We start from the raw sequence: 115,343 nt of genomic DNA on the forward strand, positions 1-115,343 counted from the left end.
GAATCTCCGTGGATATAATATAGCGAGGAGAACAGTCGCAAAATATCGAGAGCAACTTCAAATTCCTGTTGCTAGACTAAGAAAAGAATTGTAGTGCTGAGGCAAATTGCTCTAGTTATTTCCGTGGTTTTTCAGCCCTTACTAATTCCTTCCTTGGTCTATGGTTTGGTCTTTTTTATTGTGCCTGAGGCCAGTAGTATTCCCTATGAACTTAAGGGCCGTTTTTATTCTCTCATTGTTTTATCCACCTTATTGATTCCTTTGATCACGATCATTGGGTTTCGCCTTGCGGGAGCAGTGAAAAGCTTACATATGGCTACTCTGGGCGAGCGGTATATTCCTTTCACAGTAATTTGTATTTACTTTGCTTTGACTACTTATTTTTTGAGAGAAAAGGTTGAGTTTGACCCAATTTTGTGGCAAATACTATTGGTCATCACCGCTGTCATAATCGGACTTACCGTAGTCACCTTTTTTTGGAAAATGTCTGCTCATATGACTGGGTTGGGTGGTCTGCTTGCAATGGTTGTTGTGATGGCGGCTGTTTTTCCCACATTCAGACCATTATATCCTTTACTCGGAAGCATCATTCTTTCAGGAGTTGTAGCTTCTTCGCGTCTTTACCTAAATGCTCATCGCCCAGTTGAGATTTATGCCGGGTTTTTGTACGGCTTTATCTGCTGTTATTTTGGCTTTCACTACATTTGGACATAAAAAAACCGGAGCTATCCTCCGGCTTGATTTTTTTGATTTTGTCCTTAGAAAAGGGTCACGGCTACGCCAAAATTGATTTGGTTTGCTTGTGTACCAGAGGGGCCTAAGCCTTTTTGGAAAAGTTGGTTTAACCCAAAATATCCCCAGGCATAAAATCCAGGTGTGCCCGCTTTTACTGAGATGCCATAGCGCACTTTTTCTAAACCATAGTTTTGTGCGTCCTTCACTGATCTTTTCAGTCTATTGGAGTCTTCGTATCGGATTTTGGTGTGAGCATTATAAAGGAATCCTACTTTTCCCCCAACGCTCATTCTGAAGCCTTTCAGGTAGTTAGACTTATTCAAATGATAGACAATGTCAATTGGAATATCGATGTAATTAGCGGCAAAGGTATTTTTGTTTACCACAATGTTGTCTCCATACACTTCTTGCACCTCCAGAAGCTCACTTGACTCTGGCCCTAAATCAGGATTGTTGAAAAGGTTTTGTTCGTCCTGAAAAGCCATTTTATCAGTACCAAATCCAAAACCTGGCTTGATTACAAACCCAGAGTTCTCACCGAGAATTTTCACTGGATACTGATAGTAAATATTTAGGGTACGCGACTGGAAAAAGCCAACGCTAAGTTCTTCACTGCGATTATTCAGTTGATTAAACCCAAATTCAATTGACAGATCACTTGGGATATTTGGTCTTCCACCGATAGGTGTTTTTGGTTTTTTGATAGGTTGATCTTGTGCTTGCACAACCTGAAATAAACAAAGGGTAACGAGTAAGAGGTATATTTTTTTCATCAAAAGGGTGATGCTTTTTTGTAATTCAATGCGGGCAAAAATAGGAAATATCGAAGGATATATCCCTGTTTTGATCTTAATTATTCTTAAGGCTAGTCTTGATAAAACGTAGGAATATAATAAAGAGTGTTTGTTGTAAATGGAATTTTAAATACCTTTGCACACGCAAAAGGCCTCGTAGCTCAACTGAATAGAGCACCTGATTACGGCTCAGGAGGTTTCAGGTTTGAATCCTGACGAGGTCACAAAGGTAAAAAACCCAGCCATTCGGTTGGGTTTTTTTATGTCTTGATCATAGGGCTCAGGAGTTTTTAGCCCACGATGGCTATCGGGGTGAACCCGTTATCTTGAAAGAACTTGGTGGCAAGTTTAGTTGAAACAATTGTTTTGGGCTTATAATTTCTTTAAACCATGCTCTTGCTATTAGCAACGATTGTTCAATTACCATTTAATCTGCCTAAGTGGCTTGTTGGTGAATTTTGGTTTCTCTTCCCTTTTTGGAGATTTGGGAAAGGGGGAGTAGCCTTTTGGGAAAATAACCCGTTCACTAAAGTCTAGGGATTTCACTCATCACTGTATGGTATTGTATCCCAAAGCCTGAAGTTGAAGCATTCGTATGGTGGCAGTTTCTACCACGGTCAGGCCTGGGAAGAGATCCTCTTCAGCTACGCCTTGCCGTTTCATAGCAATATTACAAATACTTATTCGCACCTTTTCGCGGTATTTTTCCAGGTCTTTTTCCAGTTGTGAGCCTTTGATCATGGTTTTAACCACAGGGCCTTTTACGATGATTTCAAAATTTTCTACTTGTACCCCATTAGAGATGAGGACCTCGTACATCCCCAAGGCTCCACGAAGACCATCTTCATCCGAGACGCCAAAGGCATAGTTTGGAGTTTTGTTGAGATCAGTGACTGTTTGATTTTCGAGGCGGGTTTGCGCTAGGAGATTTTGGATCGATGTGAGGCAAAAAAAAATGAGAGCGAGTCGTAGTGTATTTTTAATCATGAGAAATGAATCCAAGTGAAGTTTGTCTAGGTGGTTAAAAGTATAAAATTATATTTTGGGATTCCCGCTTTTCTACTCATACCAAAATAATTCCCCTTAAAATCAGCAAGGAGGATCAACCCCGAAAATGTCCTTGACTCCTACAGTTGATTTGGTGAATTTTTATTCGGTTTTCTTCCCTCATTATTTTTACAGATATTTCCACCTGAGAAAATGATCACATGAGAAAACTCGGTTTGATATTCATCTTAATTCTTTCCTTTTCCTGTTCTCTGCTTGAGGTGGAAGAGTTTACAGGTGGTTGTACCATTATTTTGGCTGATGGAAGCTCCATACAGGTAGATGGGATAGAAATTTTGGAGCCCACACAAACCATTACCTATCGCGATGAAGACGGTAAGCTTTGGTCCCTATTTAAGGAGGACTATAGAAGCTATTCCTGCAATTAAAAAAAGCAGCCCGAGGCTGCTTTCAAATCAATGAGCGGCTGCTGCTGTCGCAGGTTTTGAGCCTTTTTGCCAGAAGAAAAAGATTATAAATAGAATAATCAAAGTTCCTGGGAACAAAAGCATTTTCTCTAAAGTATCTTGTCCAGCGGCTAATTCTAGATCAGTTCCAGACAGGCCTGCAGCTGCATTGGTGGCATTAGCATCATCAATCCAGCTACCAATGATAGGCTGGAAGATAGCCGTCGAAAACATCCCTACACCTCCGATAATTGACATTCCTAGGGCGCCACTAAGTGGTACTCTTTGGGCTACAGCTCCAACCATCACCGGCCAGAAATAACCAACGCCCAGAGCGAAGATTACAGCTGCCACATAGGCCATGGGTCCTGTTACTGTACTGAAGAGATACACGCCTATGGTAGCTAGAATAGATCCGGTCAGCAAGACACCTGTTTGTCCGAGTTTTGAGACTACTGGACCGGCAAAGAATCGTGCTACTGCCATTACCCCAGTGGTCAAAGCCAGTATCAACATTGGGCTAGCTCCACTAGATCCCATGATCAAACCTACCCATTGCTGAGGGCCAAATTCTGAGATGGCAGTAAGTGCCATTGCGCAGAACAAGAAAATAAATACTGGGGAAAACATTGCCTTAACATTCTCCAAAAGAGAAGTGGCTCCTTCTACCTTCGGTTGAGGGAAGGTTTTTCCGAAAAAAAGAACTGCATAAATGATAGTTGGCACCATCATAATCCAAATCTGCGCTTCCCAGCCCATATTTAGATCGGTCATGAATTTCGAAATCAAGGAACCCAATACAATTCCCCCGGGGAACCACATGTGGAATCTATTGAGCATTTTATTCATTTTCACGCCTGTGTACATATCCGCGATCATAGGATTACAAGCAGCTTCCGTACAGCCATTGCCAAATCCAATGAAAAGTGTGGAGATCAAAAGTGTGCTATATCCATCAGCGAAAATTGTCAATAAAATACCTAAGGTATGGGTCACAAATGCAATTCTCATAATGTTTGCCGGCCCAACTTTGTGATAAAAAATTCCCCCTAGGATCATGGAAATTGGAAATCCTAAGAACCACATGGAGTTGATAAAGCCAAGTTGCTCAGCGCTGAGGCCGAACTCGTCCCCAAGTTGAGGTAGGATCCCAGCCCTGATCGCAAAGGTAAAAGCGGTGGTAATCAGCGCAAAGCAGCTCGCATTGAAGAGCGCTGTCTTGTTAATAGATTGAGTCATAGAATAGATAGGTTACGGGTTTTGGTAAGCATTTCAATCGTTTGAATGGATTGAAAATAGGAAAAATATCCGATTTCAACTTTCCCGTAAATAAAATTTCTAAAACTGGATGGAATCTATTCCAATACTAAGAGGGATCCAGTGACTTTTTCATTGAAGCCATACTCGGTGTTTCGAAGGAAGAGTACAACCGCATAGGTGCCTAAGGGGATTTTTCGACCTTGACTAGTGCCATTCCACCTTAAAATTGGAACTCTAGGCTCGAATCCAATAGCCAAATCTCTATGAATCAGTGCTCCTTGTCTGTTTATAATCAAAAGTTCTGCTTCGGTCACACCCTCGCTTACGAGGACCCTGAAATCCTTATCCGGATTGTCTAGGACCATGGCATTGGGAAAAACGTGGTCAAAGTCGCAAACTTCGAAAGTCTCAAATGGCTTCGAAAATTCACATCCGTCCACTGTGGTCACAAAAAGGGTATAATCCCCAACTTGTTTAGGCTTAAAAAGCCGTGAAGTGGAAACCAAATTTTCCTCGAAATACCAGGCATACTCTAAATATTCCCCAGGATCTAACGGGGGAAGCGTGTTTTCTTTGGAACAGACGGCAACTTTATCAGCTATTTCAGGCAAATCTAAAAGTGCACTCAACTCTACATTGATGAAGTTTCTGCCAATTTCACATCCCAACTTATTGAAAACGACGGCTTCATATGCGCCCACTTCAAAGACTTGAATTTCAAAAAGGTCTTTAAATTCATCGAGGTCTTGACGCTGGTTTTGAGTGTCGTAATAAATCCATTCTATAGATACCACTTCCTCTTCATCTGTTTCTAGACTGACCATGGCAAAATTTGGATCAGGGCAAATTTTAGTTGCGGTCAGTTCCACATCAACCTGTAAAATCGGCGGCTCTATTTCGAATTCAACTGGATTTACCGGGCAGAAGCCACTCTCTAAAGGTTGAACTACCAAACTATATTTGCCTATGGCTGTGGGATAAAATATAGGATTTCTCCCTACGATTTCCCCCTCTTCATTAAGCCATCGAAGGCTAGCTTGGCTATTGTCAATTCCTTTGAGCTGGGCTTCAAAAACTTTGTTCCCGAAACAATCCTCTTCAATTAAGACGACCTCATATTGTATGGCTTGTGAAAGAGTGGCGGTAAAGGTGGACTGCTTTGGACATTCTCCTGAGGAGCTATCTCTATTTCTCGCCTCCAACACATATTCACCTGCCGTTGTCAATGTAAAAGCCTGACCTGCATTACGATTTTCCACACGTCCATCAGGAAACGTCAGGGTGAAAGCTAGATTTTGACCTGTTTCAGGGATAAATTGAAAAGTCTCACAAATGTTGATTTGATCCGGGATACTGAAATCCACTTGATCCTGATTTTCTATGGTAAATTCCTGAACAGGGTAGGTGCATCCATCGATTTTCAGCTCAAAAAAGTAGGTCCCATCAGGTAAGTCTACACGTAAGGAATTTTGGCTATCGATGGTTCCTTCTTTAACAGTTCCCGAATTTAGGGCAAGGATTCTATATTCTCCTAAAGCTGGTCCCTCAGGAAAATCAAGATTTATCCACCCAGGTTTTACTGAAAATCCATCACAGGTTTCTTTTCCGAGTGTGTAGTTCACCTCCACTTGCGCAGGAGGATTTGGGCTCGTAGGCGGATCTTCAGCTTCAAGAATCATTAATGTGGTAAACTCACATCCGTTGCTGTATCCCGAAACGGTATAAATCTGTGGCTTTAGATCTTCGAAAAGTCTTTCTTGGCCAGAAGGAATATTGGATTGAAAAAAATTCAATTCCGGGATGACAAGCGAATCAATAGGACTTTGGGTACTCACAGAAAAGATTCCTGTGGGTTCTGCGCAATCTCTTGGTTCGTTGATTTTTCTGAGTTCAATTTTCGGTGCTTCTGAAACTTCAAATGTCACACTTCTTTCTGAAGGACAGTCTGGGAACAAAGGGTCTGTTGCGACAAACGAAGCAGTATAAAATCCTGGTTCCGTCAAATCAGAGCGATCAAGATTGATAGAGAAAGCGCTTCCAATGTCTTCTTTTTGTGTAGCCCCAGGTTTTTGTAAAAACCATTGCCCTGAGATTGGGGTATCGGTACTTAGACGGATTCCTTGACCCTCACAAATTCGAGTAGCTGAAGCCCTCACCTCAAAGTCCAAACTTGGGCCCACATAGGTGTTTCCAGTGATCAGGCAGTTTTGACTTCCGTCTGATCCGGAGAGAAAAAGCTCTACAAAGTACCGGCCTTCAGCTAGGGTGTAAAATTTATTTTGATCACCGACAATATTGCCGGCTCCGTCTCGCCAAATAAATGAATATTGATTTAAGTTTGGAGAATCTTCATCAAGTGCGATAAGTTCCACTGGTTCAGTTCCACACAGCAAATAATCGGGAAGCAAGGCTATCTCTGGACCTTTGGTGACTTCACCTTCAAGTGTACTTTCATAAATAATTTCTGTTCCTCGACGTACGGATAAGGCTACGGTGAATGTACCTATCGAATTAAAGGAAACTTTGATTTCATTGAATTGTCGACCACCTGTACGATCAAATAATACTTCGCCTGAGCCCGTGGTCACCAGCCAAGAATAAATATCCGTATCGGGATTTCCTCCTCCAGAAAAAGTCCCAATCACCCCTCCAAAAACAATACAGAGGCTTTCGGGCCCATTCAGCTCTGGATCAGCTCTAAAGGTTTCGGATTCAGTAGAATAGGCATAGGTATTCCCCAATTTACCAAAGGCAAAAAAAAGAAAAAGGGCAATGAAAGGAATTCCAATCTTCCCAAATGGAAATTGGTCAAAACCGGACAAAAAGAGGTAATTTTAAGGGTGTGGGACAAAGTTAAGCACCTTGTCGATTCGCTGCACAATTGTTCAAAAAATGTTCCAGTTTTTATTCAATGACCAAAATCGTCCCCAATCTGTATTGGTGAATATTTTGCCCGTAGTTTTTTAAGTTTAGCCTTACGGCATAGGAGCCATTTGGAATGGCTTTACCTTCAAAAGTTCCATCCCAAGAACAAGTAGCTTCTTCGCTTAATAAGTCAAATTCTTGACAATAAAATATTAATTGTCCCCATTGATTAAAAATAGAAACTTCGAGTTCATCGATAAGGTAATTGGTGTAAACCAGAAACTGTTTATCCGGGTTGCTTGGTTGTATCGCATTGGGAAGGCTCACTCGTAATTCACACTCTTCTTCAGCTAAGAATGAACCAGAGTATAGACAGCCCTCAGGGCTCGTCACATGTAAGGTGTACTGGCCAGGATTGATAGGTTTGTAAATTCTAGATGTGGATACCAATACATCCTCTAAATACCATTCATAGCTTGCAAACGAACCAGGATCGATGCTTGGGCCGATTTCATAGCGAGAACAGACTTGATAGCTTTCTGCAAGTTCGGGCCTTTCTGGGTTAGTAACTCTAATTACTAGGGCAAGATCAGAACCGAGAAAGCAACCGATATCATTAAAGGCTCTTACCTCGTAGGTACCTTCGTCGCTTACTTGAATAGATTCTTGATTTCTCAAATTCACCAATTCAGATTCATTTCCATCAAAATCCGTAAACCACCATTGAATTTGTGCCAAATCATCCAAATTCGCTTCTGTGGTCAAAGTTGTAGAAGGAGAGTCGGGACAAAATGGATCCACCAGCAAATTTACTTCAGCGACTAAAATCAATTCTTCTATTTCAAAATCAATTGCTTCTATATCGCAGGCAATGCTATTTAAGGGCTGCACCTCAAGACTATATAGTCCATTTGAACTAGTGGAAAATATTGCTTCGTCAGCGACAGTCACACCTGAAGGATCTCTCCAAATGTAAGTAACTTCATTGGGAGAATAATTATCTACTTCTGCAAGGAAAGTCTGATTTCCATCACAATCCTTGCTTTGATAAACTGTTCTGAAAATTGGAAAAGGGTTCACGGTTACATTCAGAGTTTGAATGTTTGGACATAATGTGTCAGAATTTGGGTCAAAAGCATAAAAGCTGTAATCTCCTGTCTGATTAAGGAGGAAGGCTTCTCCAGCAGGTTTCTCTTCCACGCTACCATCAGGCGCCGTTACTTGGAAAATTAAAGCTTGAGTAGTTTCCGGGGTGAATTCAAATTCCTCGCAAATGGATAATGAATCAGGAACTGTGAAAGAAATTAAATCTGGATTTACAACTAGTGTGATGGTTTCTCTTCCAAGTTCGCAATTCTTACCGATGGCCGGGATTCTACTAAATACCGAAGCTTCGTAGACCCCAGCTTCTGTTACCGTTATTTCAGTTTGATCCTTGAATTGGGGTAAGGGCTCTATAGTTCTGTCTGAATCATATCTTCTCCATTCGATGTCTGTAATTTCTTCTGGAAAAGTACTGGTCAAGCTTATAATCGCTCCGGGCCCAAGCTCACAAAGCTGGGTGCTTTCCAGGCTTAGATCAACTGAGAGAATTGGCTCTTCGATTAAGAACTCCACTGGAGGTATCGGACAGGCTTGACTTCCTCTTGGTTGAACATCTAGCTTGAAGAGTCCATTGGTTACCGGGATCAAGAATTCACCTTGACTGACAATATTGTCATTTTCATCAAGCCAGGTGAAAATAGCATCATCCGGATCAGCCTCCTTTATATCGGCTTGGTAGATTCTGTTTCCAAAGCAATCCTGTTCAATCAGGATGGGCTCAAAGTCAATGGGGTCTACCAGAAATACTTCAAAAGTTTGAAGTTGGGGGCAAATTAGGTTTTGATCGGGAATCGCTCCTAATATTTCATAGACTCCAGCTTGATCCAGCGTGAACGCTTCACCGGCATCTTTGACCTCTATTTCACCATTTGGCTTTGTTAGCGTAAATTCTAGGGGTTGAGAGGTAATGGGGATGTAGTCAAAAGTTTGGCAAACAGATATTTGCTGTTGGATAAAAAATTGAGTCTGTTCTAGCGCATCAATAAAAATCTCCTCTCCATTGGGTAAACTACAGCTCTCAAGGTCAAAAACTTCAACAAAATATTTACCTCCGGAAATTTCGACGGGGTAGGAGTCACTTCCATCAAAGTCTCCATTTCTCACTATGGATCCTCGTTCATTGATTACTCTATATCCACCTTCTACAGCACCATTGATCAGTCGTATCAAAAATGAGCCTTCATTTTTCCCAGTGGCTGTGCATTCTTCTCCTTTCATATCCAGTATTTCGAATGCAAGACTTTGAGGAGCATCCTCCAAACTTACTACCGTAGCTAATCGGAATACACAATCGCCCAAAGTTCCAAGTCCAGTGTAGGTACCGGATTTTAAGCCAGTAAACTCAAAGGTATCTCCTGGCAATAGTGGAGGACTTACTTGGCCAGATCCTGCAATAGTAACTTGATCAAGTGCTGTTACTGCTTCGATTATTATACTTCCATCAGGTACCTGGCAGCCCGTGGAACTTAGGCTAGAAACCACTCGAAACTCTGGGTTGGGATTATAAGTCAGGGGAGTGCGAGCCTCTAAGGAACAATTAGGGTCTTCCTCGTTGTCTACTCTGAAGATTATTTCGTATTCACCTGGACCAGCTAAAGCGAAGCTCGGCTCAAGAAAAATGGAAGTTGAAGTCGTAATTAAAACCTCTTGCGGATCCCCATCCTTTAGATAATACCAATCTCCAAGAACCCCTAAATCTGTGGTAAAATCTACAGGCTCGCCTGGACAAGTTGTAGTGGCACTTGCAAGGATTGAAACCTGGTCTGCTAAGGCAACCGAAGTGGAAAGCGTTCTTTCACAGGCTTTCTCACCTTGACTATCTTCAAGATAAAAAGTTACGGAATAGTCGCCAGGGCTCACAATGTTAAGGTCATTGGAAGTGCTGATGACGGTTCCTGATTCATCTTGCCATTCAAAAATGTATTCATCAAATCGGGAACTGGCTGGATCAATAGCTGAAATGATCAGGTTTTGGCTACTACATGTGGTGTAATCCGGCCTGAGAGAGATTATGGCGCCAGGGATGATTTCTACGTTTTGGCTTTCAGTATAAATTATCTCTGAACCCCTTGACACTGATAAGTTCACCACGTGTGCACCAGTTAGAGAAAATGTATAGCTTAAAGTTTGGAAACCGGCACCGCCCGCCCCGTCAAATAAAATTTGCCCAGAAGGCCCCAAAATTTCCCAAGAGTACACATCGGTGATAGGATCTCCAGCTCCAAAAAAATCGCCAATCACTGATCCGAAGACTATACAAAGCCTTTCCGGTCCACTCAGTGAAGGATCGTTGAAGCTTGAAGTAGTCCCTGTGTTTTTTTGGTTTTTAAAATATGTAAAATTCTTCCCTGCCAAAGTCCCAAACAGAACCAAGCTTAAGGCCAAAAGAAGGCTTATGCTAAAGAAGAAGAGTTTAAGATTTTGAGCCAAAATATTCTAAGGAATGGGAAATAGATAGTAAAAATACCATAATTCCCATTCATCCAAGAATAAATCTGAGTCTTAAACTTCTGAAAACAATTAGATTACCGAATGAAGGTCCAATCTTTCTCAGTGCTCAGGGGTGCAGAAAACTCATACCCTCCTTCATTGAAGGTTTTAAGATTTTCCGGGTCACTGATTTGATTTTTGATTGCAAAATTGGTCATCATGCCACGAGCTTGTTTTGCAAAAAAACCGATGATTTTATACTCTCCGTCCTTATGCTCCTTAAAGTGAATAGTGATCACCTTGCTTTTAAGTGTCGGTTGATGAACTGCCTTAAAATATTCCTGAGAGGCTAGATTGACGACTGGTTTCCCTAGGGCAACGCTATTGATAGCCTTGGCAATTTTTTTATCCCAATACTCATACAAATTCTTCCCCTGTTTATTCTCGACTTTGGTCCCCATCTCCAATCTATAAGGCTGTATCAAGTCCAAGGGCTTTAGCAATCCATAAAGACCAGAAAGAATCCGTAAGTGTTCCTGTGCGAACTCAAAATCTTCCTGGGTATAATTGTCCACATCAATTTTAGTGTAAACGTCACCTTTGAAGGCTAGCAAAGCCTGCTTTGAGTTTTCAAAGCTAAAATTCTTCTGAAAAGTCTTGAAGCGCTCCTCATTCAATGTAGCTAGATTCTCACTGATGCCCATTAATTTACTGAGTTCAGGGGCGGTCTTCTTTTTCATCACAGACACTAGGGAGCGAATGTCTTTTTGGAATTCCGGAAGCGTGTGATCTTGAATGGAAGGTGTACTGTAATCTAGCGTTTTCGCAGGTGAAATTAAAATAAGCATACTATTGAATGACTGTAATTGCCTTGGTTAAGGTTTGGGTTAAACTTTGGTCTCTACTGGTAAACTCAACGACCACCGCATATGTTCCGTTTGGAACAAATTCTCCACCAACGGTCCCATCCCAAGGACAGAAAGGCTGACGTGGTTCGATATTTTGATGCTCGCAATAAAAGATCAATTCTCCCCATCGGTTGAATATATGCACATTGACATCATCAATGTATTCATTTGCATAAAGGATGAAATTCCTATTGGGGTCATCAAGAACTATGGCATCTGGGAACACAATCCGCAAAGCGCAGTCTTCTAAGACTTCAAAGCTGGTTACAAATTCGCAACCAAGATTATCCGAAACTGTCAATTCATAAATGCCTGGCAACAATGGCGTGAAAACAGCAGCAGTCGATATTTCCTCTCCGTTTAGAATCCAAGAATAATTATCATAGACACCGGGATCTATGCTAGTGGTGACTCCTTCTACAGCACATATGGTAAAACCTGATGGAACGACGGGAGGAATTATGGTTGATCGCACCACCTGACCATTTGCTCTACCGAGATCACATCCAGCAGCACTTCTTAGTAATGCCTCGTAGGTCCCTTCTTGTGCCACTTCAATAATCGGTTGGTCGTCGTACTGAGGAAGTCTGGTGCGTGTCCCACCTTGCACTTCATACCATTCGATATTTGCTACGGTGGTCAAATCAGCCTCAATACTGATCAATGTTGAGCTTTGATCTCCGCAGAAGGGTGTTACATCTAGGCTCACATCCACACTTTCAACAAGATTTTCGGCGAAGAAATCAATACGATTTACCGGGCAAAGTCCTCCTGTCCGTGGTTGTACCTGAAGGGAATAATTTCCATCTCTAGGTGGGGTGAAAGATTGCGATCTTCCCACAATGATTCCCGCTTCATCTTCCCATAAGAAAACTACATCAGCCGGATCTGCATTATTCAAGACGGCCTCGTATCTCGTTCCCACTTGACAATCCACAATTGGGGGTGATAATTCGAAATCAATTTCTTGAGAAATATTGGCTGTTAAAGTCAACTCGCGTGGACACTCTATTCCTGCTGGATCCTCACCTAGAAGGGTATACACCCCGCTTTGATCGATGGTGAAGTTGCCATCGGTATCAGGCGGAATCACAGTACCATTGGCATTGGTCAGTGTAAAGTCCAATGGATTGGGTGCACTCGGTGTAAAAACAAACTCACCACAAGCGGTAAAATCACTCGGTGCTGAGAAGACTACCTGATTTTGCTCTATAATTGTATACAGATTTGGATCTGGTATAGGGCAATTGGACGGATCAAGGATTTCAACCGCATACTCACCAGCAGGTACTGGGATTTGCACAAAATCCACGGAAGTGAAAGTTCCTGTGACCTCTTGACCATCTCCTTGGCGAGTGATTATATAGCTGCCAGACACGGGGCCATTGGTGAAAGTAACAGTTAAGCTCCCTTCACCTACACCATTTGGTAGACATACCTCATCATTGACAGATACCGTGTTTTCATAACCAGCAGGTGGGTTGAGATTCTCCACCGTAACTGTAGCTGTGTAGAAGCAGCCTGTGCTATTTTCGGCTTCAATACTGTAGACTCCAGGATTCAGATTAGCCACAGAAAGCACATCACCTGCATTTACATTAGTAAAGACTTCTGATGTCTCTAATATGGTGACGGTACTAGCATTCCCTTGCATAATAATCTCAAATGATCCATCAGCAGAAGTACAATCAGTCGCTGGTGTGGTTTGATTAGCTACCAACAATGGTAATTCATTGACAAGCAAATCCAATCGTTTTTCTACTGTACAGCCCTCTAAAATTGGGTCTTGAGTCACAAATATAATTTCATACTGACCGGGGCTAGGTAGATCAAGTATATTCAGATCGAGCTCGAAAAATGTTCCTAGCGATACTCGATTCGGGTCTCCATCCAGTTCATAGAAATATTCACCTTCAATAGGCGTATTTGGCGCGAAGATTACATTGGTGTCTTCATAACAAACCTCCTCGGCAGTTTGGGTGAGATCAAACTCAAATGCCGGCCCTACGAAAATTTCAGCCGTTGAAGGACAAGTTTCATAAAGTAAGGCCTCATCATCTGACAGACCATCTGGAATTCTGTAGCTGACATTGACTGTGTAGATACTTTCTTCAGTCACGGTGATAGAGTTGGAATTTTCATCTCCGAAAACTTGCCCAGCGGCGTTGGTCCATTCAAAATCATAAAGTCCCTCCGCTGGATCGTATCCATCGATGGCGGTGAGTGTCACAGGTGTCTCTGCACAAAGAGTGGCTGCATCAGGAAGTGTGAGCGTAGGAGGTGCTTCCACCAATATTTCTCCTTCTGCTCTGAAATATTCTGGATCTCCACAACGATCTACTCGCAGTTCTACGGTGTAGGTTCCAGGAGCATCAAAAATCTGCTCCAGAGTTTGGAACTGATCACCCGGACCACCAAAATCATTTTGTAAAAAGGTTCCGTCTTCTGCTGTAATCGTCCAGAAATAGGAATCTATATCAGGTTCTCCTCCACCTTCCAATAGAGCTCCAGCTCCAAGATCCGGATCCAGACAAAGTCTGGCAGGGATAGCCAATGCAGGCTCGGGAATGGAACTCCCGGAGTTTTGTACAAAGGATGGTAGCCCCAAATTCGTTGTCCCTGGCATGGGCTCTACAGCGTCCTGCGTAAAGGTGGAATTCGCAGTACAGCCAGTCCCTACGTTGATTTGACCGATCTGATTTGATCCTACCACTGCCACATATATCTGGCCGTCTGGGCCGATCTGCAATGCACCAAGGTCCAGTCCCGAAGTTTGACTGACCGTGTTTCTTGTGCTGAGTATACAGGCTTCGATCTGCGGTCGAGTAGAAGCAGTGCCAAAGCAAGCAGGACAGGCGGAGGCATCTGGGTCATCGTTTTCTACGGCACGAATGATAAATTCTTCTACGCCAGGGCCTCCATTTCTGTAAGAGACGAGGACACGATCACTTTCATCTGAAAATTCTAATCCATACACGTCCCCGTCACAGCCTAGATCAATCCGAGCATATTCTGTCAATTCCCCAGTACTGGAGTCAAAATCAAAAATCTCTAATTTATTGCATCCCCCTTCAGAAATAGTCACTGCGAGCTTTTCCCCATCAGGACTGAATTTCATGGCTCCGACACCTGAGTTAAATCCATGGTTGCTTCCAACAGAGCTCAAAACAGGTTCACCTATACCATTCAAGGTAACAGGATATGCTCGGAAGGTATTGTTGCCTAGCTCATGGAACATCACCCATGTGGTATCGCCTGCATTCAATGCAGCACTGTGTTCGGTGGAGGGACTGAAAAGGAAGTTATCTTTTGTGGTGACATTCCCCACACCATTCTGGTTTTCAGCTTTGATATCAACCAAGGAGAATTTGACTTCATTTTCTCCGTTTGCTGATTGTTGAGTGGTGAATAAATAAAATAGCGTACGGTCTTCGGGAACGGGAACAGCGATTACTCCTTGGCTGGATCCATTGTCGCCGCCAATATCGTCCCCATTTTCCATCAAGTTTCCATTCAAATCCCAGACAGATTGCCCGTCGGTAAAGAATAATACCTCTCCATTCTGATCAGATATGGTGGTGGTCCCTGCAGGAATATTCTGCGGATGCCGCTGAGCAATAGGCCGAGGCGTAGGTGCCTCGGGATCATCAGGGTCTGGATTGAAGTCCAAACCTGCACCGTCACCGAAGTACCAAATATTATTCGACTGATCTGGGAGGTCCCAGACCTTCACTGTCATTTGAGCGTAAGCATAGCACTCTGACCCAGGCTCACGGACTAGCACCCAGTAAGTACCCGGTAGGCATACTTCATTTTCTTGGCGAGTGGTCCAGCCCTCGTCACGATAGTTGGACCAGAAGTATTCGTAATTATCTCCTCCGCCTCCGCCGGGAGTTTCACCTCCCTGTTCACCACTCATGGATTGAGCTTCGAGCAGAGCTCCAATATCCACACATTGTCCTTCGCATATGGTGGTGTCTTGTGGAGTGAAATTAGCCTCAAGGTTATTTTCAGTAAGTGTGATTGAATTCGTGGCTGTACGAGTGACTCCGTCTGCAAAGGTTACGGTTAAGGTTACTTTTATGCTTTGTCCAGTGGCAGCATCGGCAGGAATCAAGAAATGCTCTTGAGTGTAGTCACTATCCACTGGATTTCCCAAGGAGTCTACTAATGGAGGATCAAATTCCCAATTGAAGCTGACAGGTCTATAGTTTTCTGGAGTGATCTCACTGGTAAGCTGGATAGGGTTATTGGCACAAGGCATATCTGGTGCCCATGTAAAGCTGACCGTAGGCTCAATATCCGCATTGGGAGCAAATACAGGGAATATAGTTCCACAAAAGTCAACTCCCATAAATGGATCTTCCTCAAGGTTAATGGCAGCAAGATCGGGTTCATTTGGATTGGTTACCCTTCCAATAAGCTGAGGTCCGCCTGCTACTTCTTCGTAGATATAATAAAGATTTCCGTCGGGACCTACTTTCAGGTCATAAACACCGTTTAGGTTGTCTGCCAAGGGAATGACCTCTGGAGTTGCACTTAAATCATCTGCAGGCACGCGGACAAGTTCATTTCCTCTTGAAAAATAAACAAAAGCTCCATCTGGAGAAAAAGCTGCACCGCCGAATGGTTCTCCATTTCCGGATTGATCAATAGGCTGAGGACTTCCAAAGGTCCCACTACTCGTATCAAAATCCAGAACTACTATCTCCCCGCCAGTACCTGGAGGAATCAGAATTAATTTTTGTTGATCCGCATCAAATACTATCGCTTCAGGGGTAAAACCGAGCGCTTCAGTATCTGTGGTTGTAAAGTTTCCTTCTCCAGAATCTAAGCGTCGAGAGACGATATTTCCATTATCGAAACTGATCAGATATGAAGGAGAGGAAGGAGTTTTAACTACTAAAAGCGCACCCTCTGCAGATCCAATGGTCACGTCTTTGGAAATTACCTCCCCTAGTGGGCGCTCATTTCCCACGGCCTGACCCGGGGCATTCATATCCACCACTGAGTACAATAGCTGTCCTCCAGGCGAGATATAGAAAATGTAAAAGAGCTTATTTCCGTCTGGGTCGTACTCCAGAAAACCAGTAGCCACCTTTTGCCTGCCATCGATATCTCCGTTTAGCCCGGGAGCAGATCCTTGTAGGGGATTGGAGCTATTGTCATACACCAATTCTCCATTGGTTAAGAAAAGCGGCTGCCCAGTGATAGGATCGATCGCAATGGCATTGTTATTGGAGCCAACAAGTACGGTGCCGGGAAGGGTCTGTACCGTGGGTGTTTCGCCTTTTCCAAAAGAAAGATAATTGTTTGGAGTACCTGCTCCACAATAACCAAAAATCCACTCGTTATCATTGAAGCCTTGGGCTTTTGACGCAGATGGAAGACAAAAGACAATTAATAGGGCGCAACAAGCAAAAATAAACTTCAACCTTATGGATTTAAAGGGGCTTTTCATACTTTTCGAACTGCTTACTAAAACAAGAAGAAGGACTAATCGTTTTAAAAGCTGACTGAATATTCAAATTAACGAACAAATACTTGTTACGGTCTTCGATTCACATTGTTTTTTTTGTAATGGCCTGCTTTTGCAGCATCACCTCTGCATTTGCTCAGGATCCGCAATATAGTCAATACTATGCGGCGCCTCTTTATCTCAATCCAGCTATGGCGGGAGGAGAGTTGACGGGTCGGATTGGCTTCAACTATAGAAACCAATGGCCAAGCATAGATGCACAGTTTACGACTTTCTCAGCTTATTATGACACGTACTTGCCTGATTACAACAGCGGGGTAGGTATTATGGTCATGCAGGATACGGAAGGTGCAGCAAAATTGCGGTCGACCACTATCTCTGCACTTTATTCATACGAATTGAGATTGGGAGAAAATTCATATTTCCGTCCAGGTTTTCAAGCCAGTTATATTCGCAGAGAAATCGGTTTCTATGAAAACCTTGTTTTCGCAAATCAAATCAATCCTAGCGATCCTTTTGGGCCGATTTTACCTGGAACGGATATTCCGGGTCTCGGTGATCCGGTGAATATGCTCTCTTTGTCCTTTGGCGGACTTTTCTTTACTGAGGATTTTTGGATCGGAGGATCTGCGCATCATGTGAATACTCCGAATCAGTCTTTTTTGGACGGAGTGAGTCCACTTCCTGCCAAATTCTCTTTGCATGCCGGTTATAGGATCTCACTCGGTGAGGGATCCATGCGACAGGATTTCACACATATGAGAAAAGAGAGATATCTTACGCCTACGATCAATTATAAGCGTCAAGGACCTTTCGAGCAGTTGGATGTGGGAGCGTATTTCTATGTGGAACCTCTCGTTTTTGGATTATGGTATCGAGGCCTTCCTTACAAACCAGTGGAGGATCAAAGCAACAGGGATGCAATCGTCATGATGGTCGGGGTAAATCTGCTCAGTGGCCTCAATGTGGGCTACAGCTTTGACTATACGGTATCACAACTTGGAATTCAGTCCGGTGGGGCGCACGAGCTCAGCGTCTCCTGGACACTTCCAAATAAATATCAGGGAAAACCCAATCGAAGAGACACTATTCTTCCCTGTCCTAAGTTTTAAAATTTAATGCAAGCGGAAAACCTAACCTATTTGTTAGTAGGGGTTTTGGTTTTTGGATTCCTTTGGGAAAAGACGCTAAGTTTTCTCAATAACCGACAGCCAGTACCCGCTATTCCTGATACCCTTGAGCAGTATCTTGGAAAAGATAAACTGAAGGAGTCAAAAGCCTACCAGCAAACTAATTTTCGATTTGGATTAGTAGCCGGCACAGTTTCTTTCTTGATTACTTTTTGCTTTATCTGCTTTGGTTGGTTTGGCGCAATAGATCAATGGGTGGCAGGCTTTCATATTCCCCCACTAGCGCAGTCGGTGGTATTTTTTGCTTTGATATTTATAGGATCTGACGTGCTCAGTCTACCCTTTGACTACTACAGCACCTTTGTGATTGAGGAAAAATTTGGGTTCAACAAAACCACCATCAAGACTTTTTTTACGGATAAAGTGAAAGGGTATATTCTTTCCATGATTATCGGAGGGGGGCTTTTGGTGCTTTTTCTTTGGCTGATCCATCAGATGGGTAGAAATTTCTGGTGGCAGTTTTGGTTGATTGCTTCAGTATTTATGGTCTTCGTGAATCTCTTTTATACCTCGGTCATCCTCCCGCTCTTCAATACACTCAGGCCTCTGGAAGATGGGGAGCTCAAGGAAAGTATCGTGCGCTATGCCAAATCTGTGAATTTTCCTCTGGACAATATTTTGGTGATGGATGGCAGTAAGCGATCCGCCAAGGCAAATGCTTTTTTCTCCGGTTTTGGGAAAAGGAAAAAAGTAGTGCTGTACGACACACTAATTGATCAACATACGCCAGAAGAGCTAGTCGCAGTTCTGGCACATGAGGTGGGACATTATAAGAAAAAGCATATCATTTGGGGGATGATGGCTTCTATCCTCCAAATAGGTCTTCTTCTTTTTGTTCTTGCCCAGTTTATCTTCAATGAGCCGATGAGTCTGGCACTTGGTGGATCAGAATGGTCTGTGGAGCTAAATCTAATTGGATTCATTATGCTATTTGCCCCGATTTCCATGATTATAGGAATAGGGATGAATTGGCTAAGTCGGAAAAATGAATTCGAAGCTGATGCATTTGCAAAAGAGACCTTTGCGGGCAAACCTTTGGCAGAGGCTTTGAAAACTCTTTCTATTAGTTCTCTCAGTAATATCAATCCACATCCTTGGTACGTCTTTGTAAATTATTCTCATCCACCACTTTTGGAGCGGTTGCAAAAGCTTGAAGCTTAATCAATCTTAGGTTGTAAGTAACTTTTTGATTTTTGCTTATCTTTCTTTTACCAAAAGCCTTTTACTTGATATGAATGATCTGGCAGAATTCCACGCATCTATTTCCGACCTTTTTCCACAGCCCAAGACCAAAGCCGATTGGGAGCAGTACCGCTTAAGCGAAGAACAGCTCGATTTTTTCAATGAAGAGGGCTATCTCGCTGATGTGAAACTGCTCAATGAGGATCAAATTGAAGCCCTGAAAAATGCCTTGGACGAAGTAATGGATCCTACACATCCGTTACATTCTTTATTTCATGAGTTTCATAGCAATGAGTCTGGTGATCCAAATAAGGTCCTTTTTCATTCCCTGGGACATTGGAGAATCCATCCGGCCTTTCATGATGTGATCTGGAATCCTGCTTTCCGCATGGCTGCCTCTCAATTATTGGGAGATCGAGCAGTACGCTTTTGGCATGATCAGCTTTTTTGCAAGCCGGCGCATCATGGAGGAAATGTGGCCTGGCATCAGGATTACAGCTACTGGACCAGGACGATCGAGATGCAGCACCTAACTTGCTGGTGCGGGCTGGATGATGCCAATGAGGAAAATGGCTGTCTGCAATATGTGCCTCGATCCCATCGATGGGGCCTATTGGAGAAGCCTGCCCTAGCTGGTGAAATGGATGGACTGATGCAAATGATGAGCGAAGAGCAAAAAGCGAACTTTAAGCCCGTACCTATTCCATTGAAGGCAGGTCATGGAGCATTTCACCATCCACTTTTGGTGCACGGAAGCTTTGCAAATTTTTCTGATCGTTCGCGGAAGGCTTTTGTATTGAACGTCTTTGCAGATGGGACAGTATCGGATACGGATGAGCCTCTTTTGGAGGGAATTCCAGCCATAAAAAAAGGATTGAAACTCGAAGGGAAATTCTTCCCGCTTATTTTCAACCCTTCAGAAATCTGATTTCTTTACTTCAAATGCTTTTGGATAAAAGCGACACTCTGTGGAATCTGACTCACTGATCTGGAGCTCTCGTCCTCGATGACCAAAAAGGCCGTACCTTGTTTCTTTGCCTCTTTGATGATGGCTGCGATACCTACATCACCCGTACCTAGGACTACATTATCTTCCACGTCGGCCCGGCCATCTAAGGAGTTTTTCGTGCCTTTTCTTCGATCTTTCATGTGAAGCATAGGAAATTTACCAGGATAGGTTTTCATAATTTTCAAAGGATCTCCACCCCCTTGTTTCACCCAAAATACATCCATATTGAAGGCAAAGTTTTTTGCATTTTCAAACATGTAGTCCATCAATTGACCGTCTGCTGTGGGACTGAATTCATAGCCGTGGGGATGATAGAGTAGGGTGAGGCCTTCTTTTTGCAACTTTGCACCAGCATCATTAAAGAGTGCGGTGGCATCGATTAATTCTTCTGCTGAGATAGGTCCTTCCGCATGAGGGATCCAATAGCAGGTCACATATTTTGCACCAAATTTTTTAGCATTGGCAATAATTGGGGAGAGGTCTTGGCTGAGTTGCCCGTAATCTGCGCCCACCCCAATGATCCTGAGCTGATTATCCTTTAGCATGGATTGAAATTCACTGTCCGAGTAGCCATATCCACCTCCTCCTTCGAGGGCGTTGATTCCCCAGCTCGGAATCATTTCGAAGTATTTACCGGGGTTATCTTTAAGTTCATTTCTCAAGCTGTAAAGCTGAAGGGCAATTTCCTGGGCTGCGAGAGAAAAAGTCATGAGTAGGGCGAAAGTTAATAAGGTGAATCGTTTCATTTTCCTTTGAATTAGGTAATCAATAGTCTAAAATAACAAAAACTATTTGGCTTAGGGATGAAATCCTTAAATTGGTACAGATCTAAATTATTCCATGAAAACATCTCGAAGAGACTTTCTCAAAACCACCTCAACCCTCGGACTTGCTATGAGTATTTCACCTGCTTTTTCCTTTGATTTTAAAAATGCACCACTTATCGGACACGGAGATTTTCAATATCGTGTGGATGAAAAATGGGGGATGCTCGACCCGAGTAAGGTTCCTGTAGTGAATTGCCATGAAATGGTCATGGATAGCAAAGGCCGGATGATTATGCTTACAGATGAAGCTAAAAACAATGTGATCATTTACGATCAGTCAGGAAAGCTTCTTAAAACTTGGACCCTTGGCCTAGGTCAAGCACATGGACTGACGTTAGTAGACGAAGGAGATGCCGAATACCTCTGGGTGGTGGATAATGGAGGGCGTGTGGTGAAGACTACCTTGGACGGAGTAGTGGTGTCTGAAATCCCTTTTCCAAAGAAAGAAGGGATTTATACCGAAGAAATGAGATGGGTGCCAACGGAAACGGCTGTGGCTCCAAATGGTGATCTTTACATTGCAGATGGATATGGTTCCCAGTATTTTTTGCAGTACGATAAGGATGGGAATTTTATCCGGAAATTTGGTGGGCCAGGAAATGAAGATGCACAGTTCAGTACTGCACATGGCATTGCCATCGATCAGCGTGGAGGCAAGGCTCCAACTCTGATGTGTACCTCGAGAGGGCATAATTCCTTCAAACGTTTTAGTATGGATGGCAAGTACATGGAGACCATCTTTCTTCCTGGAGCCTTCGTTTGTAGACCGGTGATCCACGGGGATCATTTGTATGCGGGCGTTTGCTGGTCAAGATTGAAATACCTGAACCAGACGGACAATTCTGGTTTTGTGACTATTCTCGATCAAGACAATAAAGTCATATCAAATCCAGGTGGAACTGCTCCAGAATATAAAAATGGAGAGCTCCAGCTTATGGTACAATCTGAGCCTATTTTCAAGCATTGCCATGATGTGTGTATCGATCAGGATGAAAATATCTACGTGTGTCAGTGGAATGCTGGCAAAACCTACCCGATTAAGTTAATTCGAAGTTAAATATTCACTAAACCCCTAATGCTATGAAACCTGTTCACGTTGCTTGGTTCGAGATTCCGACTTCCGATTTGGATCGGGCGATTACTTTTTATCAGACCGTATTCGATTGCAAACTAGAAAAACTGGATATGGGAGAATTTAAAATGGCCATGTTTCCATCAGACCAAAAGAGTCATGGCGCGGGTGGGAGCCTAGTTTATCACAAGGACTTTTACGAGTGTAGCTCAAGTGCAGGAACACTGGTGTATTTTCATTCGGAAGATTGCGATACCGAGCTGGCTCGTGTGGCGAAGGCTGGTGGCAGCGTGCAGATTCCAAAGCAGCAAATTTCTCCTGAATATGGCTACATGGCAGTTTTTATGGATTCTGAGGGGAATAGAATAGCACTACACTCCAACAAGTAAGGTCTTAGAATAATTTGTCGGGATATTTGCACTTTTAGCAGAAAGAGTAGTTTATTATTAGATAAGTCTTAATATTTCAAGGAATAGTAATTTTTTTTCTTTTTCTCCTCGGGTATTTCTCTATTTTTACGAGTCAAATGAAAAATAATATTTTTATCTATGGGGGCTTTAAAAGAGGAGCCAATTAAGAGCACATTTATTTTTGGTTTCGAAAAGCTCCAGGAAAAGACGGCGTTGCTTTTTAGCCTTTTGGCCTCAATGCTTATGGTATTGCTGGCAGTCTCAGATTATATTCTTGGACTGAATAGTTTTATTGTATTCCTTAAATTGGGAATGACCATTCCATTTTTTGTAGGGTATCTGGTGATCCGAAAGTATGGGCTCAAGCCTTACCTTATTCATATTTTACTGCTATTCGCTATTGCTGGGATTTATTTTAATTTCATGAATAATGATGGTTATCGAGGTCCGACCATCTATACATTTTTTATTTTCATCATTATCTACTCTGTTTTGTTAAGAGGCTGGGAGAGGTTGGTTTGGTTTGTAGGGTCATTATTTTTTTATATCGCCATCTTCTACCTGGATGTAAATGGGAAGTTGGATGTGATTTCCAATTATACGGATGAATCCAGCCTGTTTTGGGATCATTTTGTAACGATCCTATGGTGCAGCGTTTTTGTGTTTATATGCCTTTACGTTTTCATCACCCAATATAAAAATCAGACGAATGCCTTGAATCGACTCCGTACGAAACAGCAGGAGAATATCGTGGAAATTAGGCGTGTGAATGATCAGAAAGACCGGCTACTTGCTTTACTTTCTCATGATTTGAAAAACCCAATTGGGACGCTTACTACCACCCTTTCTTTAATGGATCAGGGAGTTTTCGAAACGAAAGAAATCGAGCGAATACTCTCGAGCTTGAAAGAGCAGTCCTATCATTTGAATAAAGTACTCAATAATACTCTGAGCTATGTGCTGACGGAACTTCAAAGTGAAAGCCAAAACAAGGAAGCGCGTAGGGTAGTGGAGTTTTCTTCAGAGATTCGGCAGGTGATGCAAGTGCAGGCCAAGCAGAAGGATCAAAACATCGATTTTGTGGTCAAAGGCACGGATAGAGAGGTGGTGCTGGAGATTAATGAAATCAGCATCATTTTGAAAAATCTATTGGATAATGCGATTAAGTTTTCTCAAATAGGAGCAACAGTCACCTTTATCCTCGAAATCGAAGACGCGCTGATTCGATGGATGATTATCAATGAGGGAGTGGAAATTCCTGAGTCTGAACATTCGGAGATTTTTAAATTTCGAGTGAAGCCCTCGTACGGCACCAGTAAAGAAAAAGGAACAGGTCTGGGACTTCCTCTTTCGAAAAAAATAGCCGATTCAAATGGCTTGATTCTGGGTTTCGAATCAAGTTCATTTAAGACCGTTTTCTATCTAGAGAAGGAATTTTAAGTACCCTTCGATCGAAGGTCCGACTTTCATTTGGAATCGTTGGGCTTTTTTTATTTCTTCTAGAAAATTAGAGCCCATGAAGACCTTCCTGCAACGCGTACATTTTTTATTCATGTTTTTTCTGTTGCCTGTCATGCTCCAAGCGCAAAATGGGGTGACATTTCTGGAATTTTCCGGAGGAGAAGGACCAGGAAATGGAAAACACATCGTCTTGGTGGCAGCAGATGATGAATACCGCTCAGAGGAATCCATGCCCATGCTTGCAAAAATTTTGTCCACCCGTTTTGGATTCAAAACCACGGTGCTGTTTGCCATTGAGCCTGAGAGTGGAGATGTAGTTCCCAACTACCAGCAGAATATTCCCAACCTTTCCGCGCTTCAGTCTGCGGATCTGATGATTATGCTCATTAGATTCCGTGATCTTCCTAACGATCAGATGGATCATTTTGAGAGCTTTTTTCGATCTGGAAAACCATTTATTGCGCTACGAACTTCCACCCATCCTTTCGCAATCAAAGATCCTGAATCTCCCTATGCAAGCTGGAATTGGAATAGTAAGATTCCCGGATGGGAGGGTGGTTTTGGACAGCAGGTGATCGGGGAGACTTGGGTCGCACATCATGGGATTCATGGCAAAGAAGGGACTCGGGCGCTGATCGAGGGGGTCAACCAATTGGCCAATCATCCTATCCTCACAGGAGTAAACGATATCTGGGGGCCTTCGGATGTGTATTCGGTGAAGAATCTTCCGGCTAGCGCAAATGTATTGCTTATGGGACAGTCTACTGCTGGCATGACAGATACCGCACCTTTGATGTGGGAAAAGTCGCTAATGCCCATTGCCTGGACCAAGGAATATCAAATGCCGGGAGAGAAAAAAGGAAAGCTTTTCGCATCCACCATGGGTGCATCGTTAGATTTTCAAAGCACCGATCTCAGACGCTTAATTGTAAATGCCACCTTTTGGCTCTTGGAAATGGAAGATGTGATTTCTCCTGACTGGTCCATGGATATTGTAGGGAACTATTCACCCACACCCTTTGGATTTGATACCTTTAGAAAGGGGATGAAAGTGTCGGATTTTAACTAATGGCAGCATGAATAAAATAGGATTTAACGTACTCGCTTGGTCGGCAGAAGTCTCTGAAAACCTCTTTCCAATTCTTGATCGACTCAAAGAAATCGGATATGATGGGGCTGAATTTTTTGTGGGGCCTTGGGAGGAAAAGGCATTCAAACTTGTTGGGAACCATTGTGCGGATATAGGTCTACAAGTGACCACTGTTACCGTGATGGGCCCGGATGAAAACCCTATTTCCCCTGATGCCGCAGTTCGAAACAAGGCAAAACAAAAATTGAAGTGGATTTTGGATCGCTCGGCAGAATTGGGTTCTCAAGTTCTTTGCGGTCCTTACCATTCTGCATTTGCGACTTTCGAAGAGCGGGCGCCGGTGGAGGTGGACTATGATCGATCTGCTGAAGTGCTTCATGCTACCGCAGAATATGCCGAATCACTTGGGATCCTCTGTACTCCTGAGGCATTAAATCGTTTCGAGTGCTTCTTGTGCAATACGATGGAGCAGTTGGATTATTTGCTCGCCAAGGTCAACCATCCCAATGCCAAAGCCATGTTTGACACCCATCATGCGAATATGGAGGAGAAAAAAATGGATCAAGCCATCGAGTTTATAGCTCCAAAACTCGGGCATTTTCATATCTCCGAAAACGATCGAGGGACTCCAGGATCTGGTCATGTGGATTTTGATCAGACTTTTTCCACATTGAAAAAAATAGGTTATCAAGGCTGGCTAACGATCGAAGGATTTACACGAAATGACCCAGCCTTTGCCAATTCTATCGGGGTTTGGCGAAATTTTTCCGAGCCTTGGGATATGGCTGAAAAAGGCTATGAATTGATTAAAAGCCAGCTCGAAAAGCATCGAATTTAGATTTTTTTCTATCCAGGCAAACATGAGTTGGCCTCTGAGGTTAATTAAAAAAGACCTTATGCAAAAACGCCTTTTCATCCTGCTAGTACTACCCTTATTGGGATTTCATTTTTCTTGTGATGCTCAAAACTCCACGAAAGAGACATCCGAAAGCTATTCCTATACCAACCCCACAAGAGATGGTACTGGGAAAATCTACATGGGCCGGGAAATATCGCAGGTAATGGGCTTTGCTGGAAGAGCATGGCTAGAGCGCCAAAGTAGGGAACAAGAGGAAAGTGTGTCCCTCGCTATCCAGAATTTACCGGTGACCCAGTCTAGTGTCGTGGCAGATGTCGGTGCAGGTTCCGGTTATTATACCTTTCGGGTTGCGACAAAAGTGCCAAATGGAAAAGTGTATGCCGTGGAGATTCAGCAGGATGCGATTGATTATCTGAATGAGCGAAGTACTCAAGAGGGAGTTGAAAATGTGGAAACGGTATTGGGTACAGAGAAATCCCCAAACCTACCGGAGAATTCAGTGGATTTGGCCTTTATGGTGGATGTGTATCATGAGTTGGCTTTTCCAGAGGAAATGCTGCAAGAAATCAGAAAGTCCCTCAAGCCTGGAGGTAAGCTTCTGCTGATCGAATATAGAGGGGAGGACCCTACAATCATGATTAAGCCTTTACACAAAATGACGGCAGCACAAGTCAAAAAGGAGCTAAAAGCCAATGGATTCAAATTTGTAGAAAATGGGACTTTTATGAAAATCCAGCATTTTTTAGTGTTTGAGAAGGATTCAAAATTTGATTAGAGAATCAATATCTCATAAAAAGCTCGTCTTCATAGCAATACAACCATCGCTCGCCCTGCTCAGCCGAGGCGATCACAGGATGTTTGCTTTCAGCAAAATGTGCGCTGGCATGTTGGTTTTTTGAGCTATCACAGCATAAGGTAATGCCGCAGCTTTGACAAGTGCGGAGATGGACCCATTCGTCACCAGTTTTGACGCATTCAGCACATTCTTGGCTTTTGGGATTTTTTACCTCATCGGCAAGGGCTTGATCTAGATGAGAGCAGGATTTCATTTTCATGGTTTTGTGGGTTTTCTTCGGTAAGTGAGGCTTACAGCTCCAGTTTCAAAAGATTGTGTTTTTATTAAATCCAGGCTGGTTTCCTTTGGTGAGTTAGGAAAAAGGGGGATTCCATTTCCTAAGATTATAGGGATGATGGTAAGGATAATTTCGTCGATTTCATCCCAATTCAGCAATTCTGTAATGATTTGTCCTCCTCCTACTATCCAAATAGATTTTTTGCTTTGAGCTTTAATTTTCTCTAGGGAGAATGAGGTTAACTCGACAGCTTGCGTTTTTGCTGTTTTGGTCTGGTAGTCTCTTTGCCGGCTGAGTACGTAGGTTTCCGAATCGCTGTAAGGCCAGTCCACTCCAAAGCCCAGAATCTCCTCATAGGTTTGTCTACCCATCAAAATGGTATCAATTCCTTCTAGAAATTCTCCATATCCATAATCCAGTTGGTTTGGGTTGGGTAGATTCATCAGCCAGTCCAGTTCACCATTCTCTCTGGCTATAAATCCATCCAGGCTTTGGGCGATGTAGAGTTTGATTGCGGGAGATTTGCTCATTCCATTAATTTAGCGATTTCTTGCGTAGCCTACAGCACAGGTTACTTCTCACTTTCTTTTTGTAATTTGATTTTGTATGATCCTTCGAGCCCTAATACTTTTTTTTCTCCTTGCTCAAATACCATTTGCGCAAGCTCAGCAAAAGCCCAATCTGATTTTTATACTCACGGATGATCAGCGCTGGGATGCTTTGGGTTTTGCTGGGAATGAGATTATTCAAACCCCTGAAATGGATCGCTTGGCGAGGGAGGGTGTTTATTTCGAAAATGCCTTTGTGACCACTCCCATTTGTGCAGCCAGTCGAGCGAGTATACTCACAGGTCTCTACGAACGAACTCATGGATACACCTTTGGGCAGGAGTTTCAGGAGCGCTTCGCGCAAAGCTCCTATCCGACTTTACTTCGCGAAGCGGGGTATAACACTGCCTTTTTTGGGAAATTTGGTATTAATTATCCAGGTTTTGGAAATCTTTTTGATACAGGTGATAGCTACGATCGGAATGGTAAATTCGACGATAGACGTGGCTATTTTTATAAAACCATAGGTGAGGACACGGTGCATCTGACCAAATACACCTCCTATCAAGTGCAAGAATTTATCAAGGCTCAACCCAGTGATCAGCCCTTTGCTCTTTCGCTCAGTTTTTCTGCACCTCATGCACATGACCCGTCCAAGGAACAGTATTTCTGGTCGGAGGATGTGGATGCGCTCTATGCTGAAGTGACTTTTCCTGACCCACTTTTGAAGGAAGAAAAATATTTTCTTGATCAGCCTGAATATGTGCGAACTGGAGAGAATAGAACCCGCTGGTACTGGCGATTTGAAACTCCAGAGAAGTACCAACAAAGCATGAAGGGCTATTATCGGATGATCTCGGAAGTGGATCGGGAGATTGGTAGAATCCGGAAGGTGCTTGAGGAAAAGAGATTGGCAGATAATACGGTGATTATCGTGATGGGCGACAATGGGTATTTTCAGGGTGAGCGTCAGATGGCCGGAAAATGGCTAATGTATGAAAATTCCCTTCGGGTGCCATTAATCATCTATGATCCAAGAAATCCAAGGCAACGCACTGTTTCGGATTTCGCTCTAAATATTGATATAGCGCCTACTTTAGTGGATCTCGCGGGAGTTCGCGTACCGAAGAGCATGCAGGGGCTTAGTTTGGTCTCGAGTGATCTTGGCAGTAGGAAGGACTTTATCGCAGAGCATCTTTGGCAGGTGAAAATCATTCCGCCAAGTGAAGGGATCCGTACTGAGAAATGGAAATACTTCCGCTACATCAATGATCCTAGTCATGAGGAGCTGTATGACCTTTTAGCGGACCCATTGGAAATGAACAATCTTGCTACTGATCCAGCTTACAAGAAGCAGTTAAAATCTTTGAGAAAAAAGTTCGAGAAAAGGGCAGGGTTAATCTCTCGGTCCTCACCCCAATAAGCTTTATTTTTCAGTCGAAATCGGGATTAGCTTATTCTTTTATTCCCTTAAGCATCCGAAAACATAAAACATCTCACTCGCGATCTGTAGAGATCTTTCCTGATATTTTGAAGATTCAAATGGGGTATTGTCAAAGGCTTTGGGGTCCTCATAGCGAAGTGGGGTTCTTGCTTCGCTACCTGGGATAAAAGGGCAATTTTCATCCGCGTCCGCACAAGTCATCACAGCAGCAAATGCTTCCGAGGGATTGGCGATATCATCGTATAGCTTCGAAAAAGCAAGAATCAGTTCTTCTCCTTCGTTAAATTTGATTTCATATCTAGGGTTTCGTCTCCCAAAAGAAGCTATTTGAAAACCTTGTCGCTTCAATGTTTCCACGGCTCTAGAATTAAACTCAGTAACTTCCACACCTCCAGAAAATGCCTTTAAAGGTATTCCGAAATAGGCTGCGGCAGTTTGAGCCCAGATTTGAGCGAATTGTGACCTTCTAGAATTGTGGGTACAAATAAAATTCAATTGAGGGGTATGGCCTTGCTTCAGTATGCTCGCTACATAGTCTATGAGGGTTTGCAAAACGGCCTTCCTCTCTTCATTAATGGGCTGAGAAATGGCTAGCTGTATAGTCTCCTCCAGTTTTGGGAAAAGTATCATTTCGGGCACCTTAACAACAACCAGATCCTGGAGCGCAACAGTTTTCTGCTTGTAGACTTGAAAGTCTCACTCTTGGTTTTTGTTGCGGAATGCCGCATGATTCTCTGGCGAGACAGTCGGTATGCTTACTGGTGAGTAGGAAATTTTTTCCTTCATAATCCAATCCGTATTTCTCAATCGAGTTTCCTTGGTATTCCACTTCGATCTCCAGATCTGGAATCTCAAGGACTTTTTCCGACAGCTCAATGATCTTCAAAAGTTTTCTTGGATGAAGGCGATGATCGTAATCATCGGCATTCCAAAGTTGGAAGTTAACGACCTCTTCATTTCTTACCGTTCCACCGCAATCGATGAAATGTTTGGTGATTTTGCCCACTTCTGTCACATGGAAATGCTTGGGCACCAAGGTGCCATCTGGTAATTCAAAAGCGATAGTTTGGAGATCCTTTAGAGTGGTTTTGATTTCTGATAGTTTCATGTGCTAGGTTTTTAAGATTGTGAGCGCTATGATTTTGAAGAGGAATATTTTCGAAGAATATACGGCGAAAATAGATTTAGCAACAGTTATTTATCGCCAGGTCTTGGTCCAGAAAGTCATTCATGACTTTTTTCATTTTTGCCCAATTTTCCAGATCGATGCAATAACAAACGCTAGTACCTTCCACGGATCCTTTAATCAGTCCAAGTTGCTTGAGCTCTTTGAGATGCTGGGAGATGGTAGGTTGGGCTAGTCCGATTTCATTCACCAAATCCCCACAAACGCAGGCGTTAAGATCAAACAGATGCTGTAAAATGGCCACGCGAGCAGGATGCCCAAAAACTTTAGCAAATAAGGCTATTTGGTTTTGGCTGTCTGTAAAGATTTCAGTTTTAGCTAGTCCCATAAGATGAATCGGTTCATTGCAATATTACGATTAATTGAATCGCTTTCCAAACCCATCTTATTTTTTGTCATTAATTTCAGAGAAACATTAGAGCTTTTCCGTTTGCTTGGAGATCACGTTGAATACTTCCAATCCTTTGATCAATTCTAGCCTTTTTTCTCCACTCAGGAGGGAAAGGGAGTGGTCTTCAGCCCGACTTTCTCGGAATTTACTTTCGACAAATGCTTCTTTTGCCGTAAGTGCCTTAAACCGATCGGTCATCAAATCTTCTCGGATAAAATAGGCATTATTGCCTGCTAGATTACAAGCTACTAGTTTATAGCCTTTTCGTTCTGCCTCATGAGTTAATGCAGGTAAAGATGCACCAAAGTACAAGTTGCTATAGTGTTTTTTGGTTCGAACAAAAGTCGGGTCATACGGAACGGAAATAGCTCTTTCCTTTCCGAAAACAGCGTTATATTCCAGGACTAGGATGGAAGGATTGTATCGCTCAAAATCAATGGTCTCGAGAATATAGTAGTCATTTCCATCCAGATCGATGTGGAGAAGGCCGAGGTTTGAGAAGCCACTATATGAGAGCAGTTCATTGATATTGTTTTTATCTATAAATGCAGCTTTCTTTTCTAAAGCATGTTTCCAATACCAGCTTTGACCTCCAAGACGATTCATAGCATTCGCAGATCCATCCATCACATAGCCCGACCAATTGTTATTCAGCAATAAGAATCGCGTGTTTGACTCCATGTAATCCTCAACACCAAACTCAATGAATGTTTCATTTTCGATTTCCACATGTTTAATCAAGTACTGAATGATCCCATCGTCGCCAAATTGACTGAAAATCTTGAACTCATAGTCATGAATGTTTGATGAATTCATCAGGTATTGCTGCTTGGACAGCAATGCACCCGTCGCTAGGAGTTGCTCATCGTGGTAGTCTCTAGCCCAGTGAGCTAAACTCGAAAATAGACTCTTGAAACCCCTTCTTAATTTATTGATCATTTGAATTCTAGATATAGCTTTCAAAAATATTTATTAGTGATTGTTAGATGCTCAAAAACTTCAATTGATTCTTCCACAATATTCACCAAGCCAAAACTCCGATGTCCACAATACTTGCCAGCCAACCAATTAGTCCAACGACGTATATCATGGCAATAATTAAATTAAATCTCTCTGAGTTGATTTTCAGTCCAAGGATGAAAAAAACTAGCCACACACCTAGGGTGCCATATTGTCCAATATCCCATGGGACTGCTGCATAATAATGCTCGAAAACTCCATCCAAAGCATCCACAATGACAAAAAATATACCCAGCAGATAAAACTTTTTACGGTTGTCCCAAAAATGAATTTTGAAGTCAGTCACTTCCTCGCCCCGTACAGGAAAAAGCAATCCACACATCAAATTTGTCACTGTGGCATAGGCGATAAGATTGAGAAAGTGCAGGGTGCTCATGTTATTCAAAGGAGCCAAAGCAAAGCTACTCAGCCAAACCAAAGTAACAGTGATTAGCATATTTGCAACCCATATCAAGTGGATCGGATAGATTTTGGTTTTTACACGGGCATCTAAAATCAGCGATACTCCACCCAGTAAATGGACAATGGCCATACCTAAAATAATGGAGATAAAAACGGCCGCATGTGAAAAAATATTCATCGCTTATTTTCTGACATAGAATGGAAAGTACAAAATAAAAAATATTGTAAGACCTGATCCTCGAAAGTTGCCGAAAGGAAATCGATTAATTAAAAAACATCGCTGTCAAATAATAGGGTTTCGAGACGAATTTGGTCCTTCTGCTAGCATATAATCCATGTTTTTGCCAATTCTGTTTTTATACGACCAATCTTAAAGGACTATCCCAGACATATCTTGCAGCAAGTGGATCAAGTTTTTCTGATAAATAGAATCCTTCACCACCTCATGACTTTGCCGAATTCGTTTATGCTTAAAATACTCCCCAGAGACTTTGGTTGAAGGAGAATCGATGCCCGCTAGCCAAACCTGAGTTTCGGCGCCTGCATCCAAATCTTCTGGGGCATTTGCTCCACCCATTTTTGTGGGCACCCAGCCTGGATCTACTGCATTTACATAACTATTTGGAAATTTATCCGCCACGATTCGCATCAAGGTGGTTAGCATGAGCTTCGAGTCTGAATAGGTCAATTGGTTTAGTGATTCAGGTTTGAAAACGGGCTTTCCTCCCTTGTGCATCCCAGAACTAAGATAAATCAAGTGCTCAGGCATTTCAATCAAGGCTGTAAGGACGTAAGGAGCTAGCACATTAATTTGAAAAAGGGAAGGAGCTTCTGCATGATATACTCCGGCATTATGAATAATCGTATCCATTTTCCCCAACTCATTGACTTGGTTTGCCAAGGATTTTACTTGATCCATTTCAGCTAAATCTGCAATGCAAATTCCTTTGGATCCTCTGATTTTTTCAAGGGTGGCGGTAGCTCTTGCCTCATTTCTCGCATGCAAAAAGACCTCGTGCCCTTGAGTGATTAGCTTTTCAGCTGCTAGTTTACCTAAGCCATCAGAGCTCCCAGTGATGAAGATTTTGGACATGCTCTAGTCTATTTTTCCAAAGGATGTATTTCCAGTAATTCCTTGGCCGTCCAAAATCCTTCTTTATTTGCCGTTTCGGCCCGAACTTGCTTCACAAGTTCCGGGGTAACAGCTGAAGCTTCATTGCCGAAAGAATTCCGCACATAGGTGACCACGGCAGCCACCTCCGTGTCGTCTAGCATTCCTTTGTAAGGCGTCATGGGCACCTGACCTGGGTAGGTTTTGTCTCCAACCGTAATAGGTCCAATCAGACCATTTAATACGATCTTGATCATTCGCTCCGCACTGCCAGTTACCCAAGGAGTACCTCGAAGTGGTGGAAACTGTGAGGCGGAAAGCCCTCCTCCATCTGATTGGTGGCAGGTGCTACAAAATCCATCTCGAGCATAGATTTCTTTACCAAGAATATACAGCTCGCGTTCTGATCCTTTGAGATTGGATTTGATATCCTCTTCTTTTTTCTCAGTCACGGATAGGCCGCTTAAGTGTGCGACTGCTGTTTCAAAGGTTCCTCGAAGCCAAGTTTCGTCCAATGGCTGCGATTCTGCAACCTGCAGCACCTCCAAACCATCAGCCTGGGGTAGCCAGCTGGCAGCAACTACAGCCTCCATTCTGACATGTCCATTGAGGTCTTTGGCAGCCGCCTTGAGGAGTTCGGTTTGATTATTTAGCTGATGACCTGTGTATCTCACCACTCTCGTAGCAGCAGCTCGAACTTTGTGATCCTCTGATTTTAGCAATTCAGCCAATAGATTTTGGTTTACCAAATTATTTCCCCAACTGACCCAAAGGGCTTCCAAGCGATGATGCTCATAGTCAGGATCATTGGGATCGAGGTCTGCAAGCCAGTTTTTGGTTGCTTGATCCACTTCTTGCTGATCTCGTCCTCTTAGTTCGCGACGTGTTCTGTAGCGCGTACGATATTCCGGTAATTTCAGGTTGTCCAAAAGTTCTGGGACACTAGCTCCGTCAATTTTAGCTGGCGTCACCAAAGGCCTGCTGGGATAGGTCACTCGGTAGATTCGACCATGCACATGATCTCTAAGTGGATCTCGTGCATTGTGCTGCATATGCCCAATCAGGATATTGTGCCAATCCACAATATAGAGCGATCCATCCGGAGCGAATTCCATGTCCACAGGTCGGAAATTTCTATCTGTGGAGTACACCAAATCTTGTCTCCATTTGCTATGAAATCCCACTTCATCCTCGATCATTTGATGCTGCTTAGTGCCGAGGAAACCAATGGTGTTATTGATGATCATATCGCCCTGCACTTCATCCGGAAAGTGTCTGCTGGAGATAAACTCCAAGCCTGATGTAGGCCGTACCATCTGGGCTTTCTCAATCAGGTTTGGACCTTTATAATTCGCATTTCCATAGCGGGGTAAGGTCGATCCAGGAAGCATCCAATTGACATTAGGTCCTGAAGTTTCAGCATAAAAATTCTGTCCCCATCGGTCAAAGGCAATTCCCCAAGGATTCGGAATATTCACTTGATTGACTCGCTCAAGCTGATGTCTTTGAGGCTGATAGCGGTAAAATCCGCCATTTGTGGCTCGAACTGGCCCGTACGAAGTTTCGACATTGGTGTGTAAGAAAACACCTTCTGCCATATAAATAGCGCCCGATTCATCGGTCGTAAATGCTGAAATGGCATGATGTGTATCGTGATCATCAAATCCACTGAGCAGGATTTCCTTGCGGTCGGCCTTGTCGTCCCCATTTTCATCGATGAGAAGGATAAGGTCATTTCCCTGAGAAACATAAACACCCTCTGCCGCCAATTCAAAACCTACTGGAATATGTAAATCTTCAGAGAATGTGGTTTGCTTATCTGCTTTCCCATCATTGTCAGTGTCTTCCAAAATGATCAGTTTATCCTTAGGCCGTGGATCTCCTGGCTTGTAATGCGGATAGCTGGGCATAGTCGCGACCCAAAGTCTTCCCTTGTTGTCAAAAGAAAGTTGTACAGGATTGGCCAAATCTGGAAATTCAGCTTCTGAGGCGAACAGCTCAATTTTATAGCCTGGTGCGGTTTTGATTTCCGCTAGTGCGTCTTCTCCATAAAGATATTCCAAAGATCCATTTGCCTCTGGATTATAGTTGGTTTCTACCTCCGGTAAAGTTCTTGTCTTTGCATCTGCAGCAGCCAAATCCATGCTCTCTCCATTAGTCGCCATCCAGATTGCAGTATCCCGAATGGCTGTCATTTGTCTGATTTTTTCTAGTTCAAAGGGATAATTATCCGGTCCAAAAGGGTCATATCTCCGTCCAAAGACATGAACTCCATTTGGGATTTTGTAGTCATTGTGCCAAAGCCAGTTTTTCTCTTTTACCGCTTCTGCCACCATCGCGCGATCTATAGATGGAGATGGATTTCCTCCAAAAAGTTCATCAGCCAAAAGTTCGGCAAGAAGCTCATATCCTTTGGCATTCAGTTGTGATCCGTCAATGGTTAGCGGTTCGTCGTTTGATTCGTACCATTTCTGACTTGCGGTGAAGGCGTCTACCCATGGGATGTTGTTGTTTTTCGCGACTTCTTTAATTACTTCTGTGTAGTCTTGAAGCAATTCATTTTGTGTGTCTCCGCTAGGCACATCGAGATCAGCAGAGCGATCCTCCATGGCGATTGGAGATACTAAGGCCAGTTTTGGAATCGTGTCACCGTTGTATTTTTGTCTAGAACTGTGTTTTACCCATGCATCCAACTCAGCCTTAAAGTTTTCAAGTCCAGCTTTTCCTTGAAAGGATTCATTAAACCCAAAAAAACCAATTATAACATCTGCCTCAAGTCTGGTCAACCACTCGTCCGGCTTCTCTAAAAAGCCCTGACTGCCAGAAGGAGTGGCGTATTCGTCTTGAAACTGCTCCGCTCCAGGGAAGGCCCAAGGGTCATTCGTGCCAGATCGAGGTCTAAATCCAGGCGTATCTCCAGGGTCACACATGTTTCGGATGATTAAGTCTTGTTCAGGAAATCGCGTGTACAATTCCGTTTCAAAATCCCCATAGTGCATCATCCGTGAGCCTAGATTATTCCCCACTAATGCGATGGTGGTGTTTTTTTCAAGGGATAGCTTCTCGGGCTGGCTACATCCGAAGGCAAGACCAATGATGATTAGTAAGCTTAACTTTTTCCAAAGGGTGGGGTTCATGTCAATTTTTTTAAGCGATAATTTAAAAAAGCGAGTTTTCTAAATGAGAAATATCCTGTCGCATCCTGATTTGTTGTGTTTGTCGGGACAGAACAGGATTGATTTCCTTAAAATATCGAGTTTATTTCTTTCCATATCAATTCATAGATAGGATTTCATTCAAAACCACTCTATTCTGTTGTACATTTTTTTTGGACGGTAGAATCTTTGGAAGCTTTTTACTATAGATTTTCTATTTTAACAAGATCAAAACTATTTTCTCCCTATGCATATTTTAAAGTACAGTCTCCAGTCCTTCTTAGCACTTGCGTTGATTTTCGTAGCGTTTTCCTGTACGACTGACAGTCCAGAAAAGCCACTTGACCCTAAGGTGGCCAAGCTTAAACTACCGGAAGGATTCAAAGCAGAGCATATTTATAGCCCTGGTGATTTGGATCAAGGGAGTTGGGTGGCCATGACCTTTGATGATAAAAATCGGCTGATCACAGCGGATCAGTATGGATTTCTCTATCGACTCGAGATCCCTGAGATTGGTTCAGACTCTTTAGCTCCGAAAATAGAGCGTCTAATCGTTGGTAATGTAGAAGCACCTCAAGTGGGAATGGGCTATGCACAGGGTTTGCTTTATGCATTCAATAGCATCTATGTGATGGTGAATCACAATGGAAATGAGACCTTCAAAGAAAGTACAGGACTCTATAGAATTCAAGATTTAGACGGGGATGACCAATACGAAACGGTCACTACCATCAAACTTTTTAGCGGAGAGCCCGGAGAGCATGGGCCGCATAGCATCAAGCTTTCACCTGACGGCAAATCGCTCTATATGGTGGCTGGAAATCACGTGGATGTTCCCGAAATGGATGCTTATCGACTGCCTCCAGTCTGGGAGGAGGATAATCTTTTTCCAGAAATCAAGGATCCTCGAGGCCATGCTAATTCACGAATGGCTCCAGGTGGCTGGGTGGCCAATTTTAGCCCAGATGGATCTTATTTTGAGTTGATTTCGGCCGGGTATAGAAATCCTTTTGATATCGCATTCAATGAAGCTGGTGACCTCTTTACCTATGATTCGGATATGGAATGGGATTTTGGGATGCCATGGTATAGACCCACTCGGATCTGTCATGTGACTAGTGGATCAGAATATGGCTGGAGAACAGGGAATCAGAAATGGTCTCCTCTTTTCCCAGATAATCTTCCTGCGACTCTAAATATCGGGCAAGGTTCGCCAACTAATGTGATGTTTGGGACAGGAGCAGCTTTTCCTGAAAAATATCAAAATGCGCTTTATGCATTTGACTGGAGTTTTGGGATTATTTATGCCTTCGAACTCACTCCAAATGGGGCAACTTACGACGCAAAGGCCGAAGAATTTATTTCAGGTTCTCCACTTCCTCTGACTGACGGGATTATAGGTCCGGACGGGGCAATGTATTTTATGACTGGAGGACGTAGACTTGAATCGGACCTTTACCGAGTGTATTATGATGGAGAAACTTCCACTACGAAAAACACACTCAAAGCAGAAGATCTTCCGGAAGAAAACAAGCTTAGACGTCAACTTGAGAAGTTCCACAAAGCGGGTGGAGGTTCGGAGGGGCTAGAATTAGCCTGGGCTAATTTGGATCATCCAGATCGCTTTGTTCAATATGCGGCACGGATCGCACTAGAACATCAGCCTATGGATTCATGGAAATTGAAAGCTCTAGAAGAACAAAATCCTACGAAGCTTACACAGGCTATAATTGCGATGTCACGGCACAGCGAAAAAGGCTCAGGGACTCCCATGCTTCAGGTCTTGATGGGAATTGACTATGCTGCATTGACTGATAAGGAAAAGCAAGATTTGCTTCGAGCATTTGAGTTGATCCTATACAGACAAGGAGAGCCAAGCGGAGCTGTTAAATCTCAATTAATCGCCTACTTGGATCAAAATTTCCCGGCAAACAACAATAACTTGGATAGGGAGCTAAGCAAGTTGCTGGTTTATCTCGATGCACCAAATGCTGTTGAAAAAACATTGGCATTACTTAAGAATGCCAAAGATGATCCAGACTACCAAAAAACCTTTACTTCCTCCTCGGATTTGATCATGAGAAATCCTCAATACGGATTGGATATCGCGAATATGCTTGCCAATGTGCCACCGGCACAGCAGACCTATTTGGCCACGGTTTTAGGAGGAGCAAAGACAGGCTGGAATGATGAGTTACGCACGGAGTATTTCTCTTGGATTCAGGATGCCTTCAAATATAAGGGAGGAAGAAGTTATGTGGGCTTTATCGATCGAGCTAGAAAAATGGCGTTGGCAAAGGTGCCACAGTCGGAATTTGATAAATACAATGAACTGTCTGGTGCTGCAATGCTGACTAGCAGTGGTAATGATCTTGTCAATTCAGATATCCAACCAGAAGGTCCGGGTAGAAGTTGGACCGTGGAAGAGGCCTTGCCAGTTGTGGGAAATCTAACTGGGCGTGATTTAGCTCGAGGAAAAGCTATGTATGCGGCGACTCTTTGTCTTTCTTGCCATACTATGCAAGGGGAGGGTGGTAATATAGGTCCGGATTTAACTCAGCTCGGAACTCGGTTTTCTCCAAAGGATATTTTGAATGCCACCATCAATCCTAGCGATGAGATCTCAGAGCAATATGAAGCCACCATTTTGGAATTGAAAGCCGGAGGTTCTGTGGTTGGGAGATTGACCAATGAAGATGACAGCAATTACTATGTATCACAAAACCCCTTCGCTCCAGATGACATTCGAACCGTCGCAAAAGCGGATGTGAAAAGTACAAAAGTCAGCGAAGTTTCGATTATGCTTCCAGGTATGATCAATCGACTGAATGAGGAAGAGCTCAAGGATTTGATGGCTTATCTTATTTCTGGAGGAAACCCCGATCATGAAGTATATCAGAACAATACTTTAAGTCAGAAATAATGAAAGGGATTTTGGGTAAGTACTTACTCCTTGAGCTGGTGGCCTTAATAATGGGTTTGGGGTATTTTGGATTAAAAAATTTCCATGCCCCCGAGTCATCATCGGGGACACAAACTGCCAAACCGAGCTTTGAGCCGAATCAGGATGGTTTCAAATCTATTTTTGATGGAAAAACATTGGAGGGTTGGGAAGGTGATCCGACCTACTGGTCTGTGAAAGATGGCGTGATTGTAGGTGAAATCACACCAGAGACTAAGCTGGAAGCCAATACATTTTTGATTTATCAGGAAGTACTGAGAGACTTTGAACTGAAAGCTGAATTCCGCATTTCCGAAAACGGGAATTCTGGAATTCAATACAGAAGCGAGCGTGTAGAGGGAGTGCCTTTTGCCTTACGAGGCTATCAAGCAGATATAGATGGGAAAAACACTTATACAGGTCAAAATTACGAGGAACGGAAACGGACTACTTTGGCCTACAGAGGCCAAAAAACTAGAATTAATTCGCAGCCCGATGGCATGAGTATTGACGACTACGAGGAGAGAAATGCCTGGAAAGGACTGAATTTAGAGTCTGAGTTGGGAGATCGTGATGAGCTGGGTACCAAGATCAAAAAGCAAGACTGGAATGAAATGCACTTGATCATCAAAGGTAATGTACTCAAGCATTATGTAAATGGTATCCTAATGAGCGAGGTTCATGACGAAGATGCCAAAAATCGAATGATGTCTGGGCTACTCGGAATGCAGGTGCATGTTGGTCCACCGATGAAGGTGGAGTATAGGAATTTGATGCTAAAGAAGATGTGAATAAGCCTTATGTCAAGGCCATCTCTCAAGACTTTTGAATTAAATTTTTTCTATTTAATGAGATCTGAAACCTTCCAAAAAGTAATATCAGGTGGTCCTGCCAAGAAATTCACGGAATTGGCCTGGAAATCCTTGATATAGGCTGTATTCATGTGCTCGGTATTGTAATAGTTTTCGTCCTCCCATTCTTCGTAAAGCAAAATGTTGCTGCTGTCTTTGGGATCAACGTGAATTTTAATAGAGACAAAGTGGGGTTCTTCTTTCACTTGATTGGCAAGCTTTGTTAATTCTGAGACGGCATAAGAACCCTTATCTGGTTGACTCTTGAATCTCAGAAGTACGATTACATTTTCATTCATAACTAGTTTAGTTTTTTTTGAAAGAGAATACTTTTTCGGGTATGGGTGTCATCCCTCTACCAATTGATAGAGAAATGACTTGAGCATTTATTGAAAGATGCATTAGCACCTACTACAAACCTGTTTTTTCTAGATCGATTCGTCTGTTCTGTTTTTCCAAAGCCTCGTTAAATTCCTTGATATCTGTATTGATGAGTTCGTTAAATTGCTTCACGGCAGCTTTTAGACGTTCGTCCAAAATTTCATAAACCTCACCCTGCTGATTGGTTGGTTTGAAATCAATACCACTCGAATTGATATCGGATGCCAAAGCACTAAGTCTTCCATAAAGTTTAATAGGAGAGCGGAAGGCGTCTTCTCTTGCACCTGTTAATTGAATATCATAAAGCTTGGAAGCGATGTCCTCGGCTGAAGATTTCAATCTGACTGCTTCTTGAATAGTGACTTTGTCTCCACCTTCTGCGATAATATCTTCTAGTTCTTTTCGCAGCAATTCCACAGTATTGATGTTGCTAACAGCAAGATTCATTGCATCTCTGAGTTGAAGAGAAAACTCTACCTGTGCTTGAATATCATCAATTGTACCCTCTGCTTCTGGATCTTTGAGTACATTGAAATATTCGCTTGTTCGTGTTGTTTCTTTTCCCTCCATATCAGAAAGCACCAAGGTAGCTTCATATCGCCCAGGGACAACTCGTGGACCATTTTGCCCTGCCATCAAGTCAAGGTCCCATTGCACGAGTGGACGCCAGCCTTCTCCGTTCAATTGCACCCAGGGTCTTCCAGGAGGCTGTACTCGTAACTTAGGCTGGAAAGTGGGCTCATATCGTAAATCCCATGTAGCTCTGTTGGCTCCTTCATTTGTTCTCGCGTCCAGCGTCCTGACCAGATCACCATTGCTATCTCTAATTTCTATACTGGCTTTTCCTTCATGAGTCTGAGGGATATAATAATTTAAACTTGCTCCATATTGAGGGTTTCTGCCCGAATTAAAGCTCTGACCATCTGTTTTGATGTTTTCTTTATCGTTAAATCGCCAAGCATCTCGGATATCGAAAAAGGCAACATCATTTTTTCGATCTAAGCTTCTAACTGCTGAGAGATCATCTAAGATGTAATATCCTCTGCCATACGTGCCCACAACCAAATCATCGAAACGCTCTTGAATTTCAAGCCAATAAACAGGTGCCGGAGGCAAATTTAGCTTGAGTTGATTCCAACTTGATCCATCATCATGTGAGACGAAGATACCATTGTCTACACCTACATAAAGCATCCCTTGTCTTTTGGGGTCCTCTTTTACCACATGAACAAAACTTGACTCGGAACTGGGTATGCTATTCGAAATTTTAGTCCAGGTTTGCCCATAGTCGGAGGTTTTGAAAATGTAGGGATCGAAATCACCCATTTGGTGTAAGTCTACGGTAATGTAAGCTGTAGCCTTATCATATCGGGAAGGCTCAATATTCGCAATTGTACCCCATTCAGGAAGATTTGGGATGTTTTTCGTCAAGTTTACCCAGTCTTCACCTCCATTTCTGGTGAGTTGGACTTGACCGTCATTGGTACCCACCCAGATTACTCCGGCTTCAAACTTCGACTCTTCGATCGCAAATAAAGTAGAGCCATCAAAGGTCATCAGGTTATCAATAGCCACACCGCCCGAATTTTGCTGGTGACTTTTCAGATTTAAGGTCAAATCAGGTGAAATCACTTGCCAGCTTTGCCCACCGTCGTCAGTTTTGTGCACAAATTGACTTCCTACATAGACTCTTCCTCGGGTATGTGGTGAGTGGCTCAAAGGAAAATTCCAATGCCATCGGTACTTCATATCCGCAGGAGCCCAGCCATACCCAGCTTCTGGCCATACTCGCACATCACGAGAGTGACCGGTTCGAAGATCGTGACGATCTAGACCACCATCATAGCATCCTGACCAAATGATATGATTATCAACTGGGTCAGGTTTAGCAAAACCACTTTCACAGCCTCCAACCCCTTTCCAAAGTCCCAATGGAATATAGCCGGCGAGTGAATTACTTGGCCCCATGTAGGACCATCCATCTTGCCTGTTTCCAAAGACATTGTAGGGAATCTGATCATCCACTGCTACATGGTACATCTGCGCAATGGGTAGAACCACTCGCTGAAAAGATTTCCCATGGTTGTAAGTGATACTTACTCCTCCATCATGAGCCACCATGTAATGGTCGGGATTAGTAGGATTGATCCAGATGTCGTGATTATCTCCTCCGCCTCGTGGCGGACGGCTATTACGGGTTTTCCCTCCGTCCAAAGAATGAGTGAATCGAACGGTCATGGAGTATATTTCATCAGGATCTCCTGTATTCACTCTTAGTCGAGTGTAATAGGGTGCTCTCTCATTCCAGTCATGATCCTGACTCATCAGTGTCCAACTCATTCCCTTATCTTCCGAGCGCCAAACTTCAGGACTTTCGGCTTCAAATAGAGCATAAATAATGTTTGGGTTGCTATAAGAAACATCAACAGAGGTTTTGCCTACTGGACGATCCTTGCCAAAGGGTAAACCGTATTTATTCAAAGGCTCCCAACTATCTCCGCCATCGGTGGATTTATAAATACCACTTCCTTCTCCACCAGATCTCAGCCCCCAAGTATTGATGTGAATGGACCACATCGCCGCATATATGATGTCTGGATTGGATGGATCAATAGCCAAATCCGATACTCCTGTTCCTTCATCGATAAATAGAACTTGCTCCCAAGTATCACCTCCATCCTTTGTTCGATACACACCTCTTTCCTGTTGAGGACCATACGTGTGACCTAGCGCACCAGCGAAGACGGTTTTAGGATCTTTCGGATGAACAATGACTCGGCCGATTCTTCCTGTTTTTTCTAATCCTTTATGTTCCCATGTTTCACCGCCGTCCGGTGAAAAATAGATTCCATTGCCCATGGCATGCGCGGGTCGGATCACAAAAGTTTCTCCTGTTCCAACCCAGACTTGTTTTGGGTCCGATGGTGCTAGATCAATCGCAGCGACCGAGGACACGTTTTGATCATCAAAAATGGGTCGCCAATTGATTCCCATGTCGTCAGTTTTCCAAAGACCTCCTGAAGCAGCACCAATGTATGCAACTTCTGGATTATCTCGCTCTGCAATGACTGCAATAGCACGATTTCCCTCAGGTCCGATAAATCTAAAATTGTGGCCGTTGAGCTGAGCGTCAAGTGATTGCTGAGCTTGGGTCGTTTCGAAGAAAAGCAATAAGGTGAGGACGAAAAAAAATATGTTTTTCATGGTGAAGGGTTTGGGTGGTGAATAAAGAAAGGGTTGAATTAGATTTCAAATCAAAATACTACTTTTTCTTCAATACGAATATTCTCTGGAAGTACTTCCATTGCCCTTCTTTTGAAAAAAGGAGATGATCTAAGAAGTGGTTCGAGATAAAGATTAAGGTATAGGTCAACACTTTTTGACGGATAGCTTAAAATGCTTCCCTTTTTTTTTCTAACTTATTGATGAAGCTTTTCGGCAACCCTTATACCGCAGGATAGTCTGCAAAGGCCTTTTTTTTAGATTGATTTCCTTTAAAAACCCAAAATGAACCCAAAAGATCTTTCCAGCTGGAAGTCCAAAATCTCTAACTCACATCAATTGGGTGGAATCGAAACTTCGATTGTAGATAATGGAGGAGGAAAGGGAACACGAATCGCATGGATAAATACGGGCTCGGGTTTGAGATTCAAGGTGGTTTTGGATCGTGGGATGGACATAGTGGACGCATTTTTCAATGAAAACAGCCTGGCTTGGATTTCTCATGCCGGTATCACTTCTCATCAACCTTTTTCTGACCAAGGAATCAATTGGCTCAAAACATTCGCTGGCGGATTATTAACTACCTGCGGACTTTCATCTATGGGTCCTCCAAATGGGGATCACGGCCTACACGGGCGATACGCTAATTTGCCGGCTGAATTGATCAGTGTGAAGCAGCCTGACATTTTCTCGGGAGATTTGACCTTTGAGTTGGTAGGTAAAATAATGGAAACCAGTACGTTTGGTCCTAGTCTGGAACTTATCCGGAAAATTTCTGGACGATTGGGTTCTCCTGAAATTCATGTTTCCGATTCGGTTAGAAATCTCGGGAATACCGCTGCTCCACTGATGCTGCTTTATCATATCAATTGTGGCTGGCCATTGATCGATGAGGGAACGCGGATTGTGTGGAAGGGAGAATTAAGGCCTACAGGGCATGAAGCGAAAACTTCTGATTTCAATCGGAAACATCAATTCAAAGTTTGTCCTCCTCCCCTGGACGAGCACGCTGGTTTTGGGGAAGACGTCGCTTTTATTGATCCCCAGACCGATTTAGACGAGCTGTTGACTTGTGGCTACGCCAATGATGAGGCCAAAATCGCCTTGAAAATCCAATTTTCTAAAAAGCAATTGCCTTGGCTTATCCATTGGCAGCACATGGCTAAAGGAGAATATGTAACCGCTTTAGAACCAGCCACACATCCACCCATTGGCCAAGCAAATGCTCAGGAAGATGGAAGCTTGATCTTGCTCCAGCCAGGTGAAAAAAGAGAGTTCGAGCTGAAAATGGAAGTGTTGACGGGGGAAAAAGTGAAAGAATTTAACATGTAAAATGAAGAATATAAAATGGTCGAAGAAGCTAAGGCTCCTGACTATCCATTTTAGTATTAAAATAAACCTGACATAATAATTCATAAACGAAAATGAGCCTATCAAAAAAAGCCTTCGAGCAAGGAGAAGGAATCCTCAGACTAACCCCCACCTGGGTACCACGATCCTTTTGTGTGCCTGGTCGCCGAATTAAATTACACCCTGATGACTATTATGCTCTGGGTGGAAATCGTGGAGGCATAGACGAGCGTTGGTTTTCATCCACGACCCCAGCTCAGAATGGTCCTCTGACCAGTAAGGACGAAGGTTTGAGCCATGTTGCTTTTGAAGAAAATGGGGTGACTGAGCTATTCTTGCTGAGAGATGCTATTGATGAATTGGGAGCCAAAATCATAGGGTCCAGACTCTGGGATAAGTACAAATCTTGGCCAATGTATTCTAAGTTTTTTGATAATATGGGGCCACTCCCTCACCACATTCACCCGAGTGACGAATACGGAAAGCTTACCGGTCAAAATGGAAAACCAGAAGCCTATTATTTTCCACCTCAAGTGAATAATCATGGAGGAGACTTTCCATACACCTTCTTCGGAATCGCTCCGGGGACAAGCAAAGAAACCATTCTAGAATGTCTCAAAAATTTCAACAAGGGAGATAATAAAATCACCAATTATTCCCAGGCATTTAAACTTCAGCCTGGTACAGGCTGGGATGTGCCACCAGGAATGTTGCACGCGCCCGGGTCACTTTGTACCTATGAGCCACAGAAGGCCTCAGATATTTTTGCCATGTATCAGTCTTTGGTGAATGAGGCTATCATTCCAGATGAATTGCTTTGGAATGCCACACCAAAGGATAGAATTGGGGATTATGATTTGCTTTTGGAGATGATCGACTGGGATCTAAATGTGAATCCCAACTTGATGGATAATCATTATATGGAACCAAAACCCGTAGAAGATGAGGATGAAATGCACGAAAAAGGCTATCACGACGCTTGGATTTGTTATCGCTCGCATGACTATTCGGCTAAGGAACTGACGGTTTTCCCGGGAGAAACAGTCACCATAAAAGACAGTGCAGCTTATGGAATGATCATGATGCAAGGTCATGGGACTATGGGTGTGTGGGACATAGAAACTCCTTCGCTCATCCGCTTTGGACAATTGACTCATGACGAGTATTTTGTTTCTGAGACTGCCGCCAAAGCTGGGGTAAAAATCACTAACCTCTCTAAAACAGATCCCATTGTGATGCTAAAGCATTTTGGTCCGGATAATCCTGATTTGGTCATAAAATAATTGTCAAGAGACCGCGGATCACAGTCCACAGAACTCAGAAATGGTGGACTGTTGACGATGGACCCTTGACCATTCCATAACCAATAACCTAATAACCAAAACCATGAACAATTACCCAAAATTACACAATGCCACCTGGCCGGGATTGGTCGGGAAAGGCCCAGACTCAGAACCTATTATTCCATTTGATTCACTACTCGAAATGACCGCTACTGCCGAAGTGGATGGGGTGAAATTCGATGGGCTTGATATTGGGCTTTTGGAACCACATTTTGATCTAAATGATCCTGATGAAGCGAAAAAACTTGCTGAAAAAGTTTCAAAATATAATCTCAAAGTAGGCTCCTTGGTAGCACCGATTTGGGCAGGATCAGCCATGGGTACCGCAGATCAGCGAAAGATTTTTGTGGAAATGGTCCGAAAATCCTGCGAATTTGGACAGAAGCTGAAGGAGTTAGGAGTGAGGGATTATGGAGTGGTGAGAATTGATTCGGCAGCTGGTGTAGGGGATTGGGCGAAGGACCCTGTTGGAAACACCAAACAAATCGTGGCCACATTTAAGGAGGCCTGCGATGTAGCCGCAGAGTTTGGAGAGAAGCTTGCCGCAGAGGGGGAAATTTGCTGGGGGGCCATGCATAGTTGGAAGCATATGGTGGACACCCTTGAAGCAGTGGATCGACCGAATATTGGGTTCCAAGCCGATATGTCCCATACTTTCTTATACACTTTAGGTTACAATGCTCCAGAGCACAGAATTATTCCAGAAGGTGCTGATTTACACGACCGGGAGGTGGTAAAGGCTGCCCTGAAAACGGTGACCGATGCGCTCCGGCCTTGGACCATTGATTTTCACGTCGCCCAAAACGATGGAAGCGTTTTTGGTTCTGGTTCGCACGACAAAACAGGAAGACACTGCCAAGCTACCGATCCAAACGGTTTACTTGATATTTCCCATGACGCTGGCTATTGGCTACGCGATGAAAATGGAAACCTGACTAAAGCCATGCAGCATATCTGCTGGGATGGCTGTATGTTCCCAAATGCGGTAATGGAAAATCAACAAACTTGGAATGATATACTCGCAGCCATGATCAAAGTAAGGGACGCACATGGGTGGGGGGCTTAAAACTTCATCAGTTAACATTCAAAATTCATCATTCGATATTAAAACCATTTCATAATAATGAATGATAAATGCCAAATGATGACCGTCCAAGTGAATTAGAACCATAAATAATAGACAATATGAGCGATAAGAAAAAAGTACGAATAGGACTCATCGGAACAGGTTTGATGGGTCGAATCCACACTAACGGCTACAAGCGCCTAGCTGATTTTTTTCCAGAATATGAATACCAGCCTGTTCTTCAGACTTGTTGCTCCCGCAAAGCTGAGCGAGCTGAGGCATTTATGAAACAGTGGGATTATGCTTCCTATGAAACAGACTGGCGAAAGGTGATCGCAAGAGAGGACATTGACGCTGTGGATATTTGTACCCCAAATGATATGCATGCCGAAATTGCCATTGCGGCAGCGGAAGCAGGCAAAATGATTCTTTGTGAAAAGCCTTTGGCACGAACTGTAGCAGAAGCCAAAAAGATGTTGCATGCAGTGGAGAAAGCAGGCGTGAAAAATACAGTTTGGTATAACTACCGGCGGGTTCCAGCAGTGACTTTGGCCAAAAATATTGTAGCCTCCGGCAAATTGGGTAAGATTTTTCACTACCGAGCCAATTTTCTCCAAGATTGGACTATCAATCCCGACTTGCCACAAGGAGGAGATGCCTTGTGGAGACTTGATGTGGAGGCTGCGGGTTCTGGTGTGACAGGAGATCTTTTGGCGCACTGTATAGATACAGCCATGTGGATCAACGGTGGCATCAAAGACGTGTCAGCTATGACTGAGACTTTTATCAAAGAACGCGTTCACCAGCATACTGGCGAAAAGCAAAAAGTCGGTATTGACGATGCCTGCGTGTTTCATTGCCACTTTGACAATGGATCTTTAGGGCTTTTTGAGGCTACGCGCTATGCTCGCGGACATAAAGCACTTTATACGCTAGAGATCAACGGAGAGCATGCATCCATTCGTTGGGATTTGCATGACTTGACTCGACTAGAATATTTTGATCATAGCGACGAAGGGATTGTACGAGGCTGGAGATCCATTCACGTGACGGATGGGGATCATCCTTACATGAGCCGCTGGTGGATACCGGGAACGTCCATTGGATATGAGCATTCTTTCATTCATCAGGTCGCGGATTTCTTTCACAGTTTGGAGACAGGTGAGTCCTGTCATCCTACCTTTAGGGATGCCTTCGAAACCCAGAAAGTATGCGAGGCAGTGATCAATTCAGCCAATGAAAGAGCCTGGAAAGATACTGGAGTAGATTGGGTAGAGAAAGTCTGAAATTAGAGGTTTGAAGTATAAAAAAAACCGGGTTGGAAGGCTCGGTTTTTTCTTTGCCAAGTCTTGGAAATGATTCAAAGTTCCTTTCGATGTTCCATTTTCCTCAGGGGTATTTTTAATTGAAAACAAAAAATCCGAGGAGCTTAGGCCCCCCGGAGTTCTGAAAGTTGAAAAAATCACCCTGATTAATTGATAGTAACCACTTTCGAGTCAACTGTTTCATTGATAAAATAGACTTTCTTTCCTCCAAAAGTCTGACTTTCTGTATTGAAAGCAGCTGCCTGTACCAAACCGGTAGAAGTAGCCTTAAGCGTACCGACCTCTGAAGCTGAGAAGGTCACCGATGTAGTTCGAGATTCCTTAGTCAATACCCGTGAGCCATCGCTCAAAACCCATAGAATATTATCTGAATTGGCCGGGATAGACTGAACTGTCAATGTAATCTCGCCACCCTTGCTGAAGGTGTCGCCTACACTTGCTGCAAATTTCACTTGTTGAGGCATTACTTTGGTGGTAGTATGGTTGAAAGCTGCGAAGCCATTTGCTCCCGCTACTGCCCAAGTATTTTTCTGTCCAGAGTTTATTCCTGAGTCCACGTCTTGTGGATTAGTGATATAGGTGTTGCCGGATAGGTTCTGAAGTTGCTTTGTATTCAGACTCACCGTACCCACATTTACTAGGCTGGAACCCAATCCAGAGGAATAGAAGTTGGCATTTGCTACATCAAATGATATATCAGATACTCCAGGAATATTTGGTGTGCCAGGAGGTAAAGCTGCAATTACTTCAATTGCTGCCAACACAGCATCCGCATCACTTGGAATGTCGGGCGTCGGATTGGTTTGAGTTACTTGATCTGGCTCATCATCTCCACTCGAGTCACAGGCAGTGAACGTGAGCATTGCGCCAAAAAGTACAATCCAAAATTTTGATCTTAACGTTTTCATGGTGTTTGATTTTAAAAGTTTTTCAAACCTAGCACCAATCATATTTTAAAGACATACGGCAAATGGCGTATTCTCAATCATTGAGATTAAACCCCTTTTAGTGATTTTTAAAGAGTGTGGACTGGACAAAAACTAAAAGCCACTGACGATCATGGCAATGGCTATGAAATGGGATAGGGTGCCCATTAGCACAAAAAGATGCCAAATCGCATGGAAATAGAATCGATTGCTATTTACGTAAAAATAAACACCAGCAGTGTACCCGAGTCCTCCTAAGGCTATCCAGGTTAAAATTTCTCCACTGAGATTTTGCCACATGGACCGGAGAAGAAAGACCGAGATCCAGCCCATCATGAGGTATAGTCCTACGGATACAAATTTGAATCTTCCGATAAAGAATACTTTAAAAATTGTCCCCACGAGTACAAATGCCCACAAAAGGCTCAGCCAAATGATTGCCTTTTCTCGAGGCAAAACGGAAATCAACATGGGTGAATAGGAACCGGCAATCAAGAAATAAATAGAAATATGGTCAGCCTTTTGAAGTTTTTGCTTGAGCTGACGATCTTTGGCGAGATGATAAAAGGTCGAACTTGCATAAACCATCAGTATCCCAAGGCAAAAGGAAAGTGACGCCAGATTCAAGTCGAAATCTCCGCGTTCAAAAGCTTTAGCGAGTAAAAAGGGGCTTCCTATCAAAGCGAGTAAAAGTCCGAAGCCGTGAGTTAGCGCATTAAATTTTTCTTCCCGAGGGGTCTGGATACGCTTCGGGAGCTTGGTTGGCATGGCTTGATACTTCATTGACCCAAAGGTAGGTATCTGTGTAATTACAAAAGAAAAGTCACCCTGATTTTTCAAGGTGACTTTTTTAATTTAACTGAGGTTTTGATTAATTGAAAGCAGCCTTCATTGCTTCCATCTTCGCATCTACCTGAGTATCCACATCGAAGGATAATCTAGCTTTGTCCCAACCCATTGACACCTTTGCTACTTTATTGTCATGAGCGGAGATCCAATAGGTCAAACGCTCCATGCTTTCTTCAGCCATCATTGGGCTAACCTTGATGGCTACAATATCATCCTTGGCAAGGGCTTCCTCATCGATTTTCCCATCCTTCATATAGGCATATACATAAACGCCTTTAGGATTGAAGTGAACTGTCCAGTCACCAGACTCCATTGGAGTAATGTGAATAGAGTAAGTTCCTGCAGGAATGTTTTTGCCGCCGATGCTTACTGGAGTGCTGAATGTGATCTTAGTTGCTGCATTGGCTCCAGCTCTCCAAGTCACTCCGTAAGGAATTAGATCTCCAAAGATGGTTCTGCCTTTGACAGCAGGAGAAGAATAATCCATGCTGATTTTAGTGAAACCAACCACTTGAGAAACAGTGGAAGCCGGGCTAGGTGCTGGTGCTTCCATTTGAGCAAAAGCAACAGTGCTAGATAATATCATTGCCAAGGCAAGAAAAGAGTTGTAAATGGTTTTCATAATTCTATTGTTTTTTTGCAAAAGTAAACCCAAAATCGACTTTTGAGTTTTATTCATTTATTTAAATGGAACAGAAGTTCTCAATCGAATAGGCTAATCCGCTAATAATAATAGTCTTATGTCTTAATTCAACTGAGCAAAGTTTTTTAAAAGGGTATCGAAATTTGGAAGAGTTTTGTCTTCATAAACTTTTATAAACTGTCCAAATTGAAGAAAACCGTAGATGTAAGGGTTTGATGATACCTTGTCATAATTTTTATTGAAGTATTCCTCTACGGTTTCTCCCTTTGGTACAGGATTCGGAAGGATGCTCATAATGTGCTTGGCAAATCCGTAGCAATTTTCAAGGTCCGAATCTTGATGATGTTTGCGCCACCACTGCATTCCTATTTGATTTGCAAAAAGCTCATTGGCATAGGAGCCTTTTTGGTCTCCTTTGACAAAAAACTGTACCCCGTGACCCAGCTCATGAGGAAGATAGAATCCATTAAAAAACAACCCAAAAAGTCTTTTCCCTTCATCAGGCGAGCCTGCCATTTTATCAAAGAAGCCTATGGCAGGGGCTTGGAGTTGATCCCAAAAGGGTAAATTAACCGTCTTGGTAGCGGGGTCAAAAAACACTAAAGCGGGAGTGGTGTTGATGACTACCTTAGCATCAAATTCAATGTGCGGAAGAATAGCCGAAAAATCTTGAATAAACTGGTGCGTGATGGCTCTACCATCTGAAAGTAGGACTTCTTGGGAAGAGTAGGTATGAAACCAGTTTGAATAAGGGTTAGTCATAGTATATGTTGTTAGGTTAAAAATAATTTTTCATTTGAGAATGACCATTAAGCTTCTCGCTCCATGTGCTCCGATGACTAGGGACTGCTCGATATCTGCGGTCTTCGATGGTCCTGCGATAAAAAGCCCAAAGCCCGAAGGACCATTTCCTATTCTCTCATAAGCCTCATGCATGGTAGCTACCATATTTCCCGAAGAAAGTACCACTGCGAGATGCTGCGTGATAAAAGGCATGGCCCGCAACTGCAAGTCCTCATCTTCGAACCAGATCGCCCCATTTTCGGCCACGCCAAATTGACCTTTCAAAATCGCCAAATCGAGTGATTGCAGTTCGTGGGAATCTTCGGGAAGTGGCTGATTCGAAACCGAGCTGAATTCCGGGAGATTAGAATACACTTTGGGATAAACTCCTTCTTCAATTTCCTGAATCAATTGATCTTGGCTGATAATTTCTCCTTTGTTTCCGGAAATAGCGGTAAAAAACTGCTCGACCAGGTTTCCTTCGAATTCAAATTTCGGAATCTCTGGAAGCGGATTTGGGGATAATTTCAACGCTCGGATTTTGGATTGTATGTGATTTTTCGAGCTCATCCTCTATGCTTTTTGTACCACTCTTTAAAACTTTCCTTGGGCACCTTAGGTAGATCGCGCTGCTTTCCCCAGACATTCTGCGCATGATAAATCAGTCCATGAGGAAGTTTTTGAAGTACCTTTCGCATCACTTTGCCGGAAATTTTATAGGTCAGTGGGTTTTGGAAAACGCGGTTGGCAAAGAGCATACTAAGGCTTTTGAAGGAAGTGCCCTCCGCTTTGGTCACTTCCTGCCTCCAGAGATAGAGCTGTTCGTGGATATTGATCTTTACCGGGCAGACATCCGTGCAGCTGCCGCAAAGGGTGGAGGCAAAGGGAAGGCTGCCATGCTTTTTCAAATCTAAACCTGGCGAAAGTATCGAGCCAATCGGCCCGGGAACCGTGCTTTTGTAGCTAAAGCCACCACTTCGCCGGTAGATCGGGCAGGTATTCATACAGGCTCCACAACGGATACATTTGAGGGAATTTCGGAAGTTTTCTCTGCCCAATTGGGCCGTACGTCCGTTGTCCACCAGGATAAGATGAATTTCTTTTCCCTTTTCGGGACTTCTGAAGTGGGAATTGTAATTGGTAATATTTTGTCCTGTGGCGGAACGAGCGAGCAAGCGCAAAAATACCCCGAGATGCTCCCGTTTTGGGATGATTTTTTCTACACCCATGCAGGCGATGTGCGTATCGGCTAGATGCACGCCCATATCGGCATTACCTTCATTGGTGCAGACGACAAATTCTCCTGTTTCGGCTACGCCAAAGTTTACTCCAGTGATGGCGACTTGGGCTGCCAAAAACTTTTCGCGCAAATGCGCTCGAGCCGCTTGAGTGAGATAGTAGGGGTCCTCATTTCCTTTTTCGGTTTGTAGCTTTTGGTGAAAAAGCTCGGAAATTTCACCTTTTTTCAGATGTATAGCAGGCAAAACAATATGACTGGGAGGCTGATCGAGAAACTGCACAATTCGCTCTCCCAAGTCAGTATCGACTACTTCCACACCGTTTTTTTCCAAGAAAGGATTTAAATGACATTCCTCTGTCAGGATAGACTTACTCTTTACAATGGCCTTGCAGTCCTTCTTTTTCAAGATGGAAAGCACGATTTCGTTATGCTCTTTTGCGTCAGCAGCCCAGTGCACCTGAATTCCGTTTTTTTGAGCGTTCTGTTCAAATTGCTCCAAGTAGTCGGCCAGATTACCGAGTACATTGTCTTTGATCCGTGAGGCCAATTCACGGAGTTCTTCCCATTCGGGTACTGTTTCCCGGATTTTGTCCCGCTTGTCCCGGACAAACCACAGGGTTTCATCATGCCATTTGGCTTTGGCCTGATCTTTCAAAAATTCTGAAGCTGCTTCTGGATGACTCATGGTAAAACCTCATTGATGATTTCTGCAATATGCTTAAACTGGATCTTTTGCTTTTGCCGTGAGGCGATACCCTGCAAATGCATGATGCATGACATATCTCCACCCGTGAGGATTTCGACTTGATGTGAGAGATGATCGGCTAGTCGATCCTTACCCATCTGTACGGAGAGCGCCTCCTCGCTGACGGCAAAAGTTCCCCCAAAACCGCAACATTCATCCTGTCGACTCAGCTCCACCCAATCTAGCCCCTCCAGATTTTCTAGGAGTTGTTTGGCTTTGTTGAAGGGTTTGATCTTCAACTCCGAACTCGATGCAAGTCGCAATCCCCGCTGTCCATGGCAGGAGGCATGATAGCCCACTCGATGGGGGAAGGCGCCGGAAAAGGAATCCACTTTCAGGACATCGGTCAGAAACTCAGAAAACTCAAAGATCTTATCGTGTAGAGCCTTTTGGGCTTGCTCCATTCCAAGAACTTTTGGAGAATGCTCTTTGATATGGAGCACGCAGCTTCCTGAGGGGCAGACTACGTAGTCAAAGTCTTTGAACGTTTCTATAAAATGCCGGGTCGTGCCTACTGTATCCCGCACGTATCCGGCATTGGCCATGGGCTGTCCGCAGCAGGTTTGATCCAAGGGATAGCTGACTTGGCACCCCAGTTTTTCCAGTACTTCCAGCGATGCAATGCCCACCTGCGGATAAAACTGATCCACGTAGCAGGGGATAAAGAGGGCGATATTTAGTCCTTTTTTATTCATTAAGCTTGATTGCCTCATTAATCAACATCGCCGCTCCTAAAGCAGAGCCATTTGGGAAATCACTCGGAATTATCTCCAGCTCCGGTAGTTTTTTGCGAAGCATCTCCAAAAAAATGGGGTTTGCATTAAACCCACCATCGATAAAAATCTGCTTGACCGAACTTCCTTCCAAGACCAAATTTAAGGAGCTAAGTTGCAGATCGGTCAGCTCATTCATAAAAGTATAATAGGCCTCCTCGAAATTTTCAAAACTTGCCCAATCGGTTTTTTCTGCGCTTTCCAGGTCAAAATCCCCCGGCTTTAAATAGTGAAAAGCTATTCGTTTTTCGCTCTTGGCCCTTACCTTCTGACATATGGCATCATCAAAAGTCAGTTTTTTATAGGTTCCTCTTTCCAGATGGAAATGTGCATACATGGCTTCGATCTGAAACTTGTGTTCTTCCCCGATAAAAAGCCGACTGATTTTGATCGGTTCGCCCAATACACTCAGAAATTGCAAGCAGTCTCGCTTCAACTCCTTTTTGGTCAAAGGGCTTTTGTTGAACGGATTAATGGCTATGGCCCAAGTACCGGTGGAAAGCAAGACAAAGGGTTCTGACTCCTGCTTCAGGTAGGGCAAAAGAGCTGCGGATGAATCATGAATGCCAATACCGCAGGGAATGTTTCCCAGTTCGGGCTTGGTCCTGATTACCGTTTTGCCGGATTTGATGGGAGGAAGGAGGCATCGGAAGCCTTCCCGATCAACCCAGGGATGGTAATCCTTTTTTTCAAAGTCCCAAAGCCCGGTATGGCAACCTAGGCTTGTGAAATCCGATGTCTTTTCTCCCGTAAACAAAAAGCTTACATACTGAGGCAGGTGGAAGGAATGTTTGATGTTTTTGAATTTCTCTGGTTTGGCATATTTCAGAAAATAAAGCTGTAATCCCGAATTCAGCATAGCCAGAGGAGGAGAGCTAGTCGATCTGCAGAAATTCATTTTGCCTCCATTCTCTTGATAAAAGCGATCCAACAATTCTTCAGGACAGGGTTTGAGGTAATCGTAAAGGGGAGTGGCCGGATCGCCTAGTTCATCCACATGCACAAAACTCGCCCCATGGGTAGAGAAGTTTAGGGCTTTGATCTCAAACTCTTCCAGCTTTAATGCATCTAGAAAGGTAGTCAGCATCCATTCACTCATAGCTTGGAGCGCCTCAGCCGGGAATCCATCCTCATCGGGGATAGGCTCAAATCGCTCGTAGCTTTGGTGCACTTCCTTCAATTGCTCATTGAATAGGAAAAACTTTTTGTTCGTCCTTCCGATATCAAAAATGGCCGTTACAGGAAGTTTTGCCATGGAATCAATAGGTTCGCTGATAGATATGATCTCGCTTGGGATAGCTAATCCGTTTGAGTGGAATCTGCTCTCCGCCTGTAGTCTCTAGCCAAGTAAAAACGGCATCACGAAGATCTCTGGCAATTTCCTGATGTGCTTCAGACCGAATCAGGTTATTCATCTCGTAGGGATCATTTTCGAGGTCATACAGCTCATTAATGTCCCAAACACCTTGATTAAAGATATACTTGTATCGATCAGTTCGCACCGCAAAAATGGTTGGTGTGCTTGGATAAGCCATCTCCCAATAGTACTCATAGAATACTTTGTCTCTCCATTCCTGATTTGGATTGGAGAAGATGGGAAGGAGAGATTGTCCCTGCACATCCGGCTTGGAGTCTGGCAACCCCGCTAGTTCCAAAAAGGTAGGTGCCAAGTCTATATTCATGACGATATTTTCATTTGTGCTACCCGCCTGAATCATTTTAGGGTATTGGGCTAGGAAAGGCACTTTCATGGACTCTTCGTAGGCATGTCGCTTATCAATCAGTCCATGCTCGCCAAAGCTGAATCCATTATCGCCCATGTACACAATCAGTGTATTTTCGGTCAAGCCGTTTTCTTCCACCCAATCCAAGATACGGCCCACACTTTCATCTACCCCGAGTAGCGTTTCGAGGTAGAGTCTATAAAACTTGTCAAATGGAATGGCACCATGATACATGTAATCCACTCCATGCCAAGAGTAGCGCTGCTTGCGAACCCATTCGGGGATGTCTTGATAGTTTACGGGGCTGGTGATGGGTTTTTCTCTATCTGAAAAATAAGGACTATCCTTAGTGGCTGTGAGGTACATACTCGGAGGAGTCACAATGGGTGTATTCGCATGTACTCCTTCATGCCGCTTGGCTGGGGTGAATTCGGCATGTACGGCTTTATGTGAAAGGTACATAAAGAATGGCTTTTCATCTTCCCGATCTTCAAGCCACTCAAGGGCATAATCCGTCAATCGATCCGAGGTGTAACTTCCATCCGGCTGTTTGACTTGTTCTCCATTGATGTTGAAAGTGGGATCATTATAGACTCCCTGACCCTTAAAACTGAGCCAATAATCGAACCCTTCTTGAGGCATATCGTCTCCATCTCCCATATGCCATTTCCCAAAAAAGCCGGTTTGATAGCCGTTTTTCTGAAGAATCTCTGGGAAAAACTTCGTGCCCTCAGGTACCGGTGCGGAATTGTCCACGATGGTATGGGCATGGGCGTATTGTCCGGTGAGGATCGAGGCTCGACTTGGGGAGCAAAGAGCTGTGGTGACAAAGGCATTGGGAAAATGCGCTCCATTTCGGGCCATGCGGTCTAGATTGGGAGTTTCTAGCCCTTCTACCGCTCCAGTGAATCCCATGAAATCATAGCGATGGTCATCGGAAAGAATAAAAATGATATTAGGTCGATCTTCTTGTGAAAAAGCCTGAAAGATCAGGCCTGAGAAAAGAAGTAGGAGAGTAAGTTTTTTCATTTTGGGTTTTTAGGTATTGAGATACTAGTGATCATGTATTAACAACTACGTTGGATGAAGCGATCAGTTCGGCATGCGGCTTTGTTCATTTTTCCTCAGATCATTGAAATTGTCAAATTGACTTTCTAAGATAAAGTTTAAAGGGGTTTTTCAAGGGGATTTTATCTTCCTTTCCCAAAATTTGGGCTGCGATGGATTTACCCATGTGAACGAAATCGGTTGAAATGGTGGTGATGCCTTCGGCCAAAATTTCTTTCAGAGGAGTCTCATTGTAGGAAATCACCCCAATATCTTGTCCAAGCTTTAGATTCTGCTCCCTGCTTTTTTTGACAATACTGGCTAGATCGGTTTCTGCCAAAACAATAAATGAATCTCCCGGATAAAGTGGCTCATCATCAATGCCATCGAGTATGAGATTTTTAAAATTATGGAAATAACAAAAGCGCTTGAATCCATCGATAATCTCCCAAGGATAAAGCTCTCCTTTAGGGAAAACCAGAATCAGACGCTGATATTTTCTCAGATGTGAAATCCCCGTTTCCAAAGCTTCTAGAATATCTCGGGAAAAGTCCTGATAAACTCCTGGAAACTCATTTTCGTGGTCTTTAACTGCCCTGTCGATGATGAGTAGTTTCTCCTTTGGGATTTTTTTGATTAAATCGTATGCGGTGGTAGGATGGGAGTTTTCATCAAAGAAATGGGGAGCCACCACGTAATAGTGATACTCGCCTAGATAGCGATCCAGCAGATTTTCGAAGAGCGTCATATTGTAATGATGAATCTGCAGGTCCACTCGGGCCTCATCTCCTAGTGTTTCGACAATGGAATAGTAGATGTACTTCTTGTACGAACTCAGTTTGTTGAAAAGCAAGAGCACCTTGATCTTGTTTTCCATATTGGTGGAACTCACATAAAAGCCCTTGCCTCTCACAGAAGTGATAATCCCGCGATCACGTAGTTCATTGTATGCTTTTTCCACCGTGTCCCTTGATAGGAGAAAGTCAAAGCTGGTCTCATTGATCGATGGGATTCGATCACCAATTTTTAATTTGCCTTGGTCTATTTCTTCTAAAATCAGATTGACCACCTGCATGTATTTTGGTGTCCGGGAGTGACTACTGATTTTTTCAGATTTATCGCTGAGCATAGAGATTTATGTTTTGGATTTGAAATTCTATCGAGGGAAGGCTGCAGCAAGTCCGCCATCCACGTTAAGCATATTTCCTGTACTCTTGGAGAGTTGTCCACTGACAAATAAAAAGGCTGCTTCAGCGATATCGGTGGTTTTCACACTTTCCTTCAGGAGAGTCCGATTTGCATAGTATTTTGGCAAGTCCTTGAGCTCGACCCCGTAGGCTTTCGCTCGATTTTCAGCCCATCCTCCTTCCCAAATGTTGGAGTTTTCGATCACGGCATCTGGATTTACGACGTTGACTCGAATTTTGTCTTCGGCCAGTTCCGCAGCCATTAGGCGTGACATATGCAATTGAGCGGCTTTTGCAGTGCCATAGGCTACGTTTTTTGGTCCGGCAACAAGCGCATTTTTACTGACGATGTTAACTATATCACCGCCTAGGCCTTGGGCTTTCATCAGCTCCACGCCGGCCTTGGACACATGGTATTGCCCCATCACCAGGATATCGTTGAGTCGAGCCCAATCCTGATCAGTATGCTCCTCGAAAGTACGACTGATCGATATTCCTGCATTATTTACGATGATATCCACCCCGCCGAATTTCAGGCAAGTGGCCTGAATAGCTTGGGCAAGACTTTTTGTATCTGTCACGTTTAATTCCACGACCAAAAAGGCGTCTTTCCCGTATTTTGCTGTGAATTCTTCTTCTGTTTGTTTTAGTCTCGAGGCATCTATATCGGTCACCACGACGCATGCGCCTTCCTGCATATATTTCTCAGCGATCGCTTTACCGATCCCACCGCCACTTCCAGTGACTAGGGCGATTTTTCGTGAGAGGGCTTGTTCTTTGGGCATTCGCTGAAGTTTGGCCTCCTCGAGAAGCCAGTATTCGATGTCAAAAGCTTCTTGGAGTGGAAGGGAAACATACTCAGAAACTGCCTCAGCACCTCGCATCACATTGATTGCATTGATGTAAAATTCACTGGCAACTCGGCTGGTTTGTTTGTTCTTTGCGTAGCTAAACATCCCAACACCCGGCCAAATAATGACCACTGGGTTTGGGTCTCGCATGGCTGGACTATTCGAGCGTTTATGCTTTTGATAGTAGTTCGCATACATTTCACGATAAGTGGCAAAAGCCGAACTGATCCTTTCTTTGATTGCTTCACGATTGCTCAAATCTTGATCTGCCGGTAAATCTAAAACGAGCGGGCTGATTTTGGTGCGTAAAAAGTGATCTGGGCAACTGGTGCCCATTGGAGCCAGCTTAGTAAGATCATGGCTATTTGCAAACTGCAAGACTTCTGGAGCATCTGTGAAGGTGCCCACCATTAAGTTTTCTGATGAGGCTAATCCCCTTAAAATAGGAGCAAGGCTTGCCGCTTGGCTTTTTCGCTTTTCCGCAGGAAGTGATTCTATTTTTACTCCGCCAAAAACAGGTTTCTTTTCACCATAGTTTTCAGCCAAAAATTCAGAAGCCATCTCTATGACTTCGAGACTATTGATGTAGCATTCATAGGCCGTATCTCCCCAGGTGAAAAGCCCGTGGCCACCGAGCATAATACCTCGGATTCCGGGGTTAGCGTTGAGTGAATCTCTTAATTGAAGCCCAAGATCGAAGCCGGGTCGCTGCCAAGGTACCCAAGCAATTTGCCCATTCCAGAGCTCCTTCGTGATCCGTTCCCCTTCTTTTGAGGCAGCGATGGCAATAGCTGCATCAGGGTGCAAATGATCAATGTGTCGAAATGGCAAATAAGCGTGAAGCGGAGTGTCTATGGAAGGGGCTTTGGACTTCAGGTCATAAATACAATGATTGAAAAGCTCCACCATCTCATCCTCAAATTCCAAACCTCTATAAATGCCTTCTAAGGCTCTCAGCTTTTCAACATAAAGCCCGGCAAGTCCAGATTTTTTCAAGGTACCAATGTCTCCACCAGATCCTTTGACCCACATGACTTCAACTTGTTTTCCTGTAAGCGGGTCTTTTTCAAAAGTTTTGCAGCTGGTGTTACCTCCTCCATAATTGGTGATGCGGAGGTCAGCGCCTAGAATATTGGAACGGTAAATCAAAAGGTCGACTTCCTTTCCTTCTAGTTTTGCGGCAATTTGATCATCCCACAAATAATTGACATGCTTAAAATTCTTGGTCACTTGGCTCATTGAAATTGAATATTTTTCTGAATTGAATTTGCCTGAAATGAATGCGTTTTGCATCCTGTGCTGTCTTGAGTTCGGGTTACCGATTCCAAAAATTGCGTTTGAATCAGAAATGTTTTAGTCACTAAAAGCTAGCTTAAAATTTTCCCGATTCAAATATTTACGCAGCTTCAATTATAGTTTTTGAATGCTAAAACAGGCAATGGAAATCTGATTTTGTGTTCGCTTTCAAAAATGTGAGTATGCCATTGGTAGTATATTCACCTGTTAGTAAAAATCTGGGTTAATGATTTTTCAGGATGGTCACTTTTAGTTTTTCATCCGAATTATTTTATCCTTGACGGCAAAACTCTATTTTGAAGAATGAATCCAAAATCCCGCTACATCCATTTGGTAGCATTTCTTTTTGTCTCGTTTTTTATTTTTTCCTGTGAAAAAGCTGAAGAACAAAAAACCGGTAATCCTCAGCCAAACATCATTTTCATTTTAGCAGATGACTTGGGTTGGGGCGATTTGCGGTTTCTCGGGCAACAATACATCGAAACACCAGCAATAGATCGCTTAGCAAAAGAGGGAATGTTTTTTAGCAATTTTTACTCGGGAGCGACGGTTTGTGCTCCGTCGAGATCGGCTTTTATGACCGGCCTGCACACCGGGCATACGCCTATCCGAGGAAATACCGAGGTGGAGCCAGAGGGGCAAAGACCAATGCCTGATTCGGTAATGAATGTGGCTAAAATTCTCAAGGCTGCTGGATATACCACGGGTGCATTTGGTAAATGGGGGCTTGGTTTTCCAGGTTCTGAAGGCGATCCAGTCAATCAGGGTTTTGATCAGTTCTTTGGATACAACTGCCAGCGATATGCCCATCGCTACTATCCGGATTACCTTTGGGATAATTTTGAAAAGGTGGATTTGCCGGGAAATGACTGGACTACCAAGGGCGATTTTGCACCTGATTTGATTCAAGAACAAACTCTGGAATTCATCACAGCAAATCAAATGAATCCATTCTTTCTATTTATGCCAATCGTGATGCCACATGCGGAATTGGCGGCGCCCGATGATGAAATTCTAGCGAAATACAGAGCGAAATTTCCCGATGAAACCCCTTATCTAGCTACTCGTGCAGGATCGGATTATGGATTGAATATGTCTATTCCAGGATACCAGTCCCAGCCTTATCCCCATGCAACCTTTGCGGCAATGGTGGAGCGCGTCGATCGCTATGTGGCAGAGGTAGTAAGTAAACTAGAGGAATTGGGCCTAGCGGAAAATACCCTGATCATTTTTGCATCAGATAATGGTGCTCATAAAGAAGGTGGAGCCGATCCGGAATTTTTCGATAGCAATGGAATATTTAGAGGACATAAGCGGGACTTGTACGAGGGAGGAATACGAACTCCGATGATTGCTTATTGGCCAGGAAAAGTGAAGGCAGGATCTGAAAATGATACGCCGTTTGCCTTTTGGGACTTGCTTCCCACTTTCGAGGAGTTGGCTGGCAAAAAGACCGAAAGGGGCCTTGATGGGATTTCTTTTGTGCCTGCGCTCCTGGGTACAGGCGAGCAAAAAAACCATGACTACTTGTATTGGGAATTTCATGAACAAGGAGGCAAACAGGCTATCCGTGAGGGGAATTGGAAACTGGTGAAGTTGCAGGTTTTTGGTGGTGAGGGACCTGTATTTGAGCTGTATGACCTTTCGACCGATCCATCCGAAACTACTGATCTGTCTGCCAAAAATCCTGAGAAATTGGCTGAATTGATTGCTTTGATGGATCAAGCGCGAACACCAAATTCAAAATTCCCATTGCTTAAATCAGAAAGAAATGCAAGAGAGTAAAGGGTGGGTTGTTTTGGTGACGTTCCTTGGATTTTGCCTATCAGCGAAAAGCTTTGCGCAACAAGAGCGACTCAATATACTTTTTATACCCACCGATGACCTAGACTATATGGATTTGGGAGCCTATGGCAATCTGTATAATGAAACGCCTCATCTGGATTCATTGACTAAGAATGAGATAAATTGAAATTTAATAGACAAGGCCATGAAAATAAAGTCGATAGCAATACCATATTTAAGTATATGTCTTTTAGCTGCATGCACCTTTTCGGTTAAAAAATCAGAAAAACTTATACCTGAAATGAATTATCAAACTACTGGAAGTATCGAGCGCTTAGATCCAAGAATCAACGATTTGATCGCGGAGGATGCTCAAATTGAAATCTTGGCTTCAGGTTTTGATTGGTCGGAAGGGCCACTCTGGTTGGAAGATCAGCAGGCTTTGATTTTTTCGGATGTTCCAGCTAATAAGATCTATCGCTGGTCTGAGAAGGATAGTCTATCGGTTTTCCTGGAGCCTTCGGGCTATTTCGGAGAGCGAACAGACAAAAAAGAACCTGGTTCGAATGGCTTGACTTTGGATCGGGATGGAAATCTGCTGCTTTGCCAGCATGGCCTTAGGCAAGTGGGAAGAATTATGAAGCCTTTGACTAATCCCAAGCCAGAATACGAAAACCTAGCTTCTGAGTGGGAGGGCAAGAAATTCAATAGTCCCAATGACCTGGTCGTTCATTCCAATGGAGGAATTTATTTTACCGATCCACCTTACGGTTTGGATGATTGGGATGTGAAGGAGCTGGATTTTCAGGGTGTTTATCGCTTGATGGAGGAAGAGCTTACCTTGCAAATTGATAGTCTTTATCGTCCAAATGGTGTGGCTTTAAGTCCAGATGAGAAGATTCTCTATGTGGCCCAATCTGATTTTGAGGCAGCTCGGTATTACGCCTATGATTTGGATGAAAATGGAGAAGTCATAGCTGGGAAGATTTTATTGGATGTCACTTATCTTTTGGCTGAGGGAAAAAAGGGTTTACCTGACGGGCTCAAAGTGCATTCCTCAGGAACCATTTTCGCCACAGGTCCTGGAGGCGTTCTTGTGATTTCCAAAGAGGGAGAAATCTTAGGCACTATTCGTACGGGTGAGTCTACAGCTAATTGCGCATTTGATAATGACGAAAACTATCTATACATGACTGCTGATATGCATTTGATGCGAATTGCTTTGAAGTGAGAAGTATGAAGTCAAAATGCTGAAAGATAGGAAAGACAAAAGCTAGAAAGCCTGTTAACTTCAAGTAGCGTAACTACTAGGAGCCAAATTTGAGTATTGGAAATTTATTTGGCCATAGAGGTCACGGAGGATTCTAGGTGTTAGTATGCCTATCTAAAGATTGCTTCGGGGAATTGCAGTTTTTTTATTCCGAAAGTCCAGATCAAACCCCTCGCAATTACGATCAAAGTTTTGGCAAAACCCACGGCTCACGATAGTTTGGCCAAATCAGTTCGTTGGCAGCCATATTTCCTTTAAAGGTTCTTTTTTCCTCCTCCCAAATCAATTCCTCCGCACCCACGCGTGCAGCGATATTGGGAATGTGCGCATGAAGTGCTGCGATTCTACCGTCTTCTGGAGGGCAAATGGGCTGATTTCGAGTTTTGATGCATTCTACAAAGTTGGCCACATGGGCATTGTGCGATTCCTTCATTCCTTCCAGTTTCTTAGCTTCAATTTTTGGGGCTTTTGCCTCGCCGTCCCATTCAGGATAGATTTCATACCCACCCCGATTTACCACAAGTGTCCCTTTTTCTGCAACGTAGCCAATGCCGTAGGGCTTCCCGTAAGGTCCGGTCTGAAGGCCGCCATTCATATCATAATTGATCAAAAAGTCCTTTTTTGGATAGAGCACATTCATGGTGTCAAAGGTGTCTCGATCTCGGTTTTCCATATTCACGTTCGCTGCATAGGTCAAAACTCGAGAGGGTACTGCAGGTTGCTCCTCTACCCAGATGGCCATATCAAGAAGGTGCACGCCCCAATCTGACATCAATCCTCCTCCATAGTCCCAAAAATGCCTCCAGCTACCATGAAAACGGTTTGGATTAAAGTCCCGCTGAGGGGCTGGTCCGAGCCAAAAATCATAATTCACTCCCTCTGGAATTTCCTGTGGAGGCTTTACCAGATTACCCAAACCATAATTGAAATTTGACCAGATGTTTACCTTTCTGATTTTGCCTAAATACCCACTTTTCACCAGATCGCGTGACTCGATAAAAGCCTGACCTGAACGTTGCTGTTGACCTACTTGCATAATGCGTTGGTATCTGTTTTTGGCATTAACCATCAGATCGCATTCGCCTATGGTATTTGCCATGGGTTTCTCCACGTACACATCTTTCCCTGCTTGGCAGGCGGCAACTGCTATCATACAATGCCAGTGGTCGGGAGTTCCTATGATGACTGCGTCCAGATCTGTTTTTTCCAAAAGCTTTCTGAAATCGCTATAAGCTTCGGGCTTTTTGCCCGTGGCAGTTTCTACCTCACTGATTCGACGTTCGAGTACATTTTGATCCACATCACAAATTGCAACACAGTCTACTTCAGGCAAGGCCAGGTGATGGCGAAGGATACCAAACCCCATGTTATTCGCTCCTATCAACGCAACACGAATTTTATCGCTTGCGGCGATTTTATTTCTGGCTTGAAGGAGGGCGGGGCTGAGGTATAGGCCTGCGGCCAAAGTAGTAGAAGATTTTAAGAAATGACGTCTGTCCAGCATAGTTCTCGAGGTTAGCCTTGGAATTTCTATTTACTTTGGCAGAATATAGGAAATGGAGACGAATTGAGAGATAAAATCCTGATAAATGTGTATAAGTCAAATAATTGTGTTGATATCTTGTGTTTTAAAGCATAAATCTTTGGGGAAAAGTTGTTAATAAAAAATTAGTTAAAATATTGGATTCAGTGATTTAAAAGTGCAATTTTAACATATCAAGTAAGAGATAAAAGGTCGGGAGTACGATCCCGATTACAGTTTTGAAAGTTTGAGATCGGGCATAAAGGGGGATTCATTTTCGAATGGGTTTCTGAGACGGGAAACCGCAGAAGTGCCAAAAACGATAAGATTGAGTTGGATAGATTCTTCGGATGAAATCTAATTTTTCACGCATGAAAGACGGGCCTGAAATAGTGGTTTGTTGAAAGGGTTTACCCCAAAAATGCATCAAGTGGATTAATCAGTCGGCCAAAGCCCCTCGGGGTGGAAGCAATCGGGCACAAAGGAGTGAACGGTTAGTTCCGGGAACTTGCAACGGTAAGCCGCAGACGTGCAAAAATAGATCGGCCCAAGATGGATCGCCCTTCGGGATGGTTCGAGACTGCTGGTATGAAAGGCCTTATCCTCCGGGAGCGGGTTGAGACAGGCAACTGCAAAAGTGCACTACAGTAGATTTCAATTGGGACATAGCTCCTACGGGATGCGACTTCATGTACTGTAAGTGATTCTGGGCAACTGGATCAAACCTTTAACTGTAGCTTGGCACAAGTTGAGGATTACGGTTTTCAGTTTGTGAAACGGGAAGTATTCGAAAGAATTGCTTCCCGTTTTTGTTTTTTTAGCCTGGAAGACGTACAGAAAACACCTAATAATTCTATTCTTTAGGTTTTTCATTACCTTTCTTTCCTTCAGGATTTGGGACATGCACCGGAGGGATTGTCAATGAGCCTTCTCTATTTTCCTGATAATGAGGAGACATGATTTCTACCCCAGCCTCAGCAAAGGCATCCTGAATATTCGAGTGTAAATCTGAGTAGATCACGGCAGATTTTTTCGGGTTTTTGGTATAGGCATTAATTTGATAACTCACATAAAAATCGTCCAAACTGGTCTGCAGTACAAAAGGCTTCGGTTCGGCTAGAATGAGATTAGTTTTTTGGGCTGCACTGATGAGAAGTTCATGCACTTTTCTCCAAGGGACGTCATATCCGATCGTGATCGCGGTATTGAGGATCAAACCAGGTCCATTGTCCTCTACAGAGTAATTGATCGTATTCCCCGCCAAAATGGTCGCGTTTGGTATAGTTACCTCTTCATTTTTGATGGTACGAATCCGAGTGACCAGCATTGTTTTTTCAATCACGTCTCCAACCGTATTTCCTATTTTGACTCGATCCCCTTTTTTAAAGGCACGCATGTAGATGATCACTAATCCTGCTACGATATTACTGATGGCAGAAGTAGAGCCCAAGGAAATCAAAACACCAAGAAAGACACTGACTCCTTGAAAGGCGGGAGAGTCCGACCCAGGTAAATAAGGGAAGATTACAATAAATGCGAAGGCATAGAGAATGATTTTTATTAGATTGAAGGTAGGGATGGCCCATTCGGGATAGAACCCAGGAAGTTTTAGCCTTTCTCTGGTAATCTCATTGGTAAAAAACTCAAGCCCCTTCACTATAAATCGTGTGATCACCACAATCACTACAATTGTGAAAAGTTCAGGGATGTAATTGATAAATCCTTTGCCGATGTATAACAAAGGATCCATGATATAGCCTACTAGCGTTTCGCCGATCCCTTCAGTAGAAGGAAATATTCGAAGGGATAGCGGGAGGGCTATGTTAACAAAAATCAGAAGGAAAATTACCTTGATGACCTTAAGGAAAAAACCCGTCACTCGTATGGAGTTTGCTCTCGTGAGCACATGGTAATTCTTTATTTTGATCTCCGGGATTCGTTTTTCGACAACAACCTTAAGCTTGTCAACCAATTTGTTGAGCTGTGTATTTAGAAACCGAACGATAAGTAATAAGACTAGCAGGATTCCAAGGAAAATCCCTCCTCGGGTAATTTGATTCAATAAGGATCGTTCTTCAGCGTGCTCAGGCACTTGTTTCCTAAAGCTCTTTAAATAGTTTTCTGAGAGGATTTTACCATTAAGCCCCGAAAACTCAATGTCTTCGGAAGTTATGGCCATCAAAATCTGGTCACGGTACTGTAGATGGTAACCGTCTTTGTGTGCAGTGATAGTGAAGTCCAGACTATCGATCACTTCCTCTGAGTCCATGATGGCTATCAGGCGATCCGTCAAAGATTGAGCTCTTTCTTTTGCAGACACTGGGCCTGAGGGCTGCGATATCAAGAGCAGCGTGTCCGAATCCAAAAGGACTGGATATCCTTTTGGTATGCTTATCGATACCGAATCTTGAATTTCAATACCTGTTGAATCTTGTCTCGCCTCAACTTTTGAATGAAAAAGAAAACCTAATACAATTAGGAAATAGATTGCCTTGAGCTTAAAAGTCATATGTTGATTGAGCTGTACTCTTCAAATATAGTATTATTATCCTTTTTTGATTTTTTCTTTGTTCTCAAGCTGTTCTATCCATAGATTATTTTTCAGAACTTAATTTTGTATGTTTGTTTAAACCTGCTTTCATGAAATTCAATCAATACTACTTTGGGCTATGGCTGATCCTTTTTGGGTTATTTGCCTTCTGGCAATTCAATGATCCCGACCCAGAAATATGGGTTAGTGTGTATGGAGTGGCCATGATTTTTTGTCTGTTTGGGATTAGAGGAATCTTCCCAAAGCTACCACTTACAATTTTGACTTTGGCTTGCCTAGTTGGTGCGGTATATTTTTATCCTGGGGAAATCGGAGGGTGGATCTCACAAGAATTAGAGCAAAAAGATCTCACGATGAAGACCCCTCAAATGGAGGAAGCTCGTGAGACCTTTGGCCTTCTTATAATCGCTATTGCATTAAGCCCTGCTTTGGTCAAAGCATGGAAGAAATAATTTAAACCCAAAATCATGATTAAACGACTTTTATTTACCCTGACATTTATCCTGACTTGTGCTATCACAGCACAGACTTTTGCGCAAAGCGCACAAGGTTACACCTCCACCTATTTTGAAATCAGAAAATACTACGCCCACGATGGAAAGCTGGAAGATTTGATCAAGCGATTTAATGATCATACCGTAGGGTTATTCGAGAAAAATGGGATGGAAAATATCGCTTATTTTCTTCCTGTAGAAAATGAGGATAATTCGATGACCTATATTCTGGGCTATCCAGATAAGGCCTCTAGAGATCGAATGTGGGAAAAATTCATCAATGATCCAGAGTGGCAAAAGGCTTATGCCGCATCCACTGAGAATGGCGCTTTGGTGAAGACAATTGAGCAGACCTTTATGGTTTTAGCGCCAGGTTTGAATGAGTTGCCGAAACCTATGCCAAGCGGAGTGATCCAAATGCGTACCTATACCATGTTTGATGGAAAAATCTACGATATTCAGCGGAGGTTTAAGGATCATACTCAGGCTTTATTTGCAAAGCAAGGCTTAAGAAATTATCCATATTGGGTGACTGTGGAAGAAGATGGAAGCCAAGCGCAATTGGTTTATTTATTAGGACATCGAGATCAAGCGGCTTTTGATTTTGCCTTTCAAAGTTTCCTGAAAGATCCAGAATGGATCAAAGCTCGTGATGCTTCGGAAGCCTCTGGTAAAATCGTGGAAAAAGTGGATGCAGTGATGTTTAAGACTTTGCCATTTTCTCCTTTAAAATAGAAATTGGAAGAATGGGCAGGAATTAAAAAGTAGTGTTAATATTATTAGATCATCTTGAAACCTAGCCAATCTTAAAACTAGATATCAACAAAGTAATGTGCCCCCATCAAGTGATTCACTTAATGGGGGCACATCTTTTTAAGCCCTTTTGGCTAGTTTATTTTGATTTAATTAATTGGGATTAAAGGTAATCCCTGCAATTATGAAGGTGCCTAGATCAGAACCTTGAGGTTTGCTTATGAAATAGATTGGCTCTTTCTCTGCTCCTGCGTTTTTATTTAATGTAATAGTTGCTTGACCATACATCACCGGCATATTTGGGTCTTTTACAGCTTGTCCTTGCTCATAAGTGCCGGATCCTATCAATTCACCACTTGGACTTCCTATTCGAATTTCAAAGTCAACTGGAACAGTGATAGGTTCTTGCGAAGCCACAGTTAAGGTGACCGATCCTATCCCTGTCATGTCCAAGGCGGGAAGTGAGAAATGACCTTCCTCTCCTGGCACGGTCAGCAGATTTCTTCCGCCAAAGGCCATAGCTGCATATCCGTTGAAGTCTCCGGCTAATCCTGGATCTACAGAATTAGGAATTAAAACCACAGAGTTACTTCCTGTCAAAGGCTTCACGCTAGTGCCTCCTGCATCGGTGTAGGATGCATTGATCATTAAGGCTCCATTTGGTGATGCTGGCTTGCCCATGGTTGGATCAATAGTACCTGACGCAGGTAGACTTGGTTTTTGCTCACCTTTTAAAGAGAAAATATAGGCTATCAAGGCATTCAAGTCAGACTCTTTCAAATCCGGGTTGGCAGGCATGGCTGTTTCACCCCAGACGCCTCCACCACCATTCTTGATTTTGTCCATCAAGTATCCGCGATCTCTATTTCTATATTTTGCGGCCACAGCGCTATATGCTGGTCCTATAGAGGTTTCATTTTCCTTATGACATGTTTTACACGTTAGTGACTGTACCAGGGCCTTTCCTGTCATGGCTTCACTCATGATTTTGTGTCCCATATCAGCTTCAGCCTGATCAAATCCTTCGATATAGTCAGCAGCAATATAAAGCTGGCTTAAATCTTCAGTAGAATGATCAGCGTCTGTTACACTAACTTCATAAGCTACACGCTTGCCTGGGAAGTAGAAGGATTGATTTCCTTGAATAGTTATATTGACCTCTGGCGCACTGTTACCAGCGTAGACTATGGCTTTTGGGCTTGTTCCAGCAAGTCCAGAAGGATCTGAAGCACTTACGGTAACCTCATATTCACCAATCGTATCAAAAGTGGAGGTTAAAGTTGGTTCGCTGGTAGTTTCTGTCTTGCCATTTCCAAGATCCCAGGTATAAGAAATAGGGTCTCCTTCAGGGTCTTCTGCTACTGCCGTGAACGTTACAGTCAATGGCAATACTCCAGATGTTTTATCGGAAGTAACCTCTGTGACAACTGGCGCACGATTTCCACCATTAAAATCAATTCTTCCTAGACCAGAATCTGCATTTTTGCTGAACCAGCCTGTGCCATATTCAAGGATGTATATTTTACCATCAGGCCCCATTTCCATGTCGATCAGAGAGTTGAATTTTGTGTCTCCCATAAATGGTTCCATTTTGGAAAAGTCTCCGTTATCATCCATAGTCACCACTTTTACCCAACCTCTTATCCAATCATAGATGAAGAGTTTCCCGTCAAAATAATCAGGGAATCTAGTCGCTGAAGGATACATATCTGAGTAGTATACTGGACCAGCCATGGCATTTCTTCCTCCCGTACCTACTTGAGGGAAATCAGGGGGATTATCATAAGGATACCAAATAAATGCAGGCTGAGCCGGGGGCAGCTCATTGATTCCCGTATTGTGTGGCGAATTATTCACAGGCTTTGCAGGATCAAATGCGGTACCTGTTTGGCCTGTTTCGTAATTAAATTCTCTGTATGGGTAGTTGTTACCCACGAAGTAAGGCCATCCGAAATTACCAGCCTTTTTGGCTTGATTGACTTCATCATAGCCTTTAGGTCCTTTGACTCCGAGTGAGTCTGCACGGGCATCTGGCCCAACTTCACCCCAATAGAGAAACCCTGTTTTTTGATCCACTGAAATACGATATGGGTTTCGGTTACCCTGAACGTAGATCTCGGGGCGAGTTCCTTCTGTTCCTGGAGCGTATAAATTTCCTTCAGGAATGGTATAGCTTCCGTCTTCTGCTACTTTAATTCGAAGAATTTTGCCTCGAAGATCATTTGCGTTTCCAGAGCTTCGACGAGCATCCCACTGCTTTCTCCCTGTTCGAGGATCTAGAGGAGCGTACCCGTTGAGAGTATATTGTGAGTTGTTTTGATTGAAAGGGGTGGAGTTATCTCCCAAAGAAAGAAAGAGGTTTCCATCTTTATCGAAAGTAATTGAACCACCTGTATGGCAACAAATGTATCGATCTGAAGGTACATCCAAAATCACTTTTTCGGAAGCCATATCCCAAACTCCATCCTTGAAGGTGAATCGAGAAAGTCTATTGATTTCCGCATCTCCTGTCGGAGAGTAGTACACAAACACGAAATTGTTTTGTGCATAATTAGGGTCTTTTTGAATTCCCATCAGACCCTCTTCGGCGTTTACCCCCTGAACTCCACTTTGCCAATAGACATCCAGTTTAGCTACTTCACTCAAGCTTTGCTCTGCTTCATTCCAAAAGAGAATTTCGCCTCTTCTTTGCGAAATAAGGATATCCAAATTCGGAAGTACGGTCAATTCTGTGGGTTCTGTAAAGTCACCAACCGCTAGCATGGTCTTCGTAAATCGATTCTCCTCAGGAGTACGTTTTTGCTTTGCCATTGAATAGTCCAAAGCTAAATTTTCACCTATGGCGAATTGAATTCCAGCAAGGAGGTGCTTTAGGAAGTTTTCCTCTTGATAAGATTCTTTGGTATGTCCGCCTCCGGTGTAAAATGCTCTTCCGCCATCGAACTCGTGGTACCATGCAATTGGGTGTTCACCCATATCTAATCCTCCCTGATAGGATGATTCGTCGAGCATCAGGAGCTTTTTGGTGTCTGGATTGACTTGCTTATAGGAGTACCATTCGTCAGTTCGCTCCCAAGAATCAGGTAAAAAGTCAACTGATGGGTGCTTTTCTCCAGTTTTTGTAATTACTCCAGGTTGAACGTTTGGATGAGGGTCATTAATTCCTGGATGGTCTGCAAAATATCCGCCTACTAGCTTATTGTACCAACCCCACTCATACTCCGTATCAGCTGCGGCATGAATCCCAACATAGCCTCCTCCAGATTGAATATATCGCTCAAAATCGGCTTCTTGATAGTGATCCAAAACATTACCTGTCGTACTCAGCCAAATGACAGCAGCATACTTTTCAAGGTTTTCTTCATTGATGTCTGATGCATTGTCAGTGGCATCTACTTCAAATCCATTTTCAGTACCAAGTTTTTGGATTGCAGCCAAACCGTCCGGGATGGACTCATGATAGAATCCGGCTGTCTTGTGAAAGACCAAAACTTTGGGTGTTCCTTCTCGTTTTTTCGAGCAGGAGCTGAACATGAGTCCCGTAACTAGAATCAGGACAAACAAGCTCAATAGGGTTTTTAGGTTTTTTGAAAATTGCATAGGGTAAATATTTGGGGGAAAAATAATGAAAAATCCCCAAAAACACCTGAATTCGGTATAGTCGGCCAGTATCAGGTATGAGCTGATGAATTTTGTAAAAAACTGTAAAAACTAAGAAACTCCTTTTGCGCCAGCAGATAATTCTACTGGGATAAATTCCGGTGATAGCTGGAATCGATTCAGGTAGCTTTCTCTTATTTTAGATTCAAAGTCAGGAAGATGACTGGTCTCTACAAGGTTGAGTGTGCAGCCTCCAAATCCTCCTCCCATCATTCGCGCTCCCAATACTCCATCCATGGTTTTGGCGGTATTCACTAAAAAGTCTAACTCCTCACAGCTTACTTCGTAGTCTTCTCTCAGACTTTGATGCGAGAGATACATGTGCTGCCCAAGAGCTTCTAGGTTTCCTCTTTCTATAGCCACTTTTGCGTCCAAAACACGTTGATTTTCGGTTATGATATGTTTAGCCTTTGGCCAAAGTTTAGCAGGCAAAAGTTTTTTAACTCGGTCAAGTTGTGAGAATGGAATATCCCTCAATGTTTTGATTCCCAGATAATCTTTCTCTAGGATTCTCACACTGTCTTCACATGCTGCCCTGCGATCATTGTATGCGGTATCTGCCAGACTGTGCTTCACCTTGGTATTCACCAAAAGGAGTTGGTGATTAGTCAAGGTGAGTGAGATGGATTGATGGGTATTGCTGCGGCAGTCGAGGAGCAATGCATGACCTTTTTCTCCGAAAATTGAAGCATATGGATCCATGATCCCACACTTCAGACCTGCAAAGAGTTGTTCTGATTTTTGGCTGTATCTGGCCAGAGATTTCTTGTCAACAGACAGATTGAAAAGATGCGAAATTGCTGTTCCCACTGCGACAGAGAGTGCTGCTGAGGATGAAAGCCCGGCACCGACAGGAATATTTCCACCAATCACCATGTCAAATGCCCCGAGCGAAAATCCCGCCTGCTGCAATTGACTGACCATTCCCATGACATAGGTGCTCCAGTGCCCTTTTTTGGGTGAAAATGAGGTGGGGTCAAAGGTGTAGGATTCTTGGAAATCTATTGAAAATAGGCGGCAGTGAGCAATTTCATTTCGCTGAATTCCGATATAAATACCCTGTTCCACTGCGGCTGGGAATACAAACCCTTCTTGATAATCAGTGTGTTCTCCAATCAGGTTGATTCTCCCCGGAGCAAAAAAAAGCAGAGGTTCGCCGTCAAATTGACTCTCAAATTCTGCTCTAAGTAGGGCTTTCATCATCCCGTGTAGCCTGTCGATTTTCGAGGAACGAGAGTGGTATCGAGTACGATGGATATAGGTTCATCCGAAGCCAGTCCTTCCAATTGATCCAAAAGATGGCTCACGGAAAGTTTGCCCATTTCATATCCTGGCTGTGAGACGGTGGTCAATGGCGGTTCGACTACGGCAGAGGTAGGGTTGTTTGTGAATCCTGCGAGTGACATGTCTTCAGGCACTTTGATGCCTTTACTTTTCCAATGCGTGAGGACATCCACGGCCAAGGGATCGATCATACAAAAGACACCATCGGGCCTTGGATTCATATCAATGATTTCTTGGGCTACCTTGATGTTTTGTTCCTGTGTCAAGTCTGTAACCTTGATCAGACTTGGGTCTTCTTTGATCCCAAACTCCTTCAAGGCTTGGAGATAGCCTTTTTTTCTTTTTTTGGAAATGTACAAATCCTCAGGACCTGAGACGTACATTACCCTTTTACAACCCATTTCGATCAAATGTTTGGTCACTTGATATGCGCCATTTTGATCGTTGAAAGTGATTTTGGTGACTGGCATATCTTCTTGTACCCGGTCAAAAAGTACGAAGGGGATCTCACGCTGGTACAATTCATCTAAGTGCTCGAAGTGGTTTGTTTCACGACTTAGGGAAATCAAAAGCGCATCGACTTGCGTAGCTACAAGGGTCTTGATATTGGCTTTTTCCAACTCAATAGATTCATTGGACTGGCAAATCATGACATTATAGCCTCTTTTGTTGGCAAAATCCTGAATGCCACTGATACAGGAAGCAAAAAAGTGAGAAGTGATTTCTGGTACGATTACGCCGAGGGTTTTGGTTCGGCTGATCCTTAAGCTTTGCGCGAGCAAGTTTGGCTGATAATTCATCTCCTTAGCCATTTCTGCGATTTTTCGCTTAGTCTCTGGATGCAATTCCGGAGAATCCTTCAGTGCTCGAGAAACTGTCGAGACAGATACACCAAGTCTCTTGGCGATCTCTTTCATCGTTACCTGATGCCCTTTTTTCATTTTCTAGTTTTGCGTAAACTTTCTGTAATCGTGTGCATAATGATACGCAACTTTTGTCAAAATGTGTTTTTTACTCCTGATAAAGTGTAAATAATATGGTCTCTCCCACAGCTTTGAGTGGTCTTTTGTCAATTAGGGTCATATTATCACCGTGGGTGTGGTGATATGAGCCAAAACCATAATCAGGTGAAAACTCAATAATATTGATCATCGGAATTCCTGCTTGTCCATTAACGAAAAGATGATCATCTAATATTTCAGGTGAATCTTTACTTACAAAGAAATCCCCTTGTCCAGCTCGGGCAGCATTGTCCCAAACTTTTTTCAAAATGCCAGAAGCATACTGTCTAGAAAATCCTTCTCGGTAGAATCTAGCTCCTTTTGCACCTACCAAATCAATCAAAATGCCGTAATAGGCAGAGTAATTAGGTTTATGTTTGTTTTGCGACCAGTACTGTGATCCTAGGCACCACCAGACTTGCTCATTGCTTCGGATGCTGGAATATTCCGGCTCGCCATCATCTTCTCCGTCGAAAAAGATAATATCCACTCCCACATCTGGCTTTAAATCCCCAGTACCGATCACCCGGGCTACTTCCAAAAGTACTCCGACTCCCGAGCCTCCGTCATTAGCTCCGTCTATAGCCTCTTCGAGTCTCTCGGTATCCTTATCGGCAATTCTTCTGGTATCATAGTGTGCCGCCAATAGAATTCTTTTGCTGGCTTCAGGATTATAAGAAGCGATGATATTGGTTAGGTCCCAAGTAAGCCCGTCGTAAGTTTTTGATTCAAAATCCTGCTCCTGTACGGCAAAACCATAGCTCGTTAGCTTTTGGATCAACCATTCTTGAGTCGCGGCATGTCCCGGTGTCTCAGGAACTCTCGGTCCAAAGTTCACTTGGGTCTGAATGTATGCATAAGCCGAATCCGCATTAAAACTTGGATACGGTTTGGCGACGAGTTCGTCAACTTTGGCACTGGACTTTTCTTCAGGACTGCTACAACCTATGGCTAGGGCAAAGACAAAACCTATAATCAGTAATCTACTCTTCATATGCCCAATCAATTTTATCTTTCATGTCCTTAACCACAAAGCCCATTCCTTTCAATCCAGCCCGAATTTGATCGACTTTGTCATAATTTCGAGCAGTTTTTGCCTCTGAATAAAGCTTCAGCATAAGTTCAAGCATTTGATCTTGTACATCACTTTTCTCCTCGGTTAGGCCTAAAATGTCAACCACAAATTTGGTGAAGGTTTCGATTAATTTATTGAAAACCGTTTCTCCAAGAGAAGCAGACTGCAGCTGTCCTGTAAACATAGAGTTGATTTTTTTTAGCAAATTGAAAAGATGACCGATAGCCTGAGCGGTATTGAAATCGTCATCCATGGCCCGATAAGCACTTTGTATGCTAGATTCAATCTGTCTGATCTGGTCCTCATCTAGGGTCACATCCGCATTACCTTCAAACTTTAGCTCGCGCGCAATTCTCAATCCATTGATGATTTTTTTGTACCCCTTTTGGGCAGCTTGTAAAGCATCATTGGAAAAATCCAAGGTAGATCGATAGTGCGCCGTAAGGATAAAATATCGAATGGTCATTGGGCTATAGGCCTGCTCGAGCAAGTCATGCTTTCCTTGGAATAGCTCTTGGAGAGTAATGAAATTCCCTAAAGACTTGCCCATTTTCTGCCCATTGATAGTGATCATATTGTTATGCATCCAATAGTTCACAGGGTCTTTGTGGTTGCATGCATTGCCTTGTGCAATTTCACACTCATGGTGAGGGAACATCAAGTCCATTCCGCCTCCATGAATATCGAAATGGGTTCCCAAGTATTTGGAGCTCATGGCAGTACACTCTAGGTGCCAGCCTGGGAAGCCCATTCCCCATGGTGAATCCCACTTCATCAGGTGTTCCGGAGCAGCATTTTTCCAAAGGGCAAAATCCACGGAATTACGCTTTTCGCTTTGACCGTCAAGGTCTCTGCTACCACTCATCAGTTCGTCTATTACTCTTCCGGAAAGGCGTCCGTAAGGCGTCCGCTCATTGTATTTCAAGGTGTCGAAGTATACTGAGCCATTCACCTCATATGCAAGACCTTCTTTGAGGATAGCCTCTACTAAAGCTATCTGCTCAGGGATATGTCCCGTGGCCCTAGGTTCTATATTTGGTTTCCAAGTATTCAGCAAAGCCATATCTCTATGGTATGAATCCGTGTATTGCTGTGCAATTTCCATGGGTTCCAATTGCTCAAGCTTGGCCTTTTTGGCGATTTTATCCTCTCCCTCGTCTGCATCCCCTTGCAGGTGGCCCACATCCGTGATGTTTCGAACATATCGAACGCGAAAGCCCAGATGAGTGAGGTATCGATTTACCGTGTCAAAGGTGATCGCAGGACGTGCATGGCCAAGATGTGCATCTCCATAAACGGTAGGCCCGCAGACGTAAAGTCCAACAAATGGTGGGTTAATCGCTTGAAAATCTTCCTTTTGACGGGAAAGTGTGTTGTATAGTTTGAGGTTATGCGACTTCATAAGTATTCAAAAGTACGAAATACGAAATACCAAACGTGGTTTTAGCCCTGCTTGGTTTAAAACAGTTTGCAAATTAAGCGTTTGGTCCGGGAATGGAAAAGCTTAATGAAGGAAAGCTAAAAGGTAGCGAGGTGAAGTCTAAAATCTAAAGTAAGAGGGCTGAAGTCTTGGTTTTTGCCTCTTGATACTTATTTCTCGATACTAAATGGCAAGAAAAAACCTTTGAGGAGATTTTGACTTCGTTTCTCAGCCAAAAATAGCACCTCAAAGGTTTTTCAAATTTTAAGTATAAAATCTCTATACCAAGATCTTAATGCTTAAAGTGTCTTACTCCCGTCATGACCATGCTCATTCCGTGTGCGTCACAGAAGTCGATGCTGTCCTGATCTTTGATGGATCCGCCTGGCTGCACCACCGCAGTGATTCCCGCCTGATGAGCAATCTCCACACAGTCAGGGAAGGGGAAAAAGGCATCTGAAGCCATCACTGCTCCATTCAAGTCAAAACCGAAAGCTTTTGCTTTTTCAATGGCTTGACGAAGGGCGTCCACTCTAGAAGTCTGGCCTACACCACTGGAGAAAAGCTGATTGGAGTTGGAAAGAACGATGGTATTTGATTTGGTATGCTTACAAATTTTTGCAGCAAACACTAAGGCATCTTGCTCCTGATCGCTAGGTGCTTTTTTAGTGGCAACTGTAAATTCGGCTTTAGTTTCTGTGGCTAAATCTTTGTCTTGTTCAATGACTCCGTTGAGAAGGGTTTTCATCATTTTGGTACCTGGAAGGTCCATTTTTTGAACTAGGAGAATTCGATTTTTCTTTTTCATCAATATCTCCAAAGCCTCATCTTTAAATGCAGGAGCGATCAAAACCTCAAAGAAAAGCGAATGCATTTCCTCAGCAGCATCCTTGTCCACCGTTTGGTTGGTCACCAAAACGCCGCCAAATGCTGAAGTTGTATCAGCTGCGAATGCCTTCTGATAAGCCTCTTTCACTGTAGGTGCCAAAGCAACTCCACAGGCATTGGTATGCTTTAGAATAGCGAAAGCTGTTTCACCTTTGAATTCGGCAATCAAATTTACCGCCGCATCAACATCCACGAGGTTGTTGTAGGAAAGTTCTTTTCCATTCAACTGGTCAAAAAGGGCCTGCATATCACCAAAGAAATGGGCAGATTGATGCGGGTTTTCGCCATATCGAAGCGCTTTGGCTTTCGTTTCGGAAACCTTCAAAGCTGGAATTTCTTCGGTCTGATTGAAATAATTGAAAATATGTGTGTCATAATTGGATGACACATTGAAGGCCTGAGCGGCAAAGTACTTTCGGTCAGCTAGGGTAGTGCCGCCATCCTGTTCAGCTAATTTTGCCTCTAATTCAGCATACTGATCTTTGGAAGCGATGATGGTTACATCTTTGAAATTCTTCGCGGCAGCTCGAATCAAAGAAATACCCCCGATATCAATTTTCTCAATGATGTTCGCTTCAGAAGCACCTGAAGCCACGGTTTCCTCAAATGGATATAGATCCACAATCACTAAGTCTATGGCTGGAATTTCAAATTCAGCAGCTTGGCTTACGTCTCCTTCATTTTCTCTTCTGTATAGAATTCCTCCAAATACTTTTGGGTGCAAGGTTTTTACTCGTCCACCAAAAATAGATGGATAGCTAGTCAACTCTTCAACTGGAATGACTTCAGCTCCTTGTTCTTCAATAAATTTTTGTGTGCCTCCGGTGGAGTAGATTTTGACTCCGTGCTTTTTAAGTAGGGCAATGATAGGTTCGAGATTGTCTTTGTAGAAGACAGAAATGAGGGCGGATTGGATTTTTTTTACAGCCATTTTTGGAATGGGATGATTGAAATTTCAATAAGTGGCAAAGGTAAGAATTTGACGCTAGTAATTTGAAATTGAGTAATGGAGAATTTAAAATTGGGCAAAAGAGAATATTTGCACTGGTAGTTTGCAGTCTACAGGACAGCCAAGTTGACAACCTACTTCCGAAAGGCTGGCTCCCAACCGACAACAGACAACCGAAAACCAACAAACTGCCTTAGTTCGAATTAGCCGCCTTATAGATCGCGTCTAGCAAACTTCCTTCTTCCTTAGTGTCGTTGCCGAGCTCCCAGAACATAATTCCCCCTAGACCTTTATCCATCGTGTATTTGGTTTTTAATGCCACAGAAACCGTGTCATCATAGGATACGAAGAGTCCTTCTTGAGCATTGTACATAAATGGAGCTTTCGCTTTTTCATCCCAAAAACGCTCGAAATTAGAGTCTTGCTCGTATTTTTCTCGGATTTGGTGATAGGCCATCCAGCCTATGTGCATCCTACCACTAAGCTGATAGAGTCCATTATTATCTGCAGGAACTCCTCCCCAAACTCGTCCATAAAAGGCACTTCCGATCACTATTTGATTCGGCTTAACTCCCCTAGCCAGTAAAAAATCCACAATCTTCTCTGCCGAACGAGGATGCGGATCCTGACTTCTGCCAGACTGATAGATGCTATCTAGGTGTGCATGAAAAGGAGTACCTTGGATTTCCTCACTTTTCACACCTCCCAGTGGGGTATGATGCCCTGTATAAATGGAATTGCCAGATACCTGATCGTAGGTCATAACATTGGTGTAATCGGCATATTTCATCACCTCATCCATATCCACAAAGTCAAAATATCTCTTCCAGCCTGCTGAGGCAAAGGTCAAAGTTTGGGGTGTATCCAGGCTGTCTAGCATTTCTCTTAAGCCTTTCATCAATGCCGTGAAATTATCTTTATCCTCGGGTCGAGCCATCGTCCCGGCTCCAGATATGCCAGGGTATTCCCAGTCCATGTCCATTCCATCGAGTTGGTATTTCTGGATAAAATCCTTAGCACTTGCAATAAATCTTGCTCTGCTCTCTACCGTCAAAGCCATATCCGAGAATCCATCCGCTCCCCATCCTCCACATGCGATCATGACCTTTAGGTCTGGATGTCGTTCTTTTTGCTGAACCAAAGCCGCCAATTTAGGTCCTGTACTTTCTTCATCCTGAAACTTCATTTCTCCATCAATCACCTTGGTAAATGAGAAAATGATATGCGTGAGTTTTTCTACAGGAATTTTCTCGGGTTGATAGTCTCGCTCCGGTACATAGTAGGCCATAATCACAGGGCCTGAAGGTTCTGGGCTGGGTTCGATCTCGGTGCTTTGCTGGGACTCCTCGGGGGAGGAGCAACTCCAAATCAAACAAAGCGAAAGCAATAACAGGATAGGGAAGGAGGTCTTGAACATGAGGAATTGGCTTGACTTATTAAATATTTTTAATAAAGTATTAATTACTTGATTAAAATCTTTAATTACAATTCCAGTCCCAAAGTTTTGATGGTATGTTGGGATAATTTTTAGCCGCAATAGATGAAAATTGATAATCTAAAAAAGATTGTTTCATCCTTACGTCCTCGTAAGGACTCAAACTTTCAACTACAACTAGGATAAAAGTCCAAGAGAAAAGTTTTAAGTGGTAGTTGAAGTGGGTAGTCCACTTGATTTCGGCGGGCAAGCGGACAACCCATTACTGTCAACCACTTTACTTCGAAGTATCCATGGCTTTAAATTTTTCTAAACCATAAATCAGATCATCTGTAAGTCTTTCAGTGATCTTGGGAAGCCCATCGGTATACCACTGGGTGATTTGGCCAGTACCCTTGTCCATGTCTCCTAAGGGGATCTGTTCTACTTCAAAGAAAGCTGTACTATACATCATACCTCCACGGTAGATATTAACAGTTTTAGCACCGATGACTCCTGAATAATCTATCGATTCATCATCAGCAATAGGTCCAAAAAGTCCCATTTCTACTCCATTGCAGACTAAAAGTTTTCCACCCTTCTCTATACTGACTCGAACTGCAATGACCAACACGGCATCGACTCCAAGTTCTTCAGCCAATAATCCCAAGGTAGAAGGAGCCTTAAAATCGCTAGACAGAATAGATGGAGTAATTGGGTAGAAGGCATAGCCATCTGCAGATACTGAGCCCTGTCCTTCGGTTTTGCCTTGCAATCTGCTGAGTAGGCCACCACTAAAAGCTTTTAATACTCCACTGAGCTCAATGGTTTCAGCACCTTCGTCATAGATTTTTTGTTCTTCCGCATTATCGATGAATTCGCTAGGCTCCTGTACTGCGATTCCCTGTTGCGAAAATTGATTTTCTATTACAGGAAGCATTTGTGAAAGTAGCTCATTAGAAATCACGTTACTTCCAGTTTCGGTAAGAAAGTTTTTTTCATAATACTCCCAGTTCCCAGCTTTGGACGAACTCCACGTGGATTCGTCCCATAGTTGAAAAGTCAAGACCCCTATCTTTTTGGGATCAGGCATATTTTCTTTTTCAAATAACTCAGCTCCGATCAGCCCTTCCACCGCATAGATATGGTTCAATCCAGTCTTATGGGATTTGACAAGTTTATCCCATTGTTTGTCATTCATTTCAGCGATGTCTGATAGACTTTTTTGAGCAAAACTGGCTTGATTAGGAAGAGAAATTAAACTCGAAAAGACAAACAGAAAAAAGGTAAAAATTGGACTTCTAAAAAAAGATATGTTTCTGTTTGAATTGAAAATAATTGTGTTCATGGTTAAAGAATTTTGTTTGATGAGGCATAAGTATAAAAAAAAATAAAATTCAAAACGAACTGAAATCTATTTAAAATGCATATTAATGTATTCGAAGTGCATTTGTAAAAGCATCTCTACATACTTTTGCGGCTGTTTGGGTCAAAGAAATGAACTAATGCCCTTAATATGAGAGGTTAGTGCCCTTTTGGATTTATGAAAAGAAATCTAGATCTAGCCAGCTTTCTTAGTAGGATGGGATAAGGGTTGATTTGGTCATGTTTTGGTGGCTATTATTTTCAGTCACTTCCTTTTCGCAGCCAAAACATAAACGGATGGACTTTTTATTTACCCCTGGTTAAAACCCGTAGTTATTTATAGTTAAATCCAAGCGGCATTACTCATCCTTCCTCTTCGACCCTTAGATTATGAAATTTAAACTTCCACATGAAAAGGACAAGAGAACAGTTGTCAGTGGTAATTGCAGTTGGTAATCCACCTGCATTCGGTAGGCAATTGGGGAACCAAAGTCCCTCCAACCTCCTAAATTCCAATCTTCCGACTACTTTACTTCCTCGCTTCCATCAGCGTGTAGTGCAAAGCGCCCTTTGTCTCGAGGGTGTGCCACCTCTCTAGCTTGCCAAGGCCAGCCACCGAATTGTGTTCGTCCATATTCCCTCATGGTTTGCTGGATTTCTTCCACCGTATTCATTACAAATGGTCCATGCTGAACCACCGGTTCTCCAATGGGCTTTCCTTCCAAAATCAAGAAATAAGCTTCTTTGTCTCCGTTTTTGATGATGATATCTTCGTCAGCTTTTGCCTCTACGATGCTTTTCACTCCGATTTGTTTTCCTTCGATGCCTATGGAATCACCTTGATAAAAGAAGATGGATCGATTGGCCGCTGAGAGCGTGGCCGGTAAAGTCCAAGTGGAATTTGCCTCCATTTTCACGGTGTAGACTCCTACTGCATTATCTGGATTTGCAGCCCATGAATCGGGTGTAGGTTCCAAAGCTTTTGTTCCTTCAATGGAACCTGCCACGATATCTACCTGAGTGATTTTACCATTTTCATCAGTATGGGTATGCACTGGAATGTCCTCCTTCCAGAGCATTTTGAAGTGTGGTTCCACCAGTTTCGATACTCGGGGAAGATTGAGCCAGATCTGAAAAATTTCTAGTGTGTTTTCCTTGTCCTCATGTAGAAGTGGAAACATCTCAGAGTGCTGTACACCTCTGCCAGCGGTCATCCACTGCACATCCCCAGCCATAAATCGGCCCGCTGCGCCTAGCGAATCGGTATGATCCACGACACCTTGCTTATTGATCGTGATAGTCTCAAACCCTCGGTGTGGATGAAAGGGGAATCCTGGCATACTTTGGCCATGATACATGCTCCAGCCATCTTTTCCTTGGAAATCCTGACCGATATTCCTTCCTCGAAGATGCTCTGGTTTAGCTCCCATTTGGGGGTTGCCCTCTGGGAAATAATCCATATGATAAGCACAAAAAAGAAATGGGTCCTGAGTTTGCCAAGGAAAACCTAGTGGCTTGATAGTTTTGATCTTGCTCATGAGTATATGTTTGGTCAATAAATCACTTGATACATTAAACCCTTTGTCCTTCCATAAAATTCCATTGACTCCTGTCAATTTGATTTTTTGCTCAGAGCAAGCTGTCAATCACCTCGGGGAAATATCGATGCTCCAGAGCATGAACTTTTGTGGCAATATCTTCTGGGCTATCGTCAGGGTTGACAGGAGTGGCGGCTTGAAAAATGATTTTGCCTTCATCGTAGTTTTCATTCACCAAGTGAATGGTAATGCCTGTTTCTGAATCTCCGGCTGCCTTAACAGCTTCATGCACATGAGCTCCGTACATTCCCTTTCCTCCGTATTTTGGAAGTAAAGCAGGATGAATATTAACCATTCGGTCTGGAAATGCCCGAATAAGCTCTGCGGGAATCTTTAAAAGGAAGCCTGCCAAGATTACCCAATCGATTTTTTCAGTCTTGAGTTTTTCAAGTAAAAAGCCCTCCTCCAGTTCTTTTTTGGAGAAAGTAAAAGAGGAAACGTTAAATTTCTTCGCTCGCTCTAGAACAAAAGCTTCTGCTTTATTGGAAGCAACTAACGCGATTTGGCCTTTCTCAGAGTTTTTGAAATGCTCCATTATTTTTTCGGCATTACTTCCACTTCCGGAGGCGAGGATGGCTAGACGTTTCAATTTGAGTGGATTTTATTTGGAGTTTAAAATTAAACCATTCTAAAGGCGAGATCAAAAAAACGGGAATGATTTAGGAGAATGAAAGCACCCTGAAAAACTTTTTTCTGACTGTAATAGTCTTGCGCTTTAAATTTATTTCCCTGAATAGCGACGCTTTAAAAAGAGGGACTTTATGGCTTTCTGTCTGGAAAGAAATAAATGAAGGCCTAGGTATTAAGCTTACCCCAAAAGCAAGCTGGTGTTTGAGGACTCCACTAATACCTAGGCTTTATAGCTTCTGTTGAGATTAGTATTTCAATTGCTCATTCTTATCCCAAACTCCCCAGAAAGCACCCACATCCCCTTCGTTGCCTACTTTCCATGATTCGTCGAAGGACGAGAAATAAAACAACTCTATGCCATCCTCTTTAGACCATTGCTGGGCATTGATGAAATATTTGATAGCATTTTCAGTAGAGGGTTCTGCGCCACGTAAATTGGAACCTTGGTCTGGCCAGCCTGTTTCCGTGATGATCACTCGCTTTCCTTTGCCTGCCTCAGTAGCTATTCTGAACATTTCTTTCATGTACAGTAGAGAGTGTTCAAGTGGACAACCTTCCCAAAAAGGATAGCAATTGGCTAGGATTACATCACATGCATCAGCGACGGCTGGATGATCATGAAATTCATAATATGCATCTACATACCCTACGTGCACATCCTTTTGGATTTTACTTTTTACTTCGTGAATATATTCAAGAAGCTCAGCCTCGGTAAGATCTCCCCGATAAAGTACTTCATTGCCAACAGCAGCTATATCAACTAGGCCTTGATTCACCAATTCAATCAAATTAGCTACTTCTTTTCGGTTGGTCTCTGGGTCATCACCTAGCCAAGCTCCAACCATGGTCTTGATGCCTAGTTCTCTTGCGACTTTTGGGATGAGCTCATTGCCTTCGGTGGTAGAAAAAGACCGGATCCATTTGGTGTGTGGTTTCAATACCTCCAATCTTTTTCGGATTTGTTCTTCGGTAAGTTGATCACCTGGTTTTTGACCTTCCAAATAGGGGCTAGCACAAAAACCATGGACACCGCTGGTCAAATGTTGTTTTAAAATTTCTTTCAAATCAGCTAATGGCTTTTCTGCTAAGTCTGAGGAAGCGAGAGAAAGAAATCGCTCTTGTCTAAATGATGGCATGAAATAGTTATTAATTAAGAGGCTGAAATTACAATTCGACTTGGCCTGGTACAAGTCATTTCTTCTTCTTTTTCAAAGACAGTAAATTAGTTATTTGAGGGGATCAAAATGGTTTGAATAGCTTGGGGACTGATGGAAATCAATTGTTTTTCTTCTCCAAGCTTCAATTCAAATACTTTTTTTTCCATGTCTTGGTTTAAAATAACCACTGCAATGGATTTGTCAGGGTTTTTTGCTGCAGTAACCAATAGGGAATCGTCTTCTTTTTCTACCCCAATTACTTTGGCTCTTGGTCTGATGTATTTGCTGAAATGGACTAAAGTGTAATAAATAGGAGTATAATAGACTTCATCCGAAGCGGGGTCTACGATTACAGGTGCGACACACCAATTTTTAAACCAATTTGGTCCGCCTTGTCGATCCAGTACTATATTCCAATCAATCCAGCCATCCACCCAATTATTCAAACAGCCAATGATATCTCTGGCATAGCGGTAGGTCGGGACATATTTTGGGTGTAAATATTTTTCATCCTCAGGAGCCCAGTCCCATCCCCAATCGGTAGCTTCTTTGCTCCAATACCAAGCATCATCTTTCCACTTTGGAACTTCTGCATCCACACAAGCTTCAGTTTGGATCAGGTATTTATCAGGAGCGATAGCATGCGCATAGTTCAAGGCTTCCGGGAAAACCTCATAAGTGCTTTCATACCAATGAATGGCCGTTCCGGCAAAATATTTTGAGGACTCCCCGGTGGCAAACATGACGTCGACCCAATCCTTTAGACCAGCTCTATTTTGATCATAGCCGAATATTTTTATGGCTGCCTGACCATTATTTTCGAGAGTTGGTCCTAGATGATGCTGCACAAACTCGGTCATCTCTTCAGGTGAATAATGCATGCTCTCCCAATTATTTCCGTTGCCATGGGGTTCGTTTTCGACCGTAACTCCCCAGATCGGAATGCCCTCAGCTTGATAAGCAGCTAGGTATTTCGCGAAAAACAAAGCCCAAGTGGGATAGTGTTCTTTGAGCAATTTACCACCAACCCAGTCTTGGTTATCCTTCATCCAAGGGGGAGCTGTCCAAGGTGAGGAAATGAGTTTAAACCCATCGCTGGAAATAGTCATGGCGTCCTTGATCAATGGGATAAGTAATTCTCGATCCTTGTCGATCGAAAAATTTTCCAAATGAATATCTCCTGGAACTGGAGCATAGGAATATTGACTCAAGGAAAAATCACAGGAATTAATATGTGTTCGAGTCAAGGAATACTTGGCGCCGGAATCACCAAAATAGGCCTCTAGGATTTCACTTCGTTTTTCTGGACTTAATTGACTTAAGACATGAGCAGAGGATTCGGTAAATGATCCCCCAAAGCCTGTGATAGTCTGAAACTCCTTGGAAGAATGGATTTCTATCAAAGAACTTTCCCCACTAAGGTCAAAAACCTCAAGTTTCTGGAGCTTCTTTCCATCAGCCGAAGTTTCAATTATTTCAGTATTCAAGTGAAATGGTTTTAAGTGCTGCAGACTTGCTAATCGAAATTAAGTAAGTATGGACAGGTAATTCCAGACTAGTTTATATTAGTTTTTTATTTCAAATGATGATTTAAAGGAGGAATCATCGCTTTTTCAAGGACTAATTTCTCATTTCCATCGAAGGACTTGGTTATTGGGCGACCATCCCGAGTCAATCCATCAAAGATACCCTGATCTACTTTTTCCCAAAGGGCGTACTTGGCTTTTCCGTCGACAGTAATCAATCCAAAGTGATTTTCAGAACCAACCGAATTTGCAGCATCCTTCCAAGGCTCGTCAAAGGCTTCAAAATAAAAACAGGAAATACCATTTTCATTGGACCAATTTCGCATGGATTCATAGTAGAGTTTTTCTTTGTACTCATCACAAGCCTTAGAACCATCTGGACCGTAAAATCCATCCGAAGTCGTAGCCCATCCGGTCTCTCCGATATGAACCGGCTTTCCTGGAGCGATACGCTGCACATAAGCCTTGACTTGCTCATATTGATCTGTTGCAAAATCAACTGCGCGTTTCATGGCTAAGGAAAGTGATTTTTTCTTAGGTAATTTTTTTTCCTCTGGAGTAAGGCCCCAAAAGAAAGGATTGTAGTGAGTGTTGTGCATCGGGTAGGTGTGCATCGATACAAAATCAACCGCTTTGATAAGTTGCTCTAACTCCGGCACATGATACATGGGATCACCACCTCCCCAGGAAGAGAAATCATCAGATGAGGTAATCCAAAGATCTTTTGGAAGTTCGTTTTTGGCTTTGAGTTTCTGGAGGTGCAAAACCCACTTCAGGATAACCCCTGGCTGCACATAGTAGGACTCGGCCCACTTCACCATTGCTTCATTTCCGACGGCGATCACCTTGATTATTGATGGGTATTCCTTTGCAAGGGCGATCGCTCGGTTAATTTCACCTTCATTTTGCTCGCTCTCTTGATGATGATCTGGAGTTAATTCCGTCCAAGCATGTTTACAATCAATCCAGGCTCCCAGCATCACATACATTTCAAAATCAGGTTGTTCTTTTTTCAACTCTGAAATTGCTTTGACCACATTGGGTGCATGGGGAAGTTGCACGTTGTAGGTTCGTAGGATCCGAATGCCCATGGCATAGAGAATTTTTAAATCCTCCTTAAGCTGGGTAAGCGTAGGCTGCTTTTTTCTTGTGGTGTCGCGATAGCCTCCAAAAGAAATGGCGAGGTAATCGGGATTCCCTAAGATGTCTTTAGCGGTCATGGTTTGTTAGTTGATTTGTTGGCTGGGCTTGCAATTATATTATTTAATTTTCTTTTTTCTGCAGTTTATCGTACTGCCTTCCGGCAATAATTCGAGGTTTGGTTCCTAATACTTAAGTAAATTTTCCTCTCGGAAAACTCAAAATAGCCCATGGCTTCAATTGTAATTTCTTGGGTTTTTTCGAGACAAGTCAATTACACAAGTTTCGGCTAAGCTTCATAACCGTAAGCCTAAAGCCTTAAGTATGGGGTGGTATTTTTGACGCCTTCCTTTTTATCGGAAGCTGCGAAATGTATACGCTCTACCCCCTGATTTTTTTACCCGTTGTATTTTAACCTTTCATCTAGAGATAAGGATGAATAAAAGTTTCATTTTGAGTCTATCGTAAACCATTCAGTTGGGAGGTTTAAAAAACCATGAACAGATGGATTTCTAGTGAACTATTCTTTATTGCTTCTTGTGAGGCCATGCTACTTGAGAAGAAATTAAATCTTCCGGCATTTGAATTATTCAATCTAATTCTTCAAAGACTTTTTAGGTTCTCACTTGACCATTTCCTCGAACGATCCATTTATAACTGGTCAATTCTTTGAGTCCCATAGGACCTCGGGCATGGAGTTTTTGTGTGCTGATCCCTATTTCTGCCCCAAGACCAAACTGAGCCCCGTCAGTAAAAGCAGTTGAGGCATTTACATAGACTGCAGCAGCGTCCACCGCCAATAGAAACTGATCGATTTCTGAAGGATTTTCAGACAAAATCGCCTCTGAATGTTGAGAAGAATAGCGCTGAATGTGTTCAATTGCTTCCTCAATCGAATCCACAGTTTTAATTGCCAATTTGAGGCTGAGAAACTCTGTCCCGAAATGCTGTGACTGAGCTGGAGAGATCAGCGGATGTGTAGCTAAACTGCCAAAAGCTCTTTGATCTGCAAATATTTCTACCTGATGTTCTAAAAGCGGCTCAAGTATTTCGTTCAATTTTTCCAGATGGCTGGAATGGATAATCAGACAATCCAAAGAATTGCAAACGCTGGGCCTTCTTGTTTTTGCGTTTAGGATGATTTTTTTGGCTTTTGCTATATCCGCAGAAGGTGAAATGTACGTGTGGACAATTCCGGCTCCCGTTTCTATCACGGGAACTTTCGCGTTTTCTCGGACAAATGAAATCAAACTTTGGGAGCCACGAGGGATAATGACATCTACCAAGCCCACAGCTTCAAGAAGTGCCTTGGTCGCAGATCTATCTGTAGGTAAAAGCTGAAAGGCTTCTTGAGGTATATTGTTTTTTTCGAGTACTCGGTGGATCAGTAGCATAATGGCCAAATTGGAAAATTCAGCGTCAGAACCACCTTTCAAAATCAGACCGTTCCCTGATTTAATGGCAAGTGCAAAAACATCAAAGGTGACATTAGGTCGGGCTTCATAAATCACGCCAATCACTCCAAGCGGAACACTCACCTTTTTGAGCTCTAGTCCATTGTCTAGGGTTTTACTTTCCAAGACCTCATGTAGGGGACTTGGTAAATTAAGCACTTGATGAATCTCATCGCAAATATTTTGGATTCGATTCTCATCCAGAAGCAAGCGATCATACATTGGGTTCGTCGGAACCATGCGATCGAGATCTTTTCTGTTTTCAGCGATCAAAAACTCAGATTGGTCAGAAGCTAATTCTGCCAAATCTGACAAAACCTTTTTGATTGTTTCATTCGAAACCCCGAGTAGCTTATGGCTGGCATTTTTAACATCTTCAAAGATGTATTGGTACTCATTCATGATCAAAAAGATAGAGGTAATTGTAGTGAATTAGTGCTTTTTGTTGGCTGAGACCGATTCGTTCCTTGGCCAGCTTGTCATTGTATTCCGCCCGGCCCAGCCCAATCGGCTCACTCTTTTCATCCGTAATGAGGAGGATGTCTCCCTTAGAAAACTCACCCTCTATAGCTAAAATCCCAATGGGCAAAAGACTTCGAATTACGCTGGAGGTTAAGGATGCCTTGGCACCTGCATTGATTTTAACCTGACCTTTGTAGTAGGCCGTTCCGTGTGCCAACCATTTTTTCACACCATGTTTCAAAGCTTTTGGCTCAAACCAAGTGTGAGGTAAATCTTCTCCTTCCAAAAGGCCTAGCACACCATCTCTTTTCCCATTCGCGATCACAACCTGAATTCCGAGGTTAGCCGACTTTTTTGCCATGGCATATTTGGTCAGCATACCGCCTCGACCAAAGGAGGATTTACTAGCGCTAATGAATTCTTTGACTGAAGAAGTTTTAGAATTGATTGTTGATACCAATTCAGAACTGGGCTTATTTGGGTCTCCTGTGAAAATTCCGTCGACGTTCGTGAGAAGCATCAGCGTGTCAGCATTAATCATGGCAGCGGTTAAGCCAGCTAGTTCGTCATTGTCGGTAAACATGAGCTCTGTTACGGTCACCGTGTCATTTTCATTGATAATAGGAATAATACCCTGATCCAGTAACGCCTCGATGCATCCTTTCATATTCAAGAAGTGCTTTCTATCTCGAAAATCTTCTTTGGTAACTAGGATTTGTGCACAATATGATTGGTGCTTGCCAAAGAGTTTTTGGTATTCATGAATGAGGGAGATCTGACCGGTGGCCGCCCAAATTTGTTTTTTGAGGATTGGATTGAGTTTTTTAGAAAAGCTGATTTTTTGTCTACCAAATGCCACTGCACCTGAGCTCACGAGCACTATTTTTTTACCCTTGGTCTTGAGGTTTTGAATCTGCGAGACAAGGCTTGCCATCCGATCTAGATCTGGACTTCCATCGGACCTGGTGAGTACATTTGACCCAATTTTGACGACGATAAGTTTGCTCGCGTTCATTTTTGATACAATCGATATTTAAAGAGATCCTCTACTAAAGATGGATGAAGAATTTTCTTTTGTAATGTTTGCTAACAAACTCGTGTTTAAAATTCAACAGTCTGTGAAACGGTGGACCCTGCCAAATCCCCTTCAGGCAGTTTGAAAGTCACCGTTTTATCCACTCCTTCCAGACGAATACTTACAACGAGGTTTCCTTTGAGCGTTTGGGTAGGTTCAGCAGCATGGATTTTCCATGTTTTTTCATCCACACGCTGAAGTTGAATTAACGAAGGTTGATTAACGCTGACTTTGTTATTATCCCACTCAAAGCTGGCTTTTTCGTAGAAAACCATTCCGTAGAGATCCTTTCGCTCGTCCTTTACGACTTGTGCAAAGGTCTTGTTGCTCAAGATTTTGATTTTATCTACGGGCTTAGATGATGCTGTCTGGTAGTCTGCTACGCCAGGTGTAAGCATGTATTCATAGCTTTTGTACTTGGGGTTGCTTCCATGGTCAATCCAAAGATTGAAAATCTCCGCCTCGATGGTTTTGGCTGATGAATTGGAATTGATCTCTGACCAGGAGCCCTTTTGGACTTGTGCAGAAAGGACAACATTTTGGGCAGAAGGAAAGTAGTAACCCACACCGTCATGATAGACCCACTTCACCCCATCTTTATACTCTTGTAATCCCTTGGGTATTTTGTCAAAGTTTGAATCTTTTGCTACCCAAACATCTCCCCGGAGATGCACCTGATTTAATGTAGTGCCTATTTTTTCGCTTCTATCACCAAAAATTCCTGTGCCTAAACAAACTATGATATCATCGAAAAAGAACCAGGATTTCTGGGCCTTAGTCTCATAATCATTCATTTTATAAACGGAAACGCCATTTAGGCCGTCACTTACACCCCCGACGAAACTTGCATTTCCGCTCTTCGCATGCCAATTGGTTCGCTTCTTTAGATTTTTATTCTCTGGGGTAGTAGTGCCCGGAATCCTGTACCACTGCCAGTTTGGGAAAATATTGTAATATTCATTTCCCCGCATGGCGATAAACATGGCTCCTTCCGTAAGCCAATGGCCTTTGAGATTTTCTCCGTTACCTGACTCGGTGCGAATGCTTCTTGAGGAAGCGTTGTTTACACTGACCATAAACTCTGGTCGGTTGTGAACCATGTAATCAGATCTCCAATAGTTAGTATTGGAAGGCTTAACTCCGGCCCCAGGGTCAGCATCTTCATTTATTCTGGCGATGGCCTGATCATATTCGGCTCGATGCTCGTCGATATCTATATCCCTGATCTGCTCTACAAGGCTAGCATTGGTTCTTGTATTATTAGATCGTGCTATGCCACGTCCGATCACAGCATAGTCGATGTATTTACCACGAATTACATTGAGGTATCCTTTTCTCATAAAATTGGAAATGAGAGCAATTTGATCTTTGCTAAACTCAAACTGCGTATCCTTGACATAGACGGCTACATTCCGTATTCCTAGAAGGTACTCGCGGCCGTACCCATGGATGTATAGTTCCGGCCCATGGGCGTGAAAAGAAAAATCACGTTGGATACCTTCCCCGTTTGATATTTTGATGGATTTGGAAGTTACATCTACTGCCTCCTTCAAGAGATCACTATTCTCCGTCAATACCGCCTGCATAATCATGTGCTGGGCAATGTCAGTGAGGTTTGATCCATCCGAGCCTGGTGTTTTGTAAATGGAGACATATTTGTTCATCCACTCCAGCATCTTGTTCTCAAGTGGCTTACAGATTCCTTCCTTGCCTCTCCGCATGAGAATCAGGATTCCGCCCACTTCCTTCGGAACGCTGATGCTGGTCCACCACCAATTATCAGAGGTAGGTTCTGGGCTCAAGGAAGTCCAATATTCCAGCCCTTTGACGATTTTGGCATGTACTTCAGGGTCTTGGAAATACTTGCTTTTGGATTTAATGTAGGATCTTGAAATGATGCCAAGGCGTTTCAAATGCTTATCAGCGGGCCATCCAGTCATAGATTTAGAGGCGTAATTTAAGTCTGGCCAGCTGCCATTATCGGCCATTGAGGCCAAGTAGTTGCTTGATTCCTTGTCGGCAGCTCCAGTATTATATTGGCTATGGTACTCACTGAATATCCTGCCTTCGATGACTTTAAAATCTTCCTGCTGAGCAAAAAGTGGAGAGACAAAAAGTGTGAGACAGCAAGCAAAAAAGAAGGAAAAGCTTTTCATGGATAACAAAATAAGGGTATGAGGATTTGCGCTTAAGATGAAAATTAACAAAACCGAGAGGTTTTTGAAACAATATCCTAGAGAAATGCCATACTCAAGGTGCCAACTAGCATCAATAGTTTCGCATACAAACTGAGTCTAGTAAAATGCTCTTTGCGGTCTCCTTGATAGATTTTTAGCATAAAATAAATGAAAAAGACTGCCAGCACCCCAAAGTAGTAGAAAAGCTCAGGTTGGTTTAAGGATAGGGAAATTAGGACTATAGAAATCACAAAACAGGCTGCAATGATAAAAATTACTTGTTTTGTTCGGCGAAAGCCAAAAACAATGGGGAGCGTTCTACATCCATGCTTTCTATCACCCGGTCGATCTTCTATGTCTTTAATTATTTCTCGAATGAGGTTGAGGTAAAAAGCAAACACCGCATAGGTAAAGATCAAAAGTTCTGATTTTCTATAGTAGATCGCAACCAGGTAAATAGCCAATCCGGTAAGGAATGCTACAGTAAGATTCCCTATGAAAGGTCGTCTTTTGAGTTCATTGCTGTAGAGCCAAAGCAAAAATGCCGCAAAGAAATTGAACAAGGCAATTCTTGGAGAAACCAGATATCCCAACCCGATTCCAGCAAAATTGAAAATACTATGCAATACGATAACCACTCGTCGCTTGATACCCTTGCCAACAACCACTTCATGAGGACGGTTGACATAGTCTATTTTTACATCGTAATAGTCATTGATCATGTACCCGGCAGCGGTGATGATCACAGTAGAAAGAACAAGGATATAAAGCTTGTAATCTTGAAGAACGGGCAATCCTAAGTCGTTGGTTTCCACCAAAAAATGAGCTGCCATCAGCTGCGCCAACGCGACAATCAACAAATTGATCGGACGGCTGATCCTGAATAGACCTTTTAGCGAAAGGGAGGAATTCATTAAAATAGGTTTGAGCCTTAAAAATACTTCAAAACCATGGGTATTTCACTTTTTTATGCCATTTATCCTTGAGGTTCTCCAAAAGCTCAAAATAGGACCTTTGTCTAGCAGGATTTCATTATATTTCTACAAACGCTAAAACCTATTTTGTATGACCTCTGATCAAAAGCAATCACGCAGAGATTTTATTGCCACAACAGGATCCTTGCTCGCCGGTTCATTTTTTGTCCACCCCATTGCAGAAGCTTTGACTCTTCACGATAAGCCCGCAGCAAAATTAAGAATTGCCCTAGTTGGCACAGGTATCAGAGGCTGTGGCATGTTTGGACGAGATGTAATGCGGGTGTACAAAGATCAAGTGGAATTTGTCGGACTTAGTGATATAAATGAAGGTAGGCTTGCTTACGGGAAAGAGTATATTGGTACAGATTGTCCGACCTATTTGGATGCGGATGAAATGATCAATGAGACAAAGCCAGATGTATTGATCGTTACCACGATGGATAGTACCCATCACGAATACATTATCAAAGGCTTGGATTCCGGAATGAATGTGATCTCCGAAAAACCCATGACCACGGATGAATTCAAATGCCAAGCAATTTTGGATGCCGAAAAGCGATCTGGTAAAAAACTTATCGTCACCTTCAACTATCGCTATTCTCCACATCGACAAAAACTTTATGAGCTACTTCGGAATGGGTCGATCGGTGACTTGACCTCGGTGGATTTCCATTGGTATTTAGACGTTTACCATGGAGCTGATTACTTCCGTAGATGGCATAGGAAAAAAGAGTTTGGTGGATCACTTCTCGTTCACAAATCCACACATCATTTTGATTTATTAAACTGGTGGATTAATTCCGATCCGGAAGAAGTTTTCGCGTATGGGAAGTTGGAGTTTTATGGTAAAAATGGTCCCTTCCGTGGCACCACTTGTAGAGGGTGTGTGCATGCCCAAACCTGTGACTTCCACTGGGATATTACACGAAATGAACATTTGATGAAGCTTTATGCCGAAAACGAAAAGTATGACGGCTATCATCGAGATGGCTGTGTTTTCAGAGAGGACATTGACATCTATGATAAAATGGCTGTGCAGATCAAATACAAAAATGAAGTGCAGGTTAGTTACTCCTTAACGACCTATTCTCCTTATGAAGGCTATAGAATCGCATTCAATGGCACCAAAGGCAGACTAGAGGCCTGGATCAAAGAGCGCCAGCCTTGGGAGGAAAAAGCTGAAGATGAGATTCATTTGACTTCAAATTTTGGGGAACGCGAGATCATCACTATCCCTCACGGTGGGGGAGGACATGGTGGAGGAGACACTCGACTAAAAGATAAACTTTTCAAGGATCCCAGCATGGCCGATCCCTATCGACAGTCCGCAGGTAGTCGTGATGGAGCTATGTCCATTTTAGTAGGAATTGCTGCGCGAAATAGCATTGAAACCGGTAAACCGGTGAAGGTTCAGGGTTTGACAGATATTCAACTTGAGACCTTTGGTCTAGGGATAAACAGTTAGAATAGCCTGATTTCTGAGCTTAAGATTTCAGCCTGATTTCTACGGGTGAACCTTGAGTTTTCACTTCCAGTTTGAGTTGGCTGTCTTCATTTTGTGTTTCGAAAGTGCCATCTATTACAATTGTATTTTCGCCTGATCTCACTTCGAAAAGAGAAGGATCCGTATCCATTTCTTTGATGACGTTCCAGTTTTCATCTAGGAGGACCATTTTATTTCCCCCCTCATAGCGCAAAATTTGTCCAGAATCTAAGTACAAAGGAATTTCGATTTTCTTGAAATTATTCAGTTCAATTGTAATTTGATTTACTGAACTATTCTCAGCTTTGAGATCAAAGTTGATGAGCTGATCAGCGCTAGGATTTTCAAAAGTAAAGGAGGAAGAAAGAGGTTCTCCAGGCTGTCTGACTTTGTGTTTGTGATAAAAGATGTCGGCGTATATTTCGCGCCAGTTCCAAGTGTCGGAATCTTTTCTGCTGATGGCAAACTCACTTTCAGTATCCCTCATGAGCATTTTTTGCTCTTCTGAAAACGAACCAGAAAGTCGTAATTTTTCCCAATCTCCAATAAGGGCCAAAATTTGTTCAGAATTTCCATTTTTATTGACATCAGGAAGGTCTGCCACAAGTGCATATCCGGCATCATACCCTGCGGACTTGGCTAGCATCCATTGAATGTCCTCAATGCTCGTTTGGGGAGTCAGCTTAAACCATCCTAGCATTCCTGGCATATAATTTCGTTGAAAATATGCCTGATTATTAAATCGGTATTCGGTCTGGCTTTCCCGAAAACCTGCATACCAAGGCTCTCCCCAATTCATTCGTGTGTAAATGTGCCAGAAAAAGTGAGTGGTACGACTTGCATCGATAATGAGATGCTCTTTTAGTTCGTCAGAAAGGGAATTATACCAAGTATAAGGCATCAGGCTTTCACCGTAGGTTCCTAGACCGGTGGATCGATTTCCTTCGAGGCCATCAAATGAAATTTGGCGAAGTCCAGTCTCATTGTATAATTCTGCCAGTGTTTCTGACATCTCTTCGGTCAATGAAGCTTCAGTCAGAAAGACTTTGTACCCATGATCTAGTAGTTTACCGATCTGGCTATTGGCTTCGTGAGCGATTGCTTGGGTACCAAAAGCACCGCGTTGACAGTCTAGAAGTTTCCAAGGTGCAGTCTTAGAAACAGAGCCGTACCGAATCAATTCTTCGCCTATCATCACGGTTTGAAGGTTGTTGTTCTTCATTTGATTGAAAAAATCTGCTGAGGCGATAGGAATTTCACGATCACTTGCTTCGACTCTTGAGGTGATTGTGGATGTTCCTACTTTGGCAAGTCTCGGATCAGGGATGGGAGTGACGTATGGGTCGTTGGTTTGCACAAAATTTGAGAGACAATGTGTGCCTATTTTTACTCCTTGAGCTTCCGCCAATTCTACACAATTGCGAAGGCTGGCCCTTCCATTTGGAAATTCTCCTTTGTACAATTCAAAATGTCCCCAGCTTTCAAATGTCTTGCCATAATGGTATAAATATTCTAGCCCAGCTTTTTTCGTGAGTGCAATGGCATCCTCAACATTAGCTTCGGTAAATGAGGTGATTAAATAGGCAGAACTAGCCTTCTTCGATGTTTTTGCCCATTCGCCATCGATCATGGGGTGAGGAAGTCCTTCGACGATTTCGATGGTCCCTATAGTTTGCAAAGCCAAGTCGACATGAGACCCGAAAATGGCGATTTTGGATCCAACTACTCCTCCGTCATCGTAGGCTGGAGCAAGGATTTTTTCATGATTAAAATCCTCAAAAACTCTTTCTTTGGATCGATTTCGAGTGTAGGCCTGAAGGCTGCTTCCACCGTTCATTGGTTTTGCGGCTTCCACTCGATAAAGTACGGAGCCATCGGATTCCGGCCTCATGTTATTCGAGTCCCCCTCACGGAAAATATCGAAAGCAGGCATGCGGTCACTTTCATTCCAAGGGTAGCCTCCAAGGGTTTTGATATTCAAGGATTGAATACCTAGCGCAAATTCATCATTTCGAACCACCCCCACAGTCTCGCCAATCACCCCGTCGATTGTACTTCCATACGGACCCCATTGGGCAATATCTACTCGATCGATCTCGCTAAGAGACAGGAGTTCTAGGGTGAAATAATCTTCCTTTGTTTCTAACTTGACTTTGGCGACAAGGCCCTCATCAAAGTCCAATTCTATAATTTCTGACTCATACCTCGCTGAATTTGGAGTCTGAAATTTACCGTCAATTCTTAATGACAGCACAGGACTGAGGGTATCCACCGAAATGTACTCCTTGCCCGTATTAGAGTCAGTAAAACTTACAAAAGCCCCCTTATCATTAATTTGGGCCTGAAGCGCTCCCGAATTTATTTCGGCAATGACCTTATCTTGACTACACGACCAAAGGGGAACTATCAAAATAAAACTGAGGATGAAGGAGTATCGCATGCTATCAGGTTAAAGGGTTCGGGATAATTCACACTATTAGTGCCTCATTAGTCTTTGAATCTAACTGAATGTTGGCGTTGTCGATTGACTGTCAATTCAAGCACATCGGGCCTGGAATAATGACCAACAGGATCAAAGTTTTGGCGCTCTTCCAAGACACGATTGTAATCCAAAGTGGCATAATAAAGGCCCTCTTGGTCAGCCTTGGGCTCCATCACCCAGTTCCCATCCGGCCCTGCAATGCAGCTACCCCCATTTGCCAGTACGTCTGGCGAATTTTTAAGAATCAGTTCGAGGTGAGGGGTGTCTGCAGGGAAGTCCGTTTTACGCATCAGGCTAGAGACCGAAATAACAAAAGAGCGACTTTCCTGAGCAATCATCCGTGTAATGTTTTCTGTATTTCTGACTGCACCTGGCCATACTGCAATGTGGAGATTTTCCCCTTGGCCATACAGCGCCGTTCGAGCTAGAGGCATCCAGTTTTCCCAGCAATTCAACCCTCCAACAGTAAAATTTTTCAAAGAATGCACTTGAAGACCATTTCCGTCGCCGGGAGACCAAGTCAAGCGCTCGTCATAAGTGGGCTGAAGTTTTCTATGTACTGAGCGAATCTCGCCATTTGCTGAGATATAAACCAAGCTACAATACAAACTATGGCCACCTCGATCGCTTGGTCTCTCGATGATCCCGAGGTAGACTGCGAGTTTGAGTTTTTTAGCTAGTGAACAGACTTGGACCAAATCTCCCTTTTCGATCTGCACAGATTGCCTTGCATAATGTGCGTGAATCTCTTTTTGTATTTGATCGTCCCAAGCTGTGCCATGGGTGATGGGAAGCCAAAAGGGATATCCTGGGACTAAACCCTCTCCAAAAACGATGAGCTCTGCCTGCTCGTTAGCTGCACTTTCCATTGAGTCCAATACTTTTTGAAGAGTGCGGTCTTTGTCTAGCCAAACGGCGGAAATTTGTGCAAGGGCTACTTTGAGGGTGGATGGTGCGGTCATAGGCAATTATTTTTCATCAAGAAAAGCAATTGCAGTCAAAAAAGTATAGCAAACAGAGCTAAATCCTCCCTAGATCTATCTCAGGGTACCAACAATTTCTAACTCATCTTCCACCAAAGCAACGGCGCCATGAATTGCCGTTTCGTCCAGTTCAGAAAGTAAAATCTGTAGACCTTCAATAACCTTTGGGTACCGGAAACTTTCGAGAGATTTATGAAGAGAATTTTTAAAAAGAGGGTAAGTCTTGCGGATGGATCCTCCCAAAACGATGGCCTCAGGGGCAAGTCCATACAAAATATGCTTGATCAATTCTCCTAAATGATGGCCATATTCTTCAAAAGCTTTGATCGCTGCAGGATCGCCTGCAATGGCTTTTTTAGCCAAATTCTTTGGTTTGCTGCCATGCTCATGGATGAAAAACTTTCCACTGCAATAGTATTCAAAATCTTGATCTAGGTAGGGCGCACTGCACCATTCTCCAGCAGCCGAATAGGCGCCAGAATAGAGGTGTCCATTGATCACTATTCCACCTCCGACACCAGTCCCAAGCGTAATCCCGACTAGGGAAGAAAAGGGTTTGCCAACTCCATATTTTTGGACGCCGAGTGCAAAGCAGTTTGCGTCATTATTTATAGAAACTGGCTTGCCAAAACGATTGACTAGAAATTCGCGAAGCAATACATGCTGAAATGATGGGATATTTGAGAGATTGAGCACAATGCCATTTTTCACATCTACAAGTCCTGGGATACCAATCCCAATCCCAAAAAGATCATGGTGTAAATAGGTTTGAATGAACTCAGCAATAGTTTCTAATACGAACTCTTGCGATTCTTTGGCCGGGGTCGGGATATGGCGAACATCTTCTAGGTGACCGTCAATAAGTACACCCGCGGTGATTCCTGTTCCTCCGATGTCTAATCCCAAAATGGCCTGCTTCATTCTGCAAAAATAGGTTAATAGGTTTGAAAGTTGAGAATCAGCTTTTTCAAGCCGATTCTCTTTGTTATAAGGGTGATTTACAACATTCCTTCGATTGATTTTTCTAATTCTCTTGCCGTAGACAAAAACTCGTCCACATTCATGTCTCGGAAGAAGATCAAGCCATGACTAGCTCTCACTTCTGCACGCTCGTGAAGATAAAAGAAGTTTTTACCAAGTAGCAATTGCACATTGTCCAATTGTTCTACCCAAGTTCTTTTGGCGACGGTACTGAATTTCCCATTGTGTGAATAACTTGGGAAAGACGCATTCACTTGACTGAGATAGCAATTTGCAAATGAGTCTTCCATGACGGATAAGTCACCAAGGGACACGGGTACGATTACATTTGCCTCATAAGGCTGGAATTTAAACCAAACGTTCCTGTAGCCGATGATTCGCAAATCACTCGTGTCATGCTCTTCGCCCCATTTCTTCACAGCGGCGGCGGTAGCTTGAAGTACTTTGTAATGCGTGTCTGGCCCTGACCCTTCCGGATCCAATGTCAAACTGATTTTTGTCGGTTTCACTTTTCGGAACATTTCTACGATTGGCTCCACATCCCGGTCCTTGTCTGGTTGCTCGGTGAAAATATCTCCTGTGTAAAAACCAAGTCTCAAGTGGTGTACATTCTTCACTTGTACACCAAAATGAGCCCAAACCAATTCTTCCTCAAACTCTCTGATCATCCCCTTCAATTTCTGAATCTTTGAAGGGTTCTTTTCTCCGTCGTAGCTATTCTTCAAGATACTGATCACATCATTGATCGTTTCTCTAAGCTTGACCTTGTTTTGGATTTCGAAAACAATAACCAAAGCACGTACCACGCGGTGGCAAAGTCCGCGAAGCCTTTCCTCAGGCTCTTCGGAAGCCACATTAGTAAGGAAATGATAGACATCTTTGTCCGTTTTCAGGGAGTAACCTACAGTGAAAAAGTCACTGTAATTCACCATTTGGATTTTGTCCAAATCAAGCAACTTTTTGGTGTGCTGCAAGGTGTCGATCACAAAGGAATTTGTAACCGCTGTAAAACCAGATGTCAGTACCGAGAAATGAGCTTCATTACTCGGCTCGTTCAGTTGACGAGTGATATGAGGCAGAATTCCCAAAGAAATATCATCGTGATGCGGTCCAGTGTGCAGCAATACTTCATCTTTTTCTTGCTCTAGACCTTTGGCAATTTTAGCATCTATGCTTTTGATTACCTGATTAACCGTATCCTCAGAAAGATCCGGAATCAGGCGTGTATATTTGTCGTTTTTAAGATCGGAAAGTGTGAGTCGATGTCCGTACTTTTTAATCTTTTTACAAAGATCCATGACGGATCTTTCGGTTTTAGCCCAGGTCCATTCTCCCTTTTCATAAAAAGCATCCACAGAGTCTGTGAGCTGTACTCCTGCACCTCTCGTGAGGTAAAAACGACCGTTTTTGAGTTTCTGAAGCACCGTAGCAGGATAGACATTTGTCATTTTGGTCTCTAGTGAGTCCTTCACGATTCCTGCCTTGGCTTCTCCAGCTGCGATAATTATTCCCACTGCATCCTTATTGTACACAATGGTGTCCAGTCCAATGGTGATCACCAGTCGATTTGCCGATACTTCTATGCCTCCCAAATCTCCAGCGGCGACAGCTTGAGTTTCAAAATTAGTCTCTGTGAGTCGAGTGACGGAGAAAAGGTGAGAGCCTCGAGTGTTGAATGCGATGTGTCCATCTGGGCCAATTCCTCCCAAAAAGAAACCTATGCCTCCTGCATCTCGAATTTTTTGCTCGTATTCCCCACACCACTGATCGATCTTGTAAATAGACTCTTGTTGTAATTTTTCAAGTGGGGTGTTGGGATCTCTGAATCTTAAGGAAAGGTCCACTTTCAAATCAGGAAAAACCTCGGAGTAGGATAGACCCTGTGCCAATGGGATTTCATCTGAGTTGATTAAAATAGCTTTCTCTTTGGAGAGGCCAAAACCCTCGAGATAAAATTTGTTCACATAGTCGTAGAAACTATTGGCTTGCTTGGAGGAAATGGGGTAAAATTCATCGATTTGTACAAAAGTCAAATCCTTTAAAATAGGCTTGCTAGTTTGAGCTAGCCCATATTTTTCACGGATTTCCTTCCCCTTTTTATTATCCCAATTTTCTAGAAGAAACTTGGTCCACTTGATGAAAAATTCAGGCGTTCTTCCTGTAGGTAATGAGATAACTCCATTTGGGTTTGCTGCGGCCCATTCCAAGAATCTACAGGCAGTCAATAACCCCAGTTTCGGGAAATTGTCTACCATCAGATATGGGATGAGTGTAGTGATTTTGTCTACTCCTGATTCCTTGAGGAATGCTTTTTCTACTTCTGAAAGCGGATAATTTGTGAGCATACGATTTAAATCGGTTTAAGTCTGTTTTGCCAGGGTGAAATCAAATAACATTTCAGGTCTAGGGTTCTAATTATGGAATTAGAAGTTCATTCTAGATATAATTAAAATATTATTTTGATTAAATCAGTTTTACTATGTTTTTCTACTTCTTGACAAATGTAAAAAAAGTTTTCAAATAAATAATACTTTTATAAAAAATTTAATAAAGTGTCTGATGAAATTCGTTTTCCTCAAAAAAGTCTGAATCTCATTTTTGCAAAAGTTTTAGTCGGTCTTTACGTTTTTGGAAATTTTGGTAATTTCCGCATATGCTAATCATCATCACCGGTGTGTCAGGTACTGGGAAAACTACTATGGGGGTACTCATCAGCCGAGAATTAGGAATTCCTTTTTACGATGCAGATGATTTTCACCCAAAATCAAACATTGAAAAAATGAGCCAAGGTCAGCCTCTCAATGACCAGGATCGACAGCCTTGGCTCGAAAAACTGGCCGAAAAATTAACGAAATCTCAAAAGTTTGGAGGAGCTGTACTAGGATGCTCGGCACTCAAAGAGTCCTATCGCCGCATCCTTCAAGTGGACCCGAATATCAAATGGATTCATTTGAAAGGTCATCGGGATCTGATTTGGGAACGGATGCTAGCTCGAAAAAACCATTACATGAAAGCAGAAATGCTGGACTCACAATTTGCCACCTGGGAGGAACCTACTTATGGATTGAAACTCTCCATTGAAGATTCGCCTGGAGAAATGCTCAAACATGCTATGAAGTTTATCTTTGACTCAAGTGAATCGCAGATTACTTCCTAATCTTTGTCTTGCTTTTATTTTCACTGGGCCATTGTATTAAAGGGATGAAAGGGCGAAATTCAGAAATGAACAAATCATAATTGTTATGAAACTTCTTAAAGTATATTGGTTTTGCATGATTCTCCTTGGTTCTCTATCCGTTCAGGGTCAAGAATTACTCATTACCAATGTCAATATTGTGACTATGGATGGTGAGGAAGTGCTTTCCAATCACGCCATCTACGTAGTTGATGGGAAAATCGATAAAATCATTCCACTTAATGCCCAAACACCGCGCATGGCTAGCCCAAATCTGGTCGATGGTAAAGGTGCCTACGTCTTTCCGGGTCTTGCGGAGTTTCATGCGCATTTGCCTGTGGCGAATGATGGGAGCACCCAACTTCAGCAGGAATCCATGTGGCTTTATCTCGCTAATGGAGTATTGAGAATCCGAAGTATGCTGGGGCATCCTACGCATATTGATCTCAGGAGCCGAGTAAATTCTGGCGAAACAGATGGGCCGAGGGTATTCATTTCAGGACCTTCCTTCAATGGAAATTCGGTGAGCAGTCCGGATCAAGCAGCAGAAATGGTTCGTGAACAGAAAGCTGCTGGTTTTGATCATCTCAAAATACACCCCGGTGTGGAGCTAGACGAGATGTGGGAAATCTCAAAAACGGCCAAATCTGTAGACATTCCCTTTGGGGGGCATGTGCCTTTGGCAGTAGGTTTGGACAATGCTCTTTCCAGTGGTTTTAAATCTGTAGAGCACATGGATGGATATTTAGAGGCTTTGTTGCCCAATGATTTGGTTATTGATCCCACGACTTCAGGTCCTTTTAATCTAAAACTAGTGGGTGAAGTGGAGCTTGAAAAACTCCCAGGCCTAATTGAACAAACTCTCCAAACAGGCACCTACATCGCACCAACTTTGACGCTATTTGATCGCTATTTCGGGTACATACCTGCAGAAGAATTTCGAAAGGCCCCTGAGATGAAATATCTGCCAGGCCCATTAATTCAGCAATGGGTGAATACCAAGTCCCAACTGGAAAGAGCGGGAATGCTTGATGAGGAGTATGTGGCGCCTTATTTAGCTTTCCGAAGAAAGCTTTTCCTTGCGCTGCACGAGTCGGGCGTACCCATGATCATGTCTTCTGACTCACCGCAGGTTTTCAATGTTCCTGGCTTTTCTATTCATCACGAGATCAAATTGATGTCAGATGCCGGGATGTCGAATTATGAAATTCTCAAAACAGGTTCCGTGGTACCCGCCCAATACATGAGTAAAGAGTCGGAGTGGGGAATGATCAAGGAAGGAATGGCAGCTGATTTTGTTTTAGTTTCAAAAAATCCGCTAGAAAATCTCGAGACCATGCAGCAGCCCATTGGAGTAGTGATGCGAGGAAAGTTTTTTGACCAAAATCGACTTCAAGAGGAGCTTGAAAAAATAGAGATCAATCATCTCCGAAAGTAGTTTTCTAAAAACACGACAATGAAAAATTCAAAAGTAATCCTCGCCTTGTGTTTCCTCCTTGGATGGATAAACATGGGGTGCGAACCAGCAGAAACTCAAAAAGAAGAAATGACTGAAGAAGTGAAACTGACTATAAAAGTAGAAAAGGTCGCTCAGATCGGAGAGCAAGAAGTCTTCAGCTATCTGCTGGATAATGGCAAAATGCAAGTGGAGATGAGTAATTATGGGGGATTAATTTCCCGAATCTGGACTGCAGACAAATCTGGTAAGGTTGAAAATATTGCTTTGACTCTTGATAATGTTGCCGATTACTTGACTAAACCAAATCCCTTCTTTGGTGCCACTGCCGGCCGAGTAGCTAATCGGATAGCGGATGGGAGTTTTACCCTTGATGGCAAAACATATACCCTCGCCAAAAATAATGGAGAAAATACGCTCCATGGTGGTTTGGAAGGTTTCAACAAAAAGGTTTGGGATTCGGAGCCCTATTCGAATGACTCCATTATTGGTGTAAAAATGACTTACCTGAGCCAAAATGGGGAGGAAGGGTTTCCCGGCAATCTCAACACCACATTATGGATGGAGCTAACTTTGGATGATGTATTGCGGATTCGATTTGAATCAGAAACGGATCAGGCGACCTTGGTGAATCTCACCAATCACACTTATTTCAACCTTGGAGGAATGAAGTGCGATGTCCAAGATCATGTTTTCCAATTTGATGCATTTGCGTATACCCCGGTTGATGATGAATTGATCCCGACGGGTGAAGTTCGGCCCGTGGATGGGACACCTTTTGATTTCAGGGAGCTAAAAGTCTTGGGTGATCAAATTGCCGCTAACGGGGGAGGTTTTGATCACAATATGGTAATGAAGAATGAGCCTTCAGCAGATTTGATTCACTTTGTCACGGTCGTTCATCCTGAGACAGGAAGGAAAATGGAAATGTACTCTGACAATGTTGGGGTACAATTTTATACAGGGAATTTCTTGAGTGAATTTGCGGGAGCGGATGGTGTAATCTATGACAAGCATTGGGGATTCTGCTTGGAATCCCAAAATTGGCCAGATGCGATTCATCACGAAAATTTCCCAAGTCCGATTTTACGACCTGGTGAAAAGTATAGCCATTTGATCGAGTATCGATTTGGTACAGAGTAAAAAAATTAAAGCCTTGAAACAGTCAAGGCTTTCGTTTTATAGACCCGTATAATTGAAGGGGCTAATTTTTCTGAGCTCCACTTTTATTTCTTCGGAGACGGCAAGTCCATCAATGAATGTTCGGATAGAATCCGCAGTAATCTTTGTGTTTGTTCGAGTCAAATCTTTCAAGGCTTCGTATGGTTTTGGAAAACCCTCTCGACGTAGTACGGTTTGAATGGCCTCAGCGACTACAGCCCAGTTATCTTCCAAATCGGCAGAAATAGCAGCATCATTTAGCTCGAGCTTATCCAGTCCTTTTTTCAGAGATTCTAAGGAGATAAGCATATGTGCCAAAGGCACTCCGATAACACGTAGAACTGTGCTATCTGTCAGGTCACGCTGTAGTCTTGAGATAGGAAGCTTAGCAGAAAGATGCTCGAGTAAGGCATTCGCAATACCTAGATTTCCTTCTGCATTTTCAAAATCGATAGGATTCACCTTGTGCGGCATTGCCGAAGAGCCGATTTCACCAGCTTTAATTTTTTGCTTGAAATAATTCATCGCCACATACTGCCAGACGTCTTTGGATAGATCCAAAAGAATGGTGTTGATTCGCTTTAGTCCATCAAAAATAGCGGCTAAGTTATCGTAATGCTCAATCTGGGTGGTAGGGAAACTACGGCTAAGGCCTAAGTAATCTTTGACAAAGCCTTCTGCAAAATCATTCCAAGCCACATCAGGATAAGCCACCACATGGGCATTCATGTTGCCCGTGGCTCCACCGAATTTTGCAGAGAAAGGTACTTGCTTCAAAAGCTCTAATTGTTTTTCGATTCGTACCACAAAGACTTCAATTTCTTTCCCTAGTCGGGTAGGAGAGGCAGGCTGACCATGAGTTTTTGCTAGCATGGGTACCAATGCCCATTCCTTGGCACGGTCTCTCAATTTTTGAGTCACTACCTCCAATGTAGGTAGGATTTCGGCATTCAAGCCATCCTTCAGCATCAAGGGTGTGGCGGTGTTGTTGATATCTTGTGAGGTGAGTCCAAAGTGAATGAACTCTTTGTACGTCCCCAGTCCGAGCTCATCAAATTTTTCTTTGATAAAATACTCTACAGCCTTGACGTCGTGATTGGTAATCTTTTCGGTTTCCTTGATTTTTGTGGCATCCTCGAGCGAAAATTCACTGACAATCTCACGGAGTTTGCTGAAAAGACCTGCATCAAAATCTGCAAGCTGTGGAATGCCGCTTTTTGAAAGTGCGATGAAATACTCGATTTCAACGTGTACTCGATATTTGATTAGGGCAAATTCAGAAAAGTAAGCTCTTAGTGAGACGGTTTTCCCTGCGTAGCGTCCATCTACGGAGCTCACAGCAGTCAGTGCATTCAATTCCATGATAGGTTTGACTTTGTTGCGTGGTGGATTTTTATTGAGGATCACAAAGTTAGATTTTCTGAGGTAAAATGGAGGAACTATGTCATAAAAGGGCATAATAAATTGACGATTTCTAAACCAGCTTGTTCAAAGTGGTGTTTACATAGGGATAAAAAATTGAATTAGAAGCTTTATTCATCTTTGAAGCTTACTTTTGCACCCGATTATTGACTTAAGAATTACCACTCAGGCATGTTTAACCTATTCAAAAAGAAAAAACCAGAAACCAAAGCAAATCCCTATATCGCGCTGAAAGTGAGGGAAGTTGTCAAGGAGACCTCTGATACAGTCACTATTTATTTTGATCAACCAGATCCGCACTTGGAATATCAGCCAGGACAGTTTCTGACTTTGGTAATGGAGTTTGAGGGCAAAGAGCAGAGAAGATCTTATAGCCTCTGTACTTCACCTTTTGTAGATCCATTTCCTGGTATTTCAGTAAAAAGAGTGCCTGGGGGACTTTTTTCAAACCACTTAAATGAAAAAATATTCCCTGGAAAAACCATCAATGTGCTTAACCCTATTGGGAATTTTACCACTGATTTTCATTCGAAAAATAGTCGGCATTTTGTAATGATCGCGGGAGGAAGTGGGATTACACCGATTATGGGTATTCTAAAGTCAGCCTTTATCAATGAGCCTAAATCTAAAGTGACCTTACTTTATTGTAGCCGAAGTGAAGATCAGATTATTTTCAAGGACCAGCTTGAGCAGCTAGTGGAAAAGCACCCAGGGAAATTTGAAGTAGTGCACATTCTAAGTCAGGCATCTCCAGAGTGGAAAGGAATATCTGGCAGAATCACTCGTGAATTGATCGATCAATATGTACAAGCCGCTGAGTCTGACGGTTCATTTGATGTTGAGTATTTTGTATGTGGACCTGAAGGAATTATGGATCAAGCGGTGGAGGTAATGGAAACTCAGGGAGTTTCGAAAGACAGGGTTCATCGTGAAAGCTTTTACTCTTCAGCAGCGGATCAGGCACATCAGGAAGCGGTAGCTTCAGGAGGATCCGGCCTGACCAGACAAGTGAAGGTGCTCTTGGAAGGTGAAGAGTATGATGTGACCGTTTCCCCAGACAAGACCATTCTTGAATCTGGTTTGGCACAAGAAATTGACATGCCGTATAGCTGTCAGAGCGGTCTTTGTACGGCTTGCCGAGGAAAGCTTTTGAGCGGTGAAGTGAAGATGGATGAAGATGCAGGACTTAGCGATAAAGAAAAGGAGGCGGGATATATTCTTTGCTGTGTTTCTCGACCTATGACAGATGATGTCAAGGTCACTATCGAATAGGTTGTGGAAGTTCAAGCAATACGAAAACTATACAAAAGTGTGGAGGTGCGGCTCTTGATCCTCTTGGGTCTGAGCCTTCCCTTATTTGGCCTGGTGTATTTGTATTACAATTCCGGAAATCTGAATTGGGAGCTTCCACAGTTGCCTTCAGTGGTAGAAATTGGGCTAGCTGGTTTAGGTGTGTTTTTTCTATTGGCGCAGTTTCTGATTTTCCGAAAGCGAACGCAAGGAATCCAGCGAGTTGAAGATTTAATAGGTAAGATTCAGATTTATACTTCAGCTTCTTTGCAACGGATTCATCTCTTGACACTTTCATGTCTCTTGGATGCCATAGGGTTGCTCTTTTTCAAGAATCCAATATTCGTGGTTCTTTTTGCGATTACCCTGGTTTTTTTCTCTTTAGCAAAGCCTAGCCCTGACAGAATTATTCGGATGATGAAACTGAGTAAAAAGGAAGGAGACATCATTCGCGAAGCTTCGCGACCCGCATAAAAAAATGCGTCGGCAATCTGCCGACGCTTTTTTTAGAATTTGGGACTAATTAATTTTCTATACTGATCCTCCCGGAGGAAATAGATCCTTCGATCCAGCTCTCGGCATTATTGTCGATTTTGAGTGTTTTGCCACCGGAAGTAGAGCCAACCTTAACAGATCCTGAAGACGCTTTGAGATCATAATTAAAGTTTTTCAAGTTAGATGGAGTCTGTACTCTGAAGCTTCCTGAGGTCCCGCTGAAGGATGTTTCAGATCCAAGCCCAGCATTTTCTGCCCGGATATTTCCAGAAGTAAATTTCAATCTACCTAGCTCGCCAATGTTTTCCAATTTGGCATTACCAGAGGTAAATTGCACGTTCAGTTTTCCGCCTATATTTTTTGCGTCTAGGGAGCCACTTGTCGCTTTGAAATCAGCATTACCTTTGATATCTACTAGGTCGGCATTACCGCTCGTCAAGCCGGCGATGACGTCACCACTTACACCGTCTACTTGAAGATTGCCAGATGTAGCTTTGATCATTAGATTTCCATCGATGTCTTGAGCTTTAACCTTACCAGAGCTTACACTTATGTTAGTTTCTTCACTTCTCAGTTTGGCCACATAAATGGATCCGGAACTGTTTTTTATATCTACTTTCATATCAGATGGGCCAGTGATATGTATGTAGCCTTCATTGCTGTTGTTCCAAGAGTAATTATTTCTCTTTCTTTCGAACTTTATTTTGAGCACGTCTCCTACAGTTACAAAAACGATGTCTTGATCATCGTCATTTGATTTGAGGAAGGCATCTACGGATACATCTGGTCCAGAGCCTCCTTCATATTTTACAGCAAGCCAACCGCCCTCTACCTCAATGACAGAGATGTTTGAGTAGTTTTTGGTCACATCTACAAGTACATTTTGTGCAAAGGATGCTGATGCGAGCAAAATGAATATGGCTGTCGCCAAAATTGGTTTTAGATAAGTTTTCATATTCTGATTTAGTTTTTGATGAGCCACATGTAATCTTACAATCCTAGGGCTCATGTCCTTTGAAGTCCTTGTAGTTATGCTCGATTTCATTATGTGTGTTGTTTAGTTGATGTCAAAAGTGGTGATTCCAAAACTAATGGCCTGAACCTGCGGGCCTAGATTCTCTTGGAAAAGATTGTTCAAGTCGTAGTTGACATAGAAATTCACATCTCCTACTCCGATTTCAGCTCGCAGACCGTATCGGAAGTCTTCTACGTACATATTTGATTTTTCATAGAGTTTTTGCTTGTCGCCATCCAGGTCGTCGTAAACAAATTTTCCTCTTCCCCCAATTCTGTAGCCAGCATATGCACCTACTCCGAGTCTAAGCTTTTGATTGCTAGTTTTGATAGTGGGGAGAATGGTAATATTAGCATATGAGGCGGAAATTTTTGATTTGGTTCCTATCCCGTCACCAGCAAATTCAGGAAATTGGAGTCCGTCTGGAGTTTTTGTGGGGACGAGGTTAGTGTCTTCAAACTTGAAATTATACCAGCTTACTCCGGCAGTAGTTTTGATTTCAAAATTTCTACCAAACTCTTGAATGCCGCTTAGGTTGAGAGCCACATTCCAAGAACCCCAAGGTTTTACCTGAGGGGCATCGCTATCCTGAGGCCAGATATTAATACCAATGTCATTGGACATACCGGCACGAAATCTATTTTTTTTGTATTTATGGGATTCCTTCTCATCGCCATCCGCCTCAAAATCTAGCACCCATTTTCCATCTTCAGTTTTATTATACGCCCAAGAGTTGCCAAAAATTTTGATCGTCTTGTCATTGGTGTAGATGACCGTGTCGGGCTCATCAGGAGATTTTGGCGTTGAAGGCTGAGTTGGCTGTGTCTGTGCAAAAACTCCAAGCATAGGAATAAGTGCTACTAATAGTGTGGTTAGTATAGTTTTCATCGTAGTAAAAAAAGCGGGGAGGACTTATCCTCCCCAGTTGGTTTAGTTTTTAAAATACAATTCCAAATGTGATTGGATTCAATTCTGGTCCTTTTCCTTCTTGGAATAGGGTATTCAAATCATAGGTAGTGAATAGGGTCAAATTTCTGAAGCCAATTTCGCCACGTACACCATATCGGAGATTGTTCAGATAGAGACCTGTTGCTTCTTTATCTTTTCTTCTACCTGAGCCGCCGATTTCACGATAGACAAATTTGGATTGGCCACCGAGTCTGTAACCCACATAGCCCCCAGCTGCGATTCTCATTCCTTTTTTGCCGTTGTCATTCATGCGCCCGAAATCCAACTCGAGCATCGATGTGGCCATAATGTACGATGCGGAGATCTTGCTTTTGAATCCATCTACATCACTTCTTTGTGTAAACTCGATCATTTCATCACCTCTTACAGCCTGGAAATCCCGGTTTTCAAACTTGAAATTATAGAAGTTGAAGCCAAGACCGAAGTCCCAATAAAAACCTTTTGAGATTCGCTGAGCGGCCATCCAATTAAGGCCCACATTCCAGCTTCCCCAGCCCTTCACAGCATATGGATTGTCTGAGGTCGGAAAGCTTCCTGATCCATCCAGGTAGTTATTTACCCCGAGATCTATATTGAAATAGGTGCGAAACGGAGGGTCTGAATTCTTCTTCAATCCTGATTGAATCTTGACTTTGGTATTGACGCCGGAGTCATCGACAAAAACGCGCATACCTCCAATCTGTACTTCGGTATTCATTCCGTCCTCACTGACTCTGACAACTTCTTTTGAATTGCCATTCTTGTCGCGAATTTCTACAATGGTCAGATCGCCAGTAGATTCATTCTTAGCTAAATCGAGCTCATTGATAATTTCATTGATGTTCATCAGCTTGAGTTTGTCAAAATCCTCTTTGTTGTCTACGATGATGACGACTTTACCGGATTTACCGAATTCGATGATCACGGAGTCTGAGGAGATTTTGCGGTCAGTGTCGGGCATACTTCCTGCAAAGCCGACCTGAACCAGTGCCATAAGGCAGAATAATAGCAGATACTTTTTCATGAGATTTAGTTTAAATAAGTTGGTGGTTTTCTTGAATTATGGTTTTTCTGTGGTTCGCTCTTTTTTAGAAATTAGAGAAGCGAAAAGGTTGTTTTTAGCATCTTGAAGCTCGCCAAAGCCCTCATCAACTTTGCCGAGAAGCCCTTCTACCTGATTGACTCTTTTGCCGATCCCTGCGATTAGGTTTTTGTCTTTTTCGCTTTTGATTCCGTCAGAAATGATGGTCACTTTATAAGCTGGCTCCTGGATCAAAGTTTCATTGGACTGCGCTGTAGCGATTTCTTTATCCAGGGGAAACTCGATTTCCGCTTCCGCTATTAAAGGCTGGTCAATTCCGATCTCTGGGACCACAATCTCTGGGATTTCGATTTCGGTAGCCTCTTCTTTTTTATCTACCGCCTTCTCGTTCATTGCGGTAAATTGATTTGGAACAACTTCTTTCTTTGAAGGCCTTGGATCAGCTTTTTTTAGCTTTTGGGGTTCGTTGATATTTTCTTTTGCTTCTTCTTCTTCTTGTGCATCCTCATTGATAGGAGTTTGGCTTGGAGATTCTTCTTGAGGTGTAATTTCTTCAGGCTGAGTTGTTTCAGCGACAAATTCCGGTTGGCTAGTTTGCTCTGAAGTCTGGAAGACGGAGTAGCTGACGATCAATACTAGGACGGCTGCTGCTGCGGCCCACCAGTAGATCTTGCGCTCCGGCTTTTGCTTTTTTGGCAGCTGACTCTCGAGGCGCTCCCAGGCCAGTTTGCTTGGCTTTACTTGATGTTGGCTAAGCTTCTCTTCGAAAAGCTTGTCCAAGTTTTGAGGTTGATTAGCCATTGATTTTCCTTTCTTTAATTTGTTGGGCAATAATTCTGTCTTTTAATACATTTCGAGCTCTATTGAGTTGAGACTTCGAAGTGCTTTCCGTGATTCCGAGTAGATCTCCGATCTCCTTGTGAGAGTATCCTTCGATCGCGTACAAGTTGAACACGGTCCGGTAACCTACTGGAAGTGCCTGCAAGAGATTCATTAGCTCTTCCACTTCCATATGGTTTGTTTCGTAGTGATGATCAGGATATGCTGTATCATCCTCCACATTCACCTCCATCATCAGATGCTTGTTGCTTCTGAGCTTCATCAAGGCTTGCGTAACAATGATTCGTTTCATCCATCCTTCAAAACTGCCTGTACCTTGGTACTGGGAAAGTTTTTCAAAGATTTTCATAAACCCTTCGATCATCACATCCTCAGCATGCTCTCTATCTTTCAAATAGCGAATACAGATCGCTAAAAATTTTCCGGAGTAGGACTCATACAGGTGTCGCTGAGCAAGTCTGTCGCCCTTCAAGCAACCCTTGATGAGTCCTGCTTCGTCCGAAAAATTTGTACTGTTAAACATGTTGGTTGGCTTTCAAATAGGTAGATGTGACTCTATCCAATTTGGTTGCATGTGGGGCTGAAAAAAGTTAATTTATTTTAATTTTAATTATAAAATACTGATAATCAGTGTTTAAAAATCGAAAAAATTTAATCAGAATTTACTATTTCTAAAAGGTAGCGCGATAGTTTATCACTATATCAAGGACCTGCCACTCGCCATTTTTGATGGTTATAGGCTGAATATTCCCATCTGCATCAAAGCTATTGGCAAAGATTCCTTCATTCTCTTTAGTGAAAATAGAATAAGAGCCAGGCGCTAATTCAATGGAAAAGGCCCCATTGTCATCGGTTTCCACTTGCGTGATCGGTTCTGTGGCTAAGGATTGGAAAAGCCCGTTTTCCATTTTTGAATCTTGAAGCTTTGTCAGTGGGTAAATCAAGATCACTCGTTTGACTGGGGTGCCTTTTGGGTTTACAGATTGCTCCGCTTGCTCGGTGACCTTCGGCATTTGGTTGCCTTCAAGCCAAGTGACTTGACCTTTTACACCTTGGCCGTCCTGTTTAAGCATGGTGCAGGAACATAAAAAGGCCATTAATACTACGCATACACCTAATGGATTTATCTTCATCTTTCGTGAATTTAGATATTATCAAATAGCACAAATGATTCCAAATATTGAGGGATGATCGGATTCCAGCCCAGCTCGTCTTTGAGCCTTGCAGCGAGTGTCTCAGCGGCTTTTTCTTCACCATGAATGACAAATGCGAGCTTTGGTTTATCCGTAAATCCTTCTGCCCAATCTATGAGCTCCTCTTGATCTGCATGAGCGGAAAGGCCATCGATCTGATGGATGTGAGCTTTAACTTCCAATTCTTGGCCATAAATATTGATATAGGGCTCCCCGTCCACTAGTCTTCTGCCTCGAGTACCTTCTGCTTGATAGCCGACAAAAATCACTGCATTTTTTTCGGAAGTGATGCGATTATACAAATGATGCAAGACACGCCCTCCAGTGGCCATTCCACTTGCCGACACGATGATGGCATTGCCCGAGTGCTCATTGATTCTTTTGGATTGCTCGACTTTTGGAGTGAAATGGAGTTGATTGTGTTGGAAAGGATGCTGATCGCGCTCATCCAGAACAGCGATAAGCTGATGATCTTGATGAAATTGTTCATACACTTCTGTGGCATTGATGGCCATAGGAGAATCAAGAAAAATCGGAGCCTTTGGGATCTTGTCAGTCTTCATCAATTGATACAAATAGTAGAGGACCAGCTGGGTTCTACCCACCGAAAAAGCTGGAATAATTACCACTCCGCCTCGATCAAATGTGCGATTGATATAGGTCGCTAACTCATGATGTGGTTTCACAGCTGGTGATACTCGATCTCCATAGGTAGACTCGATCCAGATCACATCTGCTTTGGGAATGA

The 115,343-nt window shown here is 43.0% G+C and carries 91 protein-coding genes and 1 tRNA gene (2 of these 92 cut by a window edge); 31 read left to right on the plus strand and 61 right to left on the minus strand.

Features of this window, described 5'->3' with window-relative positions; genetic code table 11:
* Positions 1-94, plus strand: partial view of an RNA polymerase factor sigma-54 gene (rpoN, locus tag ACFOSV_RS08855; RefSeq protein ID WP_377905544.1) — the final stretch only. Its footprint begins 1,355 nt before the window's first position; 94 of the gene's 1,449 nt are visible here — the last part of the coding sequence; its start codon lies off the left edge, out of view; the stop codon is at positions 92-94.
* Positions 94-714: a PA-phosphatase gene (locus ACFOSV_RS08860; protein ID WP_377905546.1), complete on the plus strand. Its 621-nt coding sequence runs from the start codon at positions 94-96 to the stop codon at positions 712-714. Before rpoN ends, ACFOSV_RS08860 begins: the two co-directional genes overlap by 1 nt.
* 44 nt (positions 715-758) lie before the next feature.
* Here ACFOSV_RS08860 and ACFOSV_RS08865 read toward each other — a convergent pair whose 3' ends face one another.
* Positions 759-1,508 (minus strand): porin family protein, encoded by a 750-nt coding sequence (locus tag ACFOSV_RS08865; protein ID WP_377905548.1) that lies wholly within the window; start codon positions 1,506-1,508, stop codon positions 759-761.
* Between the two features lie 171 nt (positions 1,509-1,679).
* Between ACFOSV_RS08865 and ACFOSV_RS08870 the strand changes: the two genes are divergently transcribed.
* Positions 1,680-1,753 (plus strand) — tRNA-Arg (locus ACFOSV_RS08870).
* Positions 1,754-2,078: 325 nt separating this feature from the next.
* Here ACFOSV_RS08870 and ACFOSV_RS08875 read toward each other — a convergent pair.
* Positions 2,079-2,516, minus strand: a complete 438-nt coding sequence (locus ACFOSV_RS08875) for a DsrE family protein (RefSeq protein WP_377905550.1) — start codon at positions 2,514-2,516, stop codon at positions 2,079-2,081.
* A gap of 221 nt (positions 2,517-2,737) precedes the next feature.
* On the opposite strand from ACFOSV_RS08875, the gene ACFOSV_RS08880 reads away from it, so the two are divergent.
* Positions 2,738-2,965 carry a hypothetical protein gene (locus ACFOSV_RS08880; RefSeq protein ID WP_377905552.1) on the plus strand — a complete coding sequence of 76 codons (228 nt, stop codon included), beginning with the start codon at positions 2,738-2,740 and terminating at the stop codon, positions 2,963-2,965.
* Between the two features lie 27 nt (positions 2,966-2,992).
* Here ACFOSV_RS08880 and ACFOSV_RS08885 read toward each other — a convergent pair whose 3' ends face one another.
* The 5 genes from ACFOSV_RS08885 to ACFOSV_RS08905 form a co-directional block, all read right to left on the minus strand.
* Positions 2,993-4,222 (minus strand): MFS transporter, encoded by a 1,230-nt coding sequence (locus tag ACFOSV_RS08885; RefSeq protein WP_377905554.1) that lies wholly within the window; start codon positions 4,220-4,222, stop codon positions 2,993-2,995.
* Between the two features lie 116 nt (positions 4,223-4,338).
* The gene (locus ACFOSV_RS08890; RefSeq protein ID WP_377905555.1) at positions 4,339-7,065 is read right to left on the minus strand and encodes a hypothetical protein; all 2,727 of its coding nucleotides are present in this window, start codon (positions 7,063-7,065) and stop codon (positions 4,339-4,341) included.
* A gap of 82 nt (positions 7,066-7,147) precedes the next feature.
* Entirely contained in the window at positions 7,148-10,642 is a 3,495-nt protein-coding gene (locus ACFOSV_RS08895; protein ID WP_377905557.1) for a hypothetical protein, read from the minus strand.
* Positions 10,643-10,737: 95 nt separating this feature from the next.
* Positions 10,738-11,490: a peroxide stress protein YaaA gene (gene yaaA, locus ACFOSV_RS08900; RefSeq protein ID WP_377905559.1), complete on the minus strand. Its 753-nt coding sequence runs from the start codon at positions 11,488-11,490 to the stop codon at positions 10,738-10,740.
* Between the two features lies 1 nt (position 11,491).
* Entirely contained in the window at positions 11,492-16,984 is a 5,493-nt protein-coding gene (locus tag ACFOSV_RS08905; protein ID WP_377905561.1) for a T9SS type B sorting domain-containing protein, read from the minus strand.
* A 125-nt stretch (positions 16,985-17,109) separates the two neighbouring features.
* Here ACFOSV_RS08905 and ACFOSV_RS08910 point away from each other — a divergent pair, with 125 nt between their 5' ends.
* The 3 genes from ACFOSV_RS08910 (at position 17,110) to ACFOSV_RS08920 (ending at position 20,329) form a co-directional block, all read left to right on the plus strand.
* Positions 17,110-18,141, plus strand: coding sequence for a PorP/SprF family type IX secretion system membrane protein (locus ACFOSV_RS08910; RefSeq protein ID WP_377907289.1), 1,032 nt, complete (start codon positions 17,110-17,112; stop codon positions 18,139-18,141).
* 6 nt (positions 18,142-18,147) lie between these two features.
* On the plus strand, positions 18,148-19,380 hold the full coding sequence (locus tag ACFOSV_RS08915; RefSeq protein ID WP_377905563.1) for a M48 family metallopeptidase: 1,233 nt from the start codon (positions 18,148-18,150) through the stop codon (positions 19,378-19,380).
* A gap of 70 nt (positions 19,381-19,450) precedes the next feature.
* Entirely contained in the window at positions 19,451-20,329 is an 879-nt protein-coding gene (locus ACFOSV_RS08920; RefSeq protein WP_377905565.1) for a phytanoyl-CoA dioxygenase family protein, read from the plus strand.
* Positions 20,330-20,334: 5 nt separating this feature from the next.
* On the opposite strand, the gene ACFOSV_RS08925 is transcribed toward ACFOSV_RS08920, so the two are convergent.
* Positions 20,335-21,156 carry a sugar phosphate isomerase/epimerase family protein gene (locus tag ACFOSV_RS08925; RefSeq protein WP_377905567.1) on the minus strand — a complete coding sequence of 274 codons (822 nt, stop codon included), beginning with the start codon at positions 21,154-21,156 and terminating at the stop codon, positions 20,335-20,337.
* 94 nt (positions 21,157-21,250) lie between these two features.
* Between ACFOSV_RS08925 and ACFOSV_RS08930 the strand changes: the two genes are divergently transcribed.
* The 6 genes from ACFOSV_RS08930 to ACFOSV_RS08955 all read left to right on the plus strand — a co-directional run bounded on the left by ACFOSV_RS08930 (position 21,251) and on the right by ACFOSV_RS08955 (position 26,904).
* Complete coding sequence (locus ACFOSV_RS08930; protein ID WP_377905569.1) at positions 21,251-22,294, plus strand: twin-arginine translocation signal domain-containing protein; 1,044 nt, start codon at positions 21,251-21,253, stop codon at positions 22,292-22,294.
* A 23-nt stretch (positions 22,295-22,317) separates the two neighbouring features.
* Positions 22,318-22,698 (plus strand): VOC family protein, encoded by a 381-nt coding sequence (locus tag ACFOSV_RS08935; RefSeq protein ID WP_377905571.1) that lies wholly within the window; start codon positions 22,318-22,320, stop codon positions 22,696-22,698.
* A 159-nt stretch (positions 22,699-22,857) separates the two neighbouring features.
* A complete protein-coding gene (locus ACFOSV_RS08940; RefSeq protein WP_377905573.1) occupies positions 22,858-24,159 on the plus strand; it encodes a sensor histidine kinase in 1,302 nt (433 codons plus the stop codon).
* 76 nt (positions 24,160-24,235) lie between these two features.
* Positions 24,236-25,249, plus strand: coding sequence for a ThuA domain-containing protein (locus tag ACFOSV_RS08945; RefSeq protein WP_377905575.1), 1,014 nt, complete (start codon positions 24,236-24,238; stop codon positions 25,247-25,249).
* A gap of 7 nt (positions 25,250-25,256) precedes the next feature.
* Positions 25,257-26,108 carry a sugar phosphate isomerase/epimerase family protein gene (locus ACFOSV_RS08950; RefSeq protein ID WP_377905577.1) on the plus strand — a complete coding sequence of 284 codons (852 nt, stop codon included), beginning with the start codon at positions 25,257-25,259 and terminating at the stop codon, positions 26,106-26,108.
* 58 nt (positions 26,109-26,166) lie between these two features.
* A complete protein-coding gene (locus ACFOSV_RS08955) occupies positions 26,167-26,904 on the plus strand; it encodes a class I SAM-dependent methyltransferase (RefSeq protein WP_377905579.1) in 738 nt (245 codons plus the stop codon).
* A 4-nt stretch (positions 26,905-26,908) separates the two neighbouring features.
* Here the strand turns inward: ACFOSV_RS08955 and ACFOSV_RS08960 are convergent, their stop codons facing one another.
* The gene (locus ACFOSV_RS08960) at positions 26,909-27,178 is read right to left on the minus strand and encodes a UBP-type zinc finger domain-containing protein (protein WP_377905581.1); all 270 of its coding nucleotides are present in this window, start codon (positions 27,176-27,178) and stop codon (positions 26,909-26,911) included.
* A 2-nt stretch (positions 27,179-27,180) separates the two neighbouring features.
* Entirely contained in the window at positions 27,181-27,732 is a 552-nt protein-coding gene (locus ACFOSV_RS08965; RefSeq protein ID WP_377905583.1) for a dihydrofolate reductase family protein, read from the minus strand.
* Positions 27,733-27,808: 76 nt separating this feature from the next.
* Between ACFOSV_RS08965 and ACFOSV_RS08970 the strand changes: the two genes are divergently transcribed.
* A complete protein-coding gene (locus ACFOSV_RS08970) occupies positions 27,809-29,173 on the plus strand; it encodes a sulfatase family protein (RefSeq protein WP_377905585.1) in 1,365 nt (454 codons plus the stop codon).
* Positions 29,174-29,212: 39 nt separating this feature from the next.
* Here ACFOSV_RS08970 and ACFOSV_RS08975 read toward each other — a convergent pair whose 3' ends face one another.
* From ACFOSV_RS08975 to ACFOSV_RS09005, 7 genes are all read right to left on the minus strand, one after another.
* Positions 29,213-29,824: a protein-tyrosine-phosphatase gene (locus ACFOSV_RS08975; protein ID WP_377905587.1), complete on the minus strand. Its 612-nt coding sequence runs from the start codon at positions 29,822-29,824 to the stop codon at positions 29,213-29,215.
* Between the two features lie 10 nt (positions 29,825-29,834).
* The gene (locus ACFOSV_RS08980) at positions 29,835-30,302 is read right to left on the minus strand and encodes a DUF6428 family protein (protein WP_377905589.1); all 468 of its coding nucleotides are present in this window, start codon (positions 30,300-30,302) and stop codon (positions 29,835-29,837) included.
* 76 nt (positions 30,303-30,378) lie between these two features.
* The gene (locus tag ACFOSV_RS08985; RefSeq protein WP_377905591.1) at positions 30,379-30,708 is read right to left on the minus strand and encodes an ArsR/SmtB family transcription factor; all 330 of its coding nucleotides are present in this window, start codon (positions 30,706-30,708) and stop codon (positions 30,379-30,381) included.
* A gap of 87 nt (positions 30,709-30,795) precedes the next feature.
* Entirely contained in the window at positions 30,796-31,710 is a 915-nt protein-coding gene (locus ACFOSV_RS08990; RefSeq protein ID WP_377905593.1) for a hypothetical protein, read from the minus strand.
* An 82-nt stretch (positions 31,711-31,792) separates the two neighbouring features.
* Positions 31,793-32,371, minus strand: a complete 579-nt coding sequence (locus ACFOSV_RS08995; protein ID WP_377905595.1) for a hypothetical protein — start codon at positions 32,369-32,371, stop codon at positions 31,793-31,795.
* 192 nt (positions 32,372-32,563) lie between these two features.
* A complete protein-coding gene (locus tag ACFOSV_RS09000) occupies positions 32,564-33,286 on the minus strand; it encodes an SDR family NAD(P)-dependent oxidoreductase (RefSeq protein WP_377905597.1) in 723 nt (240 codons plus the stop codon).
* An 8-nt stretch (positions 33,287-33,294) separates the two neighbouring features.
* Positions 33,295-36,441, minus strand: coding sequence for a PVC-type heme-binding CxxCH protein (locus ACFOSV_RS09005; RefSeq protein WP_377905599.1), 3,147 nt, complete (start codon positions 36,439-36,441; stop codon positions 33,295-33,297).
* A 265-nt stretch (positions 36,442-36,706) separates the two neighbouring features.
* Between ACFOSV_RS09005 and ACFOSV_RS09010 the strand changes: the two genes are divergently transcribed.
* Both ACFOSV_RS09010 and ACFOSV_RS09015 read left to right on the plus strand, forming a co-directional pair.
* On the plus strand, positions 36,707-39,382 hold the full coding sequence (locus ACFOSV_RS09010) for a c-type cytochrome (protein ID WP_377905601.1): 2,676 nt from the start codon (positions 36,707-36,709) through the stop codon (positions 39,380-39,382).
* Complete coding sequence (locus ACFOSV_RS09015; RefSeq protein ID WP_377905603.1) at positions 39,382-40,191, plus strand: 3-keto-disaccharide hydrolase; 810 nt, start codon at positions 39,382-39,384, stop codon at positions 40,189-40,191. The genes ACFOSV_RS09010 and ACFOSV_RS09015 overlap by 1 nt, the downstream gene beginning before the upstream one ends.
* Before the next feature lie 50 nt (positions 40,192-40,241).
* Here ACFOSV_RS09015 and ACFOSV_RS09020 read toward each other — a convergent pair whose 3' ends face one another.
* Both ACFOSV_RS09020 and ACFOSV_RS09025 read right to left on the minus strand, forming a co-directional pair.
* Complete coding sequence (locus ACFOSV_RS09020) at positions 40,242-40,550, minus strand: putative quinol monooxygenase (protein WP_377905605.1); 309 nt, start codon at positions 40,548-40,550, stop codon at positions 40,242-40,244.
* Positions 40,551-40,662: 112 nt separating this feature from the next.
* Positions 40,663-43,836, minus strand: coding sequence for a WD40/YVTN/BNR-like repeat-containing protein (locus ACFOSV_RS09025; protein ID WP_377905607.1), 3,174 nt, complete (start codon positions 43,834-43,836; stop codon positions 40,663-40,665).
* Between the two features lie 303 nt (positions 43,837-44,139).
* On the opposite strand from ACFOSV_RS09025, the gene ACFOSV_RS09030 reads away from it, so the two are divergent.
* The 4 genes from ACFOSV_RS09030 to ACFOSV_RS09045 all read left to right on the plus strand — a co-directional run bounded on the left by ACFOSV_RS09030 (position 44,140) and on the right by ACFOSV_RS09045 (position 48,899).
* Positions 44,140-45,186, plus strand: coding sequence for an aldose 1-epimerase family protein (locus ACFOSV_RS09030; RefSeq protein WP_377905611.1), 1,047 nt, complete (start codon positions 44,140-44,142; stop codon positions 45,184-45,186).
* Between the two features lie 92 nt (positions 45,187-45,278).
* Positions 45,279-46,487 (plus strand): class I mannose-6-phosphate isomerase, encoded by a 1,209-nt coding sequence (locus ACFOSV_RS09035; protein ID WP_377905613.1) that lies wholly within the window; start codon positions 45,279-45,281, stop codon positions 46,485-46,487.
* A 103-nt stretch (positions 46,488-46,590) separates the two neighbouring features.
* Positions 46,591-47,613 (plus strand): sugar phosphate isomerase/epimerase family protein, encoded by a 1,023-nt coding sequence (locus ACFOSV_RS09040; RefSeq protein ID WP_377905615.1) that lies wholly within the window; start codon positions 46,591-46,593, stop codon positions 47,611-47,613.
* A gap of 119 nt (positions 47,614-47,732) precedes the next feature.
* Positions 47,733-48,899, plus strand: coding sequence for a Gfo/Idh/MocA family protein (locus ACFOSV_RS09045; protein WP_377905617.1), 1,167 nt, complete (start codon positions 47,733-47,735; stop codon positions 48,897-48,899).
* Between the two features lie 185 nt (positions 48,900-49,084).
* On the opposite strand, the gene ACFOSV_RS09050 is transcribed toward ACFOSV_RS09045, so the two are convergent.
* The 11 genes from ACFOSV_RS09050 to ACFOSV_RS09100 form a co-directional block, all read right to left on the minus strand.
* On the minus strand, positions 49,085-49,846 hold the full coding sequence (locus ACFOSV_RS09050) for a hypothetical protein (protein ID WP_377905619.1): 762 nt from the start codon (positions 49,844-49,846) through the stop codon (positions 49,085-49,087).
* A 132-nt stretch (positions 49,847-49,978) separates the two neighbouring features.
* Positions 49,979-50,647 (minus strand): PAQR family membrane homeostasis protein TrhA, encoded by a 669-nt coding sequence (gene trhA, locus ACFOSV_RS09055; protein ID WP_377905621.1) that lies wholly within the window; start codon positions 50,645-50,647, stop codon positions 49,979-49,981.
* Between the two features lie 88 nt (positions 50,648-50,735).
* Positions 50,736-51,335 carry a DUF2911 domain-containing protein gene (locus ACFOSV_RS09060; protein WP_377905623.1) on the minus strand — a complete coding sequence of 200 codons (600 nt, stop codon included), beginning with the start codon at positions 51,333-51,335 and terminating at the stop codon, positions 50,736-50,738.
* A 123-nt stretch (positions 51,336-51,458) separates the two neighbouring features.
* Entirely contained in the window at positions 51,459-52,118 is a 660-nt protein-coding gene (locus tag ACFOSV_RS09065; protein WP_377905625.1) for a hypothetical protein, read from the minus strand.
* A gap of 30 nt (positions 52,119-52,148) precedes the next feature.
* The gene (locus ACFOSV_RS09070) at positions 52,149-52,709 is read right to left on the minus strand and encodes a LutC/YkgG family protein (RefSeq protein ID WP_377905627.1); all 561 of its coding nucleotides are present in this window, start codon (positions 52,707-52,709) and stop codon (positions 52,149-52,151) included.
* Positions 52,706-54,064 carry a lactate utilization protein B gene (locus ACFOSV_RS09075; protein ID WP_377905629.1) on the minus strand — a complete coding sequence of 453 codons (1,359 nt, stop codon included), beginning with the start codon at positions 54,062-54,064 and terminating at the stop codon, positions 52,706-52,708. Before ACFOSV_RS09075 ends, ACFOSV_RS09070 begins: the two co-directional genes overlap by 4 nt.
* Positions 54,061-54,819 carry a (Fe-S)-binding protein gene (locus ACFOSV_RS09080; protein ID WP_377905631.1) on the minus strand — a complete coding sequence of 253 codons (759 nt, stop codon included), beginning with the start codon at positions 54,817-54,819 and terminating at the stop codon, positions 54,061-54,063. Before ACFOSV_RS09080 ends, ACFOSV_RS09075 begins: the two co-directional genes overlap by 4 nt.
* Complete coding sequence (locus ACFOSV_RS09085; RefSeq protein WP_377905633.1) at positions 54,812-56,152, minus strand: FGGY-family carbohydrate kinase; 1,341 nt, start codon at positions 56,150-56,152, stop codon at positions 54,812-54,814. The genes ACFOSV_RS09080 and ACFOSV_RS09085 overlap by 8 nt, the downstream gene beginning before the upstream one ends.
* A gap of 4 nt (positions 56,153-56,156) precedes the next feature.
* Positions 56,157-57,650 carry a sulfatase family protein gene (locus ACFOSV_RS09090; protein ID WP_377905635.1) on the minus strand — a complete coding sequence of 498 codons (1,494 nt, stop codon included), beginning with the start codon at positions 57,648-57,650 and terminating at the stop codon, positions 56,157-56,159.
* A gap of 112 nt (positions 57,651-57,762) precedes the next feature.
* Positions 57,763-58,797, minus strand: coding sequence for a GntR family transcriptional regulator (locus ACFOSV_RS09095; RefSeq protein WP_377905637.1), 1,035 nt, complete (start codon positions 58,795-58,797; stop codon positions 57,763-57,765).
* Positions 58,798-58,824: 27 nt separating this feature from the next.
* Positions 58,825-60,945 (minus strand): bifunctional aldolase/short-chain dehydrogenase, encoded by a 2,121-nt coding sequence (locus ACFOSV_RS09100; protein ID WP_377907290.1) that lies wholly within the window; start codon positions 60,943-60,945, stop codon positions 58,825-58,827.
* A 360-nt stretch (positions 60,946-61,305) separates the two neighbouring features.
* Here ACFOSV_RS09100 and ACFOSV_RS09105 point away from each other — a divergent pair, with 360 nt between their 5' ends.
* From ACFOSV_RS09105 to ACFOSV_RS09115, 3 genes are all read left to right on the plus strand, one after another.
* On the plus strand, positions 61,306-62,787 hold the full coding sequence (locus ACFOSV_RS09105) for an arylsulfatase (RefSeq protein WP_377905639.1): 1,482 nt from the start codon (positions 61,306-61,308) through the stop codon (positions 62,785-62,787).
* A complete protein-coding gene (locus ACFOSV_RS09110) occupies positions 62,774-62,974 on the plus strand; it encodes a hypothetical protein (protein ID WP_377905641.1) in 201 nt (66 codons plus the stop codon). Before ACFOSV_RS09105 ends, ACFOSV_RS09110 begins: the two co-directional genes overlap by 14 nt.
* Positions 62,975-63,088: 114 nt before the next feature.
* The gene (locus tag ACFOSV_RS09115; RefSeq protein ID WP_377905643.1) at positions 63,089-64,018 is read left to right on the plus strand and encodes an SMP-30/gluconolactonase/LRE family protein; all 930 of its coding nucleotides are present in this window, start codon (positions 63,089-63,091) and stop codon (positions 64,016-64,018) included.
* 223 nt (positions 64,019-64,241) lie between these two features.
* Here the strand turns inward: ACFOSV_RS09115 and ACFOSV_RS09120 are convergent, their stop codons facing one another.
* Together ACFOSV_RS09120 and ACFOSV_RS09125 are read right to left on the minus strand one after the other, a co-directional pair.
* Positions 64,242-65,561 (minus strand): Gfo/Idh/MocA family protein, encoded by a 1,320-nt coding sequence (locus ACFOSV_RS09120; protein WP_377905645.1) that lies wholly within the window; start codon positions 65,559-65,561, stop codon positions 64,242-64,244.
* An 871-nt stretch (positions 65,562-66,432) separates the two neighbouring features.
* Entirely contained in the window at positions 66,433-68,088 is a 1,656-nt protein-coding gene (locus tag ACFOSV_RS09125) for a mechanosensitive ion channel family protein (protein ID WP_377905647.1), read from the minus strand.
* 131 nt (positions 68,089-68,219) lie between these two features.
* Here ACFOSV_RS09125 and ACFOSV_RS09130 point away from each other — a divergent pair, with 131 nt between their 5' ends.
* A complete protein-coding gene (locus tag ACFOSV_RS09130; protein WP_377905649.1) occupies positions 68,220-68,582 on the plus strand; it encodes a transmembrane 220 family protein in 363 nt (120 codons plus the stop codon).
* 15 nt (positions 68,583-68,597) lie between these two features.
* Positions 68,598-69,359 (plus strand): NIPSNAP family protein, encoded by a 762-nt coding sequence (locus ACFOSV_RS09135; RefSeq protein WP_377905650.1) that lies wholly within the window; start codon positions 68,598-68,600, stop codon positions 69,357-69,359.
* 171 nt (positions 69,360-69,530) lie between these two features.
* Here ACFOSV_RS09135 and ACFOSV_RS09140 read toward each other — a convergent pair whose 3' ends face one another.
* The 17 genes from ACFOSV_RS09140 to ACFOSV_RS09220 form a co-directional block, all read right to left on the minus strand.
* Complete coding sequence (locus tag ACFOSV_RS09140) at positions 69,531-72,977, minus strand: ThuA domain-containing protein (protein WP_377905652.1); 3,447 nt, start codon at positions 72,975-72,977, stop codon at positions 69,531-69,533.
* A 111-nt stretch (positions 72,978-73,088) separates the two neighbouring features.
* Positions 73,089-74,240: a galactokinase gene (galK, locus tag ACFOSV_RS09145; RefSeq protein ID WP_377905654.1), complete on the minus strand. Its 1,152-nt coding sequence runs from the start codon at positions 74,238-74,240 to the stop codon at positions 73,089-73,091.
* Positions 74,237-75,262: a LacI family DNA-binding transcriptional regulator gene (locus tag ACFOSV_RS09150; protein WP_377905656.1), complete on the minus strand. Its 1,026-nt coding sequence runs from the start codon at positions 75,260-75,262 to the stop codon at positions 74,237-74,239. The genes galK and ACFOSV_RS09150 overlap by 4 nt, the downstream gene beginning before the upstream one ends.
* A gap of 70 nt (positions 75,263-75,332) precedes the next feature.
* A complete protein-coding gene (locus ACFOSV_RS09155) occupies positions 75,333-76,316 on the minus strand; it encodes a M28 family peptidase (protein WP_377905658.1) in 984 nt (327 codons plus the stop codon).
* Positions 76,306-77,799 carry a cysteine--tRNA ligase gene (gene cysS, locus ACFOSV_RS09160; RefSeq protein WP_377905660.1) on the minus strand — a complete coding sequence of 498 codons (1,494 nt, stop codon included), beginning with the start codon at positions 77,797-77,799 and terminating at the stop codon, positions 76,306-76,308. Before cysS ends, ACFOSV_RS09155 begins: the two co-directional genes overlap by 11 nt.
* A 310-nt stretch (positions 77,800-78,109) precedes the next feature.
* Complete coding sequence (purH, locus tag ACFOSV_RS09165) at positions 78,110-79,636, minus strand: bifunctional phosphoribosylaminoimidazolecarboxamide formyltransferase/IMP cyclohydrolase (RefSeq protein ID WP_377905662.1); 1,527 nt, start codon at positions 79,634-79,636, stop codon at positions 78,110-78,112.
* A gap of 211 nt (positions 79,637-79,847) precedes the next feature.
* Positions 79,848-81,071 (minus strand): glycoside hydrolase family 18 protein, encoded by a 1,224-nt coding sequence (locus ACFOSV_RS09170; protein ID WP_377905664.1) that lies wholly within the window; start codon positions 81,069-81,071, stop codon positions 79,848-79,850.
* Positions 81,072-81,366: 295 nt separating this feature from the next.
* Positions 81,367-82,269 carry a hypothetical protein gene (locus ACFOSV_RS09175; protein WP_377905666.1) on the minus strand — a complete coding sequence of 301 codons (903 nt, stop codon included), beginning with the start codon at positions 82,267-82,269 and terminating at the stop codon, positions 81,367-81,369.
* 688 nt (positions 82,270-82,957) lie between these two features.
* A complete protein-coding gene (locus ACFOSV_RS09180) occupies positions 82,958-83,971 on the minus strand; it encodes a pirin family protein (protein WP_377905668.1) in 1,014 nt (337 codons plus the stop codon).
* 91 nt (positions 83,972-84,062) lie between these two features.
* A complete protein-coding gene (purN, locus tag ACFOSV_RS09185; RefSeq protein ID WP_377905670.1) occupies positions 84,063-84,620 on the minus strand; it encodes a phosphoribosylglycinamide formyltransferase in 558 nt (185 codons plus the stop codon).
* Between the two features lie 286 nt (positions 84,621-84,906).
* A complete protein-coding gene (locus ACFOSV_RS09190) occupies positions 84,907-85,797 on the minus strand; it encodes a glycoside hydrolase family 17 protein (RefSeq protein WP_377905672.1) in 891 nt (296 codons plus the stop codon).
* Between the two features lie 86 nt (positions 85,798-85,883).
* Positions 85,884-87,305, minus strand: a complete 1,422-nt coding sequence (locus ACFOSV_RS09195) for a glycoside hydrolase family 30 protein (protein WP_377905674.1) — start codon at positions 87,303-87,305, stop codon at positions 85,884-85,886.
* A gap of 86 nt (positions 87,306-87,391) precedes the next feature.
* A complete protein-coding gene (locus tag ACFOSV_RS09200; RefSeq protein ID WP_377905676.1) occupies positions 87,392-88,564 on the minus strand; it encodes a glycosyl hydrolase family 17 in 1,173 nt (390 codons plus the stop codon).
* A 534-nt stretch (positions 88,565-89,098) separates the two neighbouring features.
* A complete protein-coding gene (locus ACFOSV_RS09205) occupies positions 89,099-90,340 on the minus strand; it encodes a glutamate-5-semialdehyde dehydrogenase (RefSeq protein WP_377905678.1) in 1,242 nt (413 codons plus the stop codon).
* Complete coding sequence (gene proB, locus ACFOSV_RS09210; protein WP_377905680.1) at positions 90,333-91,415, minus strand: glutamate 5-kinase; 1,083 nt, start codon at positions 91,413-91,415, stop codon at positions 90,333-90,335. The genes ACFOSV_RS09205 and proB overlap by 8 nt, the downstream gene beginning before the upstream one ends.
* Before the next feature lie 86 nt (positions 91,416-91,501).
* Entirely contained in the window at positions 91,502-93,631 is a 2,130-nt protein-coding gene (locus ACFOSV_RS09215; protein ID WP_377905682.1) for a polysaccharide lyase family 8 super-sandwich domain-containing protein, read from the minus strand.
* 77 nt (positions 93,632-93,708) lie between these two features.
* Complete coding sequence (locus ACFOSV_RS09220) at positions 93,709-94,566, minus strand: geranylgeranylglycerol-phosphate geranylgeranyltransferase (protein WP_377905684.1); 858 nt, start codon at positions 94,564-94,566, stop codon at positions 93,709-93,711.
* Between the two features lie 151 nt (positions 94,567-94,717).
* Here ACFOSV_RS09220 and ACFOSV_RS09225 point away from each other — a divergent pair, with 151 nt between their 5' ends.
* Positions 94,718-96,094 (plus strand): Gfo/Idh/MocA family protein, encoded by a 1,377-nt coding sequence (locus ACFOSV_RS09225; RefSeq protein WP_377905686.1) that lies wholly within the window; start codon positions 94,718-94,720, stop codon positions 96,092-96,094.
* Positions 96,095-96,113: 19 nt separating this feature from the next.
* On the opposite strand, the gene ACFOSV_RS09230 is transcribed toward ACFOSV_RS09225, so the two are convergent.
* The 4 genes from ACFOSV_RS09230 to ACFOSV_RS09245 form a co-directional block, all read right to left on the minus strand.
* Positions 96,114-98,552 (minus strand): hypothetical protein, encoded by a 2,439-nt coding sequence (locus tag ACFOSV_RS09230; protein ID WP_377905688.1) that lies wholly within the window; start codon positions 98,550-98,552, stop codon positions 96,114-96,116.
* Between the two features lie 47 nt (positions 98,553-98,599).
* On the minus strand, positions 98,600-99,556 hold the full coding sequence (locus ACFOSV_RS09235) for a carbon-nitrogen hydrolase family protein (RefSeq protein WP_377905690.1): 957 nt from the start codon (positions 99,554-99,556) through the stop codon (positions 98,600-98,602).
* Between the two features lie 75 nt (positions 99,557-99,631).
* Positions 99,632-100,498, minus strand: a complete 867-nt coding sequence (locus tag ACFOSV_RS09240; protein ID WP_377905692.1) for an ROK family protein — start codon at positions 100,496-100,498, stop codon at positions 99,632-99,634.
* Between the two features lie 77 nt (positions 100,499-100,575).
* Positions 100,576-102,903 (minus strand): glucosamine-6-phosphate isomerase, encoded by a 2,328-nt coding sequence (locus tag ACFOSV_RS09245; protein ID WP_377905694.1) that lies wholly within the window; start codon positions 102,901-102,903, stop codon positions 100,576-100,578.
* 308 nt (positions 102,904-103,211) lie between these two features.
* On the opposite strand from ACFOSV_RS09245, the gene ACFOSV_RS09250 reads away from it, so the two are divergent.
* The 3 genes from ACFOSV_RS09250 to ACFOSV_RS09260 all read left to right on the plus strand — a co-directional run bounded on the left by ACFOSV_RS09250 (position 103,212) and on the right by ACFOSV_RS09260 (position 106,332).
* Positions 103,212-103,715, plus strand: coding sequence for a gluconokinase (locus ACFOSV_RS09250; RefSeq protein WP_377905696.1), 504 nt, complete (start codon positions 103,212-103,214; stop codon positions 103,713-103,715).
* Between the two features lie 85 nt (positions 103,716-103,800).
* Positions 103,801-105,171 (plus strand): amidohydrolase family protein, encoded by a 1,371-nt coding sequence (locus tag ACFOSV_RS09255; RefSeq protein ID WP_377905698.1) that lies wholly within the window; start codon positions 103,801-103,803, stop codon positions 105,169-105,171.
* A gap of 18 nt (positions 105,172-105,189) precedes the next feature.
* Complete coding sequence (locus ACFOSV_RS09260; protein ID WP_377905700.1) at positions 105,190-106,332, plus strand: aldose epimerase family protein; 1,143 nt, start codon at positions 105,190-105,192, stop codon at positions 106,330-106,332.
* Between the two features lie 36 nt (positions 106,333-106,368).
* Here the strand turns inward: ACFOSV_RS09260 and purB are convergent, their stop codons facing one another.
* The gene (purB, locus tag ACFOSV_RS09265; RefSeq protein WP_377905702.1) at positions 106,369-107,712 is read right to left on the minus strand and encodes an adenylosuccinate lyase; all 1,344 of its coding nucleotides are present in this window, start codon (positions 107,710-107,712) and stop codon (positions 106,369-106,371) included.
* Positions 107,713-107,943: 231 nt separating this feature from the next.
* On the opposite strand from purB, the gene ACFOSV_RS09270 reads away from it, so the two are divergent.
* Complete coding sequence (locus ACFOSV_RS09270) at positions 107,944-109,044, plus strand: 2Fe-2S iron-sulfur cluster-binding protein (protein WP_377905704.1); 1,101 nt, start codon at positions 107,944-107,946, stop codon at positions 109,042-109,044.
* A 3-nt stretch (positions 109,045-109,047) separates the two neighbouring features.
* Positions 109,048-109,536 carry a hypothetical protein gene (locus ACFOSV_RS09275; RefSeq protein WP_377905706.1) on the plus strand — a complete coding sequence of 163 codons (489 nt, stop codon included), beginning with the start codon at positions 109,048-109,050 and terminating at the stop codon, positions 109,534-109,536.
* A gap of 49 nt (positions 109,537-109,585) precedes the next feature.
* On the opposite strand, the gene ACFOSV_RS09280 is transcribed toward ACFOSV_RS09275, so the two are convergent.
* The 7 genes from ACFOSV_RS09280 to ACFOSV_RS09310 all read right to left on the minus strand — a co-directional run.
* A complete protein-coding gene (locus ACFOSV_RS09280; protein WP_377905708.1) occupies positions 109,586-110,512 on the minus strand; it encodes a DUF4097 family beta strand repeat-containing protein in 927 nt (308 codons plus the stop codon).
* Positions 110,513-110,614: 102 nt separating this feature from the next.
* Positions 110,615-111,460, minus strand: a complete 846-nt coding sequence (locus ACFOSV_RS09285) for an outer membrane beta-barrel protein (protein WP_377905710.1) — start codon at positions 111,458-111,460, stop codon at positions 110,615-110,617.
* A 49-nt stretch (positions 111,461-111,509) separates the two neighbouring features.
* Entirely contained in the window at positions 111,510-112,544 is a 1,035-nt protein-coding gene (locus ACFOSV_RS09290) for a hypothetical protein (protein ID WP_377905712.1), read from the minus strand.
* Between the two features lie 36 nt (positions 112,545-112,580).
* Positions 112,581-113,363 carry a hypothetical protein gene (locus ACFOSV_RS09295; RefSeq protein WP_377905714.1) on the minus strand — a complete coding sequence of 261 codons (783 nt, stop codon included), beginning with the start codon at positions 113,361-113,363 and terminating at the stop codon, positions 112,581-112,583.
* Positions 113,356-113,925, minus strand: a complete 570-nt coding sequence (locus ACFOSV_RS09300; RefSeq protein WP_377905716.1) for an RNA polymerase sigma factor — start codon at positions 113,923-113,925, stop codon at positions 113,356-113,358. Before ACFOSV_RS09300 ends, ACFOSV_RS09295 begins: the two co-directional genes overlap by 8 nt.
* Before the next feature lie 148 nt (positions 113,926-114,073).
* The gene (locus tag ACFOSV_RS09305; protein WP_377905718.1) at positions 114,074-114,535 is read right to left on the minus strand and encodes a carboxypeptidase regulatory-like domain-containing protein; all 462 of its coding nucleotides are present in this window, start codon (positions 114,533-114,535) and stop codon (positions 114,074-114,076) included.
* A gap of 11 nt (positions 114,536-114,546) precedes the next feature.
* Positions 114,547-115,343 carry the 3' portion of an MBL fold metallo-hydrolase RNA specificity domain-containing protein gene (locus ACFOSV_RS09310; RefSeq protein WP_377905720.1) on the minus strand. Its footprint extends 604 nt past the window's final position, so the window shows 797 of its 1,401 coding nt (coding positions 605-1,401); its start codon lies beyond the right edge, outside the window — the gene reads right to left on this strand; it ends in the stop codon at positions 114,547-114,549.

It is taken from the genome of Algoriphagus namhaensis, from assembly GCF_042649705.1.
Taxonomy (GTDB): Bacteria; Bacteroidota; Bacteroidia; order Cytophagales; family Cyclobacteriaceae; genus Algoriphagus; species Algoriphagus namhaensis.

Coding starts and splice junctions, on each gene's coding strand:
- ACFOSV_RS09190 (WP_377905672.1), bottom strand. CDS start 85,797: ATGCCATCATTTAGACAAGAGCGATTTCTTTCTCTCGCTTCCTCAGAC.
- ACFOSV_RS09170 (WP_377905664.1), bottom strand. CDS start 81,071: ATGTTCAAGACCTCCTTCCCTATCCTGTTATTGCTTTCGCTTTGTTTG.
- ACFOSV_RS09235 (WP_377905690.1), bottom strand. CDS start 99,556: ATGACCGCACCATCCACCCTCAAAGTAGCCCTTGCACAAATTTCCGCC.
- ACFOSV_RS09070 (WP_377905627.1), bottom strand. CDS start 52,709: ATGAGCTCGAAAAATCACATACAATCCAAAATCCGAGCGTTGAAATTA.
- ACFOSV_RS09260 (WP_377905700.1), top strand. CDS start 105,190: ATGAAAAATTCAAAAGTAATCCTCGCCTTGTGTTTCCTCCTTGGATGG.
- ACFOSV_RS09300 (WP_377905716.1), bottom strand. CDS start 113,925: ATGTTTAACAGTACAAATTTTTCGGACGAAGCAGGACTCATCAAGGGT.
- ACFOSV_RS08940 (WP_377905573.1), top strand. CDS start 22,858: ATGGGGGCTTTAAAAGAGGAGCCAATTAAGAGCACATTTATTTTTGGT.
- ACFOSV_RS09085 (WP_377905633.1), bottom strand. CDS start 56,152: ATGGCAAAACTTCCTGTAACGGCCATTTTTGATATCGGAAGGACGAAC.
- ACFOSV_RS09135 (WP_377905650.1), top strand. CDS start 68,598: ATGATTAAACGACTTTTATTTACCCTGACATTTATCCTGACTTGTGCT.
- ACFOSV_RS09005 (WP_377905599.1), bottom strand. CDS start 36,441: ATGAACCCCACCCTTTGGAAAAAGTTAAGCTTACTAATCATCATTGGT.
- ACFOSV_RS09230 (WP_377905688.1), bottom strand. CDS start 98,552: ATGCGATACTCCTTCATCCTCAGTTTTATTTTGATAGTTCCCCTTTGG.
- ACFOSV_RS08955 (WP_377905579.1), top strand. CDS start 26,167: ATGCAAAAACGCCTTTTCATCCTGCTAGTACTACCCTTATTGGGATTT.
- ACFOSV_RS09010 (WP_377905601.1), top strand. CDS start 36,707: ATGCATATTTTAAAGTACAGTCTCCAGTCCTTCTTAGCACTTGCGTTG.
- ACFOSV_RS09150 (WP_377905656.1), bottom strand. CDS start 75,262: ATGAAAAAAGGGCATCAGGTAACGATGAAAGAGATCGCCAAGAGACTT.
- ACFOSV_RS08990 (WP_377905593.1), bottom strand. CDS start 31,710: ATGATCAATAAATTAAGAAGGGGTTTCAAGAGTCTATTTTCGAGTTTA.
- ACFOSV_RS09175 (WP_377905666.1), bottom strand. CDS start 82,269: ATGAATGACAAACAATGGGATAAACTTGTCAAATCCCATAAGACTGGA.
- ACFOSV_RS09065 (WP_377905625.1), bottom strand. CDS start 52,118: ATGACTAACCCTTATTCAAACTGGTTTCATACCTACTCTTCCCAAGAA.
- ACFOSV_RS09250 (WP_377905696.1), top strand. CDS start 103,212: ATGCTAATCATCATCACCGGTGTGTCAGGTACTGGGAAAACTACTATG.
- ACFOSV_RS09035 (WP_377905613.1), top strand. CDS start 45,279: ATGAGCCTATCAAAAAAAGCCTTCGAGCAAGGAGAAGGAATCCTCAGA.
- ACFOSV_RS08950 (WP_377905577.1), top strand. CDS start 25,257: ATGAATAAAATAGGATTTAACGTACTCGCTTGGTCGGCAGAAGTCTCT.
- cysS (WP_377905660.1), bottom strand. CDS start 77,799: ATGAAGTCGCATAACCTCAAACTATACAACACACTTTCCCGTCAAAAG.
- ACFOSV_RS09130 (WP_377905649.1), top strand. CDS start 68,220: ATGAAATTCAATCAATACTACTTTGGGCTATGGCTGATCCTTTTTGGG.
- ACFOSV_RS09270 (WP_377905704.1), top strand. CDS start 107,944: ATGTTTAACCTATTCAAAAAGAAAAAACCAGAAACCAAAGCAAATCCC.
- ACFOSV_RS09050 (WP_377905619.1), bottom strand. CDS start 49,846: ATGAAAACGTTAAGATCAAAATTTTGGATTGTACTTTTTGGCGCAATG.
- ACFOSV_RS09100 (WP_377907290.1), bottom strand. CDS start 60,945: ATGAGCCAAGTGACCAAGAATTTTAAGCATGTCAATTATTTGTGGGAT.
- ACFOSV_RS09280 (WP_377905708.1), bottom strand. CDS start 110,512: ATGAAAACTTATCTAAAACCAATTTTGGCGACAGCCATATTCATTTTG.
- ACFOSV_RS09215 (WP_377905682.1), bottom strand. CDS start 93,631: ATGAAAAGCTTTTCCTTCTTTTTTGCTTGCTGTCTCACACTTTTTGTC.
- ACFOSV_RS08915 (WP_377905563.1), top strand. CDS start 18,148: ATGCAAGCGGAAAACCTAACCTATTTGTTAGTAGGGGTTTTGGTTTTT.
- ACFOSV_RS08930 (WP_377905569.1), top strand. CDS start 21,251: ATGAAAACATCTCGAAGAGACTTTCTCAAAACCACCTCAACCCTCGGA.
- ACFOSV_RS09295 (WP_377905714.1), bottom strand. CDS start 113,363: ATGGCTAATCAACCTCAAAACTTGGACAAGCTTTTCGAAGAGAAGCTT.
- ACFOSV_RS09000 (WP_377905597.1), bottom strand. CDS start 33,286: ATGTCCAAAATCTTCATCACTGGGAGCTCTGATGGCTTAGGTAAACTA.
- ACFOSV_RS08995 (WP_377905595.1), bottom strand. CDS start 32,371: ATGAATATTTTTTCACATGCGGCCGTTTTTATCTCCATTATTTTAGGT.
- ACFOSV_RS09180 (WP_377905668.1), bottom strand. CDS start 83,971: ATGAGCAAGATCAAAACTATCAAGCCACTAGGTTTTCCTTGGCAAACT.
- ACFOSV_RS08945 (WP_377905575.1), top strand. CDS start 24,236: ATGAAGACCTTCCTGCAACGCGTACATTTTTTATTCATGTTTTTTCTG.
- ACFOSV_RS08985 (WP_377905591.1), bottom strand. CDS start 30,708: ATGGGACTAGCTAAAACTGAAATCTTTACAGACAGCCAAAACCAAATA.
- ACFOSV_RS08865 (WP_377905548.1), bottom strand. CDS start 1,508: ATGAAAAAAATATACCTCTTACTCGTTACCCTTTGTTTATTTCAGGTT.
- ACFOSV_RS09040 (WP_377905615.1), top strand. CDS start 46,591: ATGAACAATTACCCAAAATTACACAATGCCACCTGGCCGGGATTGGTC.
- ACFOSV_RS08975 (WP_377905587.1), bottom strand. CDS start 29,824: ATGATACTTTTCCCAAAACTGGAGGAGACTATACAGCTAGCCATTTCT.
- ACFOSV_RS09125 (WP_377905647.1), bottom strand. CDS start 68,088: ATGACTTTTAAGCTCAAGGCAATCTATTTCCTAATTGTATTAGGTTTT.
- ACFOSV_RS09285 (WP_377905710.1), bottom strand. CDS start 111,460: ATGAAAACTATACTAACCACACTATTAGTAGCACTTATTCCTATGCTT.
- ACFOSV_RS09155 (WP_377905658.1), bottom strand. CDS start 76,316: ATGAAGAGTAGATTACTGATTATAGGTTTTGTCTTTGCCCTAGCCATA.
- ACFOSV_RS08965 (WP_377905583.1), bottom strand. CDS start 27,732: ATGAGCAAATCTCCCGCAATCAAACTCTACATCGCCCAAAGCCTGGAT.
- ACFOSV_RS08925 (WP_377905567.1), bottom strand. CDS start 21,156: ATGAAACGATTCACCTTATTAACTTTCGCCCTACTCATGACTTTTTCT.
- ACFOSV_RS09045 (WP_377905617.1), top strand. CDS start 47,733: ATGAGCGATAAGAAAAAAGTACGAATAGGACTCATCGGAACAGGTTTG.
- ACFOSV_RS09225 (WP_377905686.1), top strand. CDS start 94,718: ATGACCTCTGATCAAAAGCAATCACGCAGAGATTTTATTGCCACAACA.
- ACFOSV_RS09220 (WP_377905684.1), bottom strand. CDS start 94,566: ATGAATTCCTCCCTTTCGCTAAAAGGTCTATTCAGGATCAGCCGTCCG.
- ACFOSV_RS09290 (WP_377905712.1), bottom strand. CDS start 112,544: ATGAAAAAGTATCTGCTATTATTCTGCCTTATGGCACTGGTTCAGGTC.
- ACFOSV_RS08970 (WP_377905585.1), top strand. CDS start 27,809: ATGATCCTTCGAGCCCTAATACTTTTTTTTCTCCTTGCTCAAATACCA.
- ACFOSV_RS09110 (WP_377905641.1), top strand. CDS start 62,774: ATGCAAGAGAGTAAAGGGTGGGTTGTTTTGGTGACGTTCCTTGGATTT.
- ACFOSV_RS09245 (WP_377905694.1), bottom strand. CDS start 102,903: ATGCTCACAAATTATCCGCTTTCAGAAGTAGAAAAAGCATTCCTCAAG.
- ACFOSV_RS09240 (WP_377905692.1), bottom strand. CDS start 100,498: ATGAAGCAGGCCATTTTGGGATTAGACATCGGAGGAACAGGAATCACC.
- ACFOSV_RS09080 (WP_377905631.1), bottom strand. CDS start 54,819: ATGAATAAAAAAGGACTAAATATCGCCCTCTTTATCCCCTGCTACGTG.
- ACFOSV_RS09255 (WP_377905698.1), top strand. CDS start 103,801: ATGAAACTTCTTAAAGTATATTGGTTTTGCATGATTCTCCTTGGTTCT.
- trhA (WP_377905621.1), bottom strand. CDS start 50,647: ATGAAGTATCAAGCCATGCCAACCAAGCTCCCGAAGCGTATCCAGACC.
- ACFOSV_RS09095 (WP_377905637.1), bottom strand. CDS start 58,797: ATGCTCAGCGATAAATCTGAAAAAATCAGTAGTCACTCCCGGACACCA.
- ACFOSV_RS08920 (WP_377905565.1), top strand. CDS start 19,451: ATGAATGATCTGGCAGAATTCCACGCATCTATTTCCGACCTTTTTCCA.
- ACFOSV_RS08880 (WP_377905552.1), top strand. CDS start 2,738: ATGAGAAAACTCGGTTTGATATTCATCTTAATTCTTTCCTTTTCCTGT.
- ACFOSV_RS09030 (WP_377905611.1), top strand. CDS start 44,140: ATGAACCCAAAAGATCTTTCCAGCTGGAAGTCCAAAATCTCTAACTCA.
- proB (WP_377905680.1), bottom strand. CDS start 91,415: ATGAACGCGAGCAAACTTATCGTCGTCAAAATTGGGTCAAATGTACTC.
- ACFOSV_RS08960 (WP_377905581.1), bottom strand. CDS start 27,178: ATGAAATCCTGCTCTCATCTAGATCAAGCCCTTGCCGATGAGGTAAAA.
- ACFOSV_RS08875 (WP_377905550.1), bottom strand. CDS start 2,516: ATGATTAAAAATACACTACGACTCGCTCTCATTTTTTTTTGCCTCACA.
- ACFOSV_RS09115 (WP_377905643.1), top strand. CDS start 63,089: ATGAATTATCAAACTACTGGAAGTATCGAGCGCTTAGATCCAAGAATC.
- galK (WP_377905654.1), bottom strand. CDS start 74,240: ATGATGAAAGCCCTACTTAGAGCAGAATTTGAGAGTCAATTTGACGGC.
- ACFOSV_RS09200 (WP_377905676.1), bottom strand. CDS start 88,564: ATGACCGCTAAAGACATCTTAGGGAATCCCGATTACCTCGCCATTTCT.
- ACFOSV_RS09120 (WP_377905645.1), bottom strand. CDS start 65,561: ATGCTGGACAGACGTCATTTCTTAAAATCTTCTACTACTTTGGCCGCA.
- purB (WP_377905702.1), bottom strand. CDS start 107,712: ATGGAATTGAATGCACTGACTGCTGTGAGCTCCGTAGATGGACGCTAC.
- ACFOSV_RS09305 (WP_377905718.1), bottom strand. CDS start 114,535: ATGAAGATAAATCCATTAGGTGTATGCGTAGTATTAATGGCCTTTTTA.
- ACFOSV_RS09060 (WP_377905623.1), bottom strand. CDS start 51,335: ATGAAAACCATTTACAACTCTTTTCTTGCCTTGGCAATGATATTATCT.
- ACFOSV_RS09015 (WP_377905603.1), top strand. CDS start 39,382: ATGAAAGGGATTTTGGGTAAGTACTTACTCCTTGAGCTGGTGGCCTTA.
- ACFOSV_RS09020 (WP_377905605.1), bottom strand. CDS start 40,550: ATGAATGAAAATGTAATCGTACTTCTGAGATTCAAGAGTCAACCAGAT.
- ACFOSV_RS09205 (WP_377905678.1), bottom strand. CDS start 90,340: ATGAATGAGTACCAATACATCTTTGAAGATGTTAAAAATGCCAGCCAT.
- ACFOSV_RS08885 (WP_377905554.1), bottom strand. CDS start 4,222: ATGACTCAATCTATTAACAAGACAGCGCTCTTCAATGCGAGCTGCTTT.
- ACFOSV_RS09105 (WP_377905639.1), top strand. CDS start 61,306: ATGAATCCAAAATCCCGCTACATCCATTTGGTAGCATTTCTTTTTGTC.
- yaaA (WP_377905559.1), bottom strand. CDS start 11,490: ATGCTTATTTTAATTTCACCTGCGAAAACGCTAGATTACAGTACACCT.
- ACFOSV_RS08935 (WP_377905571.1), top strand. CDS start 22,318: ATGAAACCTGTTCACGTTGCTTGGTTCGAGATTCCGACTTCCGATTTG.
- ACFOSV_RS09090 (WP_377905635.1), bottom strand. CDS start 57,650: ATGAAAAAACTTACTCTCCTACTTCTTTTCTCAGGCCTGATCTTTCAG.
- ACFOSV_RS08980 (WP_377905589.1), bottom strand. CDS start 30,302: ATGAAACTATCAGAAATCAAAACCACTCTAAAGGATCTCCAAACTATC.
- ACFOSV_RS09075 (WP_377905629.1), bottom strand. CDS start 54,064: ATGAGTCATCCAGAAGCAGCTTCAGAATTTTTGAAAGATCAGGCCAAA.
- purH (WP_377905662.1), bottom strand. CDS start 79,636: ATGGCTGTAAAAAAAATCCAATCCGCCCTCATTTCTGTCTTCTACAAA.
- ACFOSV_RS09140 (WP_377905652.1), bottom strand. CDS start 72,977: ATGCAATTTTCAAAAAACCTAAAAACCCTATTGAGCTTGTTTGTCCTG.
- ACFOSV_RS09025 (WP_377905607.1), bottom strand. CDS start 43,836: ATGAAAAACATATTTTTTTTCGTCCTCACCTTATTGCTTTTCTTCGAA.